The sequence below is a fragment of the Pseudarthrobacter sulfonivorans genome (genome assembly GCF_014712225.1).
Lineage (GTDB): Bacteria > Actinomycetota > Actinomycetes > Actinomycetales > Micrococcaceae > Arthrobacter > Arthrobacter sulfonivorans.
Map to the genome: position 1 here is coordinate 286,613 of NZ_JACXBW010000001.1, position 115,343 is coordinate 401,955.

101 protein-coding genes, 4 pseudogenes and 1 riboswitch (2 of these 106 running past the window's edge) are annotated in these 115,343 nt (G+C 62.5%); of the genes and pseudogenes, 50 read left to right on the top strand and 55 right to left on the bottom strand.

Going from position 1 to position 115,343, the window contains the following annotated elements; all coding sequences use genetic code 11:
- Positions 1-612, top strand: partial view of a hypothetical protein gene (locus tag IAQ70_RS01365; RefSeq protein ID WP_091420562.1) — the 3' portion only. The gene continues 57 nt to the left of window position 1, outside the view; 612 of the gene's 669 nt are visible here — the last part of the coding sequence; its start codon lies beyond the left edge, outside the window; the stop codon is at positions 610-612.
- 552 nt (positions 613-1,164) lie between these two features.
- On the opposite strand, the gene IAQ70_RS01370 is transcribed toward IAQ70_RS01365, so the two are convergent.
- The 3 genes from IAQ70_RS01370 to IAQ70_RS01380 all read right to left on the bottom strand — a co-directional run bounded on the left by IAQ70_RS01370 (position 1,165) and on the right by IAQ70_RS01380 (position 6,467).
- Positions 1,165-2,304, bottom strand: a complete 1,140-nt coding sequence (locus IAQ70_RS01370) for a hypothetical protein (RefSeq protein WP_190987504.1) — start codon at positions 2,302-2,304, stop codon at positions 1,165-1,167.
- A gap of 494 nt (positions 2,305-2,798) precedes the next feature.
- Positions 2,799-6,098, bottom strand: a complete 3,300-nt coding sequence (locus tag IAQ70_RS01375; protein WP_190987505.1) for a trypsin-like peptidase domain-containing protein — start codon at positions 6,096-6,098, stop codon at positions 2,799-2,801.
- Between the two features lie 12 nt (positions 6,099-6,110).
- Positions 6,111-6,467: a trypco2 family protein gene (locus tag IAQ70_RS01380; RefSeq protein WP_190987506.1), complete on the bottom strand. Its 357-nt coding sequence runs from the start codon at positions 6,465-6,467 to the stop codon at positions 6,111-6,113.
- Between the two features lie 358 nt (positions 6,468-6,825).
- On the opposite strand from IAQ70_RS01380, the gene IAQ70_RS01385 reads away from it, so the two are divergent.
- Positions 6,826-7,551, top strand: a complete 726-nt coding sequence (locus tag IAQ70_RS01385) for a hypothetical protein (protein ID WP_190987507.1) — start codon at positions 6,826-6,828, stop codon at positions 7,549-7,551.
- A gap of 75 nt (positions 7,552-7,626) precedes the next feature.
- Here the strand turns inward: IAQ70_RS01385 and IAQ70_RS01390 are convergent, their stop codons facing one another.
- Positions 7,627-8,751, bottom strand: coding sequence for a hypothetical protein (locus IAQ70_RS01390; protein ID WP_190987508.1), 1,125 nt, complete (start codon positions 8,749-8,751; stop codon positions 7,627-7,629).
- A gap of 295 nt (positions 8,752-9,046) precedes the next feature.
- On the opposite strand from IAQ70_RS01390, the gene IAQ70_RS22990 reads away from it, so the two are divergent.
- The 3 genes from IAQ70_RS22990 (at position 9,047) to IAQ70_RS01400 (ending at position 10,558) form a co-directional block, all read left to right on the top strand.
- Positions 9,047-9,172, top strand: a complete 126-nt coding sequence (locus tag IAQ70_RS22990) for a hypothetical protein (RefSeq protein ID WP_263406469.1) — start codon at positions 9,047-9,049, stop codon at positions 9,170-9,172.
- A 166-nt stretch (positions 9,173-9,338) separates the two neighbouring features.
- The gene (locus IAQ70_RS01395) at positions 9,339-9,485 is read left to right on the top strand and encodes a hypothetical protein (RefSeq protein WP_190987509.1); all 147 of its coding nucleotides are present in this window, start codon (positions 9,339-9,341) and stop codon (positions 9,483-9,485) included.
- A 281-nt stretch (positions 9,486-9,766) separates the two neighbouring features.
- The gene (locus IAQ70_RS01400) at positions 9,767-10,558 is read left to right on the top strand and encodes a hypothetical protein (protein ID WP_407682552.1); all 792 of its coding nucleotides are present in this window, start codon (positions 9,767-9,769) and stop codon (positions 10,556-10,558) included.
- A 251-nt stretch (positions 10,559-10,809) separates the two neighbouring features.
- Here the strand turns inward: IAQ70_RS01400 and IAQ70_RS01405 are convergent, their stop codons facing one another.
- The 3 genes from IAQ70_RS01405 to pdhA are packed head-to-tail and all read right to left on the bottom strand — an operon-like array spanning position 10,810 to position 14,666.
- On the bottom strand, positions 10,810-12,312 hold the full coding sequence (locus IAQ70_RS01405) for a dihydrolipoamide acetyltransferase family protein (RefSeq protein ID WP_190987511.1): 1,503 nt from the start codon (positions 12,310-12,312) through the stop codon (positions 10,810-10,812).
- Between the two features lie 3 nt (positions 12,313-12,315).
- Positions 12,316-13,428 (bottom strand): alpha-ketoacid dehydrogenase subunit beta, encoded by a 1,113-nt coding sequence (locus IAQ70_RS01410; protein WP_190987512.1) that lies wholly within the window; start codon positions 13,426-13,428, stop codon positions 12,316-12,318.
- Positions 13,425-14,666: a pyruvate dehydrogenase (acetyl-transferring) E1 component subunit alpha gene (pdhA, locus tag IAQ70_RS01415; protein WP_190987513.1), complete on the bottom strand. Its 1,242-nt coding sequence runs from the start codon at positions 14,664-14,666 to the stop codon at positions 13,425-13,427. The genes IAQ70_RS01410 and pdhA overlap by 4 nt, the downstream gene beginning before the upstream one ends.
- A gap of 160 nt (positions 14,667-14,826) precedes the next feature.
- On the opposite strand from pdhA, the gene IAQ70_RS01420 reads away from it, so the two are divergent.
- The 4 genes from IAQ70_RS01420 (at position 14,827) to IAQ70_RS01435 (ending at position 17,527) form a co-directional block, all read left to right on the top strand.
- Positions 14,827-15,291: an Lrp/AsnC family transcriptional regulator gene (locus tag IAQ70_RS01420; protein WP_190987680.1), complete on the top strand. Its 465-nt coding sequence runs from the start codon at positions 14,827-14,829 to the stop codon at positions 15,289-15,291.
- Positions 15,292-15,811: 520 nt separating this feature from the next.
- The gene (locus IAQ70_RS01425; RefSeq protein ID WP_190987514.1) at positions 15,812-16,423 is read left to right on the top strand and encodes a TasA family protein; all 612 of its coding nucleotides are present in this window, start codon (positions 15,812-15,814) and stop codon (positions 16,421-16,423) included.
- 38 nt (positions 16,424-16,461) lie between these two features.
- A complete protein-coding gene (locus IAQ70_RS01430; RefSeq protein WP_190987515.1) occupies positions 16,462-17,112 on the top strand; it encodes a signal peptidase I in 651 nt (216 codons plus the stop codon).
- A complete protein-coding gene (locus tag IAQ70_RS01435; RefSeq protein ID WP_190987516.1) occupies positions 17,105-17,527 on the top strand; it encodes an Hpt domain-containing protein in 423 nt (140 codons plus the stop codon). Before IAQ70_RS01430 ends, IAQ70_RS01435 begins: the two co-directional genes overlap by 8 nt.
- Positions 17,528-18,027: 500 nt before the next feature.
- On the opposite strand, the gene IAQ70_RS01440 is transcribed toward IAQ70_RS01435, so the two are convergent.
- From IAQ70_RS01440 to IAQ70_RS01475, 8 genes are all read right to left on the bottom strand, one after another.
- Positions 18,028-19,200, bottom strand: a complete 1,173-nt coding sequence (locus IAQ70_RS01440; RefSeq protein ID WP_317983546.1) for an acyltransferase family protein — start codon at positions 19,198-19,200, stop codon at positions 18,028-18,030.
- Between the two features lie 114 nt (positions 19,201-19,314).
- Positions 19,315-22,494 carry an RCC1 domain-containing protein gene (locus tag IAQ70_RS01445; RefSeq protein WP_223858589.1) on the bottom strand — a complete coding sequence of 1,060 codons (3,180 nt, stop codon included), beginning with the start codon at positions 22,492-22,494 and terminating at the stop codon, positions 19,315-19,317.
- Positions 22,495-23,049: 555 nt separating this feature from the next.
- Positions 23,050-23,388, bottom strand: a complete 339-nt coding sequence (locus tag IAQ70_RS01450) for a hypothetical protein (RefSeq protein ID WP_190987517.1) — start codon at positions 23,386-23,388, stop codon at positions 23,050-23,052.
- Positions 23,385-24,362, bottom strand: a complete 978-nt coding sequence (locus IAQ70_RS01455) for a hypothetical protein (RefSeq protein WP_223858591.1) — start codon at positions 24,360-24,362, stop codon at positions 23,385-23,387. Before IAQ70_RS01455 ends, IAQ70_RS01450 begins: the two co-directional genes overlap by 4 nt.
- The gene (locus tag IAQ70_RS01460; protein WP_190987518.1) at positions 24,355-25,404 is read right to left on the bottom strand and encodes a hypothetical protein; all 1,050 of its coding nucleotides are present in this window, start codon (positions 25,402-25,404) and stop codon (positions 24,355-24,357) included. The genes IAQ70_RS01455 and IAQ70_RS01460 overlap by 8 nt, the downstream gene beginning before the upstream one ends.
- Before the next feature lie 200 nt (positions 25,405-25,604).
- Complete coding sequence (locus IAQ70_RS01465) at positions 25,605-27,992, bottom strand: SGNH/GDSL hydrolase family protein (RefSeq protein ID WP_190987519.1); 2,388 nt, start codon at positions 27,990-27,992, stop codon at positions 25,605-25,607.
- Positions 27,989-29,008, bottom strand: coding sequence for a PASTA domain-containing protein (locus tag IAQ70_RS01470; RefSeq protein WP_190987520.1), 1,020 nt, complete (start codon positions 29,006-29,008; stop codon positions 27,989-27,991). Before IAQ70_RS01470 ends, IAQ70_RS01465 begins: the two co-directional genes overlap by 4 nt.
- 207 nt (positions 29,009-29,215) lie before the next feature.
- Positions 29,216-29,377: a hypothetical protein gene (locus tag IAQ70_RS01475; protein ID WP_190987521.1), complete on the bottom strand. Its 162-nt coding sequence runs from the start codon at positions 29,375-29,377 to the stop codon at positions 29,216-29,218.
- Between the two features lie 263 nt (positions 29,378-29,640).
- Here IAQ70_RS01475 and IAQ70_RS01480 point away from each other — a divergent pair, with 263 nt between their 5' ends.
- The 4 genes from IAQ70_RS01480 to IAQ70_RS01495 all read left to right on the top strand — a co-directional run bounded on the left by IAQ70_RS01480 (position 29,641) and on the right by IAQ70_RS01495 (position 33,753).
- Positions 29,641-30,162 carry a hypothetical protein gene (locus tag IAQ70_RS01480; protein WP_190987522.1) on the top strand — a complete coding sequence of 174 codons (522 nt, stop codon included), beginning with the start codon at positions 29,641-29,643 and terminating at the stop codon, positions 30,160-30,162.
- A 110-nt stretch (positions 30,163-30,272) separates the two neighbouring features.
- Positions 30,273-31,334 (top strand): hypothetical protein, encoded by a 1,062-nt coding sequence (locus tag IAQ70_RS01485; RefSeq protein ID WP_190987523.1) that lies wholly within the window; start codon positions 30,273-30,275, stop codon positions 31,332-31,334.
- Positions 31,327-32,793 (top strand): sensor domain-containing phosphodiesterase, encoded by a 1,467-nt coding sequence (locus tag IAQ70_RS22555; RefSeq protein WP_223858596.1) that lies wholly within the window; start codon positions 31,327-31,329, stop codon positions 32,791-32,793. The genes IAQ70_RS01485 and IAQ70_RS22555 overlap by 8 nt, the downstream gene beginning before the upstream one ends.
- Positions 32,794-32,967: 174 nt before the next feature.
- Entirely contained in the window at positions 32,968-33,753 is a 786-nt protein-coding gene (locus tag IAQ70_RS01495; protein ID WP_190987524.1) for a response regulator transcription factor, read from the top strand.
- Here the strand turns inward: IAQ70_RS01495 and IAQ70_RS01500 are convergent.
- From IAQ70_RS01500 to IAQ70_RS01515, 4 genes are all read right to left on the bottom strand, one after another.
- A complete protein-coding gene (locus IAQ70_RS01500; RefSeq protein ID WP_190987525.1) occupies positions 33,711-34,118 on the bottom strand; it encodes an Hpt domain-containing protein in 408 nt (135 codons plus the stop codon). The two genes, IAQ70_RS01495 and IAQ70_RS01500, sit on opposite strands and share 43 nt — an antisense overlap.
- A gap of 695 nt (positions 34,119-34,813) precedes the next feature.
- The gene (locus IAQ70_RS01505; RefSeq protein ID WP_190987526.1) at positions 34,814-36,421 is read right to left on the bottom strand and encodes an MDR family MFS transporter; all 1,608 of its coding nucleotides are present in this window, start codon (positions 36,419-36,421) and stop codon (positions 34,814-34,816) included.
- Entirely contained in the window at positions 36,418-37,044 is a 627-nt protein-coding gene (locus IAQ70_RS01510) for a TetR/AcrR family transcriptional regulator (protein WP_190987527.1), read from the bottom strand. The genes IAQ70_RS01505 and IAQ70_RS01510 overlap by 4 nt, the downstream gene beginning before the upstream one ends.
- A gap of 78 nt (positions 37,045-37,122) precedes the next feature.
- Positions 37,123-38,271, bottom strand: coding sequence for an acyltransferase family protein (locus IAQ70_RS01515; protein ID WP_223858691.1), 1,149 nt, complete (start codon positions 38,269-38,271; stop codon positions 37,123-37,125).
- A 426-nt stretch (positions 38,272-38,697) separates the two neighbouring features.
- On the opposite strand from IAQ70_RS01515, the gene IAQ70_RS01520 reads away from it, so the two are divergent.
- Positions 38,698-40,245 (top strand): O-antigen ligase family protein, encoded by a 1,548-nt coding sequence (locus IAQ70_RS01520; protein ID WP_190987528.1) that lies wholly within the window; start codon positions 38,698-38,700, stop codon positions 40,243-40,245.
- On the opposite strand, the pseudogene IAQ70_RS22560 reads toward IAQ70_RS01520, so the two are convergent.
- The 4 genes and pseudogenes from IAQ70_RS22560 to IAQ70_RS01535 all read right to left on the bottom strand — a co-directional run.
- Positions 40,234-40,400 (bottom strand): annotated as a pseudogene (locus IAQ70_RS22560) (IS30 family transposase); the annotation flags it as partial. The gene IAQ70_RS01520 and the pseudogene IAQ70_RS22560 sit on opposite strands and share 12 nt — an antisense overlap.
- Before the next feature lie 14 nt (positions 40,401-40,414).
- Positions 40,415-40,798: pseudogene (locus IAQ70_RS01525) on the bottom strand (transposase); the annotation flags it as partial.
- A 318-nt stretch (positions 40,799-41,116) separates the two neighbouring features.
- Positions 41,117-42,271, bottom strand: a complete 1,155-nt coding sequence (locus IAQ70_RS01530) for an acyltransferase family protein (protein WP_190987530.1) — start codon at positions 42,269-42,271, stop codon at positions 41,117-41,119.
- Positions 42,272-42,323: 52 nt separating this feature from the next.
- Entirely contained in the window at positions 42,324-44,507 is a 2,184-nt protein-coding gene (locus tag IAQ70_RS01535) for an acyltransferase family protein (RefSeq protein WP_190987531.1), read from the bottom strand.
- A gap of 747 nt (positions 44,508-45,254) precedes the next feature.
- Here IAQ70_RS01535 and IAQ70_RS01540 point away from each other — a divergent pair.
- Positions 45,255-46,112 carry an ATP-grasp fold amidoligase family protein gene (locus IAQ70_RS01540; protein WP_190987532.1) on the top strand — a complete coding sequence of 286 codons (858 nt, stop codon included), beginning with the start codon at positions 45,255-45,257 and terminating at the stop codon, positions 46,110-46,112.
- A 682-nt stretch (positions 46,113-46,794) separates the two neighbouring features.
- Here the strand turns inward: IAQ70_RS01540 and IAQ70_RS01545 are convergent.
- The 3 genes and pseudogenes from IAQ70_RS01545 to IAQ70_RS01555 form a co-directional block, all read right to left on the bottom strand.
- A pseudogene (locus tag IAQ70_RS01545) lies at positions 46,795-47,690 on the bottom strand (IS3 family transposase).
- A gap of 43 nt (positions 47,691-47,733) precedes the next feature.
- A pseudogene (locus IAQ70_RS01550) lies at positions 47,734-48,755 on the bottom strand (IS630 family transposase).
- Between the two features lie 123 nt (positions 48,756-48,878).
- Complete coding sequence (locus tag IAQ70_RS01555; RefSeq protein WP_190987533.1) at positions 48,879-50,378, bottom strand: polysaccharide biosynthesis tyrosine autokinase; 1,500 nt, start codon at positions 50,376-50,378, stop codon at positions 48,879-48,881.
- A gap of 457 nt (positions 50,379-50,835) precedes the next feature.
- Here IAQ70_RS01555 and IAQ70_RS01560 point away from each other — a divergent pair, with 457 nt between their 5' ends.
- From IAQ70_RS01560 to IAQ70_RS01605, 10 genes are all read left to right on the top strand, one after another.
- A complete protein-coding gene (locus IAQ70_RS01560; protein ID WP_190987534.1) occupies positions 50,836-52,026 on the top strand; it encodes a lipopolysaccharide biosynthesis protein in 1,191 nt (396 codons plus the stop codon).
- Positions 52,027-52,603: 577 nt separating this feature from the next.
- Entirely contained in the window at positions 52,604-53,191 is a 588-nt protein-coding gene (locus tag IAQ70_RS01565; protein ID WP_317983547.1) for a glycosyltransferase, read from the top strand.
- A 189-nt stretch (positions 53,192-53,380) separates the two neighbouring features.
- On the top strand, positions 53,381-54,247 hold the full coding sequence (locus IAQ70_RS01570; RefSeq protein WP_190987536.1) for a glycosyltransferase family 2 protein: 867 nt from the start codon (positions 53,381-53,383) through the stop codon (positions 54,245-54,247).
- Positions 54,237-55,109: a glycosyltransferase family 2 protein gene (locus IAQ70_RS01575; protein ID WP_190987537.1), complete on the top strand. Its 873-nt coding sequence runs from the start codon at positions 54,237-54,239 to the stop codon at positions 55,107-55,109. Before IAQ70_RS01570 ends, IAQ70_RS01575 begins: the two co-directional genes overlap by 11 nt.
- The gene (locus tag IAQ70_RS23245; RefSeq protein ID WP_190987538.1) at positions 55,106-56,224 is read left to right on the top strand and encodes a glycosyltransferase; all 1,119 of its coding nucleotides are present in this window, start codon (positions 55,106-55,108) and stop codon (positions 56,222-56,224) included. Before IAQ70_RS01575 ends, IAQ70_RS23245 begins: the two co-directional genes overlap by 4 nt.
- Before the next feature lie 215 nt (positions 56,225-56,439).
- Complete coding sequence (locus IAQ70_RS01585; RefSeq protein ID WP_190987686.1) at positions 56,440-57,828, top strand: sugar transferase; 1,389 nt, start codon at positions 56,440-56,442, stop codon at positions 57,826-57,828.
- A 57-nt stretch (positions 57,829-57,885) separates the two neighbouring features.
- Complete coding sequence (locus IAQ70_RS01590; protein WP_190987539.1) at positions 57,886-59,199, top strand: UDP-glucose dehydrogenase family protein; 1,314 nt, start codon at positions 57,886-57,888, stop codon at positions 59,197-59,199.
- A gap of 115 nt (positions 59,200-59,314) precedes the next feature.
- Positions 59,315-61,081, top strand: coding sequence for a DUF4012 domain-containing protein (locus IAQ70_RS01595; RefSeq protein ID WP_317983548.1), 1,767 nt, complete (start codon positions 59,315-59,317; stop codon positions 61,079-61,081).
- 171 nt (positions 61,082-61,252) lie between these two features.
- Positions 61,253-61,891, top strand: coding sequence for an LPXTG cell wall anchor domain-containing protein (locus IAQ70_RS01600; protein ID WP_190987541.1), 639 nt, complete (start codon positions 61,253-61,255; stop codon positions 61,889-61,891).
- A gap of 176 nt (positions 61,892-62,067) precedes the next feature.
- Positions 62,068-62,466: a VanZ family protein gene (locus tag IAQ70_RS01605; RefSeq protein ID WP_190987687.1), complete on the top strand. Its 399-nt coding sequence runs from the start codon at positions 62,068-62,070 to the stop codon at positions 62,464-62,466.
- A 23-nt stretch (positions 62,467-62,489) separates the two neighbouring features.
- On the opposite strand, the gene galU (IAQ70_RS01610) is transcribed toward IAQ70_RS01605, so the two are convergent.
- The 3 genes from galU (IAQ70_RS01610) to rfbB all read right to left on the bottom strand — a co-directional run bounded on the left by galU (IAQ70_RS01610) (position 62,490) and on the right by rfbB (position 65,889).
- Positions 62,490-63,380, bottom strand: coding sequence for a UTP--glucose-1-phosphate uridylyltransferase GalU (gene galU / locus IAQ70_RS01610; RefSeq protein WP_190987542.1), 891 nt, complete (start codon positions 63,378-63,380; stop codon positions 62,490-62,492).
- Positions 63,381-63,458: 78 nt separating this feature from the next.
- On the bottom strand, positions 63,459-64,886 hold the full coding sequence (locus tag IAQ70_RS01615) for a sugar nucleotide-binding protein (protein ID WP_190987543.1): 1,428 nt from the start codon (positions 64,884-64,886) through the stop codon (positions 63,459-63,461).
- 4 nt (positions 64,887-64,890) lie between these two features.
- A complete protein-coding gene (rfbB, locus tag IAQ70_RS01620; RefSeq protein ID WP_190987544.1) occupies positions 64,891-65,889 on the bottom strand; it encodes a dTDP-glucose 4,6-dehydratase in 999 nt (332 codons plus the stop codon).
- Positions 65,890-65,953: 64 nt separating this feature from the next.
- Between rfbB and rfbA the strand changes: the two genes are divergently transcribed.
- Positions 65,954-66,859, top strand: coding sequence for a glucose-1-phosphate thymidylyltransferase RfbA (rfbA, locus tag IAQ70_RS01625; RefSeq protein ID WP_190987688.1), 906 nt, complete (start codon positions 65,954-65,956; stop codon positions 66,857-66,859).
- A gap of 12 nt (positions 66,860-66,871) precedes the next feature.
- On the opposite strand, the gene IAQ70_RS01630 is transcribed toward rfbA, so the two are convergent.
- The 6 genes from IAQ70_RS01630 to IAQ70_RS01655 all read right to left on the bottom strand — a co-directional run bounded on the left by IAQ70_RS01630 (position 66,872) and on the right by IAQ70_RS01655 (position 72,566).
- On the bottom strand, positions 66,872-67,783 hold the full coding sequence (locus IAQ70_RS01630; RefSeq protein WP_190987545.1) for a nucleotidyltransferase family protein: 912 nt from the start codon (positions 67,781-67,783) through the stop codon (positions 66,872-66,874).
- Between the two features lie 8 nt (positions 67,784-67,791).
- Positions 67,792-69,375, bottom strand: a complete 1,584-nt coding sequence (locus IAQ70_RS01635) for a polysaccharide biosynthesis tyrosine autokinase (RefSeq protein ID WP_190987546.1) — start codon at positions 69,373-69,375, stop codon at positions 67,792-67,794.
- A gap of 86 nt (positions 69,376-69,461) precedes the next feature.
- Positions 69,462-70,517, bottom strand: a complete 1,056-nt coding sequence (locus IAQ70_RS01640; RefSeq protein ID WP_223858597.1) for an ATP-binding protein — start codon at positions 70,515-70,517, stop codon at positions 69,462-69,464.
- 176 nt (positions 70,518-70,693) lie between these two features.
- Positions 70,694-70,996, bottom strand: coding sequence for a PqqD family protein (locus IAQ70_RS01645; RefSeq protein WP_223858598.1), 303 nt, complete (start codon positions 70,994-70,996; stop codon positions 70,694-70,696).
- Positions 70,997-71,001: 5 nt separating this feature from the next.
- On the bottom strand, positions 71,002-71,577 hold the full coding sequence (locus IAQ70_RS01650) for a hypothetical protein (protein ID WP_190987547.1): 576 nt from the start codon (positions 71,575-71,577) through the stop codon (positions 71,002-71,004).
- Between the two features lie 287 nt (positions 71,578-71,864).
- Positions 71,865-72,566 (bottom strand): hypothetical protein, encoded by a 702-nt coding sequence (locus tag IAQ70_RS01655; RefSeq protein WP_190987548.1) that lies wholly within the window; start codon positions 72,564-72,566, stop codon positions 71,865-71,867.
- Positions 72,567-72,809: 243 nt separating this feature from the next.
- Here IAQ70_RS01655 and IAQ70_RS01660 point away from each other — a divergent pair, with 243 nt between their 5' ends.
- The 6 genes from IAQ70_RS01660 to IAQ70_RS01685 all read left to right on the top strand — a co-directional run bounded on the left by IAQ70_RS01660 (position 72,810) and on the right by IAQ70_RS01685 (position 78,259).
- Entirely contained in the window at positions 72,810-73,202 is a 393-nt protein-coding gene (locus IAQ70_RS01660; protein ID WP_190987549.1) for a cupredoxin domain-containing protein, read from the top strand.
- Positions 73,199-73,594, top strand: a complete 396-nt coding sequence (locus IAQ70_RS01665; protein WP_223858599.1) for a hypothetical protein — start codon at positions 73,199-73,201, stop codon at positions 73,592-73,594. Before IAQ70_RS01660 ends, IAQ70_RS01665 begins: the two co-directional genes overlap by 4 nt.
- Positions 73,595-73,609: 15 nt before the next feature.
- Positions 73,610-74,623: a CDP-alcohol phosphatidyltransferase family protein gene (locus IAQ70_RS01670; protein ID WP_190987550.1), complete on the top strand. Its 1,014-nt coding sequence runs from the start codon at positions 73,610-73,612 to the stop codon at positions 74,621-74,623.
- Between the two features lie 876 nt (positions 74,624-75,499).
- Positions 75,500-76,549, top strand: a complete 1,050-nt coding sequence (locus tag IAQ70_RS01675) for a hypothetical protein (RefSeq protein WP_190987551.1) — start codon at positions 75,500-75,502, stop codon at positions 76,547-76,549.
- A gap of 607 nt (positions 76,550-77,156) precedes the next feature.
- A complete protein-coding gene (locus IAQ70_RS01680; RefSeq protein WP_190987552.1) occupies positions 77,157-77,486 on the top strand; it encodes a hypothetical protein in 330 nt (109 codons plus the stop codon).
- A complete protein-coding gene (locus IAQ70_RS01685; RefSeq protein ID WP_223858697.1) occupies positions 77,486-78,259 on the top strand; it encodes a S1 family peptidase in 774 nt (257 codons plus the stop codon). Before IAQ70_RS01680 ends, IAQ70_RS01685 begins: the two co-directional genes overlap by 1 nt.
- Positions 78,260-78,507: 248 nt before the next feature.
- Here the strand turns inward: IAQ70_RS01685 and IAQ70_RS01690 are convergent, their stop codons facing one another.
- From IAQ70_RS01690 to galU (IAQ70_RS01710), 5 genes are all read right to left on the bottom strand, one after another.
- Positions 78,508-79,275, bottom strand: coding sequence for an ATP-binding protein (locus IAQ70_RS01690; RefSeq protein WP_190987554.1), 768 nt, complete (start codon positions 79,273-79,275; stop codon positions 78,508-78,510).
- A complete protein-coding gene (istA, locus tag IAQ70_RS01695; RefSeq protein WP_190987555.1) occupies positions 79,275-80,888 on the bottom strand; it encodes an IS21 family transposase in 1,614 nt (537 codons plus the stop codon). Before istA ends, IAQ70_RS01690 begins: the two co-directional genes overlap by 1 nt.
- A 323-nt stretch (positions 80,889-81,211) precedes the next feature.
- A complete protein-coding gene (locus tag IAQ70_RS01700) occupies positions 81,212-81,421 on the bottom strand; it encodes a hypothetical protein (protein ID WP_190987556.1) in 210 nt (69 codons plus the stop codon).
- A gap of 618 nt (positions 81,422-82,039) precedes the next feature.
- Positions 82,040-82,675, bottom strand: a complete 636-nt coding sequence (locus tag IAQ70_RS01705) for a hypothetical protein (protein ID WP_190987557.1) — start codon at positions 82,673-82,675, stop codon at positions 82,040-82,042.
- A gap of 185 nt (positions 82,676-82,860) precedes the next feature.
- Positions 82,861-83,751 (bottom strand): UTP--glucose-1-phosphate uridylyltransferase GalU, encoded by an 891-nt coding sequence (galU, locus tag IAQ70_RS01710; RefSeq protein WP_190987558.1) that lies wholly within the window; start codon positions 83,749-83,751, stop codon positions 82,861-82,863.
- 138 nt (positions 83,752-83,889) lie between these two features.
- Between galU (IAQ70_RS01710) and IAQ70_RS01715 the strand changes: the two genes are divergently transcribed.
- From IAQ70_RS01715 to IAQ70_RS01745, 7 genes are all read left to right on the top strand, one after another.
- Positions 83,890-84,327, top strand: coding sequence for a helix-turn-helix transcriptional regulator (locus IAQ70_RS01715; protein ID WP_190987559.1), 438 nt, complete (start codon positions 83,890-83,892; stop codon positions 84,325-84,327).
- A 10-nt stretch (positions 84,328-84,337) separates the two neighbouring features.
- Entirely contained in the window at positions 84,338-84,739 is a 402-nt protein-coding gene (locus IAQ70_RS01720; RefSeq protein ID WP_190987560.1) for a VOC family protein, read from the top strand.
- 95 nt (positions 84,740-84,834) lie between these two features.
- A complete protein-coding gene (locus tag IAQ70_RS01725; RefSeq protein ID WP_223858601.1) occupies positions 84,835-85,767 on the top strand; it encodes an ABC transporter ATP-binding protein in 933 nt (310 codons plus the stop codon).
- 4 nt (positions 85,768-85,771) lie between these two features.
- A complete protein-coding gene (locus IAQ70_RS01730; protein ID WP_190987561.1) occupies positions 85,772-87,082 on the top strand; it encodes an ABC transporter permease in 1,311 nt (436 codons plus the stop codon).
- Positions 87,083-87,189: 107 nt separating this feature from the next.
- Complete coding sequence (locus IAQ70_RS01735; protein ID WP_190987562.1) at positions 87,190-87,456, top strand: type II toxin-antitoxin system Phd/YefM family antitoxin; 267 nt, start codon at positions 87,190-87,192, stop codon at positions 87,454-87,456.
- Positions 87,453-87,713, top strand: a complete 261-nt coding sequence (locus tag IAQ70_RS01740; RefSeq protein WP_190987563.1) for a type II toxin-antitoxin system RelE family toxin — start codon at positions 87,453-87,455, stop codon at positions 87,711-87,713. The genes IAQ70_RS01735 and IAQ70_RS01740 overlap by 4 nt, the downstream gene beginning before the upstream one ends.
- Before the next feature lie 34 nt (positions 87,714-87,747).
- Positions 87,748-88,839, top strand: coding sequence for an alpha/beta fold hydrolase (locus IAQ70_RS01745; RefSeq protein ID WP_190987564.1), 1,092 nt, complete (start codon positions 87,748-87,750; stop codon positions 88,837-88,839).
- Between the two features lie 17 nt (positions 88,840-88,856).
- Here the strand turns inward: IAQ70_RS01745 and IAQ70_RS01750 are convergent, their stop codons facing one another.
- Positions 88,857-89,204, bottom strand: a complete 348-nt coding sequence (locus tag IAQ70_RS01750) for an IclR family transcriptional regulator domain-containing protein (RefSeq protein ID WP_190987565.1) — start codon at positions 89,202-89,204, stop codon at positions 88,857-88,859.
- On the opposite strand from IAQ70_RS01750, the gene IAQ70_RS01755 reads away from it, so the two are divergent.
- Positions 89,173-89,655: a hypothetical protein gene (locus tag IAQ70_RS01755; RefSeq protein ID WP_190987566.1), complete on the top strand. Its 483-nt coding sequence runs from the start codon at positions 89,173-89,175 to the stop codon at positions 89,653-89,655. The genes IAQ70_RS01750 and IAQ70_RS01755 overlap by 32 nt on opposite strands.
- Before the next feature lie 134 nt (positions 89,656-89,789).
- Here IAQ70_RS01755 and IAQ70_RS01760 read toward each other — a convergent pair whose 3' ends face one another.
- The gene (locus IAQ70_RS01760) at positions 89,790-90,428 is read right to left on the bottom strand and encodes an HD domain-containing protein (protein WP_190987567.1); all 639 of its coding nucleotides are present in this window, start codon (positions 90,426-90,428) and stop codon (positions 89,790-89,792) included.
- 102 nt (positions 90,429-90,530) lie between these two features.
- On the opposite strand from IAQ70_RS01760, the gene IAQ70_RS01765 reads away from it, so the two are divergent.
- Together IAQ70_RS01765 and IAQ70_RS01770 are read left to right on the top strand one after the other, a co-directional pair.
- Positions 90,531-91,505 carry a GlxA family transcriptional regulator gene (locus IAQ70_RS01765; protein ID WP_190987568.1) on the top strand — a complete coding sequence of 325 codons (975 nt, stop codon included), beginning with the start codon at positions 90,531-90,533 and terminating at the stop codon, positions 91,503-91,505.
- Between the two features lie 90 nt (positions 91,506-91,595).
- Positions 91,596-92,330, top strand: a complete 735-nt coding sequence (locus IAQ70_RS01770) for a GAF and ANTAR domain-containing protein (protein ID WP_190987569.1) — start codon at positions 91,596-91,598, stop codon at positions 92,328-92,330.
- 22 nt (positions 92,331-92,352) lie between these two features.
- On the opposite strand, the gene IAQ70_RS01775 is transcribed toward IAQ70_RS01770, so the two are convergent.
- On the bottom strand, positions 92,353-92,934 hold the full coding sequence (locus IAQ70_RS01775; RefSeq protein WP_190987570.1) for a helix-turn-helix domain-containing protein: 582 nt from the start codon (positions 92,932-92,934) through the stop codon (positions 92,353-92,355).
- 113 nt (positions 92,935-93,047) lie between these two features.
- Here IAQ70_RS01775 and IAQ70_RS01780 point away from each other — a divergent pair, with 113 nt between their 5' ends.
- The 5 genes from IAQ70_RS01780 to IAQ70_RS01800 all read left to right on the top strand — a co-directional run bounded on the left by IAQ70_RS01780 (position 93,048) and on the right by IAQ70_RS01800 (position 96,272).
- A complete protein-coding gene (locus IAQ70_RS01780; RefSeq protein ID WP_190987571.1) occupies positions 93,048-94,118 on the top strand; it encodes an NAD(P)/FAD-dependent oxidoreductase in 1,071 nt (356 codons plus the stop codon).
- 58 nt (positions 94,119-94,176) lie between these two features.
- Positions 94,177-94,545: a VOC family protein gene (locus IAQ70_RS01785; protein ID WP_190987572.1), complete on the top strand. Its 369-nt coding sequence runs from the start codon at positions 94,177-94,179 to the stop codon at positions 94,543-94,545.
- A gap of 86 nt (positions 94,546-94,631) precedes the next feature.
- Complete coding sequence (locus tag IAQ70_RS01790) at positions 94,632-95,381, top strand: GAF and ANTAR domain-containing protein (RefSeq protein ID WP_190987573.1); 750 nt, start codon at positions 94,632-94,634, stop codon at positions 95,379-95,381.
- A 199-nt stretch (positions 95,382-95,580) separates the two neighbouring features.
- Positions 95,581-95,838: a hypothetical protein gene (locus IAQ70_RS01795; RefSeq protein WP_190987574.1), complete on the top strand. Its 258-nt coding sequence runs from the start codon at positions 95,581-95,583 to the stop codon at positions 95,836-95,838.
- Between the two features lie 98 nt (positions 95,839-95,936).
- Entirely contained in the window at positions 95,937-96,272 is a 336-nt protein-coding gene (locus IAQ70_RS01800) for a hypothetical protein (RefSeq protein ID WP_190987575.1), read from the top strand.
- Positions 96,273-96,365: 93 nt separating this feature from the next.
- Here the strand turns inward: IAQ70_RS01800 and purU are convergent, their stop codons facing one another.
- The 12 genes from purU to mhpA form a co-directional block, all read right to left on the bottom strand.
- Complete coding sequence (purU, locus tag IAQ70_RS01805; protein ID WP_190987576.1) at positions 96,366-97,220, bottom strand: formyltetrahydrofolate deformylase; 855 nt, start codon at positions 97,218-97,220, stop codon at positions 96,366-96,368.
- Complete coding sequence (gene cycA / locus IAQ70_RS01810) at positions 97,221-98,702, bottom strand: D-serine/D-alanine/glycine transporter (RefSeq protein WP_190987577.1); 1,482 nt, start codon at positions 98,700-98,702, stop codon at positions 97,221-97,223.
- Positions 98,692-99,522, bottom strand: coding sequence for a methylenetetrahydrofolate reductase (locus IAQ70_RS01815; RefSeq protein ID WP_190987578.1), 831 nt, complete (start codon positions 99,520-99,522; stop codon positions 98,692-98,694). The genes cycA and IAQ70_RS01815 overlap by 11 nt, the downstream gene beginning before the upstream one ends.
- A gap of 80 nt (positions 99,523-99,602) precedes the next feature.
- On the bottom strand, positions 99,603-100,613 hold the full coding sequence (lipA, locus tag IAQ70_RS01820) for a lipoyl synthase (protein ID WP_190987579.1): 1,011 nt from the start codon (positions 100,611-100,613) through the stop codon (positions 99,603-99,605).
- A 13-nt stretch (positions 100,614-100,626) separates the two neighbouring features.
- Positions 100,627-102,039, bottom strand: coding sequence for an L-serine ammonia-lyase (locus IAQ70_RS01825; protein WP_190987580.1), 1,413 nt, complete (start codon positions 102,037-102,039; stop codon positions 100,627-100,629).
- 170 nt (positions 102,040-102,209) lie between these two features.
- Positions 102,210-103,529: a serine hydroxymethyltransferase gene (glyA, locus tag IAQ70_RS01830; RefSeq protein ID WP_317983549.1), complete on the bottom strand. Its 1,320-nt coding sequence runs from the start codon at positions 103,527-103,529 to the stop codon at positions 102,210-102,212.
- Positions 103,526-103,909 (bottom strand): glycine cleavage system protein GcvH, encoded by a 384-nt coding sequence (gene gcvH / locus IAQ70_RS01835; protein ID WP_190987581.1) that lies wholly within the window; start codon positions 103,907-103,909, stop codon positions 103,526-103,528. Before gcvH ends, glyA begins: the two co-directional genes overlap by 4 nt.
- 250 nt (positions 103,910-104,159) lie before the next feature.
- On the bottom strand, positions 104,160-105,272 hold the full coding sequence (gene gcvT / locus IAQ70_RS01840; protein ID WP_190987582.1) for a glycine cleavage system aminomethyltransferase GcvT: 1,113 nt from the start codon (positions 105,270-105,272) through the stop codon (positions 104,160-104,162).
- 11 nt (positions 105,273-105,283) lie between these two features.
- A complete protein-coding gene (gene gcvP, locus IAQ70_RS01845) occupies positions 105,284-108,136 on the bottom strand; it encodes an aminomethyl-transferring glycine dehydrogenase (protein ID WP_190987583.1) in 2,853 nt (950 codons plus the stop codon).
- Between the two features lie 162 nt (positions 108,137-108,298).
- A riboswitch (glycine riboswitch) is annotated at positions 108,299-108,396 on the bottom strand.
- Positions 108,397-108,528: 132 nt separating this feature from the next.
- The gene (locus IAQ70_RS01850) at positions 108,529-109,263 is read right to left on the bottom strand and encodes an IclR family transcriptional regulator (protein ID WP_190987584.1); all 735 of its coding nucleotides are present in this window, start codon (positions 109,261-109,263) and stop codon (positions 108,529-108,531) included.
- A gap of 179 nt (positions 109,264-109,442) precedes the next feature.
- Positions 109,443-110,792, bottom strand: a complete 1,350-nt coding sequence (locus IAQ70_RS01855; protein ID WP_190987585.1) for an MFS transporter — start codon at positions 110,790-110,792, stop codon at positions 109,443-109,445.
- A gap of 3 nt (positions 110,793-110,795) precedes the next feature.
- A complete protein-coding gene (gene mhpA / locus IAQ70_RS01860) occupies positions 110,796-112,337 on the bottom strand; it encodes a bifunctional 3-(3-hydroxy-phenyl)propionate/3-hydroxycinnamic acid hydroxylase MhpA (RefSeq protein ID WP_190987586.1) in 1,542 nt (513 codons plus the stop codon).
- A 125-nt stretch (positions 112,338-112,462) separates the two neighbouring features.
- Between mhpA and IAQ70_RS01865 the strand changes: the two genes are divergently transcribed.
- From IAQ70_RS01865 to IAQ70_RS01875, 3 genes are all read left to right on the top strand, one after another.
- A complete protein-coding gene (locus IAQ70_RS01865; RefSeq protein ID WP_190987587.1) occupies positions 112,463-113,467 on the top strand; it encodes an amidohydrolase family protein in 1,005 nt (334 codons plus the stop codon).
- A gap of 87 nt (positions 113,468-113,554) precedes the next feature.
- Positions 113,555-114,424 (top strand): dioxygenase family protein, encoded by an 870-nt coding sequence (locus tag IAQ70_RS01870; protein ID WP_190987588.1) that lies wholly within the window; start codon positions 113,555-113,557, stop codon positions 114,422-114,424.
- 11 nt (positions 114,425-114,435) lie between these two features.
- Positions 114,436-115,343, top strand: partial view of a maleylacetate reductase gene (locus IAQ70_RS01875; RefSeq protein ID WP_190987589.1) — the 5' portion only. Its footprint extends 157 nt past the window's final position; 908 of the gene's 1,065 nt are visible here — the first part of the coding sequence; its start codon is at positions 114,436-114,438; its stop codon lies off the right edge, out of view.

Consider the following 115,343-nt stretch of genomic DNA (forward strand, 5'->3'; position numbering starts at 1 on the left):
GGCTCATCGATCTGCAGCCAGGTATACGTCGACTACTTCTGGGCCACATACCGGTTCGAGGGCAACAAGAGCTTTTGGACAGGCGGGTTCGGGTGGGAGGACTGCTGTAACACCGACCTGCCCCTCGCCCGAGCGTTCAACGGCTGCTACGCCCTCACCTACTCCGCGAGCGACTACCTCAACGACGACTATGCCGGCGCGTGTCTGAACTGGGCGCGGCGCTACGTCCGCGAGCACATCGACAACCTGCGCGCCAAGTGCTCGAACGGGTCGTACGTCGCGTACAACTCTGGTGGAACGGTCGAGCTCTACTCGAGCTTCTTCTACCAGAAGCATGTACCCGGGCGCGCCGAAACGCTACTCCACGAGTCGCGGCACGACGCACTCTCGCACAACGCGAAGTTCCCCAAGGGCTCCACGTTCGGCGAGGGCAAGGACGGCGCGGACTCCACCTGGGCCTACAACGGAGCGTGGATGTACGGCGCGCTATACCTGTGGTGGTACTACGCGCAGGGGGCTCGCACGACGAGCGCGCTGCGAGAGCTCGCGCGACAGAGAGCGAACGTCGTGATCGACGGCGCCTTCGCCACGCACCCCGGCTACTCCGTCTGAGAGGCGGTGGCACCTGACGGCGTCGGACCGTTGGCCAGCGGGAGAGTCAGTTCATATGAGGATCCTTCACCGCTACACATTTGCTGGCCCGGTGCTTCTCTTCGTCGAAAGTACGCCTGCCCGTGCGGAGCGCACCCGCTGGTACTGAGTCCCATGCTCTGCCCTGGTTGTGTCGACGCTGCAGCTTCTTCACTTCCCTCAGTACAGCCGTAAGGCGCGGCCCGCGCCCCCGTCCTGTAGTTGCTGTGGGCAGGGGCGTGGGTCGTGGACATGTCCCGTCCGGTCGAGAGGACATCGACGGTGCGGGTGTCGGTGACTCACCCTCCGTGGCCATGCCGCACCGCACCCCGCGACCGCAGTCTGAGTGCGCCGGGGGTGCTGGCGTTTACACATCGCCGCTTGAGGAGCATCATGGACCAATGAACGACCGCCGTGTACCCGGGGCCCAGAAGGGCGAGCACGTCTGGGTCTGCCCGCGGGATAAGACCGTGAAGCTTCGAGAATCCCGAAGCCCAGAATGCCCGAAGCACAAAGGCGAGATGATGGTTCCCCTCAAGGGCTCTGCCCGTTAGGCGTCTTGCGTCGCAATTTCGCGAGCCAACTTCTACCTACCTGGGCAGGCGCCTCATGGCCAAACGATTGCGACTCCGCCTCGCGCACGAACTCCGCGATAGCAACGAGGAGAGACCCGTAGTATCGCGCGCTTGCGACCGCGGCCCGGTAAAGACTCAATGCCGCCACGGAAGCGACGATCACCGATACAACAGTGTAGATCGCGTGCGTCGAGTTGAATCGGATGGCAGCAATGAGTCCGGACGATACTGCCACCAGAAACATGGAGCAGTATAGGTCTAGTCGTCCACGCTGCTCGTCGTGCGACGATTGCAATGATGGTGGCAGAAGGTGGAATGAGCGGTCTACGAGGTCCTGAACTGTCTCGTAGCCAGTATCATTCTCGAAGCGACGCAGCACATTGCCTAGCCGGGTTGGCATTATGTGCTTGGAGTGCGGAAAATCATCCAGCGCCTTCTCTACATTGACATGCCGCCTGCGCAAGTCGGATGGCGCGTAGCGCCACCAGTCAGTCGAGTCGACAAGAGCAACCTGTGCGTCGTTCAGCGTTGATGGCGCTTCCCCTCCGAGCACCTGGGCGCCGAGCGCCTGGACCATGGCGTTCGTATAGTCGTCTTCCGCCGCAATGCGAAACTTCGCTCTCTTCCAGGCTCGCTTGGTCAGCCGTCTCTGACGTTTAACGAGTCGCTTCCTGACGTTCCGCCAATGTTTCGCCCGCGCTTGCGCAACCCGTTCAACTGGTCTCCATACGCCCCAGTAGCCCTCGAGTAGTCTGATCGACTCGAATGTGAACGCCTGAGTAACCATCGTCACAACGACCACGGTCATTACCAGCAGCACAGCCCCGCCGATGCTGATGTTTGCCATCTGTTCCAACGCCGATGAGATCACTGCGCCCGGGTCAAGTCGGACTGGCTCCCCTTCGCTCGCCAGGGTGTCGCGGCCTCCCAGGACATCACCCACCCGCATTATGAAGGTGACCAGCAGCGTGAGTGCCGCGGCCGGGAGCCAGGCGCTGAGCGCCAACTGCTCAAGGATGCGTGTGACGAGTTGCGATAACGAGTTCGACGCCGTGGACAGCGCCACAGACGCGGCATTCCCTGGCTGGCTGGCAGTCACAGTCCAATCCTCCCGCGCCGAGCCGCCGGAGCGGCGCATTGCATGAGGTACGGCGTGTGTCGTTGTAGCGCCGCCACCGCCCGGCTTGGCCTCAGCACGCTGGGCTGCGAGATCGACCGGCGGCTCACCCACATCGACGGCCCGGACCTCCGAGGAGGCCGTTATTGCGCCGCCATCGCCTCGAGGTGTCAAGCTGGTCATGCCGCAGACAACGGGCGTCCGGTCAAGGATCCCCTTACGGGCTGCGCCTTGCGACAAATAGCGCCGTGAAAAAGCCGCCATTTAGCTCCGAGATTCACACGACGGTCTACGCGGAAAGGCACCCCTTCGGAGCCGCTCGCCGCGAACACGGCGATTCTCGAATCAACCTGTTCTTGAAATCCTTCGTTCTCGAGACCAGGCGGCAGCTCCCAGCCCGCCGTTGAGAAACCTCCCCAGGCGTGACCGGTTAGGGGACGGCCCATCTCAACCTATATTCAGAGGGAGCCGGGCAGTTATGGGTTGCGGGTGATGTGCAACAGCAGGGGCGCATGTAAGTCGTCCAATTTGAGGGACCTTAACCAGTAATTTTTTGCCGTGGCTGGTTCTCCTGCCCGGTAGCTGGCAATTCCCAGGAAGTTAAGGCCATCGGAATCTTTGGGTGAGTTTTCCAAGTTCTGGAGAGCGGCGGCACGAATTGAAGGGTCGGGGGACATTGTCTCCTTATAAACGTTCGCGGACGGGACACCGTGATGTTCCGCTAAATTAAGGAGTTCTGTGGCATGCGGCGCGTCGCCTGCCAAAGCGTCCAGTAGGGCTAATGCCAGCGCCGCCCATCCCACGGCTTCACTGTCACCGTGGCCTGCTCCGGTATTGATGACCGCCTGCCAGGCGATTCGGGCGCCATCCAATTCCGGGGGATCCATGCGGGCCGCCAGCAGCTCACCGAGGTTATTCATGGCGTCGGTGTCACCGGCGGTGGCGGCCTGTTCGAACCAGCGGCGCGCTTGCCACAGGTCCGGCGGATTCAGCCGGTCCGCGAGCAGGTTTCCGAGGTTGAGCATCCCATCGGTGTTACCGGCGGCGGCGGCTTGTTCGTACCAGCGGCGCGCTTGCCTCAGGTCCGGCGGATTCAGCCGGTCCGCGAGCAGGGTCCCGAGGTTGAGCATCCCATCGGTGTTACCGGCGGTGGCGGCTTGTTCGTACCAGCGGCGCGCTTGCCCCAGGTCCGGCGGATTCAGCCGGTCCGCGAGCAGGATCCCGAGGTTGAGCATCCCATCGGTGTTACCGGCGGTGGCGGCTTGTTCGTACCAGCGGCGCGCTTGCCCCAGGTCCGGCGGATTCAGCCGGTCCGCGAGCAGGATCCCGAGGTTGACCATCGCTCCGGTGTTACCGGCGGTGGCGGCTTGTTCGTACCAGCGACGCGCTTCACCCAACTCCGGCAGATCCGTCTGCTCGGCCAGCAGGACTCCGAGACTATTCATTGCGGCGGTGTCGCCGGCGGTGGCGGCTTGTTCGTACCAGCGGCGCGCTTGCCCCAGGTCCGGCGGATCGAGCCGGTACGCGAGCAGGTTTCCGAGGTTGACCATCGCTCCGGTGTTACCGGCGGTGGCGGCTTGTTCGTACCAGCGACGCGCTTCACCCAACTCCGGCAGATCCGTCTGCTCGGCCAGCAGGACTCCGAGGTTGACCATCGCTCCGGTGTTACCGGCGGTGGCGGCTTGTTCGTACCAGCGGCGGGCCTCCTCCAGTTCGGGCGGATCGAGCTGGTCCGCGAGCAGGTTTCCGAGGTTGAGCATCGCGCCGGTGTGTCCGGCGGTGGCGGCTTGTTCGTACCAGCGGCGCGCTTGCCCCAGGTCCGGCGGATCGAGTTGGTCCTCGAGCAGGATTCCGAGGTTGAGCATCGCGCCGGTGTTACCGGCGGTGGCGGCCTGGTGAAAGGCACGGACTGCAGCCGCCATGTCGCCGCGTTCGTAGGCGGCTATGCCCACCGAAAAGGCGGCATCGATGTCGGCGATTCTGAGTGCTTTGTCCCAAAAAAAGTCCGGGATTGGGCGGATCCCGCCGGTTTGGCCGTCGTCCGCGGCGACGAGGTAGGAGAAAGCTCTGTAGGCGCGTGTCCGGTCCGGTAACGGGCCGGTGGCGAGGGCGGCGACCCGGCCGGCTTCTTTTGGGGGGGTCCGGGCTGTCATGATGCTCTTACGAATCTGCTTAGGTGTGGGGGCCATGTCGGGCCGGTAAGCGAACAAGGCATCCAGGGAGAAATCAGCCAGGTCTGTTTCTGGTATTGGGTCCGGCATGCCGACGCGGGTCCAATCGATGGCTGTCTGGATGACCGCGTGAAGCAGCGGGTCTGCGCGGCGGGCGACGCGGTATTGCTTGAGCAGGTACGGGGCGCCGGCAAGTTGCTCGGCGAGTCCGTAAGTGCTGAGGTCCTGCCCGGGATAGGCCTGCTGTGCTGCTGCCTGTTCGGCCGGGTTATCGGAGGTCGGGCCCAGTTCCAGCTCGGTGGCTTCCTCCAGCACCCGGCGGGCCTCGCGCGTGAGCTCGTCGTCCCGGTCGAGCAGGCGGGACCACTCCTCGGTCCGCAGCGTGGCCACCACGACAGTGTTCCCGAGCCGTGCCAGCAGGGCGGTGAGCAGGGCAGTGGTCAACGGCTCCCTAATTCCTGTCAGGTACCTTTGCAGGTCATTGAGCCAGAGCACGATCGCATCGGTGCTGGAACGTATCCGGGGGTGTTTCGCGAGGGCGGCCAGGGACGTCGTGGCAGGTATCAGCAGCCGGGCCCGCGGCCATGTGGTTCTGATGGCTTCGAATGCGGTCCGGGTCTTGCCGGCCTTGGAAGGGCCGACCAGCAACACCATCCGCCCCGGCACCAGCAACTCCCTGAGCCGGGCGTCCACGTCCTGGAAGGTGCGCGCCACGTAGGGGTCGTCGGTTCCGGCGTCTTCCCGGGTTCCGTATCTGGACTCGGTGGCACCGGCCAGATAGGGGTTCAGGTCCTGGACCAGGGGCAGGTCCCCGCCGATGAGCCGCTCCACCAAACCGGCCAGGGGCTCCACCGGTTCCGCGGCGGCCAAGACAAGATCGTTCGGTCTGGGGAGCCCGAGTGCGTCCGCGATTCTGCGGGCCTCCGGATCGTCGGCCGCCATAAGGGTGTCGAAGGCGGTGGCGCGCAGGGCCGAGCCGCCCTGGGCAGGGTGGTGTTCGATGATGACCCCGATGGCCAGACCGTGGTGGAAAACCGTGGCCCCGGAAAAGCCGCCCCACGGCGAGGGATGAGGCGCCTGGGGGGAAGGTATTTTGCGGGTGTTTTGGGCGAAAGGGGGTCCGGGGCGGATGTTCGGGTCCCGGATCAGCAGCTGGCCCGACTCCGCACCGTCGGTCTGATAGAGCGTTCCGTGCACTTCGGACGTTGCCCGGCCTACAGAATCGCTTTGGAATAACGGGAATCCGATCGCCTGACAGTCCTCCAGTATTCCGGCTCGGCTCCGGTCCACACGGGCGAAAACCACCGCAGAGAGTTCCGCTTCCCACGGTGCATCATCTTCCAGGGTGATGACCGCCACGTCCAGTTCCGGGCACACGATGACATTGCCGCCGGGTACTGTCGCCCCATCGCTGGCCTGCACCACCTTGATCTCTGCCGCAGGTTTCCCGGACTTCTTGTCCCTGATGCAGTGCCCGGCGGTCAGCACCAGCCGTCCGGTCACCAGATATCCTGAGCCGACTTCTGCATGCCCATCGGCCCAGGTGGCCATCACCGCGACTACCCGGTCCAGCTCCACTCCGGTCTGACCGGTACCGGCAGCCATGGTCAGCCTCCGTCAGGCTCCGTCAGGCTCCGGGCGGGCCCGGCCGCGGCGCGGGCCGATGACCTCATCCGGGGACACCGGGGACGAGATGGCGAAGTCCGAGGTCAAGGTCCCGTCCTCCCGCAGCCACAGCGGCGCCAGGCGCAGAGTCAGCGTCTGCGTGGTGACATTTTCATACCCGCCGCCGGCATCGAAGATCGCCCATCCGATTTTGCCGTTCGCGTCCTTGGTCACGGCGACCTGCACCGTCAGCTCCACCGGTTCGATGGAGAACCGCATCACCTGGCCCTCACCCGCCGCTGCTGCGGTCACCAGCTCCCCGCGCAGCGCTTCAATCGCATCAGCGAGCCCGACCACTGCCTTATCCATCCCCCCACCCCAATCCGCCAGATTCGGATCAAACCCACCGCGGACCGGCGGCCGCAGCGGATGCCACCATATTCCCCCAAAGAGGCGCCCTTGGACAGGGCCAAACCACTTGCTTGGCAGTACCGGAGGCCTCCGTCCCTGGCGGCAGAGGGAAGCGATGTGCCTTCCCGAACAGACCACGCCAACCAAAAGTGCTCTTGCTCCTATGCACGGTCTATAGAGAGCACACGCGCGGCTCTCAATTCAGGACGTTCTAGGAATCCTTCATTTTCAAGAACAGAAAAGGAGGCCGACGAGTCCATGGACGAGGAAAGGAGATGCTGCGATGACGCGGCAAGCACTCGGCTAGACTCCGGGCATGGAAGAACGGCACAAAGACTTTGTTGAGGATACAAGTGTTGCGGTAATCGAGGCTGCCGTATCAATGATTCCAGTAGTCGGCGGCCCCGCGACAGTCATCGTCAATCGCTCGTTCGGTTCCGCCGTTCAACGCCGAAACGAACGCATTTTTGCGGAGATCGCCACGGCTGTAGAGCTACTTATGCAACGCCTCGACTGCATCGAACCGGAGGCAGTCTTGGCCTCTGAGGAATTCCAGGCAGCCGCGCACCGCGCCTTCCGGGCAGCGCAAGAAACTCCCAGCGACGACAAGCGAAAGCTTCTTCGAAATGCACTCCTAAACGGATACATAGCAGTCGATGTAGTTCCTCAACGTGATGCGTTCCTGTCGATCATGGCCCGCTATCAGCCTGAACACGTCATAGTGCTCCGAACGATCAGAACACTCATGGTCGGACGTGAAACGATGCTTGAGCACGCCGCGTCACGCATTGGCGATCGACTCGAAGGGTCTTTGGCCCATGAGCCTGTCAGGGCGTGGCTACGGGAGCTGGTGAACGACGGACTGGCTTCCGAAAGTATAGAGAATCGGGTCGAGGAAATAAATGTAGGAATACCGAGGCCATACGGGCCTCCTCACACACGACAGGTTGCCAAGACCACTGCCCGGCATAGCATCTCTGCACAAGGCGAGGCCTTCCTTGATTTCGTGGAAGATCCCTTCCACGAGGTAAACAACGACTGATGTTGAACGTCATGAACCAGTTCGGCTAGGGGGACAGACAGCGCGCACGGGACCGCGGTCTGCCCACAAGTCCACCTATTTGATTAGCTTGGCAAGCTTCTCATCCAAGATGCTATTCAGCGCCCCATCCCGACGTTTTTGTAGCTCTGACACTTTTCGGTCCTTGGCAGGGATTTTCTTCAGGGCTTCATCCAGCTCGGCGATCTGCCTGGCCAAGCCGATGTCATTGAGTGACTCCGCGACCTCCAAGATGTCAGTCGATCCGCCATTGTTGCTGGCGCTGTAAAACCGTTCGTGCAAGATAGCGCTGACAGCCGATGGTGCCCAGTTTTTCAACGACGGTTCGCTGGCGCCACTCACTCGCGCAAGAACATAGGGGTCGCCCTCCAAAACTTCGCGGTCAGGCTCCTTCTTATATCGGAGCGTCCCGCTGTATTCATCGACGAGAAACTGATTGCCCCTGTAATCGAACTCCTTGGCAATAATTGATCCGCCTGGGCCTTGCACTTTCTTAGGCTGCTGGTCTCCGTAGAAGAGCACCCATGAAGACTCGGCGCGCGCGTAGCCCTCTTCGGCGATGGGTAGGGGGCTCCAGGTGGAGATCCAGTCTTTCTCGTTGTCGAACCATCCATCCAGTGCGCGGGAGGCGAATTTTATGGCGTTGCTAGCTGCGTATACGATGGCTGCTGCCTCTTTAGCAGCAGGAATCGAGGCAAAGATAGGCAAATTGCTGACCTTACCCACGGCGTCGGTCCATACCGCAAGCTTGGCCGGATCGAACTTGTCGAAGGCCATTCGAATCTCGACATCCAGGGACCGGTGGACCATCCCTGGGCTGTAATAGATGACGTTGGAGCCACCCTGCTCCGGGGAAGGAATCAGCGTTTCTCCAGATGCGACATCCTTGAAGTAGTAGTGCATTGCCAGTGGCGTGGAACCCTTCAGGTACTCATTCTTTACCGCGGAAGCGACTAGCACTCCGCCGATACGATCGCGGTGATGCCAAGCGGCGCTCCCAGGAAAGATACTTTCAATCGTCAGAATCAAGGGGAGTCCCGGTCCGATAGGTGAAAAGGGCACGATCCCAGAGACGCCCCCGCCACCGCCACCGCCGCCGAAAACTTCAAGACGAGACACGAGCGTGACTTCACTAGGGTCGTACCCTTCGTATCCGTCTTCTTCCCCTCTGTTGTGAATCATCACATTGCCTCTCTGGTATTCCCTAGAAGGCCGCCCCCCCCAACTTCGGTCGGTAACCGCCCAGTGTAAGAGCCTCCCTGTTTCTCATCAAGAACAAATCGTTCTGCAATGGCGCCGCACAAATATGGGTGAGAGATGTGGACCGATACCCATCGAGGGAGCATCATGATCGAGAGCATGCGACGAACTGGTCCTCGTACCCGACGCAGGTGGAACGTACGGCAATGACCTGTGGGTCATGGACTACCAGCCCGGCATTGGCTAGGACCACCTGAACCGGATCCAGGGTCATCCGATGGAGGCCGACTGCGACGTCAGCGGCCCCGATTTCGCGATCAAGCTGATCGTTGCCGCCGATGTCGACGGCGACGGGCGCGATGAACTGGTGCTCATCCCCGACGCCGTCTTCGGCCGGAAATAGCAGAAGCGGCGCAGGGCTGCCTCTACGTTCTCCAAAAGGCACTAGCGCTGCGCACGGCGATCGACGGTTCTTTTACATCGGGCGGACGCTACTCAAGACATTTTTTGCGGGAGCAGTCCGATACTTCGGCGCTCCGACAGAGTCCTATTTTGATGAGGACCAGATCATGGTTCCGGCCACCCTCAACGAAACCCAAGGCGACGAAAAGAAGAATTGGCTAGGATTCCTCATTGCCAGTGGAGGCAAGATCGGCTTTTGCATACACCGCGACATCGAGCAAGAGGCCTCATCCCGCCAGCCGATGCAGACATAACGGCGAGCCGATCAGTGTCGAATCCGGTCAGGACAGTCTCGGCGCCGAACGGATTGATGGTTCGGACACCGAACCTAGCGGCCTAGAAACTTCGAGCGACCGTGTGTCATTTCGGGGAATCACATGAGTCGAAACTGATCTTCGTACAAACTCGTCATTGTCACGGGTTCTGTGCCGGAGGAGACTTAAGGTGACGGCATCCCATCTCGAGCCGCCCGCGGGGCCATCCGGCTGCGGGGCCTCACGGTACCCGGTAGCGGCCTGGTGGATCGATGAGCTCCATGACACCCCCCGGAAAGGCCGCTCAGCGGTCGCGCCATCTGTCGCGCCATCTCTTGTCCCTTGTGGCTATCGCACTGATTGGATGTCTCGGCGGATGCGATTATGAGTCCGATGACGTCCCGCTGCCGTCCGCCAGTCTTCCCACTACGGAGGCTCGCACGGTCCCACCGCTACCGGACGGCGGCGACACCGGCAGGGTCCCACTACTGCCGGAGAATGGCGACATCGCCGCCGGCACATACCTCGTCCCCGCCACCGGCTTCACGGTGCTTTTCGAGATCACTGTCCCAGACGGCTGGTCGAGCACCGACGGCGAAGGTCTGGCCAAGGACGACCCGGATCACCCTGATGAATGGGGGGTCTTCGTGGGTTGGTGGCCCGCCAAATATGTGCCGACGGACGCATGCGCGTGGCAGGACGCGCTCGTCGAGGTCGGTCCGTCGCCTGAGGTCTTCCTCGACGCGATGACGGCGCAGACGTCAACGGCGAGCACTCCTCCCGTCGAGGTCATGTTGGGCGATTACTCCGGCTTCGAGTTTGACCACTCCGTCGAAGGCGACGTGGACATCAAAGCCTGCGACCGCGGCAAGTTCTGCATCCACTCAGAGCTCTCAAACGAATGCACACGCTGGTACTCGAGCGCCGCTGAGCGCGAAACCTACCGCGTGGTCGACTTGAACGGCCAGCGCGGTGTGATCTGGGTGGTCCAATTCCACGAATCGATCAATCCGGAGCTGACGAGCGAGGCACGCGCCGTCTTCGACTCGATAGTGTTCAGGTCCGGCAAGTGACCAGCTGATGCGATAGATGAGCCAGCCAGCGGGCGCCGACTCCTTCTCTGAACCCACCTGGGTGTCTCATAGCCTCCGTGCCTCGAATTCCTAGCGATACAAGACAGCTTGCGGGTCATTCATGCGCATATAGCGGTCACAGAAAGCCGCCATCTATCGGCAAACTTCGCACCCCACGCCCGCGCCGTTCCACCGGTCATGATCACGTAGCTGCTTGAGGATCCCGGTGGTTAGCCAACTCCGGCGGGCCGCTACAGGTCCGCGAGCACCGATCCCGGGTTCTCCATGCAATCGGCCACGAACCGGAGGAACCCGGCCGCGGTGCCGCCGTCGCACACGCGGTGATCGAAGGTGAGCGTCAGTTCGGTGACCTTGCGGACCGCCAGCTCACCGTTCACCACCCACGGCTTGTCCATGATGCGCCCGACGCCGAGGATCGCCACCTCGGGGTGGTTGATGATGGCCGCGGACCCGTCCACGCCGAACACGCCGTAGTTGTTCAGCGTGAAGCTGCCGCTGCCCAGCTGCTCCGGGGTCCCCTTTCCCTCGCGCACGACGGCGGTGAGCCGGCGGATCTCCGCGTCCAGTTCGCGGGCGCTGAGTTTGTCCGCGTTGCGGATCGAAGGCACCGTCAGTCCGCGGTCCGTCTGGGCCGCGAAGCCGAGGTTGATGCCGTCGAAGGCCACGATCTCCTGGCCGCCGTCGGCGGTGGTCTCGATGCGGGTGTTCAGCTCGGGGAATCGTTTTAACCCGGCTGTGACAAAACGTGCGATGAAGGCGAGAAGGCCCGGGGCACCGTGATCGGACTTCTTGAGCCCGGCCCGAAGCTCCACCAGGGCGGTCGCGTCAACGTCAACCCAGACGGTGGCCTCCGGAATCTCCTGCCGGCTGCGGGTCATGTTCGCGGCAACAACCTTGCGGACACCCTTGACGGGGGTCCGGGAGGAAATGCCCAGGCCAGTGCGGGCGTCCGTTCCATCCTCGGCTGCGGTCCCCGCCCGCGGCGGCACAATCACAGGCTTGGGCTCAGCCACAGGGCTCGCCTCAACCTCGGGACTGCTGATGGCCGCCTCAACATCCCGGCGCATGATCAGGCCGCTGTCGCCCGAACCGTGGAGGTCTCCCAGATCCACGCCGTGTTCCCGGGCCATCCGCCGCACGAGCGGTGAAATGACGGCGCCCAATCTCCCGGGCACCCGCGTGCGGAGCAGCGAGAGGTCAACATCCGGTGTTTCGGCGGGCTCGGCTTCGGCAGGTTCAGCCACCGAAAAAGACCTGCGCGGGGCCCGGGTGCGGCGCACCTGGCCGCTGCCGCCGGGAGTCCCGTAGCCGATCAGCACATTGCCGGACCCGGCCTTCTCTTCCTCACGGTAAGCGTTCGCCGCAACCTCAGCCGGCGCGGATGATGCCGCCCCGGGAGTGGCATCGGGCCTGTCGGAGCCGGACGGCATGCTGCTTGCAGCATTGCCGTCCGGCGAAGGGGCGGGGGCGGCATCATCCGTGCTGGCCACCCGAGCCACGGAGATCAAAGGCTTCCCCACGTCCAGCGTCTGCCCGGGCTCACCGTGGAGCTGAGCGACGGTCCCGGCATAGGGCGACGGCACTTCCACCACGGACTTGGCCGTCTCCACCTCGGCGATCGGCTGGTCAACGCGGATCTCATCGCCCACGGCCACCAGCCAGTTGATGAGTTCGGCTTCGGTGAGGCCTTCGCCGAGGTCGGGCAGCATGAATACTTGCAGTGCAGGGGTCATCGGTCAGTCTTCCCACTGGAGGTTGTCAACGGCGTCGAGGATGCGGTCCACGCCGGGCAGGTAGTAGTGCTCGAGCTTCGGCGCCGGGTAGGGGACGTCGAAACCGGTGACGCGGCGGATCGGCGCGGCGAGATGGTGGAAGCAGCGTTCCTGGACCCGCGCCACGATCTCGGAGGACACGGACGCGAACCCGTGCGCTTCGGCGATCACCACGGCCCGGCCGGTCTTGCGGACGGACGCGCACACGGTCTCGTCGTCGAACGGGACGATGGAGCGCACGTCGATGACTTCCAGCGAGCGGCCCTCCTCCGCTGCGGCGGCAGCCGCGGCGAGCGCCGTGGGCACGGACGGCCCGTAGGCGATGAGCGTTGCGTCAGTGCCGGAACGCGCGACGGCGGCGCGGCCTTCCGAGGACGTGCCCACCTTGCGATTCGCAGAGTGAGCAGAACGGAGATCCTCGAGGTCCACCATGTCCTTGGACCAGTACAGCTTCTTGGGCTCCATGAACATGACGGGATCGTCCGAGTCGATGGCCTCCCGCAGCATCCGGTAGGAATCGGCCACGGTGGCGGGCGTGAACACCTTCAGGCCGGCGGTGTGGGCGTAGTACGACTCGGAGGAGTCGCAGTGGTGCTCCACTCCCCCGATCCCGCCGGCGTACGGAACCCGGATCACCATGGGCAGCTTCAGGGCGCCCTTGGTGCGGTTGTGCATCTTGGCCACGTGGCTGACGATCTGCTGGAACGCCGGGTAGGCGAAGGCATCGAACTGCATCTCCACCACCGGGCGCATCCCGTTCATGGCCATCCCCACAGCCATGCCCACAATGCCCGACTCGGCCAGGGGCGTGTCGAAGCAGCGCTGCTCGCCGAACGTGCGGGTGAGCCCGTCCGTGATGCGGAAGACCCCGCCCAGCTGGCCCACGTCCTCGCCGAAGACCAGGACGGAGGGGTCGGCGTGCATGGCGTCAGCCAGGGCCGTATTGAGGGCCTTGGCCATGGTGACGGACTGCGGACCCGAAGCCTCGGCCGCGGAAGCGGCGGAGGCGGCGGCCCGGGCCGTGGCTGCGCTGACGTTGCCGTTCGCCTCTGAGGACGTGGTCACTGTCGGGCTCATTTCGAGGCCTCCCCGGAGGATGCGTCGCGGGCAAGTTCGTCAGCCAGCATGGCGGCCTGCTCCTTCAGTTGGGGTGTGGGTTCGGAGAACACATGCCGGAAGAGCTCCTGCGGGTCCACCGGAACATCCTCACCCAGCCCCTCACGAAGCTGAGTGGCAACTGCTTCCGCGTGCGCGGCAATCCGCGAGTCGCCGTCGTCGTCCAGCAGTCCACGGCCGGTGAGGTACGTCCGCATCCGGGCCACCGGATCCTTCGCCAGCCACTCGGCAACTTCACTGTCCTGCCGGTAGCGGGTGGCGTCGTCGGCGTTGGTGTGCGCCTGCATCCGGTAGGTGTTCGCCTCCACCAGGAGCGGGCCCGAGCCGCCCCGCGCGAGCGCAACGGCCCGGTCCAGCACGGCAAGGAGGGCCACCACGTCGTTGCCGTCCACGCGTTCGCCGGCCATGCCGTAGCCCACAGCCTTGTGCGCCAGGGAAGGGGCCACGGACTGGTGCGCCAGCGGAACGGAGATGGCGTACTTGTTGTTCTGGACGAAGAAGATGACCGGCAGGTGGAAGACGGCGGCGAAGTTCAGGGCTTCGTGGAAGTCGCCTTCGCTGGTGGCGCCGTCGCCGCACATCGCCATGACCACCGTGTCCTCGCCGCGGAGCTTGGCCGCGTGCGCCACCCCGACGGCGTGCAGCAGCTGCGTGGTCAGCGGCGTGCACTGGATGCCCACTTTGTGCTTGGCGGGATCGTAGCCGCTGTGCCAGTCGCCGCGGAAGATGGTCATGGTCTGCACGGGATCAACCCCGCGCGTCATGACCGCCACGGCGTCCCGGTAGGTGGGGAACAGCCAGTCGCCCTCGGCAAGGCAGAGCGCCGCGGCCACCTGGCAGGCTTCCTGCCCGTGGCTGGACGGGTACACGGCCATGCGCCCCTGCCGGACGAGTGCCGAGTTCTGGTCGTTGACGCGGCGTCCGACGACGAGCTGCTCGTACGCTGCCAGCAGTTCCTCATCGCCGGGCAACGGGTACTCGTGGCCGGGTTCGGTGCCCTGCTCGCCTTCGGCCAGGAGCCGTCCCTCCGGGTCCACCATCTGGATCTGGTGCCGGGCAGGGAGCATGTAGTCCTCAACCGTGATGCCGAACTTGCGCACGGCTTCGGTCACGGCATTTTCGGCCGGGCGGGGCTGGGCCTGGTCCGGCGCAGAGCCGGGCGCAGAGCCCGGGGCAGTGTGGTCCGCGGAGATCGTCATTGGTCAGTCCTTCTGTAGCCACTATTCCTTCCCAGTATTGACCTAACAGATGTTTCGTATCCAGACCTGAGGAGAATCGTGGAGAAGTCAGAACGGGATGGCTATTCTGGAAGACGAATCGTAAGCACGGGCAGCACTACGGCAGGGAGCTGTGGACATATTGGCAGGCACACCAGACCAGGCCGAACCGGCGCCGCTGGACGACGTGGACCGCCACATCATCGCCGAGCTGACCCGCGACGGCCGGATGTCCGTCACCCAGGTGGCGCAGAACGTCCACATCTCCAGGGCCCATGCGTACACCCGCATCGCGCGGCTCACCAGCGACGGGGTGCTGACCAAGTTCACCGCCCTGGTGGACCCCATCAAGGCGGGGCTCAAGTCCTCCGCCTACGTCACCCTCAAAGTGAGCCAGCACTCCTGGCGCGAACTGCGCGAAGAGCTCAAAGCCATCCCGGAGGTCCACCACATCGCCCTGGTGGGCGGGGACTTCGACGTCATCCTGCTGGTGCGCGCCATCGACAACACCGACCTCCGCCGGGTGATCTTCGACCAGCTGCAGTCCATGCCGGGCGTCCTGGACACGCAGACGTTCCTGGTGTTTGAAGACGTGGATACGCGCTGAGGTCCGGCGAAGTCCAGGTCCCGTAAACCGGGGCCCTGACCACGGGTCTCCGGGCCGAAAATACAGTACCTACTACTCGCGCCTCCTAACCCCGGGTCCGGGCATGGCGCCGGATGGTTGAGACTTGCACCGGGTAGCCTGGCGTTTTGAATCAGGTAGCCACTACTCGTGAACTGGGTCAGCGCGCCGCTTAGCGTGGACATCGGGCCGGCGGTGGTGGTGCGGACCAAGACCGTTCGTACTGCCTCCCAGCACCCGCCGGCCCTCCTAAAGCTGCCCCCAGGGCTAAATTCCCGCGTGAATCACCGCGGGGGCGCGCCGCATGGTCCGGACAGGTGATCCGGGCCACAATATCGCCTTGAGCTGGGACGATACCAATCTTGAGTGAGTCTTGAGCCGATGCGGGGGCGCTCCTTGAGGGTGGGTCGGAAGAGTGGTTCCGGTCAGTCCGAGAGAGGTTCTGACCCACACACTTCGGCCGGCCCACAGGGCGGTCCACACGCAAAAAGGGAACAGTCACATGGGCATCAGCATGAAAACCACCTCCGGCAAAATCCTCGCCTCCGTCGCACTGGTCGGCACCGCGGCAGCCGTCGCCGGCATGGGCACCTACGGTGCGTTCACCTCCACCACCACCGCCAGCCAGGCCGTCACCGCCGGAAACGTCACCATCGCCCTGGCCGACGCCGGCGCCACCAATACGCTCAATGTCCCCGTCGCCGATGTCCTGCCCGGGGACAAGGTCGAGCGGCTCGCAACCCTGCTCAACACCGGCACCTCGAACCTGAACAACGTCACCCTGAACACGGCAGCGACCGGCACTCTGTCCGCGCTGACCACCGATCCGACCGACGGCCTGCAGCTGACCATCGAGAACTGCTCCAGCCCCTGGGCCGGCACCGCCGGCGCCTACACCTGCGCCGGGACCAAGACCACCGTGCTGGCCAGCGGCCCGGTCATCACCGGCACCGCGAAGACCCTCACCCTGCCGGCGGCACTGACCGCCGGGGCTGCGGACAACCTGAAGGTCATCACCACCCTGCCGGCCACCGCAGGCAACGCTTTCCAGAAACTGACCAGCACCGTCGGGTTCACCTTCACCGCCACCCAGCGCACCGCAACCACCAAATAGCCCCACCGCCAGCCGTAACCCCGGAACGAGGACCCTCCATGACCGCCATTGATTTCGCCCATGCCACCCACACGGGTAGTACCAGGGCACTTCACGACCTGGCGGGTCCTCGCACCAACGAAGGCAGGGCAGCACGGATCATTGGCCGGTCGGTCTCGATCCTGACCACCACGCTGATGGTGCTGGCCATGCTGACGTTCCTGGCCATGGCCATCGGCCCGCGTCTGATGGGCTACCAGACCCTGACCATGCTGACCGGATCCATGGCCCCGCTGATCAACCCGGGCGACGTCGTGGTCACGGTGCCCGTCCCGGCACGGGAAATCAATGTCGGGGACATCATCACCTACCACATCCCCGTCGAGGACCAGAGGGTTGAAACCCACCGCGTCACCGAGGTGACCACCAACCCGGACAGCACCATCGCAGTCCAGACCAAAGGGGATGCGAACAACGGCGTCGACCCCTGGACCGCGACCATCACCGGAACCACCGTGGACCGGCACGTGGCCACCATCCCCCACCTCGGCACCATCATCAGGACCGCGCGAGAACCCCTCGTGATGAACATCCTCATGTACGGGGCACCGACCATCCTGGTCATCGGCATGCTCGCCAGCATCTGGGGCAAGAAACCCGAACAGAAGGACAAGGACAGGACCGTGTCAGAGGTGGAAAGTCTTGCCTGAACGGCACCGGAGCGTGCTTCACTTCGACCGGATCCGCGACCTCGCCGCCCAGCTGGAAAGCCGGGCCGACGCCCTGAAATTCCTCGAAATCTACCTGCAGATGCTGCCCGGCCGCTTGCAGCGCATCCTCAACGGAATCCACGATGGCGACAAAGGAGCGATCCACGACGCCGTGCTCAGCCTGAAAGTCGCCTCAGCCATGACCGGGGCACTGGAGATTGAGAGTACCTGCATCAGGTTGCAGTCTCATGTGGAGGCTGCACGCTTCAACCATGCACGTGTCCAATCGCTCGCACTTTCCCGCAGCGTTTCCCGGCTATACGGGGCGGCGCAGGCAGTGCTGCACCACGCACAAGCCACGCTGGAAACCATGCCGATCGCGGACAGTGGATACGGGACTTCCGTTGCGGCTTAATGGAGCGGATGGCACTCCTGACGTGCGGCGCAGAACCATCCCGTGGCGCAAGTGTGTCAGCGTTATCCTTGCCCTGTTCATCCTGACATCCGTTCCGATAGCCGCGCACGCCGCCTTCACCTCCTCAGCCCAAGCCTCACAGCGTGTTACCGCGGGAAGCATGACGCCTCCGGCCTCAGCTGCGGTGAGCATGAAGTGTGACGCTTGGTTCATCCCAATCTTCGTCAAGCCCAGAATCACCGTCACCTCCTACTCGTCCGTCACACGCGCAAACTACTACGACATCAAGCTGTTTGATCCCTCCGGTGATCTCCAGCGCACCGCAGATCTGAGCACCGCGGCAGGCAGGTCATACGTCGCGGATCAATACCAATGGCCTGGTACGTGGAAGTATGAAATCCGCGCACACTACAAAGTCCCGGGAAGCACTAACATCTGGTCCAGCGAACCCCTCACGGGGACTCTGAATTGCTCCTGACCTCAGCGGTACGAACGGTCCCCTAATGACTCGCGGCGGGCTCCAGTTCCCGGGCGCGCTCCGGAACGGAACGGACGACGTCGGGCTCTAACCTTTTGGAGGCCCAGCGGCGGATGGGGCGCTCCACAAAGCGGAACGACAGCCAGGCCATCAGCACGGTCAGCGCTGCCGCGAGCGGGACGCGGAACCAGAGTGACGGGACGAGGGGTATCAGCAGGAGGTAGACGGGCAGGTGCCAGAGGTAGGCGGCGTAGGAGAGGTCGCGGCCGGGGTTGGCGAGCCAGGGGTGGCTCAGGATCCGTGAGGCCAGGCCGGCCGGGCGGAGGACGAGCGAGCCGATGACCAGTCCGGCGAGGAGTGCCAGGGCGGTGGGACCGCCCGTCCAGAAGACATCGAACCATGCGCCGGGCGTGTTCGGCTCGTTGAGTACGAACACGGCAGCCGCCAGGGCGAGCCCTGCCAGCGGACCGGCCCAGCGTGCAGCGGCCTGCAGGGATGTGTGGACCCGGGAGCCCGGGCTGACCGATGCGAACACCAGGGCCAGGGTGCACCCCAGCAGCAGCTGGTCGGCCCGGGTATCCGGCCCGTTGTAGAGCCGGGCCAGCGGCGCCCCGTCCATCACCAGGAGGAACCGTGAAACCAGGAATCCGGCCGCCAGGACGGCGGTCAGCCAGGCGACGGTGCGGACCATCCAGAACCGCAGCATGACCAAAAGGAGCAGCGGCCAGACCAGGTAGAACTGCTCCTCGACGGCCAGGGTCCAGGTAGGGCTCAGCGCGTTGCCGCCCGTGGAGGCACCGAACATCCCGAAGTTGGACAGGTTCATCACGTAGGCGGCCGCCGGGATGGAGTTGGCGGCCTGGCCGCCCCACCCGGACAGCGGAAAGATCAGCCCGCCAAGAACCACCACGGCGCAGACCGCCAGCAGCGCGGGCCAGAGCCGGGCCAGCCGCTTGGCGTAGAAGACGCCCAGCCGCAGCCGGCCCGTGGCCCGGTACTCCTTCATGATCAGGAGGGTGATCACGAAGCCGCTGAGCGTGAAGAACACGTCCACGCCGATCGATCCGCCGGGGACGAGTTCCGTCACGGTATGGAAGAGGAAGACGCCAATGACCGCGATGGTGCGCAGACCATCCAGGGCATGTTTCCGTCCGGAGATCAGCCCGTTTCCGGGCGCAACCGGACGTTCCGTCACTGTCGGGGTTCCGCTACTTGACCAAGAATTCACCCATCCAGACTACATAACGTTTCTATAACTACGCCAAGTGCAGGCTGGGTAAGACCTGACCGTGAAGCCGGCCCCGGGGAGCTAGGCCGCCGTCTTGAGGATGTTGCCCTCAACGATGCACACTGACAGGGCGTCCTGAGGCACCAGTCGCCCAACCCTCACTGGCGACGTGCGCGGTTCATAGGTGCCGTCTGCGATGACGCCGCTAGTGTTGCTACCCCACCCCCAGGCTAAGCCGTCACTGGTGACGGCATTGGCCCCGGTATCCCTTGCGGATACTGACACGACATTCGTAAGTGCGGCGACCCTGGTCGGAACCCACCGGTCCACATTGGTTCCGTCCCCCAACTGCCCTTCAGAGTTGCGACCCCAGGACCAGAGCGAACCGTCTGTTTTCAGCGCATACGCGCTTCTGCCGCCAGCCGAGATTGATGCCACGTCGGTTAGCCCTGTCACCTCCACTGGGGCAGTTCGCGACGTGTTGGTTCCGTCTCCGAGACCTCCTTCTGTGTTGTATCCCCACGCCAGCACTCGCCCGTCAGCCCGTAAGGCATAGGTATTGAACAGTCCTGCGGCAACCTCCCGTATCCCCGATACCGCAAGATTTTGGATAGGAGTCAGGTGCTCAGGTTCAGGATTGGTTTGGTCTGGAGCTTCCCCCCAGCTCCATACCGTCCCGTCGCCCTTCAAGGCTGTGGTGTGGTGTGTCGTCGGGGCGATAGCCCGTACATCCGTCAATACGGACACCCGAACCGGAGTAGACCTATTTGTCGTTGTTCCATCCCCTAGTGCACCCCAGCCATTCCCTCCCCAGGACCAGAGTGTGCCGTCATTTTTTATCGCGTAAGCCGATCGGCCAGCGGCGGCGATGGCCTTAACATCCGCCAATCCCGTTACCTGAACAGGATCGGCACTGTGACTGAGACCCCACACACCAAGTTCGCCAAGGGCGTTGATCCCCCAAGCCCATACGGTTCCATCACTTTTCAAGGCAAAGCCAGTGCTGCTGCCGGCCGCTATGGCTTTGACGTCGCTGAGCGAGGGAATCGGCTGGGGTGTGATTCTGTCTACCTCCGTCCCGTCACCGAGGGCGCCCCAGCCAGCAAAGCCCCACGACCACACAGTGCCTTCATTCGTTAGTGCGTACCCGGTTCGGTCATATGTGTCACTTACCACCGACTTCACGTTACTGAGGTAAGGATTTTCGTCTGCGATTATTTTCAATGTGGCGAGACTGCTTGAACCGGCCGTATCCGAAACTCTGACGGTGAATGTTGAGGTGCCCGCCGCAGCGATTGTTCCTGTGATGATTCCCGAACCTGCGTCCAATTCCAGCCCCTTGGGCAATGCCCCAGAGGATATCGCCCATGCATAGGGCGAAGTGCCGCCAGTGGCACTGATACCGGCGCGATACGTTTGGCCAACAGCTGCTCGTGGAAGGACCAACGTCTGGATTGCCACCACCCTCGGGTCGCCGGGTTGTGTGACGGGTGTGCCTTCGCAGGGGTTGACTTCTAGGAGCTTCCAGGCAGTGCTGATGCCGTCGCTTCGTTCAAGCTTGAACCCCATAACTTCGATTCCGGCCACTACGCCCAACCTGGCCTCGAATCCAATCTCGATTGGGCAAGACCATGATCGAGTTCCGTTGCTGGCGATCACGGCGATCGGGGCCGACGCGTATGGGCCGGCCCCGAACGTAATTCCCGCGATGCCGTAGAACCTGATATCAGCGTCGAAGTCAAGAGCCAGTCGCGCGGTCAGGGACGCCGTTGCCTGAACGTCATTCTGAACCCCAGTCGCTTGCGGTTTGGTGTTTATCAAGTTGAACGAGCCCTCACGGTACTTGAACCCAAAATCGGAAGAGACTGTATGAGCCGTGACATAGGAGATTTCCGCCGTCCCTGCAGCGCTGAGATTCACGGCAACCTCGGCCTCCGCCGTTACCACGACCGGTATGGCCGTCGGGAAAACTATCACGGCTTTCAGCACGCCGAGCTTCGCGCTGGCAGTGCCCTCAAGCGTGCCGCTGACAGCAACGGAATGCTTGGACGAGAAGGACGGCGTAAGAACCACGGAAGCCTCCTTCAGTTGCAGGAAACCGGCTTCCAACGTCATCCTGGCCCTGGCTGAGGCTTTAATGGAGGAATCGAGGGTGATGGAGCCGTCGCCGTGGAGTTCGTCCGTGCCGACCTCCGACTTGATGGTCCTCTTCAGTGAAAAGGATTCGGAGAACACCTCACCAGAACTCAATGCCTCCGGTCGCACTTTCGAAAATGGGACTGCATTGGACTGGGCGGTCGTGACCGTGACGTCTGGTTCTGGGGTGAAGGTGGACGACACGGGAGTCCCGGCCACCTCCAGCAGCCCGGAAGTGGACACGATTGCCTCCGTGAGCGTCGCGGGCTTCAGCTTGACCACCGTGTTTCCGCCAGGATCCCGGGAAACTTGCACGACGCGAGCCAACAAACCTTCGGGAGTGCCCGCCGTCACCCCGGCAACCAGTACGTCATTCGCGTTAATCTCGGCGGCCTCGCTAGTGGGGAGCGTCAAAGCGCCACCGGACACCAATGCCGTATCAAGCTGTGCAGCGTCCAAGAGCTCAACGTCCGGCGCGACGGTTATTACCCCGGCAGCCGGGTCCAGCGGGTTAGCTGGAACCTTTTCTGTGGAGTATCGGTAAAGGAAAGCAGCCATGGCATCCCGGGCAATACCGTTCAGCGGCCGGTACTCCTTGACCCCACCACCGATGTCCCAGCCCGTGGAAATCCCGGACGACGCCAGCCATGTGATTTCCCGGTAGAAGGCACCGCCGCCGGCCACGTCCACAAACGGCGATACCGCTGGTGCAGTGAACGCAGCAGGCTGGGCGAACCGGAAGAGGAAAGCGGCCATCGCATCTCTGGCGATCGAGCTAAACGGCCGGTACTCACGTTTGCCCCCACCAACATCCCAGCCGGTGGAGATTCCTGTTGAAGCCAACCAGGTGATTTCCTTGTAGAACGCGACTCCGGGAGCCACGTCCGTAAACGGTGACGAGGCGGGCGGCGTATAAGCAGGCGAGCCAGCCTTCCGGTACAAGAACGCAGCCATCGCGTCCCGCGCAATGCTGTCTAGGGGCCGGTACTGGCGTACCCCGCCGCCAACGTCCCAACCCGTGGATATCCGTTCCGCGGCCAGCCAGGAAATCTCCTTGTGGAACACCGACGACTCCGGGACGTCGGTAAAGGAAACAACGCCCTCCACCACCGGGTCAGCAGCCATAGACGGCGGCAAGACCATCAATCCCGGCGCAACCACGCACAATAAAACAGCAAGAAGACGGGCAACACCACGACGAAACACCGCAACCCCCAACACGGAAACCCCAGAAAACCAGATGCAGGGCCATCCCTCGGTGGGGAGATCCGGGTGCATCGAGCATGCCTGCGCAGCCGCAGACGCCCGGAGACTAACAGCGCTCGCTCAAGAAATACTCAAGATGACGAGGGAACAAACGGACCGTTGCCCCGCCGCTTAAAGCGCTGTAACGGTTCCGATCGCCGCAAAAGCAGACAGAAGCCCCAGACCAGATCAGTGGGTGGTCGGCATTCCGAGGGAGTGCATTTCGGCAGGGTCCAAACGACGGCGACACCGGCTCGGTGCCGGCTCCAGAGCAAGCGAGTCCATGCGGCCACATCCTGCTTGCTACTGACAGCACGGTGGGCTGAGACCCGACGCGCAACCAAATGGTCAAGTCCTATGAAGCGCTCAGCAATTTGGAATTTTCAGCAGTCGGCAACAATCCGGAGGAACTGGCTGCGGCGCTGGAGGAGCCCCCTACCGTGAGGCCGCGACGGGCTCGTCGTAGTCGGCGGTGATGAGGATGTTGCCTTCGGAGATCGACTCGGAGAGGACGCCGTGTTCGAGGGCGGTGGCCAGCGGCTTTCCCTTGACGAAAACGAGTACGACGGCGGCAATCACCGCGAGCGGGACCATCCAGATGACGATGGGGGTCAGGGCGTCGTTGTAGGAGGAGACGAACAGGTCCTTGATCCCTGCCGGCAGGTGGTTGACCCGTGCAGGCGTGAGGGAGTTCGATCCGCCGGGTGTGCCGTCGCCGGCGGCGGGCAGGCGCTCGGTGAGGAGGTACGCGGCGTCGGCGAAATCAAGGTTCAACTTTTCTTCCCCTGAAACAGGTCCTGCGCATCGCAGGTTGTGGTCTGCGCCGAAGCGTTTGGAATGACGTGGCAGCGAAGGACCCCATCCTCAACCTTCACCAGGATGGTGCGAGGGCTGAGCACCCCGGGCACATGCAGGGGTTCGTTCTGGGCCGTCGCCGCCGTCACCTCTGATGTGTCGTCTCCGGCGGCCACGCTCACCCTGACTTCACCGTCGAAGTCGGAGAGCGCCGAAAGCGTCAGGACGATTTGGCCGGTCTCACCGGGCCGGAGGTTGTAGGCCAGAGGGGAATTTGGCTGGCCGGTTCCGGCGGGCCCCAGGAGCGACTTGTCAAAAAACGCCCCTTCGCCGGAATCGAGGAGCAGCCGTGCTGGTTCTGCCACCACGCCGCCGTCGCCGAACTTGTCGCACTCCACGATGTAGGCTGCGGCCGCCGGCGTTGACGAGTCGGCGACGCCGTGGACGTTGCCGACGGCGAGTGAACCACCGCCGCCGGCCGAATTCCGCAGCTCCACAAGGTAGTCGCGCTGGAAACGCACCCCGTGCTGTTGCAGCCACTGTTCCTGTTCAGCCGAACAGAGCCGGCCACCTGACGGGAACGTTTCGACGGGAGAGCCAACGGGGAGGGCGAAATGCGACACAGCGTCGGAGCGGAACGGTTTCATGATGACTTTGAGCGACTGGGCGCTCGACTCGTCCTTGAAGATGATGGGCCATATCGAAACGACGCTGGTTATCACGGTCACTAGTGCCACGATCACCGCCCAAATGCGGGCTACCTTCGACTTCCACAGGCTTGGCCTGGACGGCGGCGGGACCGTGTTTTCCGGAGAAACGGTGGCCGGCGGAGAACTGGCAGCCGTGACCGCCGGGACGGCCTCGTCCTGCTGGGCCAGTGCCACCGCGTTGTGTGGCGGTCCGGTCAGCGGTCCACCCGGCCCGATCGCGTCATGTCCTCGCGGCTCAACCATTTTTGGCCTGGGCCTTGAGCTGCGCAACGGAGCAGACCGTCCGCATAGTGGTGTACTTCGTCTTCGTTGTGGACTTCTTGTCCGGGCAGACTGTTCCGCCATCTATCCAGAGTGTGGACTCAACGCGCGGGCCGTAGCCGGACTTACCGCTGTTCAGAAGTGGCAGTGGCACCTCAATTTCCTTCTCCCCGTCGGCCGCAGACACCGTGGCAAGGACCCGGCCGGAGACGGTGCCCACAGGGTAGGGAACCTGGACAGAAAGTGCGGCAACCGATGTTTCCCCGGCCGCAAGATTGAAAACGGCGGGCATTCCGGCCGGGATGTCGCGGGTCAGATCCTCGCCAAACATGGACGGGCCGCCAAACACCGCGGTACCGTTCCCGGCGGGAAGGATGACGTCACGGGACATCGAATACCCTGCTGCTGCGCCACCGGCCCAGTCGTTGTAGTTGGAGCAGACAATGCTGAAGCCCGCGCCGGCAAATGGCGCAAACTCGGCTTCAAGACGGATGTCTTTGAAGGAAATCGATTGGGCCGACGTTGACGTGTTGGTCAGGGTCGCGCCGCCGAGTGCAATCCTGCCCTCATAAACGGACAGCCTGTCATCTACCAGAAGTGCGTTCTTGCTCAGCCAGTCACGCTGTGCCGGAGTGCACCCCGGGGTCGCGCCCAAGCAGTCATACAGTGCAGTGCTGGTCGCAAAATCCTTGGAGATACATGACAGCGACGGGAGGCGGTTCTTCTCCAGGGGAAATTCCTCCACGATTGCGGTGGAACTGACCACCCAGTGCTCGCTGATGATCACCATCTTGACTGGCGGCGGGACGACCACGGAAAGGCTGTCCAACGACTGGGGCACGGCCGGCGAGGCAATGGCTTGTTGCGGAGTCTCGGAGGAAGTCCCTGTGCCCTGCTGGACCACTGCGCCGTCGGCAACATTCGCATTCTTGCTCGCCAGCCAGGTTGCTCCGGTGGCTCCTGCCACCACTATGGCCAGGCTTGCACCTATCCCGCCAACCAGCTTGGAAATCCGTCCCGCCATAATTGCCCCCAAATGCACCAGATACGTCCGTTGATGTCACAGAGCCGATCCTTAGACGAGCCCGAATCTGCATTGTGATTGGAAGCATACGACACCAATTACCCGCAACCATGAAAAGAAATAAAAGTGTTCTTCAGGGCACTTTTATTACGCTAAACCGGCCGTTCAGGCTAAAGCCAGCGCAAGGGCCACCCCCGGACTTATTGGAATGCCTTCCGGTTTCGCCATACCCGCGAGGCGGGAACAATGCAGGCGGCGATAATGAGTGCCGCAACGGCCCACAAAATCCAAAAAACCGCAGGGAACGGCTGTTCGAAGCTGACAGGGACGCTGCGCACCACAACCTCGCCGGCAGCGGTGGTGGTGATGACGTTCAAGGTGTGCTCCCCCGGCGGCAGGTCCTTTGCCTGCAGGTTGACTTTGATGGTCCCGGCGCCCGCTTCGTCCAGGGAAATTGTTCCGAGGGGCAGCGGTGTGGATTTGAGGTAGACCGTGGCGTCCGTTTGCGGCAGTCCGCCGCGGAGGTTCACGGTGAAGTCGCCGTATTTTACAAAGACCGGGAACTCCGGAGTTTCGGTTCTGCCGATGTCCACGCCCACCTCGGAAGCGGTGATCCACGCGCTGGCGGCATAATTGCGCCAGTCGGCCCGGGCTGCGGGCACGTCCGCCGGCGTCAGCTCCGTCCCGGGGGCAGCGGCCCAGCTGTTGATCTTGGCAGCCATGGCCTGGTGCCCCTGAACGTTGGGATGGAACATCTCCGGCGAATCAGCCGTAGCGCCGCCAAAGGTCAGCGTGACAAACCACGGTGCCGGCGAGCAGATGGAGTGCTGGGTGGGGACTGCGTTCATGACTTCGCTGACAAAGTAGGCGGGTACCCCTGCCTGCGTTCGGGCGAGCTCCACGCCCTTGGCTACCTCATTGTTGAGGCTCACCTGAAGATCGTTGAAGTCCTCATAATCGCCGGAGAGCAAAAACGACTGGAATCTGGGTTCCCCGATGCACGTCAATTCAGCAGTTGCGTAGTCCTTGGCGAACAGTTTCGGGTAGGGCAGAACCATGACGGGCGGCATCGTAGTAACCGACATTTCTTCGAACGCCAGCTTGACCTCGGAAAGCGACCTTCTGAGGATCTCCGGAATCGTCTTGACCAGTCCGGCCGTTTCCTGCTGAACGGGTGAAGGCCCCACTCTGGCCGTGCACACGGTGAGGGGCTCAGCTGCGCACGACTTCACGATCGCTTCAAAGCCGATGTCGTTGCCCCCAATCGAGAGGAACACGGCGTCGGGCCGGTATCCTTCTGCCAACAGACGCCGCAGCTGCTGGAGTTGGGGCTCCTCGCCGTTCTGCCCGGCGTCGTACAAATTCCTGCTCTCGGCTCCCGAGCAGGCCAGAACTGTCACCTGCTCGGCGCTGAACAGCCATCCGGCGTACTGGTTCTTTGTCCTGTGGCAGCCGGCGGCCTGGCCCTGATTGGTGAAGTAGGGCCGGTCCTGGTCGCCGGCGCCTTCCCCGGAGGAGTAGGAGTCGCCCAGGACAAGGACGTTCCGGAATTCCTTGAGGGCGCCCCTCGCCGTCGATCCGCTGGCCGCGCCGTGGCTGTAGGTGACTTCCAGCGTCCTGGACACGGGGGCGGAGCCCACGGAGCCCGCCGTGATTTCGAGGACGGTTTTGTCCAGTTTGGGGGTCGACGGCGGGCTGACTGACCAGACCACCGTCCGCGACTGTCCGGCTGGCAGGTTGCCCACGCGGACAAACGGCCGCCGGGCGAACAGATTTGAGGTGGCGTCCGTGTCCCGCACGCTCAGGGTGACGTCACGGGGATCCTGTCCCTTCGCTGCCGTGACCTTGACGCTGACTTGGAATGCGCCCTCTGTCAGGGGCACGGGGGTTCCGGGCCCCTGGACCTCGAGGGTCAGGCCGTTGCCGAACTGCTCCCGCAACACTTTGCTTAGCTGGTCCGCGTCAGAGGCGTCGGCGAATGTCCCGCCGCCGGCAGTGGCGATGCATTGGAGCTCGGACTTCCCGCCGGAGGCGATATCGAATCCGACGGTGTTAATAACGACGTCGGTCCCCTTGGCTTTGACCTCTTTGGCTGCTTCGCACGAGTCCCGGCCGCAGTTGGACTCGCCGTCCGAGATGAGCACAATGGTGACGCCGGCCAGGGCGTTGGCTTCAAGGTAGCTTGCCGCCTGGACCAGGGCTTCCCCGGTGGGGGTTTCGCCGTCGGGCTCGGGAAGGATGCCCAGGGTGGACCCGATGGTCTCCAGCGAATGGCCGGACACCTCGGACCGGGTTTCCGCCATCTGGCAGCCGTTCACGGCCGGGAGGCCCTGGGCCGGATAGGTCATGAGCCCCAGCCGTGCGTCCGCCGGCAGTTCCTGGATCTGGGTGAGAATGGCCGACTTCGCGGCCTGCATTTTGACCCTCCCCTGCGCGTCCTTGTTCCTCATGGAACCGGAGGTGTCCATCAGGATAAGGACGTCCCGGCCTCCCGGGCGAAGCTGGGGTTCCGCGTGGGCCGGCAAGGCAACGGTGCCGCTGAACACCGCGGCAGCGATCACGAGCGCAAGGACGCGGAGCGCTTTCACGGACGAACCTCGATCTTGCTGAGGGAGTCTGACCCGCCGGCCAGGACGGCGTTGGCCCAGACGATCTCGGCGGTGCCGGGGTTTTTGTCGGTCCGGGAGAGGGTGGCTTCCAGCCTCAGGACGTTGGAGACGTCGGCGTCCAGGTTGACGGGATGGCCGTACTGCAGGGCCTCGTCAAGGATGGTCCGGCCGTCTGCCACAATCTTGATCCGTGCCGTCGCCAGGGGGTCCGAGGCATCGTCCAGGCCCACCGTTGCCTGGAGCCGGGCGGCGGCCCGGGAAATGATCCACACTGCAGCTGACTGCGTGCTTCTGGGGATGCAGGAGACGCCGGTGCTGGTCTTGGCGCCGTTCACCGTGCCGCCGGTCTTCGGGCCGCAGGATCCCGTCACCTTCACTGTCTCCAGCGGAAGCGTGGCGGCGCCGCTGGCAACTGTCAGGACCGGCTCCTCCACGAGGGGTGCCCCTGGCAGCGGATCGGAGCTGATGACCGCGCCGGCCTGTGCCCCGGCCACAAACGTGCGCTTGATGGTGGGCCGGGAGCCGAGGGCGGCGAGGGCCCGGGATGCCTCATCGAGGGGTTTACCGGTGAGCTCGGGCATGGCGGCCTCCACGGGGATGGAGAGTGTGATGGTGCCCACCTGGGCGGTGGTGGCGGCCGGGTCCTGCGCCACCACGGTGCCGGCCCGCCCGACGAAGGGGATTTTGGCGATGTTCACCGCGCCGGGGTCATATCCGGCGTCGGAGATGACCTGCCGGGCAGCGGCCTCGCTCAGACCCCGGACATCGGGCATGGGCACCTTGTCCGGGTCGGAGGCCGCACCGGGGCCTGCACCGTCCGGGGGCAGCCCGGCGGACTCGTCGGCCACGAGGGCGCCGCGAAGGGTCCAGCCAGCGATGAGTCCGACGATCAGCATCACCGCCGCCAGTCCGGCCATGACTGCAACAATGCTGGTCCAGGCACTGCGCTGCCTGACAGGGACCGTGGGAGCTTCGTCCTGGGCGGTGAGAGTCATGGTGTTGTCCTAGGCGGTGGGCGGAAACACAAAAGGCACAAACTGTGCTCATTATCTTGGGTTTGCCCACCCCGCCGCCGCGGACGCGCCGTCATGATACGGCCGGCGCCGAATGTGTCGCCCGGTTAACGGCCCCCTGCTGGACCTGCGGCGTTCTCCTACCTCGCCTGGGACGCCGTCAACGGAGCACCTCGGAAATCGGCTCCGTTAGAACGTCGTGTTTGATGGCGGTGGTGGCGGCTTTTCCTTGATGAAGACCAGGACGACGGCGGCGGTCACCCCCAGCGGGACCATGCAGATGACGATGGGCGTCAGGGGGTCGTTGTAGGAGGAGATGATCAGGTCACCGGTCTCCGGGGCAGGGGTCAACGACCATCGATGCCGCTCGGATACAAACACCACCACCTATCGGGGTCCTGGAGGCATTCCCGCAGGACCCACGATTTAACGCAGGTTTAGCGCAGGCCCTCATAGGGTGCTCAAGGGTTCGAAGAGCATCCACCAAAAATCGGCAGCATGAGAGATTCCGGCTGTTAGCTTCGAGTTACCGGGGGGATCCGCTCTAGCAGTGGGGCCGATTCTTCATCGGTGACTGCAAGCGTTCACCTCATCCATTAACAAAGGTCTCAACCATGCGTAGCATTTCCCGCGTCTCCATCGCCCTCGCCGCTTCCGCTGTGCTCGTCGGCTCTCTCGCCCTGCCGGCTTCCGCCGACGACACCGTCCTCACCGTAGTGGTACCGGTGGGCCAAATTGGCATCTCCGGCCCGTTGGGTGGCACCGCCGCCCTCACCGCCCTCACCCCGGGCGGCGATGCCACCGCAACCATCGAAGACGTTACCGTCATTGATAACCGGGCCGGCGTGGCTGGCTGGGTCGCTTCGGTCTCCCTCGAGGACTTTGTCGGCCTGACTCCCAGCAACATCATTTCCGCGGCAGACGCAGCATATGACACAGGCGTAGCAGTCGAAACTGGAACATCCACGGTCACGTCCGCTGATGTATCTGATCTGTCCATTGGCGGCCCCGTGCAGACGGCCGCAGGCGTGGTTGGAAACAACACCGCGATCTGGGACGCCACCCTCACCGTTACGGCTCCCGATGATGCGCTGGCTGACACGTACACGGCTACCTTGACCCACTCCGTCCTCTAAGAACAGCCGCAAAATTCAACTCCAGGACCGGGTGCCTGTTTACATCAGGCACCCGGTCCGGGAACCACCCCCACCCCTAATCAAGACGAGGTCCCGTTTTGCGTTTCCTGATGACAGTGTCCGTGATGATCCTCCTGGCTTTCCTGCAGATAGTGCCCGCCACGGCATCCGCCGTCATGAATGTCTCCCCAGCAAAGACCACCAATGACGCCGATCTCAGCATCCGTCTGCTCGACATTCCGGCCAGTACCCAGAACGACCCACGGGCGCGGACATACATCATCGACCGGCTCGCCCCGGGCGACGAGATCAAGCGCAGGATCCATGTCGAGAACAACTCCGCGACTGCCCAGACTGTTCACCTCTACTCAGGGGCAGCCCGCATCGCGGACGGTGCCTTCGTCGGTGAAGCCGCCGGGGTCAAGAACGACCTGAGCACCTGGACGACCCTCGCAGAACCAGAGGTTACTCTCAAAACCGGAGAATCGGCCGATGTACCCGTCACCATTGCAGTGCCTGCCGACGCTCCCGAAGGCGAACAGTACGGTGCCGTCTGGGCGGAAATGCGCAGCGCCGCCGATAAGAGCGGCGTTGCCCAGGCCAGCAGAGTGGGCATCCGGATTTACCTCTCGGTAGGGCCCGGCAACGGGACAGCCGCCGATTTCACCATCACCTCCCTGGAACCCTCCCGCTCCCAGACCGGCGATCCGCAACTCAGCGCGCTCGTCACCAATACCGGCGGACGCGCGTTGGATGTCACCGGCGAGCTCAGCCTGACCGGCGGTCCGGGCGGCCTGTCCGCTGGCCCCTTCAGCCTCAAGTCCGCGACGACTATCGCGCCGGGGAAAACCCAGAACATCACCTTCGTCCTTCCGAAGGAACTTCCAAACGGTCCATGGACCGCCGGACTCAAACTCAAGAGCGGCCTCTTGGAACGAAACGCTTCCGCCGCGATTACTTTCCCCGACGCCGGCTCCGGAGAAGCAGTCACTCCCGTCCAATCCGGGGGCAATCAAGGGCTGCTGTTCGCTGCGATCGCGGGAGCCCTGCTGATCGTCATCATCACAGCACTGCTGATCCTGCGCCGGAACCGGCTTCGTATTAGGACCCTCGCACAGGAAAATCCCGAACCTGGCCAGCGCCGCGGGAACCGGGTCAGGACCGATGCTTAAAAGTAGGGCCCGCCGGCTGGGGGCGCGCCGCATATCCGGAGCGCCGCCGTCGAACGGCGTGGAGGACAGCTTCCGCGACCAGATCCGAGACGCCTACAGTCGCCCGTCAGGGCGCCGCGCCCTCGGATGGATGTTGGCCCTTCAGATCACCATTGCATTGGCCTCCGGTGCGGCCGCGGTGCTGGCGTCTCCGGCTATGTTCGACCATCACTGGCCACAGGTGGTGGTCGCCGCACTGACCGTCATCCTGGTGATCATTGCGGTCCCCGCAGCCCTGCGCTTCATCCGGGCCTATGGCACTCAGAAGTTCAAAGCGCACTTCACCGCGGCCCTGATGGACACCATGCTGACAACGAGCAGGGAGTGGGTTTGGGCGGTCGATGCCGCGGGGATCTTCACATTCTCCAGTAAAACCAGCGCCAATATCCTTGGGTACCAACCTTCGGAGCTGATCGGTCGGCACTGCCACCTCCTGATCGCGCCCGAAGATCTCGCCTTGGCACGCCGAGCAGTTCAGGTTGGCCCCCGTTCCGGGGACGCCGGCCCCGAGGGGGTAATGGTTTGCCTCCGTCACCGTGACGGCAGTCCGGTCTGGGCGGAAGTTACCGGAAGGATCAGCCCCGCCATGGACGGGCGCGGCACAGGATACGGGGGAACTATCCGCCAACTCCCGCCACGCTCCGCCAAGGAAGCGGCGCTCTCCAGGAGCAGGAGCCGGATCAACGACATCGTCAACGACAACATGTTGCTGACTGCATTCCAACCCATTTACAGCCTCATCACCGGAGACCTGATCGGCGCTGAAGCCCTCTCACGGTTCGTGACCGATGACGGGTCCGGTGCCGACTACTGGTTTCCAGAAGCCACGGCGGTAGGCCTCGGGGTCGAACTCGAATTCGCGGCCCTGACGGCTGCGTTGACTGCCGCAGAAGAACTCCCGGACCACGTCTACGTCGCTTTGAACATCTCCCCGGAAAGCTGCATCGATCCCCACCTGATTAAATTGCTGGAACGCTCCCGCATGCCCCTGACCAGGATCGTTCTGGAACTGACGGAGCGGCTGGCCGTGGAAGACTACGACGCCCTGTTCACAGCCTTGGCACCGCTGCGGGCGAGCGGGATCCGCGTTGCCATCGACGACGCCGGAGCCGGCTTCTCCTCCATGCGCCACATACTTCAACTGCGTCCGGAAATCATCAAGCTAGATCAAAGCCTCATCGCCGGGATCCATGAAAGCACCGGTCAGCGGGCGCTCGGCGCAGCAATGGTCGAATTCGCAAGCAAGATCGGCGCGAGCATCATCGCCGAAGGAATCGAGACCCACGCCGAACTCGACGCCGTAAACAAACTAGGAATGCCAGCAGGCCAGGGGTACCTCCTTGGCCGGCCGTCCATCCTGCCCCATGACTGGATACAGTGGCCGACCGTGCTCAAAACGGGGTTGCCTAACGCAGCATGAGCGGGCCGCTGAGCGTGACACCTTCCCCTCATTAATCCTTCGCCCAGCTCGCGTGGTGTTGAATAGCAAACTTGTCGCTTCAACAATCGGCTCGCACTCGTTGTAAGTTAGGTTTGTGGCTGAATACCCGGCGGCGCTGGGCCGACGCGGATTCAGCTGGAATATGGGGGGTCCATGGGCGAGCTCGGCGTGGCGGTAGTGATAGAAGATGACAAGGACCTACGCAATCTTATAGAAGGCATACTCTCGCAAGCCGGTTACGCCGTCCACACGGCAACCGAGGGGAGAGAAGGCGTCGCGATGGTGCGGGACAAAAGGGCCAAGATAGTCACCGTCGATATAGGCCTGCCCGACATTGATGGCTTCGAGGTCCTGCGACGGATCCGTAGGTTCAGCGATGCCTATGTCGTGATGCTCACGGGCAGGACTGAAGAGCCGGATCTGCTGAGTGCCCTTGATGCAGGGGCCGATGACTACATCACCAAACCTTTCCGGCCACGGGAGCTGCGCGCCCGCATCACTGCGATGATGCGCCGGCCTCGGCAGCACTTGCTAGACCCTGAGGTGACAGATGCTTTCTCAGGAACCCCGCCTCCAGACACTCCGGCGAGCGAATCGACCCTCCAACACAACGGGCTGGTGCTGGATCACCGGAAGCGGACGGCTTGTGTGGGCGGGACGCCACTGAAGCTGACGCGAAGTGAATTCGATCTGCTCCATCAACTCGTCCGGGCATCCGGAAACGTCCTTTCACGGGCTGACCTGGTCCGTGTGGTCCGGGGAGAGTACTACCCCGAGGATGCCCTCATCACTGACGCCGATGAACGGGCCGTCCAGGTGCACATTGGCAATCTTCGCCGGAAACTCCAAGACGATGCCGACTCACCGCGTTGGCTGCAGACGGTCCGTGGAGCCGGCTACCGGCTGGCGGACCCTGTGATCTCCGGCCGCTCAACGTGATTGCCACACGATGCAACAGAACCAGACGAACCCCCCTTGCGAAGGTACCGGTGTTCGAGTTCGGCGATTGTGGCAGGACCATGAATCGAAACCATTGCCAACGCCTCGTAATGCAGGTCCCCCTCCCGCACAGCGTCCTCCAGCACCGCTGCGAGACGTGCCAGCCGTAGTCCCCCAACCATGGCGGATGACACCTTCAAGCTGATGACCGCGTCCAGGGCTGCAGTTCGGTCCCCGCTCTGCAGCGAATCAACGAGGCGGCGCTCCCGCTGCCCCCAAAGCTCCGAATAGTCCTCGGCGAAATCCCTGGCCATCTGCACTCGTCCCAGCTGATCTTCCAGACCTTTCAGAACGGCAAGATCCACCAGAGGCAGCTCCTGGCCGTCAAGCTCCACAGCGGCCACTGTAGGCGCTGTGGAGCTTACCGCCGTCCGAGCTGGCCTGGCGCCCTCCGTGGCTCGGGGCGCGGTAGGTTCTGAGATGGCCATTATTCGAGATTACGGTCCTTCAACTATGAAGGGGCACCAATTCGGCCGATCCTGCGCAAACCCTTCCTCACTCTTGTGCCCATGAAGCTCCCGGCCCAGGAACGCGTGGATCTTCACAAGGCGCGATGGAACGCAGACGACGCATGGCCCGCAGCATTTGGGTGCTCCCCCTTCGGACTTTGGGTGCTCTCCCTTCGGACAGTCGCAGTTCTTACGCAGGACCCGTCCAACGCCCAGCGAACACGGTGACCGGACGCGGATGTCCTCGGACCAACCAACAAGTGCGTGATTTCGGCTCTCTTAGGGCACCGATATTTGACACCGTAGCGGCGGATGAGGCTGTTCGGCTAGGTCAACGTCGTTGCTTTGGACCGCAGTGACGTATCCGCACTCCTCTCGATCCTGGCCAAGCCGTGAAACTGGCGAGGAATAGTCCACACCTCGGATTGGCGAGTACGCCATACACGAGATCGACTTACCAGGGATCTCCCACCAAATTTAGTCCCTTGCCCATAGTTTCAACACCCAGCACTTGAAGTTGCAACGTGCCCCATGGTGGCTCCGCTCGGTTCCTACCGTGCAGCGGTGGCCGCCTCGTCGTCGTCGGCGGTGATGAGGATGTTGCCTTCGGAAATCGACTCGGAGAGGACGTCGTGTTCGATGGCGGTGGCCAGCGGCTTTTCATTGATGAAGACGAGGACGACGGCGGCGATCACTGCCAGCGGGACCATCCAGATGAAGATGGGCGTGAGTGCGTCATTGTAGGAGGAGACGATCAGTTCCTTGATCTCCGCCGGCAGGTGGTTGACCAGTGCAGGGGTGAGGGAGTTAGATCCGCCGGGTGTGCCGCCGCCGGTCGCGGCGGCGGGCAGGCGCTCGGTGAGGAGGTCGGCCAGCCGGCTGGCGAACAGGCTTCCCACCACTGCTGAGCCGAGGGTGGCGCCGATCTGGCGGAAGAAGTTGTTGGACGCGGTGGCGGTGCCCACTTCACGCAGCGGGAAGGAGTTCTGCACAATGAGGACCAGCATCTGCATGCTCAGGCCCAGTCCAACGCCCATCACGGCGAGGTAGGCGCAGATTTCCCAGAGCGGCTGTCCGGGCTTGAGGGTGGAGAGCAGCACCAGGGCCACGGCCACCAGCACCGAACCGGCGATGGGCATCCACTTGTACCGGCCGGTCCTGCTTACCAGCTGGCCGGAGCCCACGGAGGCCACCAGCAGGGCGCCCATCATGGGGATCATCAGCAGCCCGGATTCGGTGGCATTGACACTGAAGGCCATCTGCAGGTAGGTGGGGAGGTAGCCGATGGCGCCGAACATGGCCACGCCGATCAGCAGGCCAGCGAAGGTGGAAAGGTTGAAGTTCAGGTCCTTGAACAGGTGCAGCGGGATGATGGGCTCCGCGGTGCGGCGCTCGACGAAGACGAACGCGACGGCGGCCACGCCGGTGACAGCGATCAGGGACAGGATGATGGGGTCAGTCCATTCGTACTTGCTGCCGCCCCAGGTGGCGAAGAGCACCAGGGCCGTGGTGGCGATGGCCAGCAGGAACATGCCGCCGAGGTCCAGCTTGGGTTTTCCGGTGTGCTTGGGCAGTTTCAGGAAGAAGAATGCACCGGCGAGGGCCAGCAGTCCGAGGGGGATGTTGATCCAGAAGACCCAGCGCCAGCCGGGCCCCTCGGTGAACCAGCCGCCCAGGAGCGGTCCGGCCACGGAGGAGATGGCGAAGACGCCGCCCATCAGGCCCATGTACTTGCCGCGTTCGCGGGCCGGAACCACGTCGGCAATCACCGCCTGCGAAAGGATCATGAGCCCACCGCCGCCCAGACCCTGGATGACGCGGGCGGTGATGAGCATGCCCATGTCGTTGGCCAAGGCGCCGATGACGGAGCCGATCATGAACAGGGTGATTGCTGCGATGAGCAAGGACTTGCGGCCCATTAGGTCACCGAGTTTGCCGTAAACGGGCATTGTGATGGTGGAGGCGAGTATGAAAGCGGTGATAACCCAGAGCATGTCACTGACGCCGTGGAGTTCGCCCACGATAGTGGGGAGTGCCGTGCTGAGCACGGTCTGGTTGAGCGACGCGAGAAGCATCGAGAGCATAAGGCCGACGAACAGCAGGACGATGTGCTGCTTTTCGGGGGCCTGCCCCGCCTTGGGTGCGGTGGGGTTGGTCATGAGAGTTTCCTTTGCAAGTGGTGAAAAAGTGCAAGCGCGGGTGCGAGTTCCGCGGGGGTGAGTCCTGTGGCGGGGTCGAAATTGGGGGTCGTGGCCGTGAACTTGGCAGGCACGGCGGCGAGCATGACAAGCATTCTCGCGGTCTCCCCCGGGCTGAAGCCCTCGGCACCGCCGGACCAGGAAGGATCGCTGGTCAGGGCTACGCCCACGGCCTCACAAACCAAGGCTTCGCCTTTGGCCATGTATTCCATCTGGCGGCGGTGCAGATTGGGGTACCGCTGCAGCAACTCGCGGCGCCGGCTGTTATCCGTACTCCCGAGCGCCGACCGAGCTACGGACACCAGCAGGAGCGTCACTTGGCCCAGGAGGTCAGCCGCGTCGGTGAGTTTTGCTGCCTCGGCAGGGTCCAAGACGGGCTCACGGAGACCGAGGACCGCATCCTCCTTAGCCGGGAAATAGTTAAAGAACGTTCGGGGTGACACTCCTGCGCTCTCTGCGATGACTTCCACCGTGGCCTTATCCAGGCCGCGCAACCGGGCGAGCGATGCGGCGGCCTCGTGGACGGCGGTCCAGGTTTCTACCTTTTTTCGCTCGCGCAGAGTCGGGGTAGTTGCTTCAGGCATCTAGATATTTTTGCATAACTGCATTTATTGCACAAATGCAACTTCTTATGCAACGGACGTGCCGTGCCGCCCGTTCACCTATGCAAAGGCGCTCCTAGACCGTCCGGCCAGTTCCCGGGCGCGCTCCGGAACGGAACGGACGACGTCGGGCTCTAACTTTTTGGAGGCCCAGCGGCGGATGGGGCGCTCCACATAGCGGAACGACAGCCACGCCATCAGCACGGTCACCGCTGCCGCGAGCGGGACGCGGAGCCACAGTGCCGGGACGAGGGGTATCAGCAGGAGGTAGACGGGCAGGTGCCAGAGGTAGGCGGCGTAGGAGAGGTCGCGGCCGGGGTTGGCAAGCCAGGGGTGGCTCAGGATCCGTGAGGCGAGGCCGGCCGGGCGGAGGACCAGCGAGCCGATGACCAGCCCGGCGAGCACGGCCAGGGCGGTGGGGCCGCCGCTCCAGAAGACATCGAACCAAACTCCGGGCGTGTTCGGCTCAGCGAGTACGAACACCGCTGCCGCCAGGGCGAGCCCGGCGAGCGGACCGGCCCAGCGTGCACCGGCCTGCAGGGCGGCGTGGACCCGGGAGCCCGGGCTGACCGACGCGAACACCAGGGCCAGGGTGCACCCCATCAGCAGCTGGTCGGCCCTGGTGTCCGGCCCGTTGTACAGCCGGGCCAGCGGCGCCCCGTCCAACACCAGGAGCAACCGTGAAACCAGGAACCCAAGAGCCAGGACGGCGGTCAGCCAGGCGACGGTGCGGACCTTCCAGAACCGCAGCATCACCAGCAGGACCACCGGCCAGACCAGGTAGAACTGCTCCTCCACGGCCAGGGTCCAGGTGGGGCTCAGCGCATTGCCGCCGGTGGAGGCACCGAACATCCCGAAGTTGGACAGGTTCATGACGTAACCGGCGGCCGGGATGGAGTTGGCGGCCTGGCCGCCCCACCCAGAGGCCGGGAAGACCAGGCCGCCCAGAACCACCACGGCGCATACCGCCAGCAGCGCGCGCCAGAGCCGGGCCAGCCGCTTGGCGTAGAAGACGCCCAGCCGCAGCCGGCCCGTGGCCCGGTACTCCTTCATGATCAGGAGCGTGATCACAAAGCCGCTGAGCGTGAAGAACACGTCCACACCGACCGATCCGCCCGGGACGAGTTCCGTCACGGTATGGAAGAGGAAGACGCCAATGACCGCGACGGTCCGCAGACCATCCAGGGCATGTTTCCGTCCGGAGATCAGCCCGTTCCCGGGCGCAAACGGGCGTTCCGACCAAGAATTCGCCCATCAAGCTTACGTAACGTTTTGGTAAGTGCGCTGAGTGGCGAATGCTGCTGCCCTTGTTGGAAGTCGGCGGGCTGAGGCTCGGACCAGAGTGCAGATATGAGGAGCCGCCTCGCCGCCCTTCGTTGATCCACAAGGGCTCAAAAGGGCAAGGGTTCGGGACAGGCGTCTGTCTTGCGGGAAAACTTTCCGCCCGAGGTTCGGCCTCCATGGCCCGGTGCAGGGTTTCGGATGGGCCGATGTCATGACATCCGGCGAACGCTCACCTCAGCACTTCCGCCAATTGTCGCCCCCATTACCAGTGCGCCACCCCTAGGGGGATTGCGGTCTGCTGTATCGTTGTCCACGACTGTACGGGGGGACGATTACACAAGGACGCACCGCATGAAAATCACGAGTCCGAACATCGCTGCGGTCAGAAACACCTTAGGACTTGGCACCACACTGCTAGTGACAGTAGTCGCCGCGGTGGCCTTGGCATTTATCGATATCCGGTTCGCGTTCGCGCCGTTTGGGGTCTGGGTCATTCTCCTGCTGGTCCGGTCCGTGGGTTTCGGTCAATTCACACCAACACGGCCGATCGGTTGGCTGTATGCCGCGATCATTTTCACTACATGCTGGGCGCCATCACTGGGGACCTTCGGCACCCTCGCGAGGTTCGGGCTTGCGGTACTCACTGTGGTTGCGCTCGTGCATAGTTTTCGGGCGACAGCCCCACCGCGATTAGACCGCCCTCTGAAACTCGGTCTAGCGCTGCTGGTCCTCTCGCTCGTCTTGAGTACCGTTGCGGCCGCGTCCGCCGGGTTTGGCCTGTCTCGCCTCATCAACTGGTCAATGTTTATCCCCCTTGTGTGGTTGGTTATTAGGAAGCCGGACGTCAGAGGTGCCGGGTTTGGGATGGTCGCAACCTGCGTCTTCCAGATGATAGGCGTAGGTTTGCAGGTTGCTGGCCTTATGAAGGGCACATGGGGCGGCCTCCTCATTTCAGGGTTGACTTACAATCCAGTATCAAGTTCCTGGCTGAAGCGGTACACCGGATTTATGCTAAACCCCAACGATCTGGCTCTCGCTCTCGCATGCGGCATCATTGTCCTCGCAGCTTGCATCCTTGGCAAGGTCTCAGCGCGAGTGCGAGTTGGCTGCCTCACCCTTATCGCGCTCTTTGCTGTGGGCGTCATTTCGACCGGTTCACGCGGCGGGCTAGTAGCGGTCGTACTGGGTGTCGGTATCCTTTTCATGGCTGCCGGTCGGAGGGGCTTGGCCCTTGGGATTGTGGCAGTTGCATTAGGTGCAACCGTTTACTTGGCGAGCGGCTCGCGGGAACTTGACCGTATAGTACAGTCCTTCGGTGAGATAGTTTCCGGCACGGACGCCAGTTCTACACAGCGTAGCGGCATATGGATGAGCTGGCTCGGAGCCGGCGATGGAGGGAGCTGGGTCTTAGGGAACGGCTTTGGTGGCTACGCCCCTGACATCTTCGCCCAGCAGCGCGGTCTGGACATCGATCCAACCTTGGCCACGCGGGCAACGGTAGACAACAGTTGGCTCAAGATGCTGCTGGAGTCTGGCATCGTCGGCGTATTCGGCATGGCACTCACGATGCTGTCCCCGCTGTTGGCCTCGCTCAAAAAGTCAGATGGCGAACGGCGCCCTTGGGGCATCGCCTCCGGCGCAGTCTTACTCGCCATACTCTGGCGATCGATTTCGGTCGACATGCTGGATAAGAACCCGTGGAATGCCTTGGTATTCCTCGCGGTAGGCTTCGCCGCTGCGTCCACCTTCCAGTCACATGAAGAACCCGAGCTAAAAAGCAAGGTATGGCAGCGTCGAAACAAGGCATTATCGATTGATTCGATTCAATCAACGCCCCACTCCCCAACGGCTTGCTTGGATTCCAGGGGTCGTTGCAACACCTGTTGGTTAGGTGGTTAGTAGTAAATCACGTAGACGCTCGGCTGGAGTATTCCAAGCCGAGCGTTTTGCGTGGGCGTCCGATAAGTTCCTGCGCGACGTGTTTCGAGGTCTTCAGGCCCGTAGACGGAGAGGTCGGTGCCCTTGGGGAAGTACTGGCGCAGCAACCCGTTGGACGCTCCTATGTTTGTCAACCCGCCGAGGGAACCTGTTGAGAGGCTGCCGCGGCTTCCATGACGCGGTAAAGGCCCCGGGCAAGCGTGCGTTTGAGGCACCTGCGGATCTCACGATGGGTCTTGCCTTGAAGGGTTCGGCGGGCTTCGTAGGCCCGGGTTTCTGCGTGGCATCTGATCCGCGTGATCGCAATTGTGTGCAGGGCCCGGTTGAGTGTCCTGTCGCCGCCGCGGTTGAGTCGGTGCCGGGTGCGTTGGCCGCTGCTGGCTTCCAGGGGTGCGACTCCGGCCAGCGAGGCGAATGCCGCTTCGCTTCTGACCCGTCCGGGGTGGGACCAGCTGATCAACAACTGGGCCGCGACGACCGGTCCGACGCCTGGTTCGGCGAGCAGTGCCGGCCCGGCCGGGTGTTCCTGGATCAGGCGGGCCGGCCCGGCCGGGTGTTCCTGGATCAGGCGGGCCAGCTCGGGATCGATGTCCGCGAGCTGGTTGCCCAGGAACCGACACGATCGTTGCAACTCCCACAATTAATTCTGAGTGTTGCAACGACCGCTAGAACCCGCCCGGGACCGGGGCGTTTCCTTTGTAGCACTAGGCCCAGATTCCGGCCATCAACTTAGCTGTCGCCTGGCACCGCCGGCCGACGAAGGGTTGTCTCCGGACGTTCAGCACAGCAGGTAGCGGTTCGCGTCGGGCGGAACGTGCCACGATGGCTCGGTTTACGCCGCCACAGATTTCTTCGAAGCTATGCGGTTCTTCATGGCCGCCCGAACCGGTTCTTCAACGTAGCGCGCCGACAGATAAGCGAGCAATAGGGTTAAGGCTATTCCTATCGGCAACCTTACGAGAGTCGATCCCGGTCCGTCGTAGAGCCCGCGTATGAGAAAGAAGATCGGGTAGTGCCATAAGTACATCCCGTAAGACAGGTGTTTTCCGGGCCACGACAACCACGACACCGACAACATTCTCGATAAGGGGTGCCCTAAGTTGAGTACCAGCCCGCAAATCAAAGTGCTGGCCGCCAAGGCAATGATCATGGGAAATATCGAACGGTAGATGAGGGACACCATGTCATCACCGTGCGGGTAGGCAAAAGTAAGGATCGCCACCACGACAAACGCCGTGCTCGGCCAAAGCGCCCAGCGACTCAACTTTACAGCCAAGACTTTTCGCGGGCCCGAATCGGGCAGCAACGTTAGTATCATCGCAAGGAGGCAGCCAATCAGGAGTTGGTCAGCACGTGTATCCGGACCATTGTAGATGCGCTCGTAGCCAGCACCCAATAGCTGAAGCAGGCCACGCTCGGCCACGACTGCGATACAAGCTGTAGAGGTGAGGATAGCCAGCGTCCGGAGATTTCGGACAAACCGGAGCACGACGATGAAAAGCGCCGGCCATAGAATGTAGAACTGCTCTTCCACAGCAAGGGACCAGGTGTGCCCCATCGAACCGCCATCCCCGGACTCACCAAACCAGCCCCCACGGAAGAAATTCATGACGTGCAGCGCTGATCTCAATGCGTTGCTTTGCTCACCTCCCCAGAAGCTGGAGGGCAGAAGGAATGCCGTCCCTGCGACTACTGCGCACACGGCAAACAGCGCGGGCCAAAGCCTGGAAATTCGCAGGGAGTAAAAGATTCCGAGACGAACTCTTCCAGTCGCTTGGTATTCCTTTAGGAGCACCGTCGTAATGACGAAACCGCTGAGCGTAAAAAACACATCAACGCCCACGCCCCCGCCTCTTACGGCCGCCGGAACCATGTGGAAGAACATGACCGCCAGGACTGCCAGCGTTCGTATTCCGTCAAGTGCATCAAATCGGCCACCTGTCCGGGTATCCCGCCGACGCGGATCAATAGGCGTCGTCGTGGTCATAAATTTTCCCCAAACTTTCGAAGAGCGAACTTGTGCTGTGGATCATGCGCTGTCAGGCTGCGAGCTTGAGTACTTCTGTTATCAAGGGGCCGAGTGAGGCGGAGTAGGCCGCAGTCAGGTGGCTTCCATCTGCGTACACGGGGGTCGTGCCGACAAACGACGGGCAGTCGCCCGACGTGGTGCAGAACCAGTTCTTCGTCGCGACGAATTCCATAGTCTCGTTGCCGACCTCGTCTAGTTTCTGTCGACCGATTGTCTGTAGGTCCAGGTATCGGTTCGTCACGGTTGTCTTACAGTCTTGAGGCTTACTGATGCGCGTCGCGCAGTCCTTCAGGGCCACGCCTCCCGGCGGAGGATCGAGGACTACCGTTCGTTTTGCGGTACCGGAAAGCGCCCTGAATGTGTCCGAATAGCCGGCCCCCCACTCCTCAAGAAATTTCGGTCCTTCGGCGCCGCTAGCCAGAGTGGGACTGTGAACACTGGTCATGAACAACAGATCCGGATGAAGCTCTGCGACCTTACTCCAAGTCCAGTCCCTGAAAGTGTCGCACTGTGGATGCGGTGACTTGTCTAGTTTCAGAACAGAAACTTTTGCCGCAGGGCATTGTTGCATCGTGTAAACGAGGACTTTGTACCCTTGAGGCTCAAGAGCAGCACGGATACCGGGCACGTAGCTGATGGCAACAGAATCACCAAGAACCACAGCCGTTTTTGGCGCATCCGGAGCGCCATAGGAGCAACGCTGCGCATTTGTCCGCGGATCGGGCATCGCCTTCTCCTCCAGTCCCAGGCAACCGTCCTTGGACCACTCTTCAGCCAGTGCCGACCTCGTCAGCTCATCAACGGTTGGCTTCAAGTCTGGCCATACATTTGCCCGCGTTGCCGCTCCCACTTTGGCCGCCAACTCCTCCTCTGCCGTGAGGTCCTTTTCTGCAGGAGAAGTCGTTTGAGGCAACGGCTTATTATTCGGAGCACCTTGGGCGACCGATGCCGATCCCCTCTCTTTGTCCAAGGCGAATCCTGTCGTGACGCCGGCGGCGAGCGCTAGAAGGCAGAGCCCAGCGATCTGGCCCTTCATCGAAAATGACAAAGGTTTCATTGACCTGCGATTTCGGTTTGCCGGCTCCAGCCAGGACGACTGGCGGATGGGATCTTCAACCAAGTGGTAGGAGACGACCGAAAGGAGCGTCATGAGGACGCACGCGATAGTGACATAAAACAGGCCCTGATCACGGAAAAACACCTGGCCGAGCACAATGACCGGGAAGTGCCATAAGTACAAGGAATACGAGATGTTTCCGATGTAGTGCGCAACGGGATTAGTCAGCGGCGCGAGGAACTTCTGATCGCCGCCTGTACCAGCGCCTATCACCAGGGATGTGGCGAGGACCGGCACAGCCGCCCAAGGTGCGGGAAAGGCCATCGTCGGAGAAATGGCGAATACACTCCACATGATGCCTCCGAGACCGGCATAAGCCAGGACAGGCCTAACCCAGTCCGGCATTTTGGCAAGGGACGTAGCAAAGAGGGCCAGCAGCGCGCCAACCGCGAGCTCCCAGGCCCGGGAAAATGTCGAAAAGTAAGCGATTGCCGGTGATACTGCAGTTTCCCAATATGCATACCCGAACGAGACTGCGGCAACTAGCCCCATGCCCAAGCCCAGCGCACGACGAGTGCGCGGAAAGCCCCAAGCGCGCCGGGCTCCAACCGCATACAGGGCAAGAATCAACCACGGCCAAACAATGTAGAACTGTTCCTCGACTGCCAGGGACCAGAAGTGCTGAAGCGGCGTCGGCGCCGAGGTGGCATCCATGTAGTTCGTGCCGGTCATCGCGAGGTGCCAGTTAGCGCCGAAGAACATTGACCACAGGGCATCCATTGACACCGATTTGGCTCTGGCCGCCGACAACAGCATCCAGGCAGCAGAAACGGTCACAATTAAAACAACTGCCGCAACCGGGAGGATTCGGCGAATACGACGACGGTAGAAATCAGCGAACGATATCTTTGAGGTCTTCTCGTGCTCCCGCAGCAGTAGGCCGGTAATAAGAAACCCCGAGATAACGAAGAAGATGTCGACGCCAACAAAGCCACCGCTCGGCCAGTGCAGCAAGTGGTCCGCAATTACCACCGTTACGGCAAGTGCTCTGAGGCCTTGAATGTCACTGCGGAACTTAGACTTGTTCGGGACGCGCGCCGACGGCGTGGTTCTCCTTTTGAGCATGGCAAATGCCACTTTTCCCCCATTATTTCGACTTGACTGCGGACCAGGGATAAGTTTACAGCTGCTTACGGGATGGTTGCCCCGCGCTTCCGTGTCCGTTATTGCCTGGACCTAGTCTCACGGGAGAAGGACCGGTAACTTCCCCATTCCCTGCCTGTCCAACTTGTGTCGGCAGCCCCGCCGGCCTTGCCATGCACCTGCGGTCAAGCCTTAGAGCTGGCTGTGGTGGCATCGTCGCAAATCGCGGCGGAAAAGCGTCCATTGGGACCACGAGTTCGCCGACAGCACCCACGGTTTGTCCAGAAATCATCCCACCCCAAGGTTTGTCGGCGATCGACTCCGGGAGGACGTAGTATTCCACAGCGGTGGCCAATGGCTTCTCCATAATGAAGGAGCACGGCCGCGGCAATCACCGCCAGCGGGCCCACCCAAATGGAGATGGGCGTCGGTGCGCCGTCGTACGCGGAAACAAGCACGTCCTTGTTCGCCTTGGGCTTGAAGACTTAGAGGCACAGAGGTCGGCAACTGCGCTGCCCGGGTACTGCCGGCCGTGTGGTCGGCTGTAGTGGCATGGAGCGCCGCATCCACAAATTGTCCTACCCAAAGGGCAAGTACTGGCCAGGACTTGAGCCGCCAGGCACAAATCGATTTTCAGAAGCAACGTAGATGAGCTTGGATGGCGGGCACGACGCGGCACCAGGGTGAAAGTAGCGTGTATTCTTCCTATGATCACCACTACATCCAGCTTCGGGGTACCCAGTGAAGTCCGCTTTGAAACGCCTGTATCAAATGCTCGTCACAAGAGTGCCAATAAGCGCGCGCCGGCGAATAATGTATTTCCGCGTAACGAGACGGCCGCTTCACCTCAGACGTCCCCGCCTGTTTACAGAAAAAGTAAACTGGCGTGTCGTCAACGACAGGCGGGACATCCTCGCCGGAACCTGCGACAAACTATGGATGCAGGATTATGCGAAGGATGCCGGGTGCAAGGTTCCTAACCGCTTATGGGCAGGAACATCGCTGGCTGAACTAGCAAAGCTTGACCTGCCTGCTCGCTGGGTCCTGAAGCCCAACCACAGCAGCGGTCGTGTGTATTTCGGGGACGGCAAGCCGGACCTCGAAGAACTCCTGTACGTGACAGAGGGCTGGATGGACGGTCAGACCTCCATTACCTTGGCTGATGAATGGGCTTATGGGAAAGCCCGGAAATGCTTCATAGCGGAGGAAAGGCTCGGCCAGACGGACGCTGATCTTCCGGACTACAAGTTTTTCGTGTTCCATGGCAAACCAGAACTCATACAAGTGGACTCATCCCGATTCAACGGCCATGAGAGAAGGCTCTACACTCCGAGCTGGGAACCCCTCGACGTTGTGAATATATATCCACTAGGGCCAGTCGCTCCGAGACCCTCCACCCTCGACGACATGCTCTCAGCCGCTGCAACGCTCGGTGAACCATTCGATTTCATCCGCGTGGACTTCTACGAGGTGGATGGAGAAGTTATCTTCGGTGAGCTAACTCCCTATCCCGGCGGCGGAATTGAGCCATATTCGCCGCGTAGTTTGGACGCGGTACTGGGCGGCAAGTGGACGCTCCCTCAGTTCCAAAAAATATAGCCACCGGCGGCCGTGAATGAATACCACACACCCTGTCATGCACGGGGCGAAGCGGACCTCGTTGGCCTGGCTTCGATCACATGGCGCTAAGACCGCCGCGGTCAGAGCCCGCCACTCGTGCATGTCCTACTGTGAATGCGTACATGGCGAGGTCCGGACAGAACGGTTACTGCTTTAGCTGGTCACCGTACGTGGGTAAGGCAGCCCGTTGGTTGGTTTAGGGCGGCCAGATATGGAATGGCTACCGAACGCCTCCCGCTGTTGTCATATGACTGACTTCTGGGACAAAGCCCGGGCAATTGCGGAAGTTCCCGCTACCTGCCGCTGAACTTCAGCACGGTCATCTTCTCGAGGAGCTGGCCTTGGCCGATCGGGTCCCTCCAGCGCCGCGCTCAATTTTCATCAGGTAAAAACGCATACCAATCCACGGCACGTGCCGGCACCTATGCCTCCATGCCCTTGTCCGCGGAGTGCACCTGGTAAGCGGATAAGAGGTGGCGCCTGTCAATGGCCAGCCACTTCGCCCGGAATTAGTCCAGCGTTGGGCGACGCCAGCGCACCGGGGGTCTGGCCAATGCCGCTGCCATTCAGACCCAGCACGAGGCTGCTGTACTTACCCTTACTCTGCCTAAGCTTCGGCAGCTAAGACTGGGACTGCCCCGGCTTTTGTTGACTCCGGGTCTCAGGCCGCTGTGAGCGCGGTCCGATTGATTGTTTCATATTCGATGGGCGTAAGTCTGTCCAGCCGGATTTGCCGTCGCCGGCGGTGGTATGTTCTCTCGATTCAGGTTGTGATGGCCAGTCGGAGGTCCTGACTGGCGAGCCACCGCTGACGGTCCAAGGACGCTCTTCTGCGGCAGCGAAAAGAACAATACCATCGCGGCGTTGTCCGCGCACGCACCGACCCTGCCCATCGATCCGGTGAGGCGGTGGTGCCGAAGTGATTCGACGAACCGGCGTGACCGGAATGGACCCTCGACCGAGTGCATCCGGTTCAGGCCTCGCTTCTTCGGGGACACCGACCAGATGCCATGGTCTCTGCACGCACAGGCACTGGACCCTGTTCTCGCCCGCCGTGATGCCCTTCTCCGGGAGCTCGTCGGCATTGAAACAGTACCCGAATGCAGGGTCGTCGGCGTGGATGTCCAGGGCGGCGTTGACGAGGTGCGCATCGATCCACTTCCGTTCTGTCACCGGACTGGACCGCCACCGTTAATAGCCTTGCTTGCCGAACTTCAACACCCTGCAGGTCACCGCCACGGGAACACCATCGGCGGCAAGATCCGTGACCAGCGGGTAGCTCTGTAATGGTCATGTGCCGGCCAGATAGGCAGCAGCCCGGCGCAGAATCTCATTCTTCTGCTCCAACAGGCGGCTCCGCTTCTTCAACTCCCGCATCTCGGCCGACTCCGCCGCCGGCGGACCGGCCCCGGATTCTCCACGTTCGGCGCTGGCAATCCAGCGCTTCAACGTCGTGACCGAAAGACCGAAAACCTTCCCAATCTGAGCCAGCGCCTCGCCATTGGGGGCCACATCAATAACATCCTGGCGGAACTCCGCCCCATAAGCCGTGGGCATGGTCAACATCCTTCCACGAGCACAAGCTCGCTAGTGGTCTGTCTCAGTTTTGTTTGATGGTTGCGAGGGCGACGCGGCCGCGGGCTACTTTCTTGAGGATTGAGTCTGCGGTGGCGGTCCAGACCAGTGGTTTGGGTTCGGTGTTGTGAGCGGCGAGGTACTCTTCGATCTTGTGGATCAGGTCCGGGACGGAATGGAACGCACCGCGGCGTAACGCCTTGTCGGTCAGTTCCCGGAACCAGCGCTCGACCAGGTTCAGCCACGAGGACGAGGTCGGGGTGAAGTGCAGCTGGAACCGGGGATTTTTCGCCAGCCAGGCTTTCTCCTTGTTGATGGTCTTGAGGAACACCAGGAATTCTTCGTGGCGGTGCTTGGGCAGGCACGAGCCGATCACTTTCCCGGTGGCCACGTCCAGGGCCGCGAACAAGGTGGTGGTGCCGTTGCGTTTGTAGTCATGGGTCATCGTTTCCGCCCGGCCCTTCGTCATCGGCAGCGACGGCTGGGTGCGGTCCAAAGCCTGGATGGACGACTTCTCATCCATGCACAGCACGATCGCCTTCTCCGGCGGGTTCAGATACAGACCGATATCGTCGATGAGTTTTTCCTCAAAACGCGGATCGTTGGAGAGCTTGAACGTATCCACGAGGTGCGGTTTCAGGCTCCGGGCCGCCCAGATGCGCTGCACCTGCGCCGGGGACACCCCGACCTTTGAGGCCATCGTCCGCGCCGACCAGTGCGTCTGGCCTTCGGGTCTGGAATTGCGCGTCAGGTCCACGATCTCATCTATCTTGGACTGCGGAATGACCGGCTTGCGGCCCCGCCCGGAACGCACCTCGCCCAGATGGGCCAAGCCTTCTACCTCGAACCGGGCACGCCATGACCTGACCGTCCCGGGCTCGTACCGGCGACTTTGGCGATCGATTCATTGGCCAACCCCTCCGCGGCCATCAACAACACCTGGGCCCGCTACACCTCACGATGGGACGCCGTCTGCGATTTCGACAACGCCTCCAACGCTGCTCGTTGACCATCAGAAACCACCAAAGCAGGAGCCGGATTCGTCATATCCCCAGTTAACAGCACACCAACAAGCCATTTTGGAGACGCACCACTAGGTCAAGGAGTCAACAAAACCGGGGGCAGACCCTCGGCCTTCGGGTTCATATTGGAGGTAAGTCCGTGCAACTCTTACGGGCGGCTTTGAGGTCCAAAGTATGTTGGCGACGCAGTCGCCTCTCGTTCCCCGTAGACAATCTGATCGAAGGATCTTTTTTGATCCGCCCGGATGTCACTGCTCCGCGTTGGCTCAACGCCCCCAGTTGGGCCGGTCAGAGGGCTGGTGCTGCTGGAGTAATAGGAATATGTATATGAGTCGGGGTCTTTCGCTGCAAGGCGGTTCAGCACCACGCCCAACAAGTCAGCATGGACCATGTCCAAGGACGAAAGCGATTTCTGGACGTCGGTAACTTTTACTAGCTGGCTTCCAACAACAAGTACAACACCCCCTACACGTTGTGCCAGGACAGCAGCATCCGTGACAGGAAGTAGCGGAGGTGCGTCAATCACTACGGCATCGAACTCATTCTCGAGAAGTTCTATGAGGCCTGACATGGCAGCTGATCCTAGAAGCTCACTGGGGTTCGGCGGAATCCTTCCCGAGGTCAGCACGTGCAGATCATCCGTGCCCCAAGGCTGCAGTAGGTTATCGAGACCCTCCTGACCTACAAGATACGTTGTCAGTCCTACGCTGCCATCAAGCCCGAGATATTCGCCCACCATGGGACGGCGCAAATCAGCGTCCACCAATACCACGCGTTGCCCCGTCTGAGCTAGCGAAATTGCCATGTTGACGGCGGTCGTGCTCTTGCCCTCTCCTGGTAATGAGGACGTAACGAGCACAGACTTTGAACTGTGGCTCACGTGCGCAAACTGCAGGTTCGTACGAATTTGACGAAAGGACTCGGCACGGGGACTCTGCGTCGGCACTTGGGTGAGAAGTGGCTTCTTCACAGCATCCGCGTCGAATGCGATGCCGCCTAGAACGCTAGCGTCCGTGACCCTCTTCACGTCCAACTCGCCATGAATCCTAGTGTCCATGGCCGACCGCAACAATGCAGAACCAATTCCAACTGCACTTCCGATTAGCAATCCAGCAGCAAGATAGAGACTGGTGTTGGGAGAGGCTGGCGCCGACGGAGCCGCAGCAGGAGTTATGACTGACAGCCTTACGGGCGATATCCCATCCCTTGAGGGATTTTCAAGACGGTCAACAGCAGAAATTAGACTCTCGGCCACTGCCTCTGCGATCGAAGCAGCCCTTACCGGCGAAGAGTCCGTGACAACGATGTTAAGGAGGACCGTCGAGCCTTCGACACTTGCCTCTACCTTGTTAGCAAGAGCAGAGGGGCTTATTTCTAAGCCCAAGGAATCGATAACCGGCTGCAGAACGACGGGTGTTTTGGCAGTTACGACGTACGAGGCAACTCTCGCCTGGCTGAAAGTGTTTCCTTGCTGAAGCTCGAGAACGCTACCAGAGTTCTGCGTGGCCACAAACAACTGGGTGCGTGCCTTGTAAGTCGGCGTTGTGACCATCGTCGCAGCACCGGCCACGAGCAAACCCAATAAGGTCAAAGCTGCAATAAGGACCCAATTACGGCGTACTACCCGTAAGTAGTCAATGATCTCCAATTGTTGAACCTCTCCGATTCATGCCTCTGCATGGATAGACAATGTCACGGAGGCTGGCTACGTCTTTGGTGCAGCCCGGCGTCCCCCCGAACTAGGATATCCGGCTTGCGTTCGAGAAGTGTCATTTAGGCCAGAGCCCTCAAACACCTCCAAACCATAACTGCCTACCGGTGAGACGAACTTTACCGCTCAACCTCGGGCACGCCCGACCAAACGACCCAGCCCACGTCGGCTGATTGCACGCTCCCATGGATGATCAATCCGTGATACCAGCCACGTAACGTATCTGGCCTCGCCATACTGTACGGACCAGGTGGAGCAAGGGTGCGGTTCAATGACGGAGATGAGGCCGAGTGGACCTCCACCGATTGCTATATCGTAGGGACCGACCCAAGCAAGGTCCCCGTACCTCATGGCTGGGAAACAGAGTTGAAAGGGAGTAGTGCAGCGCTCTCGGATGGCCTCAGTCCTCGGCTTCGTGGTCGTACCTATGTTGAGTATCGCAAGTCCCTTGCTCGCAATCCCGGCGATAACGTCGCAATTTGGCGCTGCTGGTTGGTCGGCCGTAGCGGTGGGCCAATCCGTCGGCGCATCGTTTGCTGTCATTCTCGAACTGGGCTGGGGGCTCACTGGACCCCAGCGAGTCGCCAGGCAGAGTCAAAGGAATCGTCAACAGACTTTAGCAATAGCCATAAGCACGAAACTGGCTATCGTCGCTCCCCTAGTTGCACTGGCGAGCGCTGCTAGCTTTTACTTATCCGCGGACTTCCGATGGGAGGCGGCAGCGGTTGCTGCCGGCGCGACTGCCTTCGGCCTAAACAGCACTTGGTATTTCATTGGAACCGGTTCGTCAGCAAAGCTACTATACTGCGATGCAGTTCCCAGACTGCTTTGCGTAACCGTGTCTGCCATCTTGATATTCGCTGGAGGGGAACTCGCACTATACCCTCTTATTGGAATAATTCTGCCGATTGGCGTAAGCGGGCTGCTTGTAATTTACGCCGAGCAGCTTCGACTTTCGCATCTCCGTGGAATGACACTGCGTCGTCTAGGCCTCGTTGTCGCATCCCAGAGTTCCGCGCTATCTGCGCGCGCACTTAGCGCAATCTACATGTCTCTGCCCATTACGCTGGTGAGCTTCGTCGCTCCGGGTGCAGTTGCGGTCTTTTCAGCAATCGAACGGTTACAACGAATTTACTTACAGGTGCTGACTGCGGTTCCCAACATCATGCAGAAGTGGGTCGGCCAATCGTACGGTCAGCGAAGAAAGATTCGGCGGGCAAAAAAGAGCATTTTCTACAATGCCATGATTGGGCTTGCGGCAGGTATAGGCTTCACTGTGGTTGCTCCAACTATGGCGGATATAATATTTGCCTCCACAATCAAAGTTCCGATTGAGTTCACAGCCCTCTCAGGCGTCCTGATCTTTATAGTGTCCGTTTCGCGCGCCAGCGGGTCGATTGCCTTAGTGGCCTTTGGCCGGATCAACACTGTCTTTGTCAGTGCCGCTGCAGGTACGGCCGTGGGGGTTCCGAGCATTCTCCTTGGTGCCAAGTTTCTAGGTGCCCCAGGTGCACTCGCCGGTGAAGTCCTCGCCGAGCTGGTAGTTTTGGCCATCCAACTACGCGAGATACGCCGCTATAAATGAGCGGCGCGGTGGCTCCAGCGTTTTGTACCCTTCATAAAAGATGAGAGCGAGTTAGATTGAATTGAGCGGGTTGATTGTACACGAATGGATTGCGCGTTCTGGGGGATCTGAAAATGTACTCCAAGCGATGTCGAACACCTTCCCAAAATCTGACATTTACTGTTTATGGAACGATGCGCCGCATCGATTTACGGATCGAACAGTGAAAGAGTCGGTTCTTGCGCGAACCCCGTTGCGTAGAAGTAAAGCCGCTGCTCTGCCCTTTATGCCCAACGTATGGCGTAGCGTCGTCCTAGATGACTACGAGTGGACACTCGTCAGCTCGCACCTGTTTGCTCATCACGTCGGGACTAAAAGCAGTCGCCAATCGAAGCAGATATTCGCTTACATCCACACTCCGGCCAGATATATATGGACGCCACAGTTGGATAAGCGGGGGCAATCCGCGGCTTCGCGGCTGGCGTCTCCCTTCCTTCAAAGGCTAGACCGTAAACGAGCGTCTGAGGGTACAACCTTCGCTGCGAACAGCGCTTTCATCCAGGACCGGATTCGCGATACCTGGCAACAGGAATCCACCGTGATCTATCCTCCCGTAGCCGTTAGTAGGCTCCAGTCCGAAAGCTCTTGGCGCGATGTTCTCAACACTACGGATGCCGAAATTGTTGCCCGTCTACCTAGACAATATATTCTGGGGGCCTCCCGATTCGTCGCATACAAGCAATTAGAAAATGTCATTGCTGCTGGTGAGGCTTCAGGAATACCCGTGGTGTTAGCAGGTGCCGGTCCCGAGGAGAAATTCCTTAGGGATGTGGCAGAAAGTGCAACTGTCCCGGTTCACTTTGTTAGGGCACCATCGGATCATCTCCTCTACGCCTTGATACAAGGCGCGCAAGTCTTCGTTTTCCCCCCAATAGAGGACTTTGGGATCTTGCCAGTCGAAGCTATGGCGCTTGGCACACCCGTTGTAGTTAACTCCGTTGGTGGTGCCGCTGAGAGTGTGACAGCTTTGGATGGAGGCACGGCTGTAAGCAACTTTCAGGGATCTGAGGTCGCGGCTGCGGTTCACGACGCGGCTAATAAAAACATGGCCGAAGCGAAACTAAAGGCTCAAATGTTTTCCGAAGAATCATTCAGCGAGAATCTACAAGATTGGATGCGAATTTGATTGTCGCGACCTTCAACCGTGAGGCCATCAGGATCGCCGAGCAACTGGATTGCCTAAACTCATCCTGCTCAATCACTGTTCGTTCGACACAGTCAAAGGCGTGCAATGACTAATTCACTACCGCCTGTTCCTAGCGCCATAACTAGAATCCTCGGAATTTCCGTTGTCAACTTTTTTTCGGAGTCCAGCGTGAAGCGTTTGCTGGAGTCTCTTCAGCCTTTCGCGCAGGGATGTCAGGTCTACGTAGCCATCGTGGATAATAGCCAAGATCCCCAAGGTAAAGAGACCGAGGCATTGCGAAAGGCGGCATCTTTAGCTTCTAGCTCCAGCCTAACAGTCGAAGTCATTACTGCCGAGAGGAACCTGGGTTACGCCGCCGGCAATAATGTTGGAATTAATCGTCTTATAGAAATGGGCGCGACCCTGTTATGGGTGCTCAATCCTGATACCGTGATTCGCGGCTCTGCATCGCGCTTAGTGGCTGAAGCCGCATGCAGCGCCGGAACCTTGTGGTCCACGAAAACCGTTGAGAATGGGATCACCTCGCACGGGCTGGGAAGGCTAAATACTTTGACTGGGCAAGCAGGTTCTAGTCCGAGCTTGACCGTCGGCGTCGAACGCTTCAGCATCCGATACCCCGGCGGGCACTCCCTAGTCTTCACTGTGGAAACTTGGCGTACCCTGATGGGTTTTGATGAGGACTATTTCCTGTTTATGGAAGAAGCGGACCTCACGCTCAGGTCCCAACATTTGGGCGTCGTAGTCAGAACGCTGTTGAGTGTCACGGTACACCACGACCAAGGTCTCACCACTGGAGCTACGAAAGATGTACTTTCGAAGTCGCTTGTAGCTTTCTCGGAGGCAACCAGGAGCAGGATGATTTTCTTTAGAAAATTCTATCCTTGGCGCCTTCCGATATTGGTCGTTAGCCGGACCGCTTACATGATTTCCGTCCTCGTGAGGGGAAATTTGTCAGGCGCCAGGGCCATAAATCAAGGCATTAAAAGTGGGTTGTCGATGAAACGATTAAGTAAGGGTCAGGGCCGTGGCAGATAAAAGTCTTTGTATTGTTATACTCAACTGGAATAGTGTTGCTGACACTCTCCGAGCAGTGCGCCTTTTGCATTTATCACCCTGGAGCATCTGCGTCGTGGATAACGGATCGGATGACGCTACTGAACTAGCACCTCTTCGGCAGAGCTATCCAGAAGTTCATATCATAGAAACCGGCCAAAATTTAGGCTACGCCGGGGGTATGAATACCGGTATGAAATGGGCTCTGACTGATGGATTCACACATGCTCTGTTGCTAAATCCTGACACGACTCCCAGCATCGACGTTGTCGAGAATATGCTAAACCTTGCGGATGGGTGTGCCGTAGTAGGCACCGTTCAGGTAACAGAAGATCGTGTACCGTACCTATCTGCTGCCACCCTTCTTGGCAAGAAAAAAGTAGTGCCTTTCGATTGCCCAACCTCCTGCGGCCAAGGCCACGATGTTGACATCGTTTCCGGCGCTGGAATGATGATTGAGTTGACGACAGCCGAGTCCTTGGGCTATATAGATGAGCGCTTTTTCCATTATAAGGAAGAATTTGACTATTGTTACCGCGTCACATCTTCGGGCGGCAGAATTCGCTTCCACTGTGGTTCGCCCTTGATTCACCGCTGTGGCGGTTCCCTTCCGACTTCCTCTCCGACCGCGCTATATTACTCTTTCCGCAATGAACTCCTCTTTTTGCGTAAGCACTTCGGACTTTTCGCCTCCGTGTCCGCCCTAGGCATATATCGCAAGGCCCTTAGGTCCATCATTCAGTCGCCGAGCAGCACCGTTCCCGTCTTCCGAGGCATCGCCCATGGGGTGCGGGGTATTACGGGTCCGCTTTCCAACCTAGAAGTCGGAGGTATCACAAAGTGAGAATCTTGTTCGCCTCCCATAGTTCCGCCCTCGCGGGAGCAGAACAGAGTCTTATCCACTTGGTGGGCGAGGCTGCGGAGCGTGGACATACCGGGACAGTTGTCCTACCAGAGTTCGGACCGCTGTCCATCCGCCTTGAAGAAGCTGCTCCCACCTTCAAAGTGGTCATCCTCCCGAATCGCCTTTGGATGGGGAGGCGCTATTCTCCTCTCGTAGGGATGGTGCGATTAGTGCAGGCTCTGACGGACATCCCCCGCTATGCATCTCATGTCCGTTCGGGCGGCTACGACGTAGTGGTCGTAAATACCAGCGTTACCCCAGTCCCTTTGTTGTCCGCCCACATAGCTCGGGTTCCGGTTCTCCAAATTGTGCGGGAGAGTCTGCAAACGAACCCTATGCTTAGGTCAGCGCTGCCCAAAAGACTAATCAAGCATTTCCTTTTCAAGTGGTCAACGTCCGCCGTTTGCATCTCGCAGTTTGTTGCCAAACAGTATTCATATCCGTGCACGGTGATATACCCCCAGGTCAGTAGGGACTTTCTGGTATCCCGTGACGATAGAGCCCGAGCAGTCGGGCACCCTCCGCGGGCTATCATGTGTGGAACCATTAGCCCTGAAAAGGGCCAGATTGACGCAGTTCGCGCAATCAACTTTGCTCGGTCGTTGGGTACCAGGATCAGGCTAGATGTCTACGGCGATGGGAACCCCAAGGATGTGCGGGATCTGGAATCTGTCATCCAGGAACTCGGTCTCACAGACTTGATCAAACTGAAGGGGTCAACTGCTGACATGCGGGCCGCATACGACTCCACAGACGTCGCAGTCGTGTGCTCACGCAACGAAGGCTTCGGGAAAGTTACAGCCGAGGCCATACTTACAGGGCGTCCAGTAGTAGCCTATGGTGCTGGTGGAACTTCCGAGATTTTGGAATATGGCGGAGGTCTCTCGACCCCTTCTTCACCTAATGACCTTGGGGCTGCATTACATGCTGTGTTCACCCAACCTTCGTTGCTGGAGAGGCTCCGTAATGAGGCGCATGGAAGCAGCTTACGCGGCATGCTCGCTTCCAGCGCTCAACGAGTAATCACTTGTGCGGAAGAACTTCGCTACGCCTAGGTTACTTATGCGTAGCGTCCGCGGTAATGCGCAAGAAGGCTCAACTTACAACTCTCAGCGGACCGGCCTAGTGATGGAACCGAGACATCGTTGTGAAGACAACCGGCAAACAGCCAGTATGATCCTGAGAGCAGAAAACAAAAAGGTGGGGGAAGTTGGGGCGGACAGTTAGCAGAGCCTCATGGCGTCGTAAGTACGCGATTCGACTGACGTTCTTGGATGCTTGTATCATCCTTTGGGCAGTTGCGGGGGCATACGGAGTACGATTCGGGTTTTCAGATGAGGGAACAGTGGCGTCGAGTGACGTCGACTACGCCACTCTGTCCATCGTTCTCGTCGTAGCATGGTGGTTTATGCTGGGATTCTGGGGCTCTCGGGAGCCGAGGGTATTGGGATCCGGTTCAGAAGAATATAAGCGCGTTTTGTCGTGCTCCTTGTGGCTATTTGGTCTCGTCGCCATCGTCTCCTATGCCTTGAGAATTGACACGGCCCGAGGGTTTGTGGGTCTTGCCTTCCCAGCTGGTGTTTTGGGCTTGCTAGCCGGGCGGTGGCTCATTCGTCAACACCTGAGCATTGAGCGTCAGAATGGCAAGAGCAGCTCCAAGGTCATGATAATCGGCGGCCCCTATTCCGCTGCGCATCTCGTTACTTCTCTGCAGAGCGCTCCAAGTGCGGGCTATGCCCCCGTTGCTGCGCAGATTCCCGGAGCGACGCAGCCCGTTCATTCTTTTTCAACGCTAAAAGTTCCCGTTGCCGGTGTGAGCACGGACTTCGATTCAATCCTTGCCACTATTCTCGATTCGAAGGTCGATGCAGTGGCCATTTCGGCGGGCGTCAACCTGCATCCCCAGGACCTTCGAAAACTCGGTTGGGAACTCGCCGCACGTGACATTGGGATGATTCTGGCGCCGGCCCTCACCGACATCGCCGGCCCACGCATCCATACCCAGCCAGTTGCGGGGCTGCCCCTAATACATGTGTCCACACCCAAGCTTACAGGCGGCAAAAAAGTAGCGAAACGTGCTTTCGATATTGCAGGTGCTGGGCTTCTTGTTGTTCTCCTTGCACCGGTATTTCTTGTTCTCGCACTGCTAGTCCGCCTGACGGATCCGGGTCCAGTCTTTTACAGGCAAGAGCGAATTGGATTGCGGGGGACGACTTTTTCTATGTTGAAATTCCGCTCGATGAAAGTAAATGCCGATGCAGATCTCCAAGCTCTCTTAGCTGCCCAAGGCTCGAATGACACTCCGTTATTCAAAGTAGAAAACGACCCGCGAATCACGCCGCTTGGTCGAGTTCTTCGTAAGTACTCCTTAGACGAACTTCCGCAGTTGCTCAATGTTTTGGGGGGCAGCATGAGCTTGGTGGGCCCGCGTCCACAACGTGAGGGTGAGGTCGCCCTATACGACGATGCTGCCCATCGACGTCTGTACGTAAGCCCAGGAATGAGCGGACTGTGGCAGGTTAGCGGGCGCTCTAATCTCACTTGGGAAGAAAGCATAAGACTTGATCTGTACTACGTCGAGAACTGGTCCCTAATGGGTGACATTGTCATTCTTTGTAAGACATTCAAAGCAGTGTTCGCCAGCACGGGCGCGGTGTGACCTGTTCAGGGTCGGCTGGAAACTCCAAGAGAAACCTAGTATTGGGGAAGGTATGAAATGCGTATTTCAGTAATCGGCTGCGGCTATCTAGGGGCGGTTCACGCCGCTTGCATGGCCAAGCTTGGCCACGAAGTAGTCGGAATAGATATCGACGAGAGCAAGGTGCTAGCACTCTCCTCCGCTGAGGCGCCATTCTATGAACCGGGCCTGGAAGATTTGCTCCGAGAGGTTCAGTCCACGGGCAGGCTTACGTTCACAACGGATATGTCAGCCGCCTCGAATAGCCAGGTGCATTTCGTCTGCGTTGGGACCCCTCAAAAAAAGGGCGAAAACGGAGCGGACCTGACTTTCGTCGATGCATCAATGACTGCGCTATTGCCGTACCTATCAGCCGGTGACGTAGTCGTAGGGAAGTCCACAGTTCCGGTTGGCACTGCTGCCCGCGTTTCCGAGTGGGTAGAACAACGACAGCCCTCCGCGCATCTGGTCTGGAACCCAGAGTTTCTCCGCGAAGGCCACGCGGTTTCGGACACGCTGCACCCTGACCGTCTTGTTTATGGAGTCAGCGACGGTTCTGAGGATCATCCCGCCGTTGCGATCTTAGACAAGGTCTACTCCGCTCCGCTCACATCCGGCACTCCCCGTCTTGTGACCGACCTTCCGACCGCTGAACTCGTCAAAGCGGCGGCAAACTCATTCCTTGCCACTAAGATCTCATTCATTAATGCCATGGCTGAAGTTTGCGAAGCGGCCGGCGCAGACGTAACTCAGCTCGCTGACGCGATAGGCATGGATGACCGAATCGGCCGAAAATTCCTGAATGCCGGCATCGGCTTTGGCGGTGGCTGCCTACCCAAGGACATCCGTGCCTTCATGGCCCGCGCCGGCGAGCTTGGTGCGGATCAAGCCCTGACTTTTCTACGCGAGGTCGATGCCATCAACATGCGCCGCCGAACCCGTGTGGTTGAGCTCGCGCGCGACCTGTGCGACGGCTCCCGGCTGGGCAAACGAATCACGGTACTCGGCGCCGCGTTTAAGCCTGAGAGCGATGACGTCCGCGACTCCCCAGCTCTCAGCATTGCAGCGCAGCTCCAGTTGCAAGGTGCTGTGGTGACAGTGACAGATCCGAAGGCCCTCGCAAATGCTGCGCGTAGGTTCCCTGAACTCCACTACGAGGCCGATACGGCGAGAGCAGTGCAGAACGCTGATGCTTTGTTGCTATTGACAGAGTGGCAGGAATACCGCGACCTTGACCCGTACGAGACGGCGGTGGCCGTCTCCTCGCTTCGAGTCCTTGATGGACGCAATGTTTTGGACTCCTCCAAGTGGCGGGCCGCCGGCTGGAGCTACCGCGGCTTGGGCCGCCCCTGAAATGACGAAAACTCAGGACACCCCAACCACTGCTACGGCGGGGGCGATACAACGGCCATCGAGCTCCCGCCGGAAAACTCCTCGCCCAAGGCTGCTGATCGTGTTGGCCTCCCTAGTGGGAATCGTTGTAGTTGCCATTGCCGGAGCAGCCTGGCTGGGAAGCAAGGCATCGAAGATTAATTCGGAACTCACCGCGGCGACCCAGCTGATTCCCGATCTCAAACATCAGATAGCTTCCGACGATGCCGGTGCAGCGGCGATCACAGTCGACGAAGTTCGAGCCCACACGAGCGCCGCGAAGCAAGCAGCCGACGACCCCGTATGGTCCTTAGCCACGGCGCTGCCCGGCTTGGGGTCTAACTTCACAGCCGTTGCCGAGGTTGCGCGTTCCGTCGATGATGTAGCCAACCTTGGTCTGGCGCCACTCGTAAAGGTTTACAGCTCGTTAGATTGGGAATCCCTTCTCCCCAGCAGCTCTGGTACTGATCTGGAACCGCTCAAAGCAGCCTCGCCAGGCATTTCTGCTGCGGCTCATGCTGTGCGCCTGTCAGCGGACAGACTGGCTCAGATCGACACTACGAACCTCCTGCCTCAAGTGGCTGGCCCTCTGGCCAGTGCGAGAGACGAGCTTCAGGACATTACGGGGGCACTCGACGCGGCGGCCAATGCCTCCAGCCTCGCGCCCGAAATGCTCGGCGCTCAAATGCCACGTAATTATCTCCTCATGATTCAGAACAACGCGGAGGCACGGGCCTCTGGGGGAATCCCCGGCGCCCTCGCCGTGCTGACCCTGGACAAGGGCAGTCTTACTCTCGGCTCTCAAAGCAGCGCTGGAGATGTTGGTGTCATGTCTCCAGCAGTGTCGGTGGATCCCGAGCAACAACAAATTTACTCCGCACGCATAGGGAAGTTCATGCAGGACGTGAATTTAACGCCCGACTTTCCCACAGCGGCTAGCACTGCTCAAGCAATGTGGGAGCGGAAGACCGGCCAACGTGTTGACGGCGTTATCTCCATTGACCCTGTGGCGTTGGGCTACATCCTCGACGCCATCGGCCCTGTGAAAATCACCCATCCTGAACTAGTGTCGCTTGCCTCCGCGGGCCTGCCTACAGAGCTGACGGGAAGAAACGTCGTCCAAACTTTACTTTCCGACGTGTATGCGAAAATCGAGCAGCCGCCGCTCCAAGATGCCTACTTTGCCGGCGTGGCTCAAGAGATTTTTGCTGCCTTGTCAGATGGCAGGGGAAACGCTAAGGGCCTAGTCGAGGGGCTCGGACGAGGGACTTCCGAAGGTCGTGTCTTGGTATGGTCTAGGCTCGCGGCCGAACAATCCGTAATCAGCAAATACGCCCTGAGCGGTTCCGTTTCTGGGCCAAGTATCGCCCCCGCACAATTCGGCGTCTACTTCAATGACGGCACCGGCGCGAAAATGGATTACTACGTGAAACGGACCGTGCAACTCATTCAGGAGTGCCCTGCGGGTGATTACTCGCAAATCACTGTCAGGGTCACGAGCACCAATACCGCTCCGTCTGATGCAGCAACGTCGTTGCCTGCTTATGTGACTGGAGGAGGGGCCTTCGGCATTGCGCCAGGCACGGTCCAAACCAATGTGACGGCGTATGGCCCGGTTCAAGCAAATCTGGCTGGCGCGAGTGAAGGTGGCCAACAGGTTTCTGTGAGCTCAAACCGTCACGATGGGAGACCCGTCGGCACGACCACGGTGACGCTGGCACCAGGGGAAACCAGCACGGTGGACATACAGTTCAACAAAATCGTTCAACATGCCAGCCCCGAAGTACGCGTTACGCCCACCGTCCAAGACGTCAGGGACGTTATTCTGGACACCGAATCTGCGACATGCGCTCCGGCCGGGTAACGAGCCTGTGAACGGTATGTAAAGTGTTTGGACTCACTTTGAATCCGTGACTAACTGGGTGGTATCGTCTTCTTGGGCACGACACGAGATTCACCCCAATGTCACATGGGGACGGGGAATCTCCACACACAATGTGACATCAACGGTTTAAAAGGTCTCAGGGGGACAAAAATGAAGAAGTCTATTGCTGCGCTCGCGCTTGCAGGGTCAATCGCACTCGTCGGTGCAGGACCGGCCATGGCCAGTCCTGCCGTTCCGTACCCGGCTCCGAGCACAGGCACAACGGTTTCGGCCACTATCGTAACCCCGGGTGGAACAGTCATCCTCACCGTCGTTGGCGGTTTCCGGGCTGGCGAAACCATCACCATCACTGTCACCTTCAACGGGGTACCGCAGGCAATCAGCGGCAATGTTGGCGGTGGCGCAAGCATGGCGGTTCCGTCCAGGATTGGCATCCTTCCCCAGACGGTAACGACTACCTCTACCGTGACTGCGAACGAAAATGGCGGTTTCTCGGCGCCGGTAACACTCGGCGCCGCTGAAGGAACCTACACGATCACTGCGGTCGGCAATGAGTCCGGTCACTCGGCCTCGCAGAGCGTGACCGTTGACGCCTCTGCCGGCTCCGGTCTGGCTAACACCGGAGGTGGCGCACCGCTTGCCAACACCGGTGGCGGCGCCGGCCTGGCCAACACAGGCGCCGATTCCGGCTTGGTCCTTTGGACCCTCGTCGGCGCCGGCGCGCTCGCCGCGGGTGCAGCTTCGGTAGTTGTAGTGCGCCGCCGCGCCAAGACCGAGGCGGCAGCGTAACGTAACACCCACAAGTACTAGAGTGGAGGGTGGTTCTCCGGGCAACCGGAGAACCACCCTCTTGCTTTTAAGTTTCGACACGCTCAACCGCCGAACGGTCGGGCGCAATTACCGAGCCTGGGAGCACCTTGAAATACCTTGAGAGCCATAGGCTCTGGCGTTTCATGCTGGCGGCCATGCTGGTCCCTCTGACACTGATTGCCTTCTGGCCCAACCCCGTTGACGCTCCTGTCCAAGGGCAACTCGCCGACGTCCTGAAGTTCCTCCACGCGCATGAAGTTCCCGCGTGGGTCAACTACCAATTTGTCGAGGCGTCAGCCAACGTCATACTATTTGTCCCGGTCGGTGTCGCGGCCGGGTTGGCCTATCCAACACGACACTGGTGGCAAATCGGAGTTCTGGGCTTGCTCGTCTCCGTTGGCATCGAATTAGGCCAGCTATTTTTTCTTCATAGTCGATTCGCGAGTCTAGCGGACATTGTCACAAACACAGGGGGTGCTGTCATAGGCGCCCTATTGGCCTCACTGGTCCTGAGATGGCTACAGGACCGCCGCTTGTCAGCAACGGTCCTGTAGGCAGCTCACAAAGGCCACAGAGGTTAGCCCACAAATGCCTTCAGCCAAGACTTCAGGTCCTCGCCGAACTCCACGCGCTCGGACGCCAGGGTGATGACAGCCTTGAGGTAGCTGAGCTTGTCGCCGGTGTCGAAACGGCGGCCTTTAAAGACCACGCCGTACACACCGGAGCCCTCGCCCTCGCCGCCAGCCAAGGTCTGGAGGGCATCGGTCAGCTGGATCTCTCCACCCCGGCCGGGCGCCGTGTTCTCGAGGACTCCGAAGACTGACGGGTGCAGCACATACCGGCCGATGACGGCCAGGTTGGACGGCGCCTCGCCAACAGCTGGCTTCTCCACGAGGCTGTTGACCCGGACGAAGTCCTCGCCTTCAATGGCCGTGATGTCGGCGCAGCCGTAGGCGCTGATCTGTGAGGGGTCAACCTCGATTAAGGCAATGACCGAACCGCCGGTCTTCTGCTGCACCTCCATCATCGTGGTCAGCAGCGTCTCCGCCTCGTCGATCAGGTCATCGCCCAGGAGGACCGCGAAGGGCTCGTTGCCCACATGCTGCTGGGCGCAGAGCACCGCGTGGCCAAGGCCTTTGGCCTCACCCTGGCGGACGTAGTGGATCGGACCAAGGTCAGAGGCCTCTTGGACCGACGCCAGGCGCTGTGCGTCGCCCTTGAGCTCCAACGTCCTCTCGAGCCCGGGGGCGCGGTCAAAGTGATCCTCGAGGGCGCGCTTGCTGCGCCCGGTGATCATCAAAATATCTTCGAGGCCGGCTTTGACTGCTTCCTCAACCACGTACTGAATGGCCGGGCGGTCCACGACCGGCAACATTTCCTTCGGCATGGCCTTGGTGGCGGGCAGGAAGCGTGTCCCGAGCCCGGCAGCAGGAATGACGGCTTTAGTAATAGATTTCCCCATAGTCATGAGTGAACCTTACAAAATCGATGGACGAGAATCGCAATTGGGAGCGTCACTTACGAAGGGATTTTGAAGCACCGCTTGTCAGGCGTGTACTGCCTGGGTGACAGCCAGGTATGCGCGAAGCGCTTCCCCCGCCTCCCGGGGAGCGAAGCCTGACGCCTTGATCTTTCCCAGCTCCAGCGCACTGTTCAGCGGCCGTGGAGCAGGCGCTTTGCCTTTGAAGTAGTCTTCGGTGCTTACACCGGTGACGGCGGTCCTGGGGCGGCCTGATACCTCGTACACATCTGCGGCGATGTCGGCCCAGGACTGCGGTTCGCCGTCGTTGGTCAGGTTGTAGGTGCCGTAGGCAGCGCCGGATTCGAGCAGGTGCCGGATGCCGGCGGCGATGTCGTCTGTGAAGCTGAGCCGGCCGATCTGGTCATTGACGACGGAGGGCTCGATGCCCCGTGCGGCGAGGGAGGCCATGGTGCGGACGAAGTTGTTCCCTTCGCCGATGACCCAGCTGGTGCGCACGATGTAGTGGCGCGGAACAACACTGACGACGGCGTCGCCTGCCGCTTTCGTCTGCCCGTAGACACCCAATGGGCTGAACTGTTCATTCTCGTCGTGGCTTTCGACGGACCCGTCGAAGACGTAGTCCGACGAGACATGGACAAGTGTGAGGTCATGATCGACGGCGGCCCGCGCCAGCCGCGAGACGGCGGTGACGTTGACGGCCCAGGCAGCGGCCCGGCCTTCTGGTGTCTCCGCAGCGTCTACGGCGGTATACGCGGCCGCGTTGATGATCGTGGAATAGTTCTTCCAGTTTCGGTCCGTGAAGGAGGCCTCGCTGTCGAGATTGAATGTGGCGCGGCCGGCGAACTCAACGGTTGCGTCGCCGTCGTACAGTTTCCGCAGGGCCTTGCCAAGCTGCCCGTCGGCGCCGACCACGAGGATCTTCTTCGCCGGCATCGGCACCACGTCTGCCAGGCGGGGGTGGGCCTTGTCCTTGTCGGAAAGCTCAGCCTCCCCCAGCGGGACAGGCCAGTGGATGGCTGCGGTCTCGTCGGCGAGGTTCAGGAAGGTGTACTGGCCCTGGGCGTCAGCGGACCAATGGTCATTCACCAGATAGGTATAGGCAGTGTTGTCTTCCAGCGTCTGGAACCCATTGCCGACGCCCCTAGGGATGAAAATCGCCTGGCTCGGGTCCAGTTCGATCGTAAAGACGGCCCCGAAGGACGGCCCTTCGCGCAGGTCCACCCAGGCGCCGAAGATTTTCCCGGTTGCGACGGAGATGAATTTGTCCCACGGTTCGGCGTGGATGCCGCGGGTGGTGCCGGCCTTTTCGTTGAACGAGATGTTGTTCTGCACGGGTCGGAAATCCGGCAGCCCCAAAGCCACCATCTTTTCCCGCTGCCAGTTTTCCTTGAACCAGCCCCGGTTGTCGCCATGGACAGGCAGGTCATAGAGGACGACGCCGGGGATCGGCGTTTCGTGGGCAGTCAGCTTCTTGGAGAACTCGATCGACATCGGTTTACTGGCCCTGTTCTTTGTACTTGGCTTCCGTCTGGGCCTTCTGCGGGCGCCACCAGTTTTCGTTCTCCCGGTACCAGGCGATGGTGTCCTCGATGCCGGCGTCGAAGTTGGAAAACTTCGGTTCCCAGCCGAGCTCATCGCGGAGCTTCGTGGAGTCGATGGCGTAGCGCAGGTCATGTCCGGGCCGATCCACCACGTGGTCATAGGCGTCCGGGGACTGGCCCATGTGCTTCAGGATCAGTTCGACGACGTCCTTGTTGTTCTTCTCCCCGTCGGCACCGATCAGGTACGTCTCGCCGATGATGCCCTTATCGATGATCGCCAGGACGGCTGAGGAGTGATCATTGGCGTGGATCCAGTCCCGGACGTTCTCGCCCTTGCCGTACAGCTTGGGGCGGATCCCGTCGATCGCATTGGTGATCTGGCGCGGGATGAACTTCTCGACGTGCTGGTACGGGCCGTAGTTGTTCGAGCAGTTGCTGATGGTGGCCTGCAGCCCGAAGGAACGCACCCAGGCGCGGACCAGCAGGTCAGAGCCGGCCTTCGTGGAGGAATACGGGCTCGAGGGGTTGTACGGGGTGTCCTCCGTGAACCGCTCCGGGTCATCGAGTTCCAGGTCACCGTAGACCTCGTCGGTGGAGATGTGATGGAAGCGTTTGCTATGCTTCCGGGCAGCCTCAATCAGCGTGTAAGTGCCGATGATGTTTGTGTCCAGGAACGGGCGCGGGTCATGCAGCGAGTTGTCGTTGTGTGACTCCGCCGCGTAATGAACCACGACGTCAGCCTCAGCCACGAGGCTGTCCACCAGGCCGGCGTCGGTGATGTCCCCCTGGACAAACGCGAAACGGTCGTCCGGCAGACCCTCCAGGGACGCCAAGTTGCCCGCATATGTGAGCTTGTCCAGCACCGTGACATGGTCATCGGTGTTCTCAAGTACGTAGTGGACGAAATTGGAACCGATGAAACCGGCACCGCCGGTCACGAGAAGTTTCTGCATGACATTCATCGTTCCACAGCGACTTGATTTGGCTGAATTTGTAACGGCGGCGAAGATATTGCATATGCGCGGAATTATCCTCGCCGGGGGAACCGGTTCACGTCTTCATCCAATCACCCTGGGAATCAGCAAGCAGCTGGTCCCGGTCTATGACAAACCGATGATTTACTATCCGTTGTCGACACTGATGCTCGCTGGCATCAGGGACATCCTCATCATCACCACCCCGCACGACGCCGGTCAGTTCCAGCGCCTTCTCGGTGACGGCAGCCAATTCGGCATCAACATCACCTATACCCAGCAGCCCTCCCCCGACGGACTGGCCCAGGCGTTCGTCCTCGGCGCCGAGCACATCGGTGACGGCCCTGTTGCCCTGGTCCTGGGCGACAACATTTTTTATGGGCAAGGCCTCGGCACGCAGTTGCGGCGCTTCGAGGATATCGACGGAGGCGCTGTCTTCGGATACCGGGTTCAAGACCCGTCCGCCTACGGCGTGGTGGAATTCGACCCCCTGGGCAAAGCAATTTCCCTGGAAGAAAAACCAGCGAACCCCAAAAGCCATTACGCTGTGCCGGGCCTGTACTTTTACGACAACGACGTGGTGCAGATCGCACGCGAACTCAAGCCGTCGCCCCGCGGCGAACTCGAAATTACGGACGTCAACCGTGTCTACCTCGAGCGCGAAAAACTGCAAGTGGAAATCCTGCCCCGCGGAACCGCTTGGCTGGACACCGGGACTTTTAATGACCTCAACGACGCTTCCGAATTCGTTCGCACCGTCCAGAAACGCCAAGGGCTCTCCATCGGGTGTCCTGAGGAAGTCGCCTGGCGTCTAGGCTTCCTCAGTGATGACGAGCTGCAGGAACGGGCCGCACCGCTCGCAAAGAGTGGCTACGGTAAATACCTGCTCGATCTGCTCGCAGAAGGTTTGGACGCTGCAACCGAGCGCCTGCAACTCGCCCAGCGCTAATTTACGACCGGCTCAACCACCCTGCCGACGTTCAATGAGGTCCCGCACCAGTCGCGGTGCCGCACGCAGGAAGCGGACCCACCGCGCCCGGTGCTGCCGGAGGCGGCCTTGAAGAGTTATGTCCGCGTAGATGTCACGGGACAGATGCACTTCCGGTGCAGGGAAAACGGCACGGAACAGCATCCAGGGTTTTTCATGCAGCGGGGCCTGCGCAATAGCAATGAGCCTGGCGCTGCCCGGTTCCTTGGCCAGCAGGCGGTTGCGCCACTCCGTAGAGGCATCCGGCCACTCCACCGCCATCTCCAACGGAAGGCGGTCCTCCAAAAAGGGACGCATGGCGGCAAGGGAACCAGTGGCCGCGGCAAGCTCCAGGAGAGCGGTGGCGTGAGATCGCTGTTTTGTGAGGTCGGCCAGGAACTCAAGTTCCTGGCGGCACGCCGACAGGTGCGGCGACCGGAGGGCATGCAGGGCAAGGATGAGGATTCCAAGCGCCTTTGACGGGACACGCACCTCCTGCCCTGCAAGCTCCAGGTCCTCGGTGTTCGCCCACATCACATCAAAGCAGTCACCGGGATCGTTCTCCATACCCGGAAAGCGGAAGTGGACGTCGATGCAACACGGCCATTCCGGGTGGTCGACAGTAACCGAGTGCTTTGGAAACGTCCTGCTGTCCGGATCCACCGGGCGTTCCCGCCAACCCCGCTCCCGGAGGCTTTCGAGCATTGCCTCGAGCTCCCCAGGGTGCACAAAGACGTCCACGTCGCCTGACGTCCGGGGCAGGCGCAGCCCCTGAATCACACTTGCCGGCCCTTTAATGAAGAACGCCCGAATGCCCAAGCCGTCCGCCACCCGTTGCACCATGGCGTGGCCCAGCAGGACGGCCTCTGGGATGCTGAGTTGTGCTGCACTGACCCGGTGGTCCATGACCACCCCTAGCCGCGTGTCCGGCGGCCGGCGGGGACGGGTTCTTTGACACTGTGGTCCTCTGCACCGTGCCGCTGGGGATCAGTGAGCTGGGGTTCCGCCGCGGATGCCGGACCGGACGCGGAGGTATAGGTGCCGTAGTACGAGTAGGCGTCCGTTCCGCTGGTCGGAACATAGTTGAGGACGGCGCCCAGGATTCGGCCCCGCACCTTCTCCAGGTTTCCAAGGGACTGGGACAACTGTTCCTGGGTGGTCTTGCCCGTGCGGATCACCACTATGGCGCCGTCCGCCACGCTGGAGAGGACCGCGGCATCCGTCACCGGAAGCAGCGGCGGAGCATCGATCAGGACGATGGCATTGTCCGCCAGCGTGTTCAGCATTTTCTTCATGGCCCGTGATCCCAGCAGCTCGCTGGGGTTCGGCGGAATGCGGCCGGAGCCCAGCACCGAGAGGTTCGGCAGGGCACCCCAGGGCTGAAGGACATCCCCCAGCTCTGCGGTACCAGTAAGAACATCGGTGACCCCTACTCCCGGAACCAAATTGAAAACGTCCACCAGCGTGGGGCGGCGGAGATCGCCGTCGACCACTACGACGTTCTCGCCGGCGGCCGCCATGGTGACCGCCAGATTGGCCGTGACAGTGGATTTTCCTTCTGCCTGCATGGAGCTGGTGACCACGATGATCCGCGGCGGCTGGTCCACGTCGAGGAAGCTGAGGTTGGTGCGCAGTTCCCGGAGGGCCTCGGCCATCGCCCCGCCAGCGTCGTGGAGCTGCGGGGCCGTGCCGTCTTCCAGGATGGTGCTTTTCCCGTCCAGGCGGTGGTCCACAGGGAGGGTGCCGATCACGGGAACGCGGAAGAGCCGCTCGATTTCAGCGGCGCTGCGTATGCGCCGGTCCAGGTGTCGGCGGACCAGCGCATACGCCACGCCCAGGGCCAGGCCGATCAGCGCACCGAGCGCAAGGGTGAGCTTGACGTTGGGCGAGACGGGGGCGGTGGGAAGCACGGCCTTGCCCAGCGGGAGCACCCGCACAGCCGAAGCGGGCGCGGCGGCTGACGTTGCGGCGCCGGGCGTGGCCGCGGTGCCGGGCTCCACTGCTGCCTCGGCTGGCGGCGCCGTTTCGATCGCTTCCACCTGGGTGGCGAGGCCGTTGACCCAGGCGTCGGCCACGCGCTGTGCGGTGGCAGGGTCCTTCGACTGAGCCGTCACCCGGAGCTCGGCAGTGTCAAGCGGCACTTTGACGCTGATGGTGCCAAGCAGGGCGTCTGCGGTTGTCTTGAGGCCGAGGTCCGCGATGACCCGGTCAGCCACGAGCCGGGACTTTGCCACGGACTCGTAGTTCTTGACCTTTGCCTTGGCCAGGCTGTCCCCGGCCAGGGAGAGGCTCACGTTCTCCGAGCCGGGTGTCACCACAATGCCGCTGGAATCCGAGGAGTAGATCTTGGGCTGGAGAACTGTCCAGCCGAACGCCGTCAACGTGGCGAGCAGGGTGAACGCGACGATTGCCTTCCAGTACGTGCGGACCACACGTAGGTAGTCGGTCAGATCCAGGCCTGCCTGCGCCTCCCCCGGGTTGGCTGTTGTGACGCTCATGGTGGTTCCTTCGTTCAAGTTCGTGTGTTTTGGCCCGGTCTTCGATGCCGGGTTACTGCTTCTGGTGGTCCCCATGGGGACGGCGACTAACTGCGGCCGCGTTCCAGGACTGATTTCGTGATGAGCTGCTTGACGGCTTCAGAGACGGCATCCCGGTAGCCTTCCGGGTGGCCGTGCACCTTCCCTACTTCATTGGCCAGTTGGTCTTCCGCGACAGCGTTCGCGGTGGCTTCCCAGATGGCCGGCCCGATACCGCTCAGCCGCACAATCTCGCTGTCCAGCATCACCAGGAGGTCGCCATCGATTTTGACGGCGTCCCTTGGTGCTGCGCGCCGGATGCAGCCGTTCGGGATGGACGTGAATCCGGTTTCGAGTCCGGGTGCATCCCACGTTGGCTGTGTGTGGCGCTGCTCCCGGAACTGCGGTGCCATGGCCGCTGGCAGATCGGCGGCCTCCGAATACGTCACGCGCCACACCCCCCCGGTGCTGTCGATCAGGCGGCACAGCGACTGAAGCGGCTGGTTGATGTCGCCCTGCGAGGAGGTCTCCGGTATCAGGGCGAGAAGAGCATCGGCGAGCGGCACCCTGCATAAGGTTGGGAGAACCGGGTCAGTGCCCTCAACCCGGTCGAGCAGCACGATGGACCGGATGAAGGGCTTCGCGGGAGCCGGCTGGAGCCCGAGCTCGTCCGGCCCGACCTGGCGCTTTGGAAGAATGTACTCCTGCTTCAGGGACAGCGGCTTAGGGTACGGAAGCACTGAGCCGTCGGGCCTAATGGCCACCGTCTCGTCAGTGACGTAACCGTATGTTCTGGCCAGCACGTTAGCTGCGGTGGTCTTGCCGGTTCCCGACCTGGCAACCAAAGCAACGACGGCACCTGTGACCGGGTCAGCCACCCCGCAGGCGTGCAGCATGGTGAGTCCCCCCGCATTTGCCAGAATCGCGGTGACGGTGAGCCGGGAGGTCAGGTCCTCAGCCAGCTCTTCAAAGGAAGCGGCCTGCAAGGCGAACGTGCCGACGTCGTCCGTCTGTGACTGATAGGTGACGGACGCTGAGAACGGCTGGGAGCCGTTGGGTTCCCTCGGCAGTGATGGAAGGCGGGCTGCGCCCTCACTGGCACACCGCGCCCACGCTGAGCGCATCCTCGCCCGTTGCCCCCCGGTAACCCCCCGGCCCCAGCGAACAGTGAACTGCACGCCCAATATGTTCAGGCACAATGGGTCCCGTCCGCCGAGAACTTCCTCAAGCTGCAGTGGCGCCCACGCCACTTGTACGGTGCTATCGCTCATGATTCCCCCAGGATGTGAAGCCGTTGTTGTTACTGGCTAGCCACGCCGGCAGGTTCAATCAGCTGCTGGGCTGCGAGACTGGCCAGAAAGGCTTCGACCTGGGACTGCATCTGGCCCGCTTGGTCCTCAAAACTGGCCTGGAGACTGAGCAGGATGGCCTGCTCAGTCCGCCTGCCGTCGATCAGGTCCCAGATGGTTGAAGCCGTGCCTTCGAGCACCACTGGCTGGCTTGCGTCGAGATGAAGCAGGGCGACGCGGTTGGTCGAGCGAGTGCGGACCTGCGCAAGGTAAGCGCCATGGCGCCAGACCACGGGAGTCGAGCTAATAATCATTGCCGCTAAACCTGATACTTAACGATGAGGCTCGATGGCGTGGGTCCGGTAATGGACAGGGGTTTGTTGCTGAGGACCATGCTCAGGGAGTACTCGTCTACGTCAGTCTTCTTGGGTTTGTTACTACCGGTGTCCTCAGTGTTTCTGAAGCCAAACGGAACATGGATAGTACCGCCAGCCGGTACGACCCCTGCATAGGTAAATGTAGTAGTGGAAATCTTGCCGTTGAACGTCGTGGTCGAAAAGATACTCGGCGCAGGGGCAGTAATGGCGATGGTTGAATGGACCGCGTTTGTTGGCGTGACGATGATGCTGCCGCTTAAGCTGACCGTAACCTGAGCACCGGTTGTGTTCTTGATCGTGAAGCCGCTAGGACCCGTGCCAGGACGGTTCCCACCGCTTAAGGTAATTGCGGCAGGAACAGGGAAATACACCTCTGTGACACCCGACGCTGCCGCTGCGGGAGCCGCGATGGCCGTCACGATAACCGGCACGGACCACGCCACGCCCTTGACCACCCTGCGGCGGCTGAAACCGCCCTCTTCGCTGCTCGTGACCTCTGCGTTCAGAACCTCAGACAATTGCGCCCCCAAGAAATTTTCAACTGCGGCCTCTGAGACCGGATGAGTGTTTAGCGCGTTTGTCGCGACGTTCCCACTCTTCCCGACGCATCCAAAGGTTAGGTCAATCGGGTTGCAAGATTTGGTCAAGTTCTGCTTGATCTTGCCGCATGAGCCTCTGACCTGGGTCAATGCTGTCGCGGTGGCGGGGGCGCTGCAAACTTGGACGCTGTGGGCTGCGGCGCGTGGCGCACCGGCAACCTTTTGCACCAGAGGCGAGCGACCGACGTCGTCGTTTCCGGATGCGCCTAGGGAAGCGCCTCGAACGGGGCACTGGCCGACTTCGCCGAAGTTTCACCGGTGGCAGTGACAGTGGTGGGGAACCCGGGCGGAGGTGCATTTTTCGGGACGGCGATTGTGGTGCTGAATGCTCCTTGGCCGTCAGCTTTCTCCTGCTTAACAAGCGTGGCGTGAAGACGTATTGCGATGGTCTCGTCCGGGTAGAAATTCCTGCCACTGACCTGGAGGATCCCGCCGACCTGTGCCTGAGCCGGGGCAATCTCGATGTGCGCCGTTTCCTGGACCTGCTGCTTGATGAAATCGGCGCGGTTCCGGGACTCCTCGGCCGCGGATCTGTCCGCCGCCGTATCGGCCTGGGTCTCGGCAATCTTCAGACAATCGGAAACGACCTGGAGGGCGACCACCGTGTTTTCCTTTTTCTGAACCTCGTAGGCCGCCTCGACGGAGGCGTCGGCAACCACTTTGAAGGTTCCGCCGAGTTTTCCGCCCATCTTGGTTGTCAGATCGACCCCTCGGTCCTTGGTGCATTCGATGTAGGTGATGGCGACGCCGCTCAGGCACTCGTTGTTGTACTCCCTGAGGTTGCCGGTACAGGTCGGTGAAGGGCACGCGACCAGCATCGCACTGGTGGCGAACAGGAGCAGCAAGAATGCAACCAGGCGGGAAGGTCTGCGGGGCGTTCTCTTGGACGCGTCCTCACGGGCATTCATGATTAACTCCGTCTCGACTGAATTCCTGCAGCATGTAGCCACGAGCCTGAGCTGAGTAAACGCGACTGCCCGTTATCCGTGCGTTATTGCGGCAGCTCATCGCCGCCGTCAGCGGCGGGGCCGCCGGCGCCCTGGACCGCACGCTCTCGATCATCGGCAGGAGCCAATCTGCCCCAAGGAGAGCAGAATGTAGGGACAGGCAGGACCACACGGCCTGGGTTCCGGCGTCGAGGACGGTACACCATGACAGCGATTCAGGCCCGGGCCGCAACACTGCTGATCGCGGCGCTCCTCTTAGCTGGCTGCGCCGCCGGCGGCGGAAGTTCCGGCGCAACCACCTCCCCCGGGAAGGCGCCTGCGACGGGAGCGGCCAGCGCTGTGGCGGCGGCAGCCACCATCACCATTAAGGACTTCGAATACGGGGCGACGGGCACGGTGCCGCCGGGCGCCGTCGTGATGGTCACCAACATGGACTCCGCGGCCCACACCGTCACCGCGGACCAAGGCTCGGCATTTGACGCGAAGGTCGCGGGAAGCGGCGGAACGGCCACGTTCACGGCCCCTTCCACCCCGGGCACCTACCCTTACCACTGCACCTATCACCCCAATATGCACGGGACGCTGACGGTTAAATGAGTATGGCCCTGCGGGTACTGACAGCCCTCACGTTGTTCATTGATGCCGGCGTTCATATCCACCTCGCCCCGGGCTACCAGGCCGCCACGCCCGGCGGTATCGGGCAGGGCAACCTGTTCCTGCTCGAAGGCGCCGCAGCGGTCCTGTCAGCGCTGTACGTTCTGATCCGGGGCAGCAGAGCCGCCTATGCCCTCGCCCTGGCAGTTGCTTTCAGCGGCTTCGTCGCCGTGGTGTTGTACCGCTACGTCGATATTCCGGCGTTCGGGCCGTTCCCGGCAATGTATGACCCCGTATGGTTTTTCGAGAAGTCACTCAGCGCCGTTGCGGAGGGAGCAGGAACAGTCTTCGCTGCCCTGGGCCTCGTCCGTTCCGCCCCAGGGGACGGCGGGTGAGGCTCCCTGAAATCCATGGAGAGCGGGACCGCTTTGCGTGCCTCGTCCGACGCGATGACCGCAGTTGCCGTTTACGGCGTCGCAGGCATCTGGCTCTCGGCCGTGTCCTGGCCGGACCTCGGACTTCAAGTTGTCGGGCTGGGCGCCGGCGCGTTGGTCATCGGGAACGCCGCCGCGTCCGTCCTTCGCCGCACCCCGTGCTTCTCGACGCTCGCAGACCGTGTCACTTTACTCCGGGCCGTCCTCGTGGCCCTGTGCGCCGTGGTGGGCGTTCCGGTGCTGCTAACGGGAGTTCGCCCCGGCCCGCTCGTGGTGATTGTTGGTGCCGTTGCCTTCCTCCTGGACGCGCGGGACGGTCCCGTCGCCCGGCGCACCGGGACAGCATCGGCGGCAGGAGCACAGCTTGATACTGCTACGGACGCCGCCCTGGTGCTCGTTCTCTCCTGCGGAACCGCGGTCACGGTGGGACCCTGGACCCTCTGCATCGGGGGGCTCTATTATTTTTTTGTGGCTGCCGGCCGCATCTGGCCCCACCTTCGCAGTCCGCTCCCGCCCCGCGCCGGCAGCAAAGCGATCGGGGCATTCCAGCCGTTCGCACTCCTCCTTGCCTTGACGCCGGACATCCCGCCGGCCATTGGAGTCGCCGCGCTTGCCCTGGCCCTTCCGCTGCTTGTATTCTCCTTTGCCCGCGACATCGTTGCGCTGGAACGGCTCCGCCGGGTCCCGGACCCGACACAGAAAAATCATGCTGCCGAAACACTGCGGCAACCTCGCCGCGGCATGCTTGGGCCTACGGGGACAACCAGCAGGAGGCACAGCATGACAACGCAGCAGACACAGACGGCACAACTTCAGGTGGACGACTACATTCAGGCGTGGCACAACGGCAAGCTATTCCACCAGGGGCGGGTGACCGACGTCGTACGTTCACTGGAGCTGATTTGGATCCTGGACGCGGACACCGGCGTCCGGAAGCTGCTGGACCCGGAGGCCCTGGAGATCGTCCGCATCGCGGGGCCCCGCGGGTAGGGAACTTTCGGGGACGTTCCTCAGCATCCAGACGGCGAGCCCGATGATGGCCATGGCCAGGCCCACCAGCCCCAGCTGCAGGGCCGATTCCGGAAAGATGGCGCCGAAGGCTATCGGAATGACGCTGGCGGTATAGAGGACCAGTGCGCCCCTCGGCACGCTTGAGTTGCGCCAGAGAGCCAGCATCAGGACCAACGTGCCGAGCAGGAACAGCAGGGAGACTGCGGTCAGGGCGACACCCAGCGGGCCGGCACGAAGGCGGCGATGACACTTGGATCAACGTCGGGAAAGACAAGATTGCCGCTGGTACGAACAGGCCGCAACCGCCAGCCACACCGCCGCCATGAACCACCTGCGAAACCTACTCGCGACCCGGCTGCACCCGCCGGACCTGGACTAAGCGCACTGCTACCCGGTCATGCGGGGGGGCTGGCACCAGAGCAATATCTCTGTACGGCCTGACCCGAACATCGGAAGCTACGAACCCGATGTTCTCCCGGTGATCTTCACGGTCTGATCGTGCATCACCAATAACTGCTTCGCCGACCATGGCTCCGGCCGCCACGATTATGCCTGAGAACAGGGCCGAGGACTAGGACTACGGGAGTGCCGGGTGCGGGTTGCTCGTCGGCCCGCACGACATGTCCGCGCGAGTGCGGGACGAAGTGGGTGATGGCACGCGGCCGCGATCCTCGGGGCAACAGCTTGTGCCCAATCGGGTGCCCGCGCGGTCGGCTGTGCGACCTGGCCTGCCTGCTACCGTTCTGACGAGGCCGACCGACACCGCTGACGAGCGCGGCACGTAAGGAGCTCCTGTTGGAGAACTCGTATATACGCCCCCCACCCACCGCTGGCCGAAGCCCACATTCTCCTAGGATGCGTACCCAGGCATCCGCGGCCGCCGGAGATTCGCTTCCCGCCAACGGCCGCCTCGGCTCGGTGCTTGGGCTGCAGAGCACCGCCGGTAACCGAGCGACCATTGCGTACTTGCATCATTTACCCTCCCGGACTGTACAACGCTCCTCCGATCGCCCGGTGGTGGTTCAGCGGGACGATTCGATCGACTACAAGGCGGGGTTCACCGACGGCAGCACGGGGCAGCAAAAGAACGGGATACCCAGGATCGACGAAGCACTCAACGACTACAACCGAGGCTACGTCAAAGGGCTCGACGAGCGGCTAAAGCGGGCCAAAGAGACGAAAGACTGGCAAGTCATCGCCGAGGTACTCAATGCTTTCAACATCGACGACATCTTCGGCCGGATCGCCGGCATGGCTCCTGACGATCTGCTGCAGATCGAGGACGGTGCGTGGCGCAACCCCAGGGTCGGAAAGAACTCCCAGATAGCTCAGACCACACACGATGTCGTGAAATCCATCGATCCGGCCGTGTACTCGTCGGGTGCAGTGTTTCCGAACAGCTTCGGCGACAAGTTGGGTGGCGTCGGTGGGGTGGTCATCGGTGCTCTGGCCGGCGCACTTGCGCTGCGGATGGCGGCACCGCTGCTCGTCGGATACTGGCGCCAGATCCAGCTAGGGGCGGCGATGAGCAAGGCAGCCGCGGAGGCGGATAAGGAGGATGCCGCCTACGCCGAAATGAAGCTGGGAGAGGCGGTCGGGAAGCTGATGGGTCAATCAGGGGGCCGAATGCTGGTCACCTATCAGAGCGCGGCGCCCGCAGCCGACATGGACCTGTACGTAACCACAGCCGAGGAGGTTCAGTACGCGGACGCCGTGGCTGCAGGCCGCAACCTCTACCAGCTCCGAGTCCCCGAGCGGCTCTTCCAACTCCTCCAGGATCGTGGGCTGATCACCATCCGGCAGGGCTCAATGGGCGATCAGGTCGGTTCTGATATCCGCATCGCCAGGGGCGCGATGGAGTTCCTGGCACCGTACGCTCGGCAAATTCCGATACCGGAGAAATGACCATAACTTGCTCGACAAGGAGCCGCAACGCATGAACGAGTTGGCCGCCGGGTCGCTGGAACGCTTCAAGTGCGGCCGGGAAGTATTGCCGCAGATGCGACTACTCACAGCACTATCTTCGCGTACTGCACTCAAAGCTGGACTGGACATGATTACTGGATTTCCTGGCTCTCGCCCCACGCGATTAAACGGACTTGCTATGAGCCGTTGGTACCGTTCCAGCCTGACACGTAGGGGCTGCCCGGAGGTCTGCCTGCGTGCGCTCGACCATCGGTAACGGACAGTCTCCAAATGCTCCACAGTGATTTATCTGGCGGTAATGTGTGCATCATCGCGTATTGGTGTGTGTCTGTCTAGGGAGAATATGGGTTTGGAGTCGGTCGGAGAAGACCCATGGCAGGCGGAACGCCCAAGGGCTAGACGCTGGCCCTTTGTTCTACCGATCGTTGTCCTGTCCATACTGGCGGCATGCCTGGGCGCAGGGTTCGCTTACAGCAACAACTCTGCACAGTCGTGGCGAGATAGCTCAACGAAAGCGACGAGTGAACTGGCATCAACAAAGCAGGATCTCGCATCGGTCTCCCAGGAACGGGATAAGCTCCGCGGAGTGCGCGATGAATTGACCCGGGCTCAGAGCTCATTGGCGGACGTGACCTCAAAGTACAACTCGGCCTCAGACAGGATACGCTCCCTCTCCAATGAAAAGGCCCAAATAGGTGATCAGGCCGCACTGATGAGCGGATTCGTGACGATGTCCCACCAAGTTACCCAAGAAATGGACCAGTGCATCTCGGCGCTGCAGACTCTCGAGGGCTATCTGGTCAACGCCAAATCCTATGATTCCGTTTCCTTGGGGAACTACACTCAGGGAATCAACAAAGGCTGCAACCAGGCACGGGCGGATAGCGATGCGCTATCGAAGAAACTAGCCGGTTGATGCTCTGCGCACGAACAATCGTCCCCACAGTTGTGTCCACCCTGCTGGTCCTGGCTACAGCAGGGTGCGCCTTCGCGCCAGTCCCACCGCCGCTCACCGGGACCACACCCACCGCACCATCGGCCGCGGCCCGGGGAGCCAATCCAGTGGTGACCCCATCCACCGCACCGACAGTGACCCCCGCCGGCTTCTCGGACTACGAACGGGCAGCTCTCAGGGTGCGCAACATCGGTTGCGGCGGCGTCGCTAGCGGATCCGGCTTTGCAATCGCCGACCACGTCTTTATTACCAACAGACATGTCATCGGCGGTGCGTCCCTTCTCCAAGTGAGCACTTACGACGGGCACGATATTGACGTTGTGGCCACAGGTGCGGTGACCTACGCGGATCTGGCCATGGTTTGGACACGCGAAAAGCTTCCCCAGACACTTACATTCGCGGCGTCAAACCCTGTCGTCGGCGCAAGAGTGACCGCGATCGGGTATCCACTCGGCGGCCCATTGACCACCACCCGCGGCAAAGTGCTCAGCTACGCACAAGACCCGATCGGATGGTCATCGCTCCCCATGATGGTCAATGATGCGCCGATCGAGCACGGGAGCTCGGGCAGTCCCCTGATTGACGATGCTGGGCGCCTTGTCGGTGTCGTCTACGCAGGCGGGACCAGCCAGTACGCGGTCCCCGTCGACGTCCTAAAAGCGGCCCTTGCCAACCCGAGTGCCTCTTCCAATACCGCTGCGTGCGACGGCGCCCTTACCGGGCCGAGATCCTAGTGTGAACCCAGCCCACGACACTCCACTTAAGGCATGTGAACGAGCGCAAGGTCCGTCTCAGCAATTGATCGATTAACGAGACTCGCTGGCGGCTCTCCCGGTCGCTGCCAGCAGTCGGCTCACCTGGGGACGAAGAGCTTGGCAGATAGCCTCAGTTGGTACGGCCGGTCTGGGTAGGTGGTACTGAGATTCTGAGGACTCGGTACCGGCCCTTTTCGCTGGGGGCCGGCACCGGGTTTTCTTTGGGGTTATTCCCAGTGTCCGGGTTGTGTCCGGGCCTGGTCGTCGCGGAGCCTGCGCATATCTACTTCGCCGAGGTTGAGTTGGCGGGCATTGTTGGCCAGCCGGTTCACGATTGAGTCTGCCGCCACCCGGTCTGGCAGGGCCTCGACCCAGTAGGCCGGTCCGGACTGCGAGGCGATCAGGGTGGGTAGTCGGTGTTCCCTGTTGGCGAGCACCGCGAAGAGGTCGTTGGCGGCTTCGGGGTCGATACCGACGGTGAGGAAGTCATCAATGACCAAGAGATCCACGTCAGAGAGCTCGTTGAGTAGCTTCTGGTGGCCGATGCCGTCACCGCGGGCGATGACAAGCCGTCGGGCCAGCTCGTCCATCCGGGTGAAGACGACGGTATGTCCGCTCTGACAAGCGGCGATCCCGATCGCGCAGGCCAGGTAGGTCTTGCCGCCGCCGGTCGGTGAGATGACCAGCAGGTTCGTGGGGTCTTGACGCCATTGATGGGCGGCGTAGCGCTTCATCCGCACCGGGGTGATCCCGCGTCCTTCCTGATAGTGGATCTCAGCCACCGAGGCCTGCGGAATCGGGAACCGGGCGGCACGGATCAGCTTCTCGATCCGATGGGCCTCTCGCTGGGCGAGGGCGTCGTCCACGGCCGTGAGGAAGATCTGCTCGGGGGTGAGATCGTCATTGGCCTCGTCGGTGATCAGTTCCTCGAACCGCGTTGCCAGGTGTGCGATGCGCAGTGCCCTGAACTTCTCATGATCGATGCTGGTGAACATCAGCCCTGCACCCCCTGTGCGCCGCGCCGGTAGTGCTCGGCCGAACGCACATGCACCCCGGTTCCGGCCCCGGCACTGGGGTCGGCACCGCCGGCGGGTTTGCGGGTTCTCGCCGCCGGTATGACCGTCCTGGGCTTCTTGTCATCGGAGTCGATGGTGGCCATGATCCGCTTGATCGTGCTGTAGGTCCCCGGCCCCTGTCCCGTGTCGAGCAGGACCTGACAGGCGGCCTCCAGACGGGCCTTGTTCCGTTTGCCCAGGGACTCCAGGATGTTCTGGCAGTCCAGATAACCCTGAGCTTCGATCACATGCCGGTCGAGGATGCCGGTGATGACCGCCTCGGTGGCCGGACCGAAGCCGCGGGCGCGGTCCGTGAACCACCGTTTGGACCACAGTCCGTCGATGCCCCGGTGCCGGGCCGGGGCATGGGCCGCGTCCGTGGAGTACTGCCCCTTGCGTCCCTGACGGCGGGCATGCTCGCAGATCACCTGGTCCCCGTCGAAGACCGTCACCGTCGTGGAGGTCAGCCGGACCCGCAGCAGTTGCCCGGCGTAAGCGTAGGGCACCGAGTAGTGCTGGGAATCGCAGCTGACGTGGTAGTTCCGTCCGACCTTGAGCTGTTTCCATTCCACCGTGTCGAACCCGTCGGCCGGCAGCGCCTGGAGCAGGTGGGACTCATCGGCGGTGAACCGTTCCCACCGGGTGGTGCCATCGGCCCGGGGGATGCGCTCGTTGATCTCTACCAGCCGGGCCTCGATCGCCGCGTTAAGGGCCTGGACCGTGGTGAAGACCTCCTCGGCCAGATAGCCTGTCACGCGCTTGTTCACCACATGAACCGCCGACTCGGCAGCGGCCTTGTCGCGGGGCCGTTTCGCCCGGGCCGGCACGATCCCGATACCGTAGTGCTCGGCCAGTTGCTGATACCGGGCATTGAGGACCCGCGCCGCCTCGCCCTGCTTCGGCCGGTATGTTGAGGTCGCCGGGTTGTCTGGGACAACCAACTGCGGGACACCGCCGTAGAACGAGAAGGCCGCAACATGCGCGGCGATCCAAGAAGGCGATCTCATGTCCGTGTACCCGCGGCAGAACACCGCCCCGGAATACGGCAGCACCGCAACGAACAGGTAAACGCTGGTGACCTCACCGGTCACCGCATCCACGACCGGCAGGGTGTCCCCGGCCCAGTCCACCAACATCGCCCGACCAGGCTCGTGGTGCAGGGTCGCCACCACATCAGTGACCCGGGCATGCTCAACGAACAAGGCACAGTACTGCGAGTACCCGTACTTCTTCCCGCCCGTCGCCGCCGTTGAGGCCAAATACCTGCTCCAGGCCTGCTGAAGTGTGTAATGCCGGTTTTCCCGCATCGATGCCAGTACACGATCGAAGTCCGGCCGGTCGTACGACTCCGTGACCCTCTTACGACCATCAGGGAACAACCGGGCGATCTCCTGCGGGGACATCGCCCCGATCTGCCCCGCAGTGAAGCCGTATGCCGCGATCGTCTTCTTCGCCGTCGCCACATCACGGCGTGAACACCCCGCCGTGGCAACGATCTCGTCATAGCTGCGACCTGCAACGGCCAGGGTCATGATGACCTTGAAGTCAGCCACGCTGTCTCCTCACATAGGAAGAGGCGGCGCCCAGTGCACCGCCTCACCCACAGCACACCCCCCGAAAACCACGGCAATACCAACTCCGCGGAACCGAAGTACCAACAACCCGGACTATCCGTACCAACTCAGGCTATCTGCCAGAGCTGAGCAACGCCGACCATAACTCCGAGGACGGAAGTGAAGCTCGCCACCAAAGCAGTGTTCATCTTGACCCGCTTGCGCACAATCATGTCCCCGAACAGCGCACCGCCGGCACACAAAAGGGTCGCAAATACGCAGACTCTTACAAACGGGACCAGAGGATAGGGAACCTGCACGTGTTAGACGCCGAGGCCGACCAGGAATATCACCCACGTCAGAAGACCGAGCGAAAGACTGACGCCCCAGTAGCGACCCGCGGTCTTTCCAGACTCACGATGTCCAACCCAATATCCGAATGCGAAGATCCCAGGGATGTGCAATAACAAGGAGGCCAATCCCATGCCGGCAGAAGTGAAGAACAGTAGGTTGAATACGATCGCATTGGCCATGAACCCTCCAAGCTGGAGAAACCGAGGGAAGCCAATGTTTGATCGGTTTACCGCGCACCTGCGAACTCGGCTTGGCCTGGTTGGGTCCAATGTAAGAGTCCTGTGTCTGTGTTAGTTTCGTGTCCTAGAAGGAAAATGCACGACTTGTGGCACGTAAACGCGCACCTCGAGCAGATCATCGTGAAAGTCCGGTAGGCGTGGCATACTCACCTAACTCTCCGCTGAGGGGCGCAAGCTGCTGGGTATGAAGCTGAAGCCTCTCCAACCGTGGCCGAAACGTCCCTTGCCAGGCAAAGGCAGTGTTTCCATGAACCCCAACTCGCCAACGTGACCCACCATAAGCTGGTCATGCTGGACGGCCCGCAACTCCGTCTCGACTGAATTTCTTGCAGCATGTAGGTACGAGCCTGGGCTGAGTAAACGTGAATGTCCCTTGCCCGTGACCCTCCATTGAGACCTTAGCGAACTTGGAAGGCGGGTGACCGACGTCGTGCGTTAACTGGAACTGATCTGGATCCTGGACGCGGACACCGGCGTCCGGAAGCTGCTGGATCCGGAGGCACTGGAGATCGTCCACATCGCGGGGCCCCGCGGGCAGGGATCTCAGCAGGCACGCATCTAGGCCTGCGTCACCGTCGCCTCGGGTTCCTGGACCGGGGTGCCGCCAGCGATTTCGGGGACGTTGCTCAGCATCCAGATGGCGAGCCAGGTGATGGCCACGGCCAGGCCGACCAGACCCAGCTGCAGGACCGTTTCCGGGAAGACGGTGCGCAGCGCTATCGGAATGACACTCGCGGTGTAGAGAACCACGAGGGCTTTCGGCACGCTTGAGCTGCGCCAGAGCGCCAGCATAAAGACCACCGTACCGAGCAGGAACAGCAGGGAGACTGCGGTCAGGGCGATACCCAGCGGGCCGGCACGCAGGGCAGCGATGACACCGGGTTCAACGTAGGGAAAGACCAGGTTGAGGACAAACTCAACCCCCACCAGGCCGGCCAGCGCCACTACGGAGATGACGGCACCCGCGGCTGCCAGCGCCCCTGCCTGGCGCGAGACCAGCACATAGATCCCGATCACCAGCCCGATGGCGGCGAGCTGGGCAATGGGTGCGGCCAACTGGGTGAACGGTGACGTGGGGATGATTCCTGCCCGCTTGGCCGCGTTCACCAGCAGGATGGCTGCCGAGAGAAATCCCGCTATTGCAAAAATCTTGATGAGCACGGCAGGCAGATAAACGTTAATTGTTGAGAACATCAGAGGCTCTTGACTCTTAGGTAATGCACGAAGCGACGACTGAAGGGACAAATCGTCGGGACCCAGGAAAGCTGCCGGGGATAGTTCGAACCTAAGGCGGGGCAGGGTGACCGGGCGTCACCACATGGGGTGATTGTGTGGGTGATCGCTCCACCGTAGCAAGGTCAACACCGGACGGACAGGTCCTATCCGACGAAGGTCTTCAGCCAGGTCTTGAGGTCCTCACCGAACTCCACCCGCTCGGACGCGAGCGTGATGACGGCTTTGAGGTAGCTGAGCTTGTCGCCGGTGTCGTAGCGGCGGCCCTTGAAGACCACGCCGTAGACGCCGGAGCCTTCGCCCTCACCGGCGGCCAGGGTCTGCAGCGCGTCCGTCAGCTGGATCTCGCCGCCGCGGCCCGGAGCAGTGTTCTCCAGGACGCCGAACACTGACGGGTGCAGCACGTAGCGGCCGATGACGGCCAGGTTGGACGGCGCCACGTCGGCAGCCGGCTTCTCCACCAGGCTGTTGACCCGGACGAAGTCCTCGCCCTCAATGGCAGTAACATCCGCGCAGCCGTAGGCACTGATCTCTGCCGGCTCCACCTCGATCAAAGCGATGACCGAACCCCCGGTCTCCTGCTGCACTTCCATCATGGTGGTCAGCAGCGTCTCGGCCTCATCAATGAGGTCGTCGCCCAGCAGCACGGCGAAGGGCTCATTTCCCACATGCTGTTTGGCGCAAAGCACAGCATGACCCAGACCCTTGGCCTCGCCCTGGCGGACGTAGTGGATGGGGCCCAGCTGCGAGGCGTACTCCACTTCGGCAAGCCGGTCCTTATCGCCCTTCAGCTGCAGTGCCCGTTCCAGGCCGGGTTCCCGGTCAAAGTGGTCTTCCAGAGCTCGCTTGTTGCGCCCGGTGATCATCAGCAGGTCAGTCAGGCCGGAGCTAACCGCCTCCTCCACGACGTACTGGATTGCAGGGCGGTCCACCACCGGCAACATTTCCTTCGGCATTGCCTTGGTGGCGGGAAGGAAGCGGGTCCCCAGTCCGGCAGCAGGAAAGACGGCTTTGGTTACAGCTTTCCGTTTTGTCATAGGTGAACCCTACAAATCCATGGAGAAATCAGGCAACCAGTTCCGTCAAGCCCTGCGGGAATTCGGCGGTTCCGGTGGATTCGGCGGTTGCGGGTTGCTGCTGGCCCCCTCACCGCGGCACCGCCGTAGAATGGCGTCATGACACCGCAGGAGCTGGCCAACCTGGCCCATTTGCGCCGGGCCCGTGACCTGATCGACCGCGAGTACGCCAGGCCGCTGGACGTGCCCACCATGGCCGCCGGCGCGCTGATGTCCGCGGCGCATTTCTCCCGCCAGTTCAAGGCCGCCTACGGTGAGACGCCGTACAACTACCTCATGACGCGGCGGATCGAACGCGCCATGGCGCTGCTGCGCGCCGGGGCCAGCGTCACCGATGCGTGCATGGAGGTGGGGTCCACGTCGCTGGGTTCCTTCAGCTCCCGGTTCACCGAGATCGTGGGCATGACCCCCAGCGCCTACCGCGCCCGCGAACACCACGCGGTCAAGGCCATGCCGTCCTGCATCGCCCGGCAGCATACCCGGCCCGCGCGCAAACCGAGCAGGATTGAAGAAGCATCCCTGACGCCGCGGCAATAGCGTTGAAGGCATGAACATTTCACTGAAATACGCACATGTCACCGTCAACGATGTCGATGAATCCCTCGCCTTCTACCGCGACGCCCTGGGCTTCGAAGTAAGGAACGACGTCGGCTCCGACGGGCAGCGCTGGGTCACCCTGGGCAGCGCCGCCCAGCCCGACCTCGAACTGGTCCTCTCCCCTCCGCACGCCGGCCGCTCCCAGGCCGACGGCGACGCCATCCAGGAACTGCTCACCAAAGGCGTCATGCCCATGCTCGTGTTCACCACGGACGATCTCGACGCCACGTTCGAGAAGCTCCGCGCGTCCGGCGCCGAGGTCCTGCAGGAACCCATCGTCCAGCCGTGGGGCCCGCGCGACTGCGCCTTCCGCGACCCCTCCGGCAACATGATCCGCATCAACCAGGGGTAGGTGCCCAGCCACCGGTAACGCACGACGTCGGCACCCAACGTGGGTGCCGACGTCGTGCGTTCTGCGCGTTCGGGCAACCGGTTAGAGTGGGGGGCATGACGCTGGACGGTGCGGCCGGGGAGCCGCTTGTGCACATTCAGGACTTCCGGATGGACTTCGGGGACACGACGGTCATCAGGGACCTGTCCTTCGATGTCCGGGCCGGGGAAACCTTCGGGTTCCTCGGCAGCAATGGCTCCGGGAAAACCACCACACTGCGGGCGCTGCTGGGGATCTACCAGCCCACCGCCGGGACCCTCCACATCGGCGGCAGGCCCTTTTCCCCGCAGGTCGGCGCCCGCCTCGGGTACCTGCCCGAGGAGCGCGGCCTGTACAAGAAGGAGTCCGTCCTTGACGTGATGGTCTACTTCGGCCGGCTCAAAGGCATGGACAAAGCACATGCCAAAAACTGGTCCCGGGAGTATCTGGAACGGGTCGATCTGGCCGACAAGGCGCACATCCGGCTGGACAAGCTTTCCAGCGGCCAGCAACAGAAGATCCAGCTCGGCGTCACCATCATGAACGACCCCGAACTGCTGATCCTGGACGAACCCACCAAGGGTTTCGATCCGGTCAACCGGCGCCTGCTGATGGACATCATCGAAGAGCGGAAACTCGCCGGCGCCACCGTCATCATGGTCACCCACCAGATGGAGGAAGTGGAACGGCTCTGCGACCGGGTCATCCTGCTCAAGGACGGCACGTCCCGCGCGTACGGCACGGTCGAGGAGGTCCAGGAACAGTTCGGCGGTACCGTGTACCGGCTGGCCTACGACGGGGTCCTGCCCGCATCGGCCCTCTACGACATCGTCAGCGCCGACGGCGGCCGCGCGGAGCTCTCCCCCGGCCCCGGCGGCAACGAGTCCGCCGTCCTGCGCGAACTCATCAGCCGCGGCGTGGCCGTGCGGTCCTTCACCACGGCCCGGACGTCCCTGGACGAAATTTTCATCATGGTCTACGGCGAAGACCACCAGATGGCGGAGGCGTAACCCCATGACACAGCCAGCAGCCACCAAGTCCTCCCCCGCTCCCCCGCCCCCGGCCATCCCGGCCCCGCCGCGGCGCCCGTTCGCGCAGCACAACCTGCGCACCGTCGTCGGGTTCGAATTCACCCGCACCCTGAAAAAGCGCGGCTTCTGGATCGCCACCCTGTCCATCCCCGTGGTGATCGGCATCGTGTTCGGCCTCGTCTACCTGAGCAATTCCTCCACCGCCGCCAGCGCGGACGCGCAAAAGACCGCTGCCTTGTCCTTCACTTACACCGATGACTCCGGATTGATCGCGGACAACATTGCCCGGGCGATGGGCGGAGTGAAGGCGGCAGACCCCGGCGCCGCGCTGGAGGACGTGAAACAAGGCGTGACCGAGGCCTACTTCGTCTACCCCGCCGAGCCGGCCACCCAGGCCGTGAAGGTCTACGGAATAGACCGGGGAACCTTCGAGAACGGCAAGTACGACGCCGTCGCCAAACAACTGCTGACCGCGTCAGCGCAGGCCGCTGTGGGCTCGCCGCAGCTGACCGCGGCCGCCAGCGGCAACGTCAAAACCGAATCCGAGGCCTTCAAGGACGGCAAGGCGACCGGCGGCTTCGGCGCCGTGATCCCGCCGCTGATGTTCCTGGTGGTCTTCTACGTCTCGATCATTCTGCTCTCCAACCAGATGCTCAACAGCACGCTGGAGGAGAAGGAAAACCGGGTCACCGAAATGATCCTCACCACCCTGAACCCGACCACCCTGATCATCGGCAAGGTGGCCGCCCTGTTCATGGTGGGCCTGGTCCAGATCCTGGTCTTCCTGACCCCGATTGTGGTGGGTTACCTCTTCTTCCGCGACAGGCTCTCCATCCCCGACCTGGACCTGTCCAGCATCAGCTTCGAGCCCGGCACCATCATTGTCGGGGCGCTCCTGCTGCTGGGGGGCTTCACCGTCTTCACGGGCGTCCTCGTCGCGATCGGGGCAGTCATGCCCACCGCCAAGGACGCCGGCACGATTTTCGGGCCGCTGATGGCACTGATCTTTGTCCCGTTCTACGCCATCAGCCTGATCATCTCCGACCCCCGCGCCCTCATCGTGCAGATCTTCACCTACTTCCCGCTCTCCGCCCCGGTGACCGCGCTGCTCCGGAACGCCTTCGGGTTGTTGAGTCCACTTGAATCCGCGATCGTCATCGTGGAACTCTTCGTCATCGGCTTCCTCATCCTCCGCCTGGCCGTCCACCTCTTCCGCTACGGATCCATCCAATACTCCAGGAAGCTCTCCATCGCCGGCACCTTCCGCAAACGCAGCCCGCTGGCAGGTAAGTAGCGCGCCGCCGGGAGGGCTTTTTAGCGCTTCCGGTAATGTGCATCCTCGGCGTTCTCGCGTTTCTGGCGCTTATGTACGTTTCGGCGTGGCTGGCGTAAAATTGTGCCATGATTGAGATGACCGTGACTGACGCGCGCAGCAGGCTGTCGGAGGCGGTGGACACCGCCAGGGTGAACCATGAACCGGTGTATCTGCTGCGGCGCGGACGCCGTGTCGCAGCGCTGATCGATGCCGAAGACCTCGCCACCCTGATAGAGGCCGCCGAAGATCTGGCAGACCTCCGCGCAGCGCACGCGGCAAGGACGGAGATGACCGATACCGGCGAAGGCCCCGTGCCGTGGGAGGAAGTCAAAGCGGAGCTGGGCCTGGCGTGAGCTATGCCGTGCAGCTTGCTCCGGCCGCCCTCCGGCAGCTGCGCAAGCTCCCCCCGGACGCCCGCCGGCGCATCCAGGCCGCCATCGAACTCCTCGCCGAAACACCGCGCCCACCGGGCGCCAAGAAACTCGCCGGAAGCAGTGGCGATTGGCGCGTCCGCACCGGGGATTATCGGATCATCTACGAGATCAGGGACGCACAGCTCATTGTGCTGGTTTTTGCCACGGGCCACCGCAGGGACATCTACAAACGATAGGTCAACTCCTTGCGGGGGGCACTAAAATATCGTCATGCCGCTGCGCATCTTTTCCCGCCGCACGCGTTCCGTTCCGGACGGTTCATTCCCGGTGCGGAAAGGCCGACGGCGGGTGCTGCGGGTTGTCGCGGTCGTCGCGTTGACGCTGCTCGGACTGGTAATTGTCTCCGCCGCTGCGAATCTCCTCCTCGAGCGCGTTGAACGGGCTAATGCCACTCCGTACGGCGAGCGAGTCCGGATCGACCAGGGAACCATCAACGTCTCTATTTCCGGGGACAATGGCCCAACGCTGGTGCTGCTCAGCGGACTGGGCACCGGGGCACCGGGACTCGATTTCGCCCCGCTGGTCCGGGAACTGCCCGGGTACCGGACCGTGGTGGTGGAAGGGTTCGGCTACGGCTACAGCGATGCCGACGTCAGGCCGCGGACCATCGAGAACATCTCCGAGGAACTGCACTCGGTGCTCTCTGCGCTGGGCATTCATGGTCCCTATGTTCTCGCCGGGCACTCGATCGCCGGCTTCACCACCCTGTACTACGCCAACAAATACCCCTCGGAGGTGTCTGCCGTCATCGGGATCGACCCCACCGTTCCTACCGCAACCACCGCGCAACCCGGAGCCCCGGCACCTGCTGATGCGCCGCCGTCGGGCAATTTCTGGGAACGCCTCCCCTCCACCCTCGGCCTGGTCCGCTGGGCGGCGGCGCTGGGACTGACCGACCCGGACAGCAGCAGCTACACGCCCGCTGAGATCGACCAGATGCGCATGCTCGCCAGCTGGAACTTCGGCAACGCGGCAGTGACCGACGAAACGTACCGGGTCGGTGAAAACGCCGCGAAGCTGCAGGGCCTCAGCTACCCCGCTGCGATGCCGGTGCTGATGTTGCTGGCGAAGGAAAGCCTGGACAGCCGCGCCGAATGGGTGGACCTGCATGAACGCCAGCTGAGTAATGTCACGCGGCATGAGCTCGTTGTCCTTGATGGCCCGCACTACCTGCACTGGACCCAGGCCAAAGCGATGGCCGAGAAGATCGGCGAGTTCCTGGGGCCTGCTGCCGTTTCGACAGGCTCCCTCACCGGACAGCGGGGCGGGGTCGCGACGGGCCCCACCACCGGGGACAAATGATGGAGGCATCCGGCGTGTCAGGCTTGGAGCCTGAGTCCCGCAGCGCGGATCGCCTGGTCCATCTCTGTCCGGGCCTCGTGTACTAAGGCGAGCGTCCTTGGATCCCGGAGAACGTCCGCCCGGGAGGCCGGCACGAGGACCGCGAAAGAGGCGAGCACGCCGCCGTCGGCACTATGAAGTGACATGCCCAGCGCATGAAGTCCTGCTTCCGTTTCTTCCTGGTTGAGCGCGTATCCGAGCCGCTTGGTCTCCTCAACCGTCCGCAGCAGGCGCCCGAAATCCGCGTCATTCAGGTAACCGCCAGCGAGCTTCGCTGAATTGCTGAAGGAGTATGTGCAGAATCCCGTCCATTCTTTCTGGACCAACGGCGACGCCACGGAGACGATCGACGGGATCGTCGAGGTCTGGTTCGATGACGCCGTCGTCTCATCTCCGGAAGACCACACCTCCATGGCTCAGCAGGATGATGAGGTCAGCTTTATCCGGACGCTTACCGCGTTCACTGTGACAAACCGCAACAGCTACGACGCTATGGAGAAGGTGTGGCTTCTGTCGCCCGGACCGCTCAGCGCCGGCGAGATGGCAGTGCTGACGGCCGGCGATGACGTGATCGCCACGGCACCCGAAGAAGGCATTCGCCTCATGAAGCGGCCGCGGCTCCTGCAGGAACCAACAGCACCGGCTTCGCTGCTCGTGTATCCGGCGCCCGTGGGAGACACCGCGGCCCTTTTCAATGCCGTTGTGGATAGGGTTGCGGGCGCCTCGATGAACACCGGAATCAGGGTCATGAAGACAGTTTCGAGGCGCGTCCGCTGACGTGCGCCGGCTAACAGTCACCCCTTCGGCACCATGGCCCGCATCGACGCGGGGGTAATCCTGAAAACACGACGTCGGCACCCAACCTGGGTGCCGACGTCGTGCGTTAAGCGGGTGCTGGCCGGCTGTCGCGCCTATTCCGGCCAGTCGGAGCCCTGGATGACTTCCACGAAGTCGCCGCGCTGGAATCCGGGGATGTAATGGGCGAGCACGTCTGCCTTGACGTTGCCGAACGTGGTTTCCGGCCGGTCCTTGATGCCCTCGGTGAATGCTTCCAGGATGCGGTTCTTGAAGTCCGGCCGGGGGTATGCGGCGACCACGGCGGCACGCTGTTCGTCGGAGATGGCATCGTAACCGATGCCCAGGACATCCAGTTCGACCCCGCGGGTCACCAGGGCAATCTCGGGGGCCATGTGGAGCGGAATCTCCGGGGTGGTGTGCAGTGCGATCCCCGTCCAGACCCTGTCGGCCGCCTCGCCGGTGATCCCGTGGGAGTGCAGGAACCGGCGGGCCTCGTCTGCGCCGTCGATCTCGAATCGCTGGTCGGTGCGGCGGTACTTTTCGGTCAGGCCGAGGTCATGAAACATTGCCCCTACGTACAGCAGTTCCGGGTCAAAATCCAGGCCCTGCTCGCGGCCGCGCAGCGACCCGAACACGAAGACCCGGCGGGAGTGGTCGAACAGCAGCGGCGATGCAACCTCGCGTACCAGTTCGGTCGCCTCCCGCGCCAAAGCGCTGTCGGGAATGTCCACGTCCGCGATTGATTCAGCCATCTTGTTTTCCTTATCCTCTTCGGTCGGTAGTCTCCTCCAGCTTCGCCCGGCAGGGTAGGGTGGTGCCATGTCCTTACGGCCACAAAAACCACAATTTCAGACATGACGCAGCGGGTGGGCTTTATCGTGTTCGACGGGGTGACGATGCTCGACGTGAGCGGTCCCGGCGAGGTCCTGCACCAGGCACTGCGGACCGGTCTCCCGTACACGTCGGTCCTGGTCTCCCCGCGCGGCGGCAGTGTCACGGCCTCCTCCGGGCTGGTGGTGGCGGGCACCACTGCGGCGGCCGACGCCGGGCCCCTCGACACGGTTGTCGTCGTCGGCGCCGACCGGCTCACCGAACCGGACCTCGACGACGAGCTGCTGGCTGCCGTCTGCACGCTCACTGAGCGGGCGGGGCGGGTTGCTTCAGTGTGCACCGGTGCGTTCGTGCTTGCTGAACTCGGCCTGCTGGACGGCCGCCGGGCAACCACCCATTGGCGGCACACCGAAACCTTGGCCCGCCGCTACCCCCGAGTGCACGTGCAGCCGGATGTCATCCATGTCCGGGACGGCCGGTACATCACCTCTGCAGGCATCACCGCAGGAATCGATCTGGCGCTGTCGCTGGTGGAGGACGACCACGGGGCGGAGGCAGCCCGGGACATAGCCCGCGAGCTGGTCGTGTTCATGCAGCGCCCGGGCGGGCAGTCCCAGTTCACCACGGCCCTTGCCATGCCGCCGGCCCGCAGCAGCCTGCTGCAGTCGCTGACCGCAGCAGTGCACGCCGATCCGACGGCCGAGCACACGCTGCCCGCCATGTCCGCGGCCGCGGCGGTCAGTGCCCGGCACCTGACCCGCCTGTTCCGGGCGGAGCTGGGCACGACGCCGGCCCGCTGGGTCGAACGCGTCCGCCTCGACCGAGCCCAGCAACTGGTGCTCGATGGCCACAGCATCACCGCAGCGGCCGAGCACAGCGGGTTCGGAAGCGACGAAACCCTCCGCCGCGCTTTCGGCCGGCACCTGGGCATCACGCCGACCGAATACCGGACGCGCTTCGCCACCACCAAGCCGTCCCTCACGAGGGCAGCGAACTGAGCCTCATTTCCGCTTGGAGCGGGCCGTCACAGGACACTCTGAAAGGGACGCCCGGCTTGTGAGCCTCGACGTTCCGGCCTAGATTTGGGCATGACCAATTCCCCCGAGCACGAGCTGCTCGTTGAGCTGCAGGACCTGATCATCGGCACGGGATCGGTGGCTGACTTCCTGGGCGGTCTGTCCGTCATCGCCGCATCCTCGCTCAGCCGTGCAGCCGCCACAACCGTGGAATGCGGCGTCACCCTCCAGCACAACAAAAAAACCCGAACGGTCGGCGGCAGCACTGAGCGGGCCGTCCACCTGGACCGGATCGAACAGCAGGTGGGCGAGGGCCCCTGTATTGACGCCTTGAAGCTGAATGCCCCCGTCCTCTTGGCAGACGTCCGGACGGACCCCCGCTGGCCCGTGTACCGGGAACGCCTGCTCGAGGAAGGTGTCCTGAGCGCCCTCGGTGTGCCCCTGGAGCTCAGTAACGATGCCACAGCCGCCCTGAACTTCTTCGCGTCAAACACGGGTGTGTTCACCGAAGCGACCATCGCTGAGGCGGTCAAATTTTCCCGAGTGGCCCGCAGCGCCGTCCTTCTGGCCGTCAGGGTGGGTACCGCCGAAGGGGCTGCGGATGACCTGAGTGCGGCCATGGTGAGCCGCACCGCCATCAACCTGGCCTGTGGCATCATCATGGGCCAGAACCGCTGCGGTCAGACCGAAGCCATGTCCATCCTGGTCAAGGTCTCCAGCCACCGGAACCAGAAGCTGCGCGACGTGGCCGAGGACATCGTCAAGAAAATCTCCGGCGAGGAACCCGTTACCTACTTCGACAAGTAGTTCCGCCCTCGGACCTCTTCGACTAGGGCTTGGGCCGCGCGCGTATGTGCATCCGCTCGCCCTGCTGTCCGAACAGGCTGATGAACTCGACCGGTTTGCCGTCGGCGCTGGCGAACCAGTGCGGTGTGTGCGTGTCGAATTCCGCGGCCTCTCCGGGGCGGAGTTCAAAATCCTTGTCGCCCAGCACCAAACGCAGCCGTCCGTTGAGGATGTAAAGCCATTCGTATCCCTCGTGAACGCGAGGATCGGGCTCGTCGCCGCGGGCGCCGCCGTCGAGCACCATTTTGAATGCCTGCAACCCTCCCGGCCGGCGCGTCAGGGGAACAGCCGTCATGCCTGCATGGGTGATGGGCCGCAGATGGATTCTGGGATCCCCCGTGGGCGGGGCGCCCACCAGGTCATCGAGGGGAACCCCGTACAACCTCGCGAGGGGCAGCAGAATTTCGAGGTTTGGCCGGCGCTGCCCGGACTCCAGCCGGGACAGGGTACTCACGGATACACCGGAGGCGGAAGACACCTCCCCGAGGGTGAGGTTCCGTTCGGTACGGAGGCTCCGAAGCCGGGGGCCGACTGCGCCCAGAACGTCATCAAGGTCATTTGCCATGTCCGTCATTTTGCCATAACGGCAACAATGTTTGCCAGGTTTGCCTCTTGCGGCGGATGCTGGTTTGACCGCCGTCGGACGCTGGCGGCGAACTTTCGGGAAGGACACTCAGCATGGACGCCACACACTATGACGTTGTGATCATCGGCGGCGGCGCCGCGGGGCTCAGCGCAGCTACAACACTGGCCCGGGCGCTGCGCTCGGTGCTGGTCATCGATTCGGGAACTCCACGCAACGCCCCCGCGGCGGGCGTGCACGGTTATCTTTCCAGGGACGGCCTGAGCCCCTTGGAGCTGCTCTCCATCGGGCGCAGCGAAGTGCTCTCCTACGGAGGAACGGTCCTTGACGGCGAAGCGGTCTCGGCACGGCGAACCACCGACGGATTCGACGTTGTGCTCGGAGATTCGCGCCGGTTCGTGGGCAGACGCCTCCTCGTCACCACCGGCCTGACGGACGAACTGCCTCCCATCGAGGGGCTGAGGGAGCAATGGGGCAAGGGCGTGGTGCACTGCCCCTACTGCCATGGGTGGGAAATCCGCGGGCAACGGATTGGCGTGCTGGGAACCGGCCCGCTGTCCATCCACCAGGCTCTGATGTTCCGGCAATGGTCGCCGGAGATCACCCTCTTCCTCAACGACACCGTGGAGCCCACGGACGAGGAGTGGGACAAGCTCGCCGCCCGGTCCGTCAGGGTCGTTGAAGGCGCTGTGGCCTCTGTTGATGCTGTGGATGGAGTCCTCGCGGGGGTCACACTCCGCCAGGGCTCGTCGTTCTCGGTGGCCGCCTTGGCCGTCGGATCACGGATGGAAGCCAGGTCCGCGCTGCTGGAGTCACTCGGGCTTCTTTCCCAGGTGCACCCGTCCGGGGCCGGACGGTTCATCGAGACCGACGCCGTGGGCGGTGCGACGGCCATCCCCGGCGTGTACGCAGCAGGCAACGTCACCAACCTCATGGCCCAGGTGATCACCGCCGCGGCCGAGGGTGTCATGGCCGGCGCAAGGATCAACGCCGACCTCATCGACGAGGAAACGCGCTGGGCCGTGGAAGGGCGCTTCGGCCCCTTCTCGGCCGCCTCCGAAGCAGCCGCTTCAAGGACCGTGCTGGGTCCCCGGCGCCATGGCCTTGACGGCGGGCTGGAAGCCGCCGCCGGCGCGGGGAGTGCGGCCGCCCCGGTGTCACGGTGACGCGTGTCGTCCATAACCCGCAGGTGTCCGAACTGCTGTGCAGGGTAGGGTTTCGCACATGGAACTCCGACTCGAGGTTGTACAGGTGCCCGTCTCCGATGTGGACCGCGCCAAGGCCTTCTACACTGACCAGCTCGGCTTCGTGCTCGATCACGACGTCGAACACATTCCCGGGATGCGCGTCGTCCAGCTCACCCCGCCGGGCTCGGCCGCGTCGATTGTCATCGGCACCGGCATGACCGGCATGACCCCGGGCAGCCTTGAAGGCCTGCAGCTGGTGGTGCCGGACATGGCTGAAGCCCGCACTGAACTGGTCCGCCGCGGCGCCCCCGTCAGTGAGGCGCAGGACATGGGCGGGTTCGCGTTCGCCTACTTCAGCGACCCGGACGGCAACCGCTGGGTCATCCAGGAGATCCCGCCGCGCTAAAACCGCCGAAAATCGGGTACCCCCTACCCTTGTCCTCCGTGCCTCGCCTCCCTACGATGATGCGTACCGACTCTGGGGGTTTGGGCATGCTAATTGAACAACATTTGACCTGGCTTGGCTCCGGCTCAGGAGCCCTGCTGGAGATCCACGGCCATTCGGAAACCGCACTGGCGGGTTCCCTGGCCCGGATCGTCGCGTCGTCGATCATCCACCTTTCCCGCTGGCCGGTGGAGAGCACCGTGACGTTGGTGAGGCCGGACGGGACGCCGTGCGTTGGGGCAAGTACTGAAGGCGCCGCCGTCGATCTCTCCCGCTGGGATCACCGCACAGGGCAGGGCCCCACCGCGCGCGCACTGCGCGGCCGGCTGTCCGTCATCCTCAACGACCGTTGCCCGGACCCGCGCTGGCCGGAATACTGTGGCAGCCTCACGGCGGCCGGTTACCGATCCGCCGTCGCCGTCCCCCTGCAGCTCGAACACGGCTACAGCGCTGCCCTGACCCTTTATTCCGCGACGCCGAACATGTTCGCCCCTGTCGTGGCCGCCAAGGTTCTGGTCTTCTCCGGCGTGGCGGCCAAGAGCCTCCGGCTCGCACTGAAGCACCGTGCGGATTTGGCCCTGTCCGCGGAGCACCGCGCCACTCTCGCCAGCAGCACCACAATCAACACCGCCTGCGGCGTACTCATGGGGCAGAACGGCTGCTCCTACGAGGCCGCGTACCAGATACTCCTCCATGAATCGAAGCAACGGAACCTCACCATCCGTGACGTGGCCGAGGGCCTCCTGCAAGTCCTGCCGGGCGGTATCCCGGCCGGCCACTTCACAGCCCGCGCCTGAGGCGGTGCGTTAGAGCGGGCACCTCTCTCACGGCCTGTAAGAAACTCAAGACTGGACAGGCCGGGATCCAGTGCGTACATTCTAAGTGGCATATGTCACATATGTGACGGTTCCCCCTTTCGGCCTCGTGCAGGGCCGTCAGAAGATGCCGCTGTAGCAACACGGCGGCCGGAATGCACGCAGCGAAAGAGAGCCGATCATGGCCACCTCGCACTTCAACCAGTTCCTTGACGAAGCCACCATTGCCGAGCTTGATACCGACTGTCCGATGTCCGCGGATTGCCTGTACGGCTTGTATGTCAGCTGGTGCCTCCTCCACGGTCTGGAAGCCAAGCCGGATGCCACGTTCCGCGCCGCCATGCACCGGTGCGGTGTCGACGTTCACGACAGCAGGCTGCGGATGGTGGGCCCGGCCGCCGCCGACTACATCCTGGCCAGCTACCCCGCAGCAGCCTGACGATGTCCATCGATCCCCATGGGCCCAGCAGTCACGCGTCCGGGGAACGGGCTGAAGATTCCCGGCTCGTTTGCGCAAAGTGCGGCAGCGACAGGACCTTGACGCTGCATTCGATCACGGCCCTGAATCCGCCCTCCGACGCATCGGTTGAGGTGGGGTATGGCTGCACAGCGTGCAAGGTCCACTACCTTCATCCTGCAGGCGTCGTGGCTGTCGCGGCCGTCCTCAACCGTGCCCCGTGCCTGGAGGATGTCCTGGTGTTCGGCGGGCATTACATCCACTGCGGCCAACCGATGCAAACGCTCGGCTCACAGGTCCGACGGCTCAGCGCGGCCGTCTACACGGACCGCGAGCCGGAGGACGCCGTCGACGTCGATCTGGAGACGCGGGTCCTGCGCTGTCCCTGCGGATTCCAGATAGAGCTCCCCGACTAAGGGCTACCCCCAATGTAGGTCGCAGCAGATGTCGTTATGAGGGCTCATAACGACATCTACTGCGACCTAGTTGGGTGGGGACGCGCAGGACGGTCAGCGCAGAATGACTGTCCGCCCGCCGTCGAGCATTACCCGGCCCTCACAGTGCCAGCGCACCGCGTTGCTGAGCGCCTTGCACTCGGCGTCGCGGCCCACGCGGACCAGGTCCTCGGCCGTGTGGGTGTGGTCCACCTCGATGACCTGCTGGGCGATGATCGGTCCCTCATCCAGCTCGGCGTTGACGTAGTGCGCGGTGGCGCCCACGGTTTTCACACCGCGGTCGTAGGCCTGGTGGTACGGCTTGGCGCCCTTGAAGCTGGGCAGGAACGAGTGGTGGATGTTGATGGTTTTGCCCGTCAGCTTCGCCGACAGCTCATCACTGAGGACCTGCATGTAGCGGGCCAGGACCACCAGCTCCACATCAAACTCGTCCACCAGTTCCAGCAGCCGTGCTTCCTGCGCCGGCTTGGTCTCCTTGGTAACCGGCAGGTGGAAGAACGGGATGTCGTGCCACTTGACCAGCTCCTCGTGGTCCGTGTGGTTGGAGACCACGGCCACGATGTCCACCGGGAGATCGCCCGTGCGGGCCCGGAACAGCAGGTCGTTGAGGCAGTGCCCGAACTTGGACACCATCACCAGGACCCGGCGCTTGCGGCCGTGCGGCTCAAGCTGCCAGTTCATGGCCCACTCGCCGGCCAGCGGCTCGAAGTCGCTGAGCAGCTCCTCGGTGCTGAACTCCTTCGCGCCGGATGCGAAGTGCACCCGCATGAAGAACTGCTGCGCCTGCCGGTCACCGAAGTGCTTGGTGTCGATGATGTCGCAGTCGTGGTCCAGCAGGAACCCCGTGATCGCGTGGACGATGCCCGGGGACTCGGCACAGTTGACGGTGAGGACGTGTTCGGTTTCCACTTAGCGCCCCTGGTGTGCTTTCGCGTCGGCAGCGGCCTTCTCGTCGGCCACCACCTTCTCGCCCGCGAGGTCCTTCTGGAACTCCGCATAGCGGGCCAGGTGGGACGGGCGCTTGCGCAGGATGAACCAGGCGACGCCGAGGACGACGAACCACACCGGGGTGACCAGCAGCGCCATCAGCGTGTCCGGCTGCGTGGTCAGTGCCCACAGGACGAACGCGAAGAACGCGAAGACCACCCAGACCATGGGGATGCCGCCGGGCATCTTGAACTTGGAGGAGTCGTGCAGGTGCGGGCGCCGTGAACGGAACTTCAGGTAGCTGGCCAGGATGATGGACCAGACGAAGACGAAGCAGACGGCGGCCACGGTGGTCACCATGTCGAAGGCCTTGGCGATGTCCGATCCTGCGTACATCAGGACGATGCCGGAAAGCAGCAGGATGCAGGAGAGGAACAGGGCGTTCTGCGGGACCTTGCGGCGGGACAGCCGGCTGAACACGCCGGGGGCGTCGCCCTCCTGGGCCAGGCCGTAGACCATGCGGGAGGTGGAGTAGATGCCGGAGTTGGCCGAGGACATGGCCGAGCTGAGCACCACCAGGTTCACGATGGTGGCCGCGGCGCCCAGGCCGGCCAGGGAGAACATGGCGATGAACGGGCTGTGGCCGGCCTGGAACTGGGTCCAGGGGGTGACGGACATGAGGATGATGAGGGCGCCCACGTAGAAGAGGAGGACGCGGATCGGGATGGAGTTGATGGCCTTGGGCAGGTTCTTCTCCGGGTCCTTGGCCTCGGCGGCGGTGGTGCCCACGAGTTCAATACCCACGAAGGCGAACACGGCGATCTGGAAGCCGGCAACAAAGCCCATGAATTCGTTCGGGAACATCCCGCCGTGGCTCCACAGGTTCGTGAAGGTGGCAGGGCCGGCGTCGGACTGGAAACCACTGAAGATCATGAAGAGGCCCACAATGATGAGCGCCGCGATGGCGATGATCTTGATCAGCGCGAACCAGAACTCCGTCTCACCGAACGCCCGCACCGTTGCGAGGTTCAGGACCAGGAGGATGACCACGGTGGCGATGCCCGGCATCCACAGGGGCACGCCCGGCCAGAGTTCCTCCGAGTAGGCGGCGATGGCGATGACGTCCGCGATGCCGGTGATCACCCAGCAGAACCAGTAGGTCCAGCCGGTGAAGAAGCCGGCCCACGGACCCAGCAGGTCGGCGGCGAAGTCGCTGAAGGACTTGTAGTGCAGGTTGGAGAGCAGGAGTTCACCCATGGCCCGCATGACGAAGAACAGCATGAAGCCGATGATCATGTAGACGAAAATGACGGACGGTCCGGCGGCCGAGATGGTTTTGCCGGAGCCCATGAACAGGCCGGTGCCGATGGCGCCGCCAATGGCGATCAGCTGGATGTGCCTGTTGCTGAGCTGCCGCTCCAGGTGGGGCGGCTGGCCCGGGGTGGTGATGGTTTTAGTACTCACGTGCTGCTCCTCGAATAAGTGCTGGCTGGAGTGCCGTTGGGGAAGACGCGGGACCCACTTCATCGGGGACCGCATCGAGGTTGTTGAAGCTGTAAAGATGGATCCCTGCGAGGCCGGGCTGGCTTTGGAGCGCGGCCACCAGGGAGTTGGGTGAGTAGCGGTCACCGCTGAGCAGCTTGCGCGCCAGCGGGCCTTTGCGGCTGAGGAACTTCAGGGAACTTCCGACGCCGATCTGTGTGGCCAGGTTGACCAGCTTGGTCCGCGGGACGGACCCCGCCACGCCCGCCCAGACGGGCAGGTCCACGCCCTCGCGGCGAAGGAGCGCCGCGAAGTCGAGGATTTTCGGGGCGGAGAAACACATCTGGGTGACGACGCTGGTGGCCAGGTGCTGCTTGGCCAGGAGCGCGTCCACCAGGTCAAGGGCGGCCACCGAGGGGTGGCCTTCCGGGTAGCCTGCCACGCCTGCGCGCATCAGGCCGCCGGTGTACTGGGAGATGTCCTCGAGCAGCGGAAGGGCCGACTCGTACGGGCCGGCCGGGTTCTTCCGGTCGCCGCCGACCACAAACACCTCGTTGATGCCTGCCACGTCACACTCCCGCATGATGCGGGTGAGCTCGGCGCGGTCATGGATGCTGCGGGCGGCCAGGTGCGGGATGACGCTGTAGCCGAGCATTGCCAGCTCCACCGAGGCGCGCATGGTCCGTTCGATGCCGTGGTGGGGCAGGCACGTCATGGTCAGGGTGGTGGTCGGCGGAACCATCTTTTGGACCTGCTCAACGATCCCGGCTGAGGGGATGACTTCGATTCTTGTAGGGAACATCTTTGGTCCGTTCGTGATTTCGGCTCTGAATGCCGGCGCGGTCTACCGGCGCGGTCTACCGGCGCGCTCTACCGGCGCGCTCAGCTGGCGTGGGCGGCCAACAGTGAGCTGGCTTCCTGGCGGGTGCTGCCGGAGGATTCGATGTGGGCGAGCTCGGCGGGGATTTCCCAGCCCTTCTTGCGCATCGCGGTGGCCCAGAGCCGGCCGGCACGGTAGGAGGACCGGACCAGCGGGCCACTCATGACGCCGAGGAACCCGAGCTCTGTTGCTTCGTCCTGCAGATCCACGAACTCCTGCGGCTTGACCCAGCGGTCCACCGGCAGGTGCCGCTCGGACGGGCGCAGGTACTGGGTGATGGTGATCAGGTCACAGCCGGCCTCGTGCAGGTCCCGCAGGGCTTCGGAGATTTCCTCGCGGGTCTCGCCCATGCCCAGGATCAGGTTGGACTTGGTCACCATGCCCAGCTTGCGGCCCTGGGTGATGACATCCAGGGACCGCTCGTACCGGAACGCCGGCCGGATCCGCTTGAAAATCCGGGGCACGGTCTCGACGTTGTGCGCGAAGACCTCGGGCTTGGAATCGCAGATCGCCGCGATGTGCTCGGGCTTGCCGGAGAAATCCGGGATCAGCAGTTCCACCCCGGTGCCGGGGTTCAGCTCGTGGATCTTCCGGACCGTCTCGGCGTACAGCCAGACACCTTCATCGGCGAGGTCGTCACGGGCCACGCCGGTGACGGTGGCGTAGCGCAGCTGCATGGCCTGGACCGAGCGGGCCACCTTCGTGGGTTCGAACATGTCCACCGGGGAGGGCTTGCCGGTATCGATCTGGCAGAAATCACAGCGCCGGGTGCATTCGGAGCCGCCGATCAGGAAGGTGGCTTCCTTGTCTTCCCAGCACTCGAAGATGTTCGGGCAGCCGGCCTCTTCACAGACCGTGTGCAGGCCCTCTTTTTTGACGAGGTTTTTGAGCTGGACGTACTCAGGACCCATCTGGACCTTGGCCTTGATCCACTCCGGCTTCCGCTCCACGGGTACAGCGGAGTTACGCTGCTCAACGCGCAGCAGCTTCCGGCCTTCTGGTGCCAATGTCATCAGTACTCTTTCCTTAGCATTCCACTACGTTGACGGCGAGGCCGCCCATGGCTGTTTCCTTGTACTTGGAGCTCATGTCCCTGCCGGTTTCCCGCATGGTCACAATCACCTCGTCCAGCGACACCCGGTGGGTGCCGTCGCCCCAGAGCGCCATTTTCGCCGCGTTGATGGCTTTCGCCGCCGCGATGGCGTTCCGCTCGATGCAGGGAATCTGCACCAGGCCGCCGATCGGATCGCAGGTCAGGCCCAGGTTGTGTTCCATCGCGATTTCCGCGGCGTTCTCCACCTGCTGCGGTGTGCCGCCCATGACCTCCGCGAGCCCTGCCGCCGCCATGGACGACGCCGAGCCCACCTCGCCCTGGCAGCCCACCTCGGCGCCCGAGATGGACGCCTGCTCCTTGTAAAGCACCCCGATGGCACCGGCCGTGAGCAGGAACTTGACCACGACGTCGTCGCGGTCTTCCTGCGTTGCCTTGTCCATCCCGGGTGCGAAATGCAGTGCGTAATACAGGACCGCGGGGATGATGCCGGCCGCGCCGTTCGTGGGGGCGGTGACCACCCGGCCGCCGGATGCGTTCTCCTCGTTGACCGCCAGGGCGATCAGGTTCACCCATTCCTGCCAGTACTTGGGGTCCCGGTCCTTGTCCTCCTTGAGGAGGCGTTCGTGCCAGTCAGGCGCACGACGGCGGACCTTCAGTCCCCCGGGCAGCAGCCCCTCGCGCTTGAGGCTGACTTCCACGCACTCCTCCATGACGGAGTAGATGTGCAGCAGCCCTTCGCGGATCTCTTCCTCGGTGCGGGAGACACGTTCGTTGACGAACATGATCTCGCCGATGGACAGGCCCTTGGACTGGCACCGGCCCAGCAGCTCCGCCGCGGTGCGGAACGGCAGCGGCAGCTCCTTCTTGGACTCGTCGAGTTCCTTCAGGGCCGCGTCCTCTTCGCCCTCGCGGACAATGAAGCCGCCGCCGACGGAGAAGAACGTGGCCTTGTGGAGTTCTGCGCCGTCTTTGTCGCTGACGGTGAACGTCATGCCGTTGGTGTGCCGCGGCAGGATGGTCAGCGGGCGCAGGACCATGTCCTTGACGCCGTAGGGAAGCTGCACGCCTCCGCCTTCACCGGCGCCGGCCAGCTGCAGCATGCCCGTCTCGGCGATCGCGGCGAGCCGCTGCTCCACCTCGACCGGCAGGATCTTTTCGGGGTGGAACCCCTCCAGGCCCAGCAGGATGGCCGTCATGGTGCCATGGCCGTGCCCCGTTGCAGCCAGCGACCCGTACAGGTCAACCCGCAGCCCGGCAACCTTGTCCAGGACGCCGGCGGCCTTCACTTCCTCCGCAAAAACAGCAGCGGCGCGCATGGGACCAACCGTGTGCGAGCTCGACGGTCCGATCCCGATCGAAAAAAGATCAAAGACTCCAACAGCCATGACGGTTCCTAACTAAGTAATAAATCAATGTTTGAGCCAGGCAGCCGCGCATGTTGGCGGACGCCCAGGCTCCCTCGAGGGGCCGGTGGAGCTGGCATCCGGCAGCGTGCGTCAAAGCGACGAAGGAGCAGCACGCCGAGGATGTCAGCTTCACCGGCACCGGGAGTGCATCAGCCGAGGTTGGCGACTGACGGGTACAGCGGGTGGGCTGCGGCAAGTGCCTCAACCCGGTGACGCAGGCCGGAAAGGTCCGCGTCGGCGTCGGCAATCAATGCCTCGGCGATGATGTCCGCAACTTCACGGAACGCTGCCTCGCCGAAACCACGGGTGGCCAGGGCGGGGGTGCCGATCCGGAGACCGGAGGTGACCATCGGCGGGCGCGGATCGAACGGCACGGCGTTGCGGTTGACGGTGATGTCAATCGCGGCGAGGCGGTCCTCGGCCTGCTGGCCGTTGAGCTCGCAGTTGCGCAGGTCAACCAGGACCAGGTGGACGTCGGTGCCGCCGGAAATCACGGAGATTCCCTTGGCGGTGACGTCCGGCTGGACCAGGCGGTCGGCCAGGATGCTGGCACCGGCGAGGACGCGCTCCTGGCGCTCCTTGAACTCCGGCGTGGCCGCGATCTTGAAGGCCACGGCCTTGCCGGCGATGACGTGCTCCAGCGGCCCGCCCTGCTGTCCGGGGAAGACAGCCGAGTTGATCTTCTTGGCGATCGCGGGATCGTTGGAGAGGATGATGCCGCCACGCGGACCGGCGAGGGTCTTGTGCGTGGTGGAGGTGACAACGTGGGCGTGCGGCACCGGGCTCGGGTGCAGGCCAGCTGCCACCAGGCCGGCGAAGTGTGCCATGTCCACCATCAGGTAAGCGCCCACCAGATCGGCGATCCGGCGGAACTCGGCGAAGTCCAGCTGACGGGCGTAAGCGGACCAGCCGGCAACGATCAGCTGCGGCTTGGTCTCCAGCGCCAGGCGCTCCACCTCGGCCATGTCAATGGTGTGGGTGTCTTCGCGGACCTGGTACGGGACAACGTTGTAGAGCTTGCCGGAGAAGTTGATCTTCATGCCGTGCGTCAGGTGTCCGCCGTGGGCCAGGTTCAGGCCCATGATGGTATCGCCCGGCTTAATCAGCGCGTGCATGACCGAGGCGTTGGCCTGTGCGCCGGAGTGCGGCTGCACGTTGGCGAACTCGGCGCCGAACAGGGCCTTGACGCGGTCGATGGCCAGCTGCTCGATGACGTCCACGTGCTCGCAGCCGCCGTAGTAGCGCTTGCCCGGGTAGCCCTCGGCGTACTTGTTGGTCAGGACCGAGCCCTGCGCCTGCATCACGGCGACGGCGGTGTGGTTCTCGGAGGCGATCATCTCCAGGCCGTCACGCTGGCGGCCCAGTTCGTCGTTGATCTTGACGGCGATTTCCGGGTCCAGCGTGGACAGGTCGGCGTCCAGGGACGGGGAAACTACCTGCTCGAACGTGGCTTCCGTTGTGGCGGTCACAGTTCGCCGCCGTTGGCTTCGGCGTATTCCTGCGCGGACAGCAGCGGGCCTTCTTCGGTCACGGTGACCTTGAACAGCCAGCCGGCACCGTACGGATCGGAGTTGATCAGTGCGGGATCGGCCACGGCTTCGTCATTGATTTCCGTGACCTCGCCGGTGACCGGTGAGTACAGGTCCGAGACGGACTTGGTGGACTCGATCTCGCCACAGGTCTCCCCCGCAGTAACGGTGGAGCCAACCTCGGGCAGGTCAACGTAGACGATGTCGCCCAGCGCCTCAGCGGCAACAGCGGACACGCCAACAACCGACGGACCATCGCCATCAGCGGCGATCCACTCGTGCTCGGCGGAGTACTTCAGTTCAGCGGCAACTTTAGCCATGTTGTCTATTCCTTAAGTTTGGAGTTCAAAGTGAGAGAGCGTTCGCCCAAACACCACATCAAGTGAGAGAGCGTCCGGTCAAAACGTGCATTAAGTGAGAGAGCGTCCGGGGGTGGGAACTGAGGGGCCGGCGACCCGGGGTTTTTGACCTCAACCACCGGAGTCGGGGCTGGGGCTGGCATCCGGCAGCATGCGTCAAAGCGAGGAACGAGCAGCATGCAGAGGATGTCAGCCCCAGCCCCCGGAGGGCTTACTTCTGGCGCTTGTAGAACGGGAGGGCGATGACCTCGAACGGCTCTGCCTTGCCGCGCAGGTCGACGTCCAGGGCGGTGCCCAGTTCGGCGTGCTCGATGTCGACATAGGCCAGTGCAACAGGGTACCCGAGGGTGGGGCTGGGCTGGCCGGAGGTGACTTCGCCGACGACGTTGCCGTCCTTGAGGACCGGGTAGCCGCCACGGCCGGCGCGGCGGCCGAGGCCCTTCAGGCCCACGAGCTTGCGCTTCGAACCCTCGGCCTTGGAAGCCTCGAGGGCGGAGCGGCCCACGAAGTCGCCTTCCTTGGACTTGAGCGCGACAACGGGGCCCAGGCCGGCGTCGAACGGTGAACGCTCGAGCGAAAGCTCGTTGCCGTACAGCGGCATGCCGGCTTCCAGGCGGAGCGAATCGCGGGACGCGAGGCCGCACGGGATGATGCCGAACTCTTCCCCGGCTTCGGCGACGGACGCCCACAGGGAGGCGGCGCCGTCGTTCGGTACGAAGAGCTCGAAGCCGTCCTCGCCGGTGTAGCCGGTGCGGGCCAAGATGACGTTGTGGCCGGCGACAGTGAGCTCGTTGAACGCGTAGTACTTCAGGTCGGTGACCAGTGCGTGCTGGGCCTCATCGGTCAGCTTGAGCAGGATGGCCTCGGCCTTGGGGCCCTGCACGGCGATCAGCGAGGTTTCCGCGGAGGCGTCCTCCACCTTGACATCGAAGTCCGCTGCGCGTTCTGCCAAGGCAGCGGCGACGGTGGGGGCGTTGCCGGCGTTGGGGACCACGAGGTACTTCTCGTCGCCGAAACGGTAGACGATGAGGTCATCGATGATGCCGCCGTCGGCGTTGCAGATCAGCGAGTACTTGGCCTTGCCGTCCGCGATGGCGGAGAGCTTGCCCACCAGGGCGTAGTCCAGGAACGCGCCGGCCGCGGGACCGGTGACCCAGACTTCGCCCATGTGGGAGAGGTCGAACAGGCCGGCAGCCTTGCGGACCGCGTGGTGCTCGGCCAGCTCGGAGCTGTACTTCAGGGGCATCTGCCAGCCACCGAAATCGGTGAAGGAGGCGCCCAGCTTCTTGTGCTCTTCGTAAAGGGCGGTGTACTTCTCAGTCATGATCGGAATCCTTAGTTTTCGAATTCGGAGAGCGGCGGGCAGGAGCAGATGAGGTTGCGGTCCCCGCCGGCGCCGTCGATGCGGCCCACGGGCGGGAAGTACTTGTCCTGCTTGAGGTGGTGGACCGGGAAGACGGCCTGTTCGCGGGTGTATTCGCGGGTCCAGTCCGTGTTGACGACGGCGGACGCGGTGTGCGGTGCGTGGCGCAGCGGGGAGTTCTCCACGCTGAAGTCACCGTTGGCGACCTGGTCGATTTCCTTGCGGATGGTGATCATCGCGTCGATGAACCGGTCGATCTCGGCCAGGTCCTCGGACTCGGTGGGCTCCACCATCAGGGTCCCCGCGACCGGGAACGCCAGGGTGGGGGCGTGGAAGCCGTAATCAATCAGGCGCTTGGCCACATCCTCGGCCGTCACCCCGGTCCTCGCGGTCAGCTCGCGCAGGTCCAGGATGCACTCGTGCGCCACCAGACCGCCCTCACCGGTGTAGAGGACCGGGAAGTACTCGTTCAGCCGGGCCGCAACATAGTTCGCCGCGAGCAGCGCGGACTTGGTGGCCTCCTTCAGGCCCTCGCCGCCCATCAGCTTCACATACGCCCAGGAGATCGGCAGGACACCGGCGGACCCGAAGTTCGACGCGCTGATGGCGACCCCTGTCCCGTCCTGGTGGGCTGCCTTGTTCGCGTCCCCGGGCATGAACGGTGCCAGGTGGGCCTTGGCCGCGACCGGGCCAACACCGGGGCCGCCGCCGCCGTGCGGGATGCAGAAGGTCTTGTGCAGGTTCAGGTGCGAAACGTCGCCGCCGAACTTGCCCGGCTGCGCCAGCCCCACCAGGGCGTTCAGGTTCGCGCCGTCGACGTAGACCTGCCCGCCCGCGGCGTGCACCGCCTCGCAGATCTCGGTCACGTCCGCGTCGTACACGCCGTGGGTGGAGGGGTAGGTGATCATGATCGCGGAGAGGGCGTCCTTGTTCGCCTCGATCTTCGCGTCCAGGTCGGTGTGATCGATCGTGCCATCGGCAGCGGTGGCCACCACAACAACCTTCATGCCCGCCAGGACGGCGGACGCGGCGTTGGTGCCGTGCGCGGAGGCCGGGATCAGGCAGATGTTGCGCTGGGTGTCGCCGTTGGCGCGGTGGTAGCCGCGGATCGCGAGCAGGCCCGCGAGCTCGCCCTGGGACCCGGCGTTCGGCTGCAAAGAGACCTGGTCGTAGCCGGTGATCTCGGCCAGGTCAGCCTCGAGGCCGCTGATCAGCTCGCGCCAGCCCACGGTCTGGGACTCGGGGGCGAACGGGTGGATCGAGGCGAACTCCGGCCAGGAAATCGCTTCCATCTCGGCCGTGGCGTTCAGCTTCATGGTGCAGGAGCCCAGCGGGATCATGGTCCGGTCCAGCGCGAGGTCCCGGTCGCTCAGCCTGCGGATGTAGCGCAGCAGCTGGGTTTCGGAACGGTGCGTGTTGAACACCGGGTGCTGCATGAACTCGGAGGTGCGGAGCACCTCTGCGGGCAGGTCGAAGCCCTTGGCTTCCACGACGGGACCGGCACCGAAGGCGACGGCGATGGCGGAGAGGACCTCCGGCGTCGTGGTTTCATCAGCGGAGACGCCGATGGTGTCCTCGTCGATGTGGCGCAGGTTGATGCCGCGTGCTTCGGCGGCGGCGATGACCTTGGCGGCCTTGCCCGGGACCGAGACCGTGACGGTGTCGAAGAAGGTTTCGGTGGCCAGTTCGCGGCCGGCGACCTGCAGCGTGGTGGCCAGGGTGCGGGCATGGTTGTGGGTGCGCTCGGCGATCGCCTTCAGCCCGTCCGGGCCGTGGTAAACGGCGTAGAACGAGGACACGATGGCCAGCAGGGCCTGCGCGGTGCAGATGTTCGAGGTCGCCTTTTCACGGCGGATGTGCTGCTCACGGGTCTGCAGGGCCAGGCGGTAGGCGGGCAGGCCGGCGTCGTCCTTGGAGACACCGACGAGGCGGCCGGGCATGGAGCGTTCCAGGCCCTTGGCCACGGCCATGTAGGCCGCGTGCGGGCCGCCGAAGAACAGCGGGACGCCGAAACGCTGGGTGGAGCCGACGGCGATGTCCGCGCCCTGTTCACCGGGAGGGGTGATCAGGGTCAGGGCGAGCAGGTCAGCGGCGACCGTGACCAGCGCGCCGCGTTCCTTCGCCGCCTTGATGACCTCGGCGTGGTTGAAGACGCGGCCGGAGACGCCGGGCTGCTGCAGGACGATGCCGTTGATGACACCCTCGGGCAGGCCCTTGGACAGGTCAGCGACCTCAACTTCGAAGCCGAGGGCCTCGGCGCGGCCCTTGACCACGGCGATGGTCTGCGGCATGACGTCGGCGTCCAGGACGGTCTTGCCGTCGTGGGCTTCCTTGTTTTTGTTGGCGCGGCGCATCATCAGCACGGCTTCGGCCACGGCGGTGGCTTCGTCCAGCAGCGAGGCGTTCGCGATCGGCAGCCCGACCAGGTCCTGGACCATCGTCTGGAAGTTCAGCAGGGCCTCGAGCCGGCCCTGGGAGATTTCGGGCTGGTACGGGGTGTACGCGGTGTACCAGGCCGGGGCTTCGAGGACGTTGCGGCGGATCACAGCAGGGGTGACGGTGTCGTAGTAGCCCTGGCCGATCATCTGCACAGCCGTCTTGTTCTTGCCCGCGAGCTTCCGCAGCTCAGCCAGGACCTCAACCTCGCTCAGCGCGTCCTTGAGGGCAAGCGGCCTGGCCTGGCGGATGGAATCGGGGACGGCAACGTCAACGAGGCCGTCAACGCTGTCATATCCGACGGCCTTGAGCATGGTCTCGATGTCGGCCTGGCGGCGGGCACCGATATGCCGGTCGGCAAACGTGGTGGGGGACGACTGAACGGTCATGAAAGGAACTCCATAATTCAGGTGGCGTCCGCTGGGTACGCCACATTGATTCGGGTTCCTCTCCGCTCTGTATTGGACCTGAGAGTTTCCGCTCCACCTGCTTTTACAGGATGGCGCTTGCACCGTCGGTGAGCCCGTTTCCGGACTGCTTTCCAGAGTTGCCTAACCGCGGCGGTACGTGGGCCTGAGAGATTCCCGGAGAGGATTTGCTCCTACGGCGCCTGCGTAACGTACTGGCAGGACTCTCCCGCCGCAGATCAAAAGCTGCATCACCTCGTCAGTGACACGCCTCACAGCTTACCCGGTTTGCCGGCGACCCGCAATTTGCCGTCCCGGGATTAGGGTCACAGTCCCCTCCACCCAGGCCGGGACCTCGGCGGCCAGCTGCTCATTCAAGATGCCCTGTCGGTTGAGACGCCCAGCTCACTTGAGACGGTCCGCGTGGTTTCGAGTAGCGCGGCCGTGACCTTGTCCATCTCAGCCCTGTCCACCTCTTCGGCCGGAAACACCACGGTCATGGTGAGTGGAAGCGAATCAACCGAGGAGAAGACGGGAGCGGAAACGGAGGAAACGCCGGGAATAATCCCGCCGGAGGTGACTGCGTAGCCGGCTGCCAGGACTTCGTTGCGCTTGCGGCTGATATCGGCGTCCGAGTACGCCTCAGCCTTGAGTCGCGCCCGGTCGGCCTCCAACGCGGCCGATGACATGGATTCAGGCAGGTAGGCAAGAAAGACAAGTCCGCCGGAGGAGGTCAGCATGGGAAGCTTGGCGCCCACCCGGACGTTGAAGGGGAGCACGTGCGCGCCATAATCCCAGCGGACTACAACAGGCCCATCCTCGCCCCACACAGCGAGATTGACGGAGTGTCCGCAGGTGTCGCGCAGCCGCATGGCATAGTCCGAGGCCACTGAGACTTCATTTGTCCGGCGCAGAGACTCTGCGCCCAGGCGGCGCATGGCTGGCCCGAAGTCGTACCTGCCCGTCTTGGGCGACTGTGAGGCCAGACCGGAGCGAACGAGGCTGACCAGATACCGGTGAGCCTTGTTGGGCTGGAAACCGCTGCGCTCGGCGATCTCAGAGAGTGACATCGGCCCGCCGCCAGCCTCAAGGGCCTGCATTACACGCATGGCCAATTCAACGGACTGAATGCCTTGACGCTCGGTGGCTGACTCTTGGTCCAGGTTGCTCAAATCGTTACTTCCCTCATGCTTGCTTCGTAACCGCGCGCACCACTGGCCACACCCCGGCGCGATGCCGAATCGGGGTGCGGCCAGTGTACTTGGCGGGCAGGGATCTTGTCCGTGCCCTAGGCCCCCGGCGCCGGGATTTGTTCCCGAACCGAGCCGGATGCTGCCGGCGAACCGACAGCTTTAACCTTCACTTGAGGCACAAGGATTGAGGCCGCTGCGCCGATAACGGCCGGAATAGCGAAGGCGTAGAAGTTCCACTCGACAGCGAGTCCCGACGTCATGACCCAAGCACCGAGCGAGGGTCCGACGATGGCACCGAGCCGCCCGAAGGACAGCGCCCAAGCCAGTCCGCTTCCCCGAATGTCATCGGGGTAGCGGGTCAGGATGAACCCGTTGACGAGGATCTGGGAACCGATGAAGCCAACGCCACTGAGGAACATAAAGAGGAACAGTACAATCACATTGGGATTCACGCTCATGACTAGCAGGCTGACGGCGCCGGTCAGGAATGCCACAATGACCACCGGCTTCGCCCCGATTCTGTCCGCAATCCGGCCGCCGATCACCACTCCGACGCCAACACCGACCCACATAGCCGCGGTCTGCAAGAGTGCAGAACCCAGGGAGTAGCCACTGGCCTGCATCATGGTCGGGAGCCAGGCCGTGATGCCGAAGACGAGCAGCAGGCCGCAGAAAGTCATCACCCAGAAGAGGAGCGTTGCCCGGGCCACTCCTGGAGCAAACAGCGGTCCGATGCCGGCAAAGTGCCGTTTTCCGGCCGCAGTCAGTACCGGAACGGGCAGGCCCATGGACTCGCTTAGACGGTGCGCTTCGTCGGTTTGTCCGGTGCGGAGGAGGTGGACCGGCGGGACCGGCAGCAGTTTCCAGGCGAACGGGAGGATGATGACAACCGGGATGACACCGATGATGTACAGCCACCGGTAGGAGGCGGCCGGCAACATCATTGCCCCGAGCAGGGGTGCCGCAAGCCCGCCGACAGCATAGCCGGCCATGACGATTCCCGTGTTCCGGTTGCGGTGGTTAGGGACAGACAGGTCGGCCACATACGCCAGCAGCGTGGGCAGCACGACGCCGAGGCCGAGGCCGACAAGTGCCCGGCCCACTCCGAAAACGGCAACATTCTGCGCTACCGCCGACAGCACCATGCCAGCGGAGAAAATGACACAGCTGGCCAGGATCAGCCGGAGGGCTCCAACCCGGCGCATCAGGGCACCGGCGAGCGCCGCGCCGATGAGCATGCCTGCTCCCACGACGGAACCCAGCACGCCTGCAGAGGCCTTGTTCACATTCAGTGATGCGTCGGCCAGCAGGGCCGGGACGGACACCCCGTAGATGGCCAGGTCGTAGCCTTCAAGCGCGGCGATCACGAAAGCAATGGTCAGAAGGGTCCGTTCCGTGATGGTTCGGAACGGCCGTTGTCCGGCAGTTTTTCGAGTTGTTGACATGGCCTACACTCCTACGGATGCTGTAATGCTGCTCGGCGTTGAGCAGGCACTGTGATACTCATGCAGGAGCGCAGCGTACTCATCGTTCGTGCGCGCGGCTCCATACACATAGAAATCGGGACGGACCAGAACGGCTGAACAGTCGTTGGTTTCGAACCACTTCAAGTAGTTGCCGTTCACGTCTGTGAACGACCCGCTGACGCGTCCCGTCTCAGGATCGATAACGACGACGTCACCTGGGATGTTTGCGTCGGTTGAGTTGGTCTCTCGGTACCATTCTCCACTGCAGAGCAACCTGAACCCGTAGCCGAAGACGTCATCGAAGCGTCCCGAGACCGTGCCGGCGCGGACCTCGTCCTGGATGAACAGCTGTCCGTTTGCGGGGTGGGACGTGGGTGCGATGAAGCCCGGCCCCAGTCCGGGGAATTTCAGCTTCTCCGGCTTCAGGTTGTTCCGACGGTTCGCGATGAACTGCTCATCGCGCTGCCGTGCTTTCTCCGGATCGCGCATCGTCTGGACTTTGCCAAGTTCTATGCCCTTGTGCACGACAGCCGCCACGTGGGGTTCGCGCTCGCTCTGATAGGTGTCCAAAATGTCCGCCCCCGCCTTGCCCGCAAGCAGGAGATCGAGTTTGAACGCGAGATTCTGAGCGTCGCGGACGCCGGAACACATCCCCTGGCCGAGGAAGGGTGGCATCTGGTGGGCAGCGTCACCCGCCAGGACAATCCTTCCCTGCCTCCAGGGGCTGGCGATGAGGGACCGGAACGTGTAGGTCGCAACCCGGATGAGCTCGGCTTGGTCCGGCACGAGATATTCCTTGACCCGCGCCCACACCCGCTCCGGATCACGCTCAGTCAGGAAGGCTTCTTCAGAGTCGAGCATAAAGCTGAAGCGGTGGTGATCAGGACCGAGCGAAATGATGGACTGCGGCTGCCTCGGATCACACACCTGGCGGGCCAGAGGCACCTCGACCTCGCCGGTGAGCCGGAAGTCGCACACCAGCCACGGCTCGGAGAATCCAAAGTCCTCCAACTCCGCGCCCATCCAGCCGCGGGTGAAGCCGTTCCCCCCGTCACAAGCGACGACGTAGGACGCTGTGACGGTCCCGCCGGGAACCGTGATGTCCACGCCGTCGGCAGATTCCAGGTAGCCCTCTACCGGCGAACTGAATCGGACCGTGATATTTGGCATGGAGCGGCACAGGCGGTCGAGCGCATCTTCGAGGTCCGGCTGGTACATCATGTACCACTCGGACCAACCCGAAGCCCCTTTCAGGGCGAATTCGTGCTCGATCAGCAACTCGCCGTCAGCGTTTCGCCACTCGTAATTCCGCTGGGCGTTGACCTTCGGCAGCAGTGCCTCGGCGATGCCCAGCCGGGCGAAGGTCCGCATGGTCTCGTCGTCGAAAATCGCGGCACGCGGCAAGTTATAGAGCCCGGCGTACCTCTCCAGCACCACAACCTTGTGGCCCGCCTGGCCCAGCAGCGCCGCCGTTGCCATCCCTACAGGGCCGTAACCCACTACGGCAACATCAAATTTTTCCATCGTCATCCTCAGGTCTTGGAGCGGACCACTCCTGTGATCCTTGACACAAGGCCAGCGTATGATTCATTATTAGTGAAGTCAATGCATATTGGTGAATTGATTTTTTACGGCCAAAGGAGCTCGTTTTGAAGAAGATTGCCCTCGAAGAACACTTCGTCACCCCGGATCTTGTGGGATATGGAAGCAGCACCAGCTCCATCGCCCAGCCCCAGGCCTGGGCGGATGCCTCGCGGCGCCTGCTGGACTTCACGGAAGAACGCCTTCCGGAAATGGATCTCCACGGGATAGACATGGAGGTGCTCTCCCTGAACTCCCCCGGCATCCAGGCCGAGACGGATCCCGGAACGGCCATCGCCAAGACCAAGACCGTGAACGACTTCCTCGCCGGCATCATGGTCGAACGGCCCACCCGGTTCTCCGGCTTCGCCGCACTTCCCCTGCAGGACCCGCAGGCGGCGGCCAAGGAGCTCGAGCGTGCTGTCACTGAACTCGGCATGAAGGGCGCCCTCGTCAACGCCCACACAAACGGGATGTACCTGGATGATCCGAAGCTGCGCGTGGTCTGGGAAATGGCGGAGGGCCTCGATGTGCCGCTGTATCTGCACCCGGCCAACGGCGTGGACACCGCCCACGTGCTGGACGGCCACCCGGAACTCGTCGGCCCCATGTGGAGCTGGGGCATCGACACCTCGACCCACGCGCTCCGCTTGATTTTCGGCGGGGTCTTCGACGACTTCCCCAACGCCAAACTGCTTCTGGGGCACATGGGCGAAGGGCTCCCCTACGTCCTGTGGCGGCTGGACTCCCGATGGGACTTCCACAACCACCACGGCATCGAACTGGCCAAGGGCAAGCCGTCCGAATACCTGCGGGACAACCTTTACATCACCACCAGTGGCGTCTGCTCACCAGCGCCGCTGCTCTGCGCACTCCTGGCCGTGGGGGCAGACCACATCCTCTTCGGAACCGACTACCCGTTCGAGACCATCGAAGCGGCCGCCCAATTCCTGGACAATGCCCCGATCAGCGAAGCGGACCGCGAGAAGATCAGCTTCCGCAACGCCGAGAAGCTCCTGCACCTGGGAGATCACGCCAGTGCAGTACCGGGCTTGGTTACGGCATCACGCTAGCTTGGCCGGTCATCCGGCTGCATCGTCTCAGGATGCAGCCGGATGACCTTGACACCTTCAAACCCGTTTACAGAGGAAGATCAGACAATGGCAACGAACGTTGACGCCGACGCCCTCACCGCGGAAGTGCTGCAGAGCTTCTCCGCCACCCCGAATGAGCGGACCAAGGAAATCCTGGGCAGCTTGACGACCCATCTGCACGCCTTCGTCCGGGACATCGCACCTTCCATCGAGGAGTGGGAGCAGGCCATAGATTTCCTCACTCGGACCGGGAAGACCTGTACAGACGTGCGCCAGGAATTCATCCTGCTGTCCGACGTCTTGGGTGTCTCGATGCTGGTCGAGACCATCAACGGCCAGGAGACCCCGGACGCGACGGACTCAACTGTCCTCGGCCCGTTCCATATGGTCGAGTCGCCTGTCAGGGCGCTTGGAGACGACGCCTCGCCAGAGAGTGAGGGCCCGCGCTGCGTGGTTAGCGGCAGAGTTGTCTCGATCGACGGAACCCCCATACCGAACGCTGAGATCGATATCTGGCAGGCCGACACCAAGGGCTTCTATGACGTCCAACAGCCGGGCATCCAGAGCATCGGCAACGGGAGAGCCCTGCTGCGTTCAGACTCCGAGGGCCGTTTCCATTTCCGGTCCGTCGTCCCCATGTACTACCCCATTCCCACCGACGGTCCCGTCGGGGAGCTCCTGGACGCTACCGACCGCCACCCCTACCGTCCCGCCCACATCCACTTCCTTGTTACGGCCCCCGGTTATCGGGAGCTGACCACCCACATCTTCATCGGCGGCAGCGAGTACATAGAGTCCGATGCCGTATTCGCCGTCAAGGAATCCCTGGTCAAGGACTTCACCGAGAACACGGACCCCGGGGAAGCCGCCCGCTACGGGGTCCAGACCCCGTTCCGGCACGGCCGCTTCGACATCGTGCTTCACCCCGGATCCTAGGAGAGCCCGCCATGAGTACCCCATTTTTTTACGAGTCTCTGCCGATGCGCGTCAGTTTCGGCGCCGGCTACCGGTCCAAACTGGCCGATGAGGTCAACAAACTTGGGCTGAAGAGGGTCCTGGTGCTCTGCACCGAATTCCAGAAGGACCTCGCCCAGGAGATCTCTGACTCCCTGGGCGAACTGAGTGTCGGTGTCTACGCCAAGGCCGGAATGCATGTCCCGATCGAAACCGCCCGGGACGCCCAGCGCTTCGCCACAGAAGCCGGAGCGGACGGCTGCATAGCAGTTGGCGGCGGTTCCACTACCGGCCTGGGCAAAGCCATCGCCCTTGAATACGGCACACCTATCATCGCCCTGCCTACAACCTACGCCGGCTCTGAAATGACCCCGGTCTGGGGCCTGACAGCCGACGGCGTGAAGAAGACCGGCAAGGATCCCCGGGTCCTGCCCACGAGCGTCATCTACGACCCGGAACTAACGCTGTCGCTTCCAGTCGGCATGTCCGTGACCAGCGGCTTCAACGCGATCGCCCACGCCGTCGAAGCCCTCTACGCCCCCGACGGCTCCCCGATCATCTCCCTCATGGCCGAAGAAGGCATTAGAGCCCTCATTACGGCATTGCCCAACATCGTGGCCGATCCGGAAAACATCAAACATCGGAGCGAGGCGCTCTATGGCGCCTGGCTGTGCGGGGCGACTTTGGGGGCCACCACTATGTCGCTGCACCACAAGCTCTGCCACACCCTTGGCGGCACGTTCAATCTCCCCCACGCCGAAACCCACACCGTAGTACTCCCCTACGCACTCGCCTACAACGCACCGTCCGCTCCCGGCGCCGTGGAAGCGCTGCGGCGTGCCACGGGAGCCTCGGACCCGGCAACGTATCTGCGCGAACTCAGCCTGAAACTGGGTGCGCC

Bases quoted from the DNA above. Each gene is read 5' to 3' on its own strand.
- IAQ70_RS01410 (WP_190987512.1), bottom strand. From the start codon at position 13,428: ATGAGCCCGACAGTGACCACGTCCTCAGAGGCGAACGGCAACGTCAGC.
- IAQ70_RS01690 (WP_190987554.1), bottom strand. From the start codon at position 79,275: ATGTTCACCAGCATCGATCATGAGAAGTTCAGGGCACTGCGCATCGCA.
- gcvP (WP_190987583.1), bottom strand. From the start codon at position 108,136: ATGACCGTTCAGTCGTCCCCCACCACGTTTGCCGACCGGCATATCGGT.
- IAQ70_RS01795 (WP_190987574.1), top strand. From the start codon at position 95,581: ATGGCCACCTCGCACTTCAACCAGTTCCTTGACGAAGCCACCATTGCC.
- IAQ70_RS01825 (WP_190987580.1), bottom strand. From the start codon at position 102,039: ATGGCTGTTGGAGTCTTTGATCTTTTTTCGATCGGGATCGGACCGTCG.
- IAQ70_RS01400 (WP_407682552.1), top strand. From the start codon at position 9,767: ATGACACCCCCCGGAAAGGCCGCTCAGCGGTCGCGCCATCTGTCGCGC.
- gcvH (WP_190987581.1), bottom strand. From the start codon at position 103,909: ATGGCTAAAGTTGCCGCTGAACTGAAGTACTCCGCCGAGCACGAGTGG.
- IAQ70_RS01480 (WP_190987522.1), top strand. From the start codon at position 29,641: ATGCGTAGCATTTCCCGCGTCTCCATCGCCCTCGCCGCTTCCGCTGTG.
- IAQ70_RS01395 (WP_190987509.1), top strand. From the start codon at position 9,339: ATGGTTCCGGCCACCCTCAACGAAACCCAAGGCGACGAAAAGAAGAAT.
- IAQ70_RS01530 (WP_190987530.1), bottom strand. From the start codon at position 42,271: ATGACCACGACGACGCCTATTGATCCGCGTCGGCGGGATACCCGGACA.
- IAQ70_RS01640 (WP_223858597.1), bottom strand. From the start codon at position 70,517: ATGCGCTCAGCGTGGGCGCGGTGTGCCAGTGAGGGCGCAGCCCGCCTT.
- IAQ70_RS01850 (WP_190987584.1), bottom strand. From the start codon at position 109,263: ATGCGTGTAATGCAGGCCCTTGAGGCTGGCGGCGGGCCGATGTCACTC.
- IAQ70_RS01460 (WP_190987518.1), bottom strand. From the start codon at position 25,404: ATGGCGGGACGGATTTCCAAGCTGGTTGGCGGGATAGGTGCAAGCCTG.
- IAQ70_RS01700 (WP_190987556.1), bottom strand. From the start codon at position 81,421: ATGGCCAATGCGATCGTATTCAACCTACTGTTCTTCACTTCTGCCGGC.
- lipA (WP_190987579.1), bottom strand. From the start codon at position 100,613: ATGACATTGGCACCAGAAGGCCGGAAGCTGCTGCGCGTTGAGCAGCGT.
- IAQ70_RS01510 (WP_190987527.1), bottom strand. From the start codon at position 37,044: ATGCCTGAAGCAACTACCCCGACTCTGCGCGAGCGAAAAAAGGTAGAA.
- IAQ70_RS01745 (WP_190987564.1), top strand. From the start codon at position 87,748: ATGCCGCTGCGCATCTTTTCCCGCCGCACGCGTTCCGTTCCGGACGGT.
- galU (WP_190987542.1), bottom strand. From the start codon at position 63,380: ATGACTATGGGGAAATCTATTACTAAAGCCGTCATTCCTGCTGCCGGG.
- IAQ70_RS01780 (WP_190987571.1), top strand. From the start codon at position 93,048: ATGGACGCCACACACTATGACGTTGTGATCATCGGCGGCGGCGCCGCG.
- IAQ70_RS01775 (WP_190987570.1), bottom strand. From the start codon at position 92,934: ATGGCAAATGACCTTGATGACGTTCTGGGCGCAGTCGGCCCCCGGCTT.
- IAQ70_RS01720 (WP_190987560.1), top strand. From the start codon at position 84,338: ATGAACATTTCACTGAAATACGCACATGTCACCGTCAACGATGTCGAT.
- IAQ70_RS01430 (WP_190987515.1), top strand. From the start codon at position 16,462: ATGACCGCCATTGATTTCGCCCATGCCACCCACACGGGTAGTACCAGG.
- galU (WP_190987558.1), bottom strand. From the start codon at position 83,751: ATGACAAAACGGAAAGCTGTAACCAAAGCCGTCTTTCCTGCTGCCGGA.
- IAQ70_RS01765 (WP_190987568.1), top strand. From the start codon at position 90,531: ATGACGCAGCGGGTGGGCTTTATCGTGTTCGACGGGGTGACGATGCTC.
- IAQ70_RS01675 (WP_190987551.1), top strand. From the start codon at position 75,500: ATGCGTACCCAGGCATCCGCGGCCGCCGGAGATTCGCTTCCCGCCAAC.
- rfbB (WP_190987544.1), bottom strand. From the start codon at position 65,889: ATGCAGAAACTTCTCGTGACCGGCGGTGCCGGTTTCATCGGTTCCAAT.
- IAQ70_RS01670 (WP_190987550.1), top strand. From the start codon at position 73,610: ATGGAGAGCGGGACCGCTTTGCGTGCCTCGTCCGACGCGATGACCGCA.
- IAQ70_RS01815 (WP_190987578.1), bottom strand. From the start codon at position 99,522: ATGTTCCCTACAAGAATCGAAGTCATCCCCTCAGCCGGGATCGTTGAG.
- IAQ70_RS01390 (WP_190987508.1), bottom strand. From the start codon at position 8,751: ATGATTCACAACAGAGGGGAAGAAGACGGATACGAAGGGTACGACCCT.
- IAQ70_RS01785 (WP_190987572.1), top strand. From the start codon at position 94,177: ATGGAACTCCGACTCGAGGTTGTACAGGTGCCCGTCTCCGATGTGGAC.
- IAQ70_RS22990 (WP_263406469.1), top strand. From the start codon at position 9,047: ATGGAGGCCGACTGCGACGTCAGCGGCCCCGATTTCGCGATCAAGCTG.
- IAQ70_RS01455 (WP_223858591.1), bottom strand. From the start codon at position 24,362: ATGGTTGAGCCGCGAGGACATGACGCGATCGGGCCGGGTGGACCGCTG.
- IAQ70_RS01590 (WP_190987539.1), top strand. From the start codon at position 57,886: ATGCGTATTTCAGTAATCGGCTGCGGCTATCTAGGGGCGGTTCACGCC.
- IAQ70_RS01655 (WP_190987548.1), bottom strand. From the start codon at position 72,566: ATGAATGCCCGTGAGGACGCGTCCAAGAGAACGCCCCGCAGACCTTCC.
- IAQ70_RS01760 (WP_190987567.1), bottom strand. From the start codon at position 90,428: ATGGCTGAATCAATCGCGGACGTGGACATTCCCGACAGCGCTTTGGCG.
- IAQ70_RS01505 (WP_190987526.1), bottom strand. From the start codon at position 36,421: ATGACCAACCCCACCGCACCCAAGGCGGGGCAGGCCCCCGAAAAGCAG.
- pdhA (WP_190987513.1), bottom strand. From the start codon at position 14,666: ATGACGATCTCCGCGGACCACACTGCCCCGGGCTCTGCGCCCGGCTCT.
- IAQ70_RS01790 (WP_190987573.1), top strand. From the start codon at position 94,632: ATGCTAATTGAACAACATTTGACCTGGCTTGGCTCCGGCTCAGGAGCC.
- IAQ70_RS01470 (WP_190987520.1), bottom strand. From the start codon at position 29,008: ATGACTCTCACCGCCCAGGACGAAGCTCCCACGGTCCCTGTCAGGCAG.
- IAQ70_RS01615 (WP_190987543.1), bottom strand. From the start codon at position 64,886: ATGTCGATCGAGTTCTCCAAGAAGCTGACTGCCCACGAAACGCCGATC.
- IAQ70_RS01485 (WP_190987523.1), top strand. From the start codon at position 30,273: ATGACAGTGTCCGTGATGATCCTCCTGGCTTTCCTGCAGATAGTGCCC.
- IAQ70_RS01660 (WP_190987549.1), top strand. From the start codon at position 72,810: ATGACAGCGATTCAGGCCCGGGCCGCAACACTGCTGATCGCGGCGCTC.
- IAQ70_RS01600 (WP_190987541.1), top strand. From the start codon at position 61,253: ATGAAGAAGTCTATTGCTGCGCTCGCGCTTGCAGGGTCAATCGCACTC.
- IAQ70_RS01725 (WP_223858601.1), top strand. From the start codon at position 84,835: ATGACGCTGGACGGTGCGGCCGGGGAGCCGCTTGTGCACATTCAGGAC.
- IAQ70_RS01855 (WP_190987585.1), bottom strand. From the start codon at position 110,792: ATGTCAACAACTCGAAAAACTGCCGGACAACGGCCGTTCCGAACCATC.
- IAQ70_RS01705 (WP_190987557.1), bottom strand. From the start codon at position 82,675: ATGTTCTCAACAATTAACGTTTATCTGCCTGCCGTGCTCATCAAGATT.
- IAQ70_RS01405 (WP_190987511.1), bottom strand. From the start codon at position 12,312: ATGACCCCTGCACTGCAAGTATTCATGCTGCCCGACCTCGGCGAAGGC.
- rfbA (WP_190987688.1), top strand. From the start codon at position 65,954: ATGCGCGGAATTATCCTCGCCGGGGGAACCGGTTCACGTCTTCATCCA.
- gcvT (WP_190987582.1), bottom strand. From the start codon at position 105,272: ATGACTGAGAAGTACACCGCCCTTTACGAAGAGCACAAGAAGCTGGGC.
- IAQ70_RS22555 (WP_223858596.1), top strand. From the start codon at position 31,327: ATGCTTAAAAGTAGGGCCCGCCGGCTGGGGGCGCGCCGCATATCCGGA.
- IAQ70_RS01380 (WP_190987506.1), bottom strand. From the start codon at position 6,467: ATGGATAAGGCAGTGGTCGGGCTCGCTGATGCGATTGAAGCGCTGCGC.
- mhpA (WP_190987586.1), bottom strand. From the start codon at position 112,337: ATGGAAAAATTTGATGTTGCCGTAGTGGGTTACGGCCCTGTAGGGATG.
- IAQ70_RS01735 (WP_190987562.1), top strand. From the start codon at position 87,190: ATGATTGAGATGACCGTGACTGACGCGCGCAGCAGGCTGTCGGAGGCG.
- IAQ70_RS01425 (WP_190987514.1), top strand. From the start codon at position 15,812: ATGGGCATCAGCATGAAAACCACCTCCGGCAAAATCCTCGCCTCCGTC.
- IAQ70_RS01495 (WP_190987524.1), top strand. From the start codon at position 32,968: ATGGGCGAGCTCGGCGTGGCGGTAGTGATAGAAGATGACAAGGACCTA.
- IAQ70_RS01770 (WP_190987569.1), top strand. From the start codon at position 91,596: ATGACCAATTCCCCCGAGCACGAGCTGCTCGTTGAGCTGCAGGACCTG.
- IAQ70_RS01605 (WP_190987687.1), top strand. From the start codon at position 62,068: ATGCTGGTCCCTCTGACACTGATTGCCTTCTGGCCCAACCCCGTTGAC.
- IAQ70_RS01560 (WP_190987534.1), top strand. From the start codon at position 50,836: ATGGCCTCAGTCCTCGGCTTCGTGGTCGTACCTATGTTGAGTATCGCA.
- IAQ70_RS01665 (WP_223858599.1), top strand. From the start codon at position 73,199: ATGAGTATGGCCCTGCGGGTACTGACAGCCCTCACGTTGTTCATTGAT.
- IAQ70_RS01730 (WP_190987561.1), top strand. From the start codon at position 85,772: ATGACACAGCCAGCAGCCACCAAGTCCTCCCCCGCTCCCCCGCCCCCG.
- IAQ70_RS01630 (WP_190987545.1), bottom strand. From the start codon at position 67,783: ATGGACCACCGGGTCAGTGCAGCACAACTCAGCATCCCAGAGGCCGTC.
- IAQ70_RS01685 (WP_223858697.1), top strand. From the start codon at position 77,486: ATGCTCTGCGCACGAACAATCGTCCCCACAGTTGTGTCCACCCTGCTG.
- IAQ70_RS01715 (WP_190987559.1), top strand. From the start codon at position 83,890: ATGACACCGCAGGAGCTGGCCAACCTGGCCCATTTGCGCCGGGCCCGT.
- IAQ70_RS01375 (WP_190987505.1), bottom strand. From the start codon at position 6,098: ATGGCTGCCGGTACCGGTCAGACCGGAGTGGAGCTGGACCGGGTAGTC.
- IAQ70_RS01445 (WP_223858589.1), bottom strand. From the start codon at position 22,494: ATGGCTGCTGACCCGGTGGTGGAGGGCGTTGTTTCCTTTACCGACGTC.
- IAQ70_RS01645 (WP_223858598.1), bottom strand. From the start codon at position 70,996: ATGATTATTAGCTCGACTCCCGTGGTCTGGCGCCATGGCGCTTACCTT.
- IAQ70_RS01520 (WP_190987528.1), top strand. From the start codon at position 38,698: ATGAAAATCACGAGTCCGAACATCGCTGCGGTCAGAAACACCTTAGGA.
- IAQ70_RS01635 (WP_190987546.1), bottom strand. From the start codon at position 69,375: ATGAGCGTCACAACAGCCAACCCGGGGGAGGCGCAGGCAGGCCTGGAT.
- IAQ70_RS01385 (WP_190987507.1), top strand. From the start codon at position 6,826: ATGGAAGAACGGCACAAAGACTTTGTTGAGGATACAAGTGTTGCGGTA.
- IAQ70_RS01870 (WP_190987588.1), top strand. From the start codon at position 113,555: ATGGCAACGAACGTTGACGCCGACGCCCTCACCGCGGAAGTGCTGCAG.